The sequence below is a fragment of the Streptomyces sp. NPDC045968 genome (assembly GCF_056430475.1).
Genome location: NZ_JBWKLF010000002.1, coordinates 1 through 113,989, shown reverse-complemented (window position 1 = coordinate 113,989; position 113,989 = coordinate 1). Strand labels below are relative to the sequence as shown.

General features: G+C 70.0%; 79 protein-coding genes and 5 pseudogenes. 48 read left to right on the top strand and 36 right to left on the bottom strand.

Annotated elements, in window-relative coordinates; genetic code table 11:
- The first annotated feature begins 246 nt into the window (after positions 1-246).
- On the top strand, positions 247-777 hold the full coding sequence (locus tag AC07FA_RS06165; protein WP_479074240.1) for a GNAT family N-acetyltransferase: 531 nt from the start codon (positions 247-249) through the stop codon (positions 775-777).
- Between the two features lie 312 nt (positions 778-1,089).
- Here the strand turns inward: AC07FA_RS06165 and AC07FA_RS06160 are convergent, their stop codons facing one another.
- On the bottom strand, positions 1,090-2,967 hold the full coding sequence (locus AC07FA_RS06160; RefSeq protein ID WP_479073518.1) for a serine/threonine protein kinase: 1,878 nt from the start codon (positions 2,965-2,967) through the stop codon (positions 1,090-1,092).
- 513 nt (positions 2,968-3,480) lie between these two features.
- On the opposite strand from AC07FA_RS06160, the gene AC07FA_RS06155 reads away from it, so the two are divergent.
- Both AC07FA_RS06155 and AC07FA_RS06150 read left to right on the top strand, forming a co-directional pair.
- Positions 3,481-4,362: a lysozyme gene (locus AC07FA_RS06155; RefSeq protein ID WP_479073517.1), complete on the top strand. Its 882-nt coding sequence runs from the start codon at positions 3,481-3,483 to the stop codon at positions 4,360-4,362.
- Between the two features lie 155 nt (positions 4,363-4,517).
- The gene (locus AC07FA_RS06150) at positions 4,518-5,165 is read left to right on the top strand and encodes a peptidoglycan recognition protein family protein (protein WP_479074239.1); all 648 of its coding nucleotides are present in this window, start codon (positions 4,518-4,520) and stop codon (positions 5,163-5,165) included.
- A gap of 47 nt (positions 5,166-5,212) precedes the next feature.
- Here the strand turns inward: AC07FA_RS06150 and AC07FA_RS06145 are convergent, their stop codons facing one another.
- A complete protein-coding gene (locus AC07FA_RS06145) occupies positions 5,213-5,659 on the bottom strand; it encodes a Crp/Fnr family transcriptional regulator (protein ID WP_479073516.1) in 447 nt (148 codons plus the stop codon).
- 231 nt (positions 5,660-5,890) lie between these two features.
- Positions 5,891-6,304: a DUF5133 domain-containing protein gene (locus AC07FA_RS06140; RefSeq protein WP_479073515.1), complete on the bottom strand. Its 414-nt coding sequence runs from the start codon at positions 6,302-6,304 to the stop codon at positions 5,891-5,893.
- A 759-nt stretch (positions 6,305-7,063) separates the two neighbouring features.
- Here AC07FA_RS06140 and AC07FA_RS06135 point away from each other — a divergent pair.
- Positions 7,064-8,413, top strand: a complete 1,350-nt coding sequence (locus tag AC07FA_RS06135; RefSeq protein ID WP_479073514.1) for an NAD(P)-binding domain-containing protein — start codon at positions 7,064-7,066, stop codon at positions 8,411-8,413.
- Between the two features lie 52 nt (positions 8,414-8,465).
- Here the strand turns inward: AC07FA_RS06135 and AC07FA_RS06130 are convergent, their stop codons facing one another.
- Positions 8,466-9,656, bottom strand: a complete 1,191-nt coding sequence (locus AC07FA_RS06130) for a serine hydrolase domain-containing protein (protein WP_479073513.1) — start codon at positions 9,654-9,656, stop codon at positions 8,466-8,468.
- A 244-nt stretch (positions 9,657-9,900) separates the two neighbouring features.
- Here AC07FA_RS06130 and AC07FA_RS06125 point away from each other — a divergent pair, with 244 nt between their 5' ends.
- A complete protein-coding gene (locus AC07FA_RS06125; RefSeq protein WP_479073512.1) occupies positions 9,901-10,560 on the top strand; it encodes a hypothetical protein in 660 nt (219 codons plus the stop codon).
- 20 nt (positions 10,561-10,580) lie between these two features.
- Here the strand turns inward: AC07FA_RS06125 and AC07FA_RS06120 are convergent, their stop codons facing one another.
- Positions 10,581-13,604, bottom strand: coding sequence for an AfsR/SARP family transcriptional regulator (locus AC07FA_RS06120; RefSeq protein WP_479073511.1), 3,024 nt, complete (start codon positions 13,602-13,604; stop codon positions 10,581-10,583).
- A 234-nt stretch (positions 13,605-13,838) separates the two neighbouring features.
- On the opposite strand from AC07FA_RS06120, the gene AC07FA_RS06115 reads away from it, so the two are divergent.
- Both AC07FA_RS06115 and AC07FA_RS06110 read left to right on the top strand, forming a co-directional pair.
- Entirely contained in the window at positions 13,839-14,387 is a 549-nt protein-coding gene (locus tag AC07FA_RS06115) for a hypothetical protein (protein ID WP_479073510.1), read from the top strand.
- Between the two features lie 64 nt (positions 14,388-14,451).
- Entirely contained in the window at positions 14,452-15,972 is a 1,521-nt protein-coding gene (locus tag AC07FA_RS06110) for an outer membrane protein assembly factor BamB family protein (protein ID WP_479073509.1), read from the top strand.
- A gap of 39 nt (positions 15,973-16,011) precedes the next feature.
- Here AC07FA_RS06110 and AC07FA_RS06105 read toward each other — a convergent pair.
- Positions 16,012-16,332, bottom strand: a pseudogene (locus tag AC07FA_RS06105) (family 1 glycosylhydrolase); the annotation flags it as partial.
- Between the two features lie 255 nt (positions 16,333-16,587).
- Between AC07FA_RS06105 and AC07FA_RS06100 the strand changes: the two are divergent.
- A complete protein-coding gene (locus AC07FA_RS06100) occupies positions 16,588-17,565 on the top strand; it encodes an ROK family protein (RefSeq protein WP_479074238.1) in 978 nt (325 codons plus the stop codon).
- 345 nt (positions 17,566-17,910) lie between these two features.
- Positions 17,911-19,533 (top strand): cellulase family glycosylhydrolase, encoded by a 1,623-nt coding sequence (locus AC07FA_RS06095; protein ID WP_479073508.1) that lies wholly within the window; start codon positions 17,911-17,913, stop codon positions 19,531-19,533.
- Between the two features lie 110 nt (positions 19,534-19,643).
- Here the strand turns inward: AC07FA_RS06095 and AC07FA_RS06090 are convergent, their stop codons facing one another.
- A complete protein-coding gene (locus tag AC07FA_RS06090) occupies positions 19,644-20,675 on the bottom strand; it encodes a LacI family DNA-binding transcriptional regulator (protein ID WP_479073507.1) in 1,032 nt (343 codons plus the stop codon).
- A complete protein-coding gene (locus tag AC07FA_RS06085; RefSeq protein WP_479073506.1) occupies positions 20,672-23,158 on the bottom strand; it encodes a glycoside hydrolase family 2 protein in 2,487 nt (828 codons plus the stop codon). Before AC07FA_RS06085 ends, AC07FA_RS06090 begins: the two co-directional genes overlap by 4 nt.
- A gap of 293 nt (positions 23,159-23,451) precedes the next feature.
- Here AC07FA_RS06085 and AC07FA_RS06080 point away from each other — a divergent pair, with 293 nt between their 5' ends.
- From AC07FA_RS06080 to AC07FA_RS06070, 3 genes are all read left to right on the top strand, one after another.
- Complete coding sequence (locus AC07FA_RS06080; RefSeq protein ID WP_479073505.1) at positions 23,452-24,771, top strand: ABC transporter substrate-binding protein; 1,320 nt, start codon at positions 23,452-23,454, stop codon at positions 24,769-24,771.
- A gap of 80 nt (positions 24,772-24,851) precedes the next feature.
- Complete coding sequence (locus tag AC07FA_RS06075) at positions 24,852-25,844, top strand: carbohydrate ABC transporter permease (protein ID WP_479073504.1); 993 nt, start codon at positions 24,852-24,854, stop codon at positions 25,842-25,844.
- Positions 25,841-26,695 carry a carbohydrate ABC transporter permease gene (locus AC07FA_RS06070; protein WP_479073503.1) on the top strand — a complete coding sequence of 285 codons (855 nt, stop codon included), beginning with the start codon at positions 25,841-25,843 and terminating at the stop codon, positions 26,693-26,695. Before AC07FA_RS06075 ends, AC07FA_RS06070 begins: the two co-directional genes overlap by 4 nt.
- A 129-nt stretch (positions 26,696-26,824) precedes the next feature.
- On the opposite strand, the gene AC07FA_RS06065 is transcribed toward AC07FA_RS06070, so the two are convergent.
- Complete coding sequence (locus AC07FA_RS06065; RefSeq protein WP_479073502.1) at positions 26,825-28,138, bottom strand: aldehyde dehydrogenase family protein; 1,314 nt, start codon at positions 28,136-28,138, stop codon at positions 26,825-26,827.
- Between the two features lie 456 nt (positions 28,139-28,594).
- Between AC07FA_RS06065 and AC07FA_RS06060 the strand changes: the two genes are divergently transcribed.
- The 5 genes from AC07FA_RS06060 (at position 28,595) to AC07FA_RS06040 (ending at position 38,490) form a co-directional block, all read left to right on the top strand.
- Positions 28,595-29,239, top strand: coding sequence for a DNA alkylation repair protein (locus AC07FA_RS06060; RefSeq protein WP_479074237.1), 645 nt, complete (start codon positions 28,595-28,597; stop codon positions 29,237-29,239).
- Between the two features lie 337 nt (positions 29,240-29,576).
- Positions 29,577-32,699, top strand: a complete 3,123-nt coding sequence (locus AC07FA_RS06055; protein ID WP_479073501.1) for a type 2 lanthipeptide synthetase LanM family protein — start codon at positions 29,577-29,579, stop codon at positions 32,697-32,699.
- Between the two features lie 199 nt (positions 32,700-32,898).
- Entirely contained in the window at positions 32,899-33,099 is a 201-nt protein-coding gene (locus tag AC07FA_RS06050) for a hypothetical protein (RefSeq protein WP_479073500.1), read from the top strand.
- Positions 33,100-33,220: 121 nt separating this feature from the next.
- Positions 33,221-36,244: a helix-turn-helix transcriptional regulator gene (locus tag AC07FA_RS06045; protein ID WP_479073499.1), complete on the top strand. Its 3,024-nt coding sequence runs from the start codon at positions 33,221-33,223 to the stop codon at positions 36,242-36,244.
- Positions 36,245-36,597: 353 nt separating this feature from the next.
- Positions 36,598-38,490 (top strand): AfsR/SARP family transcriptional regulator, encoded by a 1,893-nt coding sequence (locus tag AC07FA_RS06040; protein WP_479073498.1) that lies wholly within the window; start codon positions 36,598-36,600, stop codon positions 38,488-38,490.
- A 215-nt stretch (positions 38,491-38,705) separates the two neighbouring features.
- Here the strand turns inward: AC07FA_RS06040 and AC07FA_RS06035 are convergent, their stop codons facing one another.
- The 6 genes from AC07FA_RS06035 to AC07FA_RS06010 form a co-directional block, all read right to left on the bottom strand.
- The gene (locus tag AC07FA_RS06035) at positions 38,706-40,856 is read right to left on the bottom strand and encodes a prolyl oligopeptidase family serine peptidase (RefSeq protein ID WP_479073497.1); all 2,151 of its coding nucleotides are present in this window, start codon (positions 40,854-40,856) and stop codon (positions 38,706-38,708) included.
- 116 nt (positions 40,857-40,972) lie between these two features.
- Positions 40,973-42,361, bottom strand: coding sequence for an MFS transporter (locus tag AC07FA_RS06030; protein WP_479073496.1), 1,389 nt, complete (start codon positions 42,359-42,361; stop codon positions 40,973-40,975).
- Positions 42,358-43,287 (bottom strand): DUF6895 family protein, encoded by a 930-nt coding sequence (locus tag AC07FA_RS06025; protein ID WP_479073495.1) that lies wholly within the window; start codon positions 43,285-43,287, stop codon positions 42,358-42,360. Before AC07FA_RS06025 ends, AC07FA_RS06030 begins: the two co-directional genes overlap by 4 nt.
- Positions 43,288-43,289: 2 nt before the next feature.
- Complete coding sequence (locus tag AC07FA_RS06020) at positions 43,290-44,501, bottom strand: radical SAM protein (RefSeq protein ID WP_479074236.1); 1,212 nt, start codon at positions 44,499-44,501, stop codon at positions 43,290-43,292.
- Between the two features lie 122 nt (positions 44,502-44,623).
- Positions 44,624-45,586, bottom strand: coding sequence for a DUF6895 family protein (locus AC07FA_RS06015; protein ID WP_479073494.1), 963 nt, complete (start codon positions 45,584-45,586; stop codon positions 44,624-44,626).
- Positions 45,558-46,757 (bottom strand): glycosyltransferase, encoded by a 1,200-nt coding sequence (locus AC07FA_RS06010; RefSeq protein WP_479073493.1) that lies wholly within the window; start codon positions 46,755-46,757, stop codon positions 45,558-45,560. Before AC07FA_RS06010 ends, AC07FA_RS06015 begins: the two co-directional genes overlap by 29 nt.
- A 553-nt stretch (positions 46,758-47,310) precedes the next feature.
- Between AC07FA_RS06010 and AC07FA_RS06005 the strand changes: the two genes are divergently transcribed.
- The 6 genes from AC07FA_RS06005 (at position 47,311) to AC07FA_RS05980 (ending at position 54,058) form a co-directional block, all read left to right on the top strand.
- The gene (locus tag AC07FA_RS06005) at positions 47,311-48,414 is read left to right on the top strand and encodes a radical SAM protein (RefSeq protein WP_479073492.1); all 1,104 of its coding nucleotides are present in this window, start codon (positions 47,311-47,313) and stop codon (positions 48,412-48,414) included.
- Complete coding sequence (locus AC07FA_RS06000) at positions 48,411-49,073, top strand: iron-containing redox enzyme family protein (RefSeq protein WP_479073491.1); 663 nt, start codon at positions 48,411-48,413, stop codon at positions 49,071-49,073. Before AC07FA_RS06005 ends, AC07FA_RS06000 begins: the two co-directional genes overlap by 4 nt.
- 134 nt (positions 49,074-49,207) lie before the next feature.
- Positions 49,208-49,387, top strand: a complete 180-nt coding sequence (locus AC07FA_RS05995; protein WP_479074235.1) for an aroma-sacti cluster domain-containing protein — start codon at positions 49,208-49,210, stop codon at positions 49,385-49,387.
- A 42-nt stretch (positions 49,388-49,429) separates the two neighbouring features.
- A complete protein-coding gene (locus tag AC07FA_RS05990) occupies positions 49,430-52,618 on the top strand; it encodes an adenylate/guanylate cyclase domain-containing protein (protein WP_479073490.1) in 3,189 nt (1,062 codons plus the stop codon).
- A complete protein-coding gene (locus AC07FA_RS05985) occupies positions 52,615-53,448 on the top strand; it encodes a S8 family peptidase (protein ID WP_479073489.1) in 834 nt (277 codons plus the stop codon). Before AC07FA_RS05990 ends, AC07FA_RS05985 begins: the two co-directional genes overlap by 4 nt.
- 25 nt (positions 53,449-53,473) lie before the next feature.
- On the top strand, positions 53,474-54,058 hold the full coding sequence (locus AC07FA_RS05980) for a GAF domain-containing protein (RefSeq protein ID WP_479073488.1): 585 nt from the start codon (positions 53,474-53,476) through the stop codon (positions 54,056-54,058).
- Positions 54,059-54,204: 146 nt separating this feature from the next.
- Here the strand turns inward: AC07FA_RS05980 and AC07FA_RS05975 are convergent, their stop codons facing one another.
- Positions 54,205-54,462, bottom strand: coding sequence for a WhiB family transcriptional regulator (locus AC07FA_RS05975; protein WP_479073487.1), 258 nt, complete (start codon positions 54,460-54,462; stop codon positions 54,205-54,207).
- A gap of 179 nt (positions 54,463-54,641) precedes the next feature.
- On the opposite strand from AC07FA_RS05975, the pseudogene AC07FA_RS05970 reads away from it, so the two are divergent.
- Positions 54,642-54,890, top strand: a pseudogene (locus AC07FA_RS05970) (DUF5937 family protein); the annotation flags it as partial.
- 139 nt (positions 54,891-55,029) lie between these two features.
- A complete protein-coding gene (locus tag AC07FA_RS05965; RefSeq protein ID WP_479074234.1) occupies positions 55,030-56,091 on the top strand; it encodes a PP2C family protein-serine/threonine phosphatase in 1,062 nt (353 codons plus the stop codon).
- A gap of 229 nt (positions 56,092-56,320) precedes the next feature.
- Here the strand turns inward: AC07FA_RS05965 and AC07FA_RS05960 are convergent, their stop codons facing one another.
- Together AC07FA_RS05960 and AC07FA_RS05955 are read right to left on the bottom strand one after the other, a co-directional pair.
- Positions 56,321-57,784 (bottom strand): amino acid permease, encoded by a 1,464-nt coding sequence (locus AC07FA_RS05960; protein WP_479073486.1) that lies wholly within the window; start codon positions 57,782-57,784, stop codon positions 56,321-56,323.
- Between the two features lie 356 nt (positions 57,785-58,140).
- Positions 58,141-59,649, bottom strand: coding sequence for a right-handed parallel beta-helix repeat-containing protein (locus AC07FA_RS05955; protein ID WP_479073485.1), 1,509 nt, complete (start codon positions 59,647-59,649; stop codon positions 58,141-58,143).
- A 690-nt stretch (positions 59,650-60,339) separates the two neighbouring features.
- Between AC07FA_RS05955 and AC07FA_RS05950 the strand changes: the two genes are divergently transcribed.
- The 5 genes from AC07FA_RS05950 to yjfF all read left to right on the top strand — a co-directional run bounded on the left by AC07FA_RS05950 (position 60,340) and on the right by yjfF (position 66,282).
- On the top strand, positions 60,340-61,377 hold the full coding sequence (locus AC07FA_RS05950; protein ID WP_479073484.1) for a LacI family DNA-binding transcriptional regulator: 1,038 nt from the start codon (positions 60,340-60,342) through the stop codon (positions 61,375-61,377).
- Positions 61,378-61,522: 145 nt separating this feature from the next.
- Positions 61,523-62,539, top strand: coding sequence for an ABC transporter substrate-binding protein (locus AC07FA_RS05945; RefSeq protein ID WP_479074233.1), 1,017 nt, complete (start codon positions 61,523-61,525; stop codon positions 62,537-62,539).
- Between the two features lie 103 nt (positions 62,540-62,642).
- Positions 62,643-64,181 (top strand): sugar ABC transporter ATP-binding protein, encoded by a 1,539-nt coding sequence (locus AC07FA_RS05940; RefSeq protein WP_479073483.1) that lies wholly within the window; start codon positions 62,643-62,645, stop codon positions 64,179-64,181.
- Positions 64,178-65,263: an ABC transporter permease gene (locus AC07FA_RS05935; RefSeq protein ID WP_479073482.1), complete on the top strand. Its 1,086-nt coding sequence runs from the start codon at positions 64,178-64,180 to the stop codon at positions 65,261-65,263. The genes AC07FA_RS05940 and AC07FA_RS05935 overlap by 4 nt, the downstream gene beginning before the upstream one ends.
- The gene (yjfF, locus tag AC07FA_RS05930; RefSeq protein WP_479073481.1) at positions 65,260-66,282 is read left to right on the top strand and encodes a galactofuranose ABC transporter, permease protein YjfF; all 1,023 of its coding nucleotides are present in this window, start codon (positions 65,260-65,262) and stop codon (positions 66,280-66,282) included. The genes AC07FA_RS05935 and yjfF overlap by 4 nt, the downstream gene beginning before the upstream one ends.
- A gap of 161 nt (positions 66,283-66,443) precedes the next feature.
- On the opposite strand, the pseudogene AC07FA_RS05925 reads toward yjfF, so the two are convergent.
- Positions 66,444-68,756 (bottom strand): annotated as a pseudogene (locus AC07FA_RS05925) (immunoglobulin-like domain-containing protein); the annotation flags it as partial.
- Between the two features lie 614 nt (positions 68,757-69,370).
- On the opposite strand from AC07FA_RS05925, the gene AC07FA_RS05920 reads away from it, so the two are divergent.
- From AC07FA_RS05920 to AC07FA_RS05895, 6 genes are all read left to right on the top strand, one after another.
- Positions 69,371-70,825, top strand: a complete 1,455-nt coding sequence (locus AC07FA_RS05920; protein WP_479074232.1) for a family 43 glycosylhydrolase — start codon at positions 69,371-69,373, stop codon at positions 70,823-70,825.
- A gap of 50 nt (positions 70,826-70,875) precedes the next feature.
- On the top strand, positions 70,876-72,294 hold the full coding sequence (locus tag AC07FA_RS05915) for a family 43 glycosylhydrolase (RefSeq protein WP_479073480.1): 1,419 nt from the start codon (positions 70,876-70,878) through the stop codon (positions 72,292-72,294).
- Between the two features lie 241 nt (positions 72,295-72,535).
- On the top strand, positions 72,536-73,381 hold the full coding sequence (locus tag AC07FA_RS05910) for a 3-hydroxyacyl-CoA dehydrogenase family protein (RefSeq protein WP_479073479.1): 846 nt from the start codon (positions 72,536-72,538) through the stop codon (positions 73,379-73,381).
- Between the two features lie 55 nt (positions 73,382-73,436).
- Positions 73,437-73,835, top strand: a complete 399-nt coding sequence (locus AC07FA_RS05905; RefSeq protein ID WP_479073478.1) for an acetoacetate decarboxylase family protein — start codon at positions 73,437-73,439, stop codon at positions 73,833-73,835.
- 197 nt (positions 73,836-74,032) lie between these two features.
- Complete coding sequence (locus AC07FA_RS05900; protein ID WP_479073477.1) at positions 74,033-75,247, top strand: alginate lyase family protein; 1,215 nt, start codon at positions 74,033-74,035, stop codon at positions 75,245-75,247.
- Between the two features lie 1,691 nt (positions 75,248-76,938).
- A complete protein-coding gene (locus AC07FA_RS05895) occupies positions 76,939-77,322 on the top strand; it encodes a VOC family protein (protein ID WP_479073476.1) in 384 nt (127 codons plus the stop codon).
- Positions 77,323-77,325: 3 nt separating this feature from the next.
- On the opposite strand, the gene AC07FA_RS05890 is transcribed toward AC07FA_RS05895, so the two are convergent.
- Together AC07FA_RS05890 and AC07FA_RS05885 are read right to left on the bottom strand one after the other, a co-directional pair.
- The gene (locus AC07FA_RS05890; protein ID WP_479073475.1) at positions 77,326-77,487 is read right to left on the bottom strand and encodes a hypothetical protein; all 162 of its coding nucleotides are present in this window, start codon (positions 77,485-77,487) and stop codon (positions 77,326-77,328) included.
- Positions 77,488-77,643: 156 nt separating this feature from the next.
- Positions 77,644-78,393 (bottom strand): methyltransferase domain-containing protein, encoded by a 750-nt coding sequence (locus tag AC07FA_RS05885; protein ID WP_479074231.1) that lies wholly within the window; start codon positions 78,391-78,393, stop codon positions 77,644-77,646.
- Between the two features lie 469 nt (positions 78,394-78,862).
- On the opposite strand from AC07FA_RS05885, the gene AC07FA_RS05880 reads away from it, so the two are divergent.
- Complete coding sequence (locus tag AC07FA_RS05880; RefSeq protein WP_479073474.1) at positions 78,863-79,168, top strand: cupin domain-containing protein; 306 nt, start codon at positions 78,863-78,865, stop codon at positions 79,166-79,168.
- 7 nt (positions 79,169-79,175) lie between these two features.
- Here AC07FA_RS05880 and AC07FA_RS05875 read toward each other — a convergent pair whose 3' ends face one another.
- Positions 79,176-80,204, bottom strand: coding sequence for an IS630 family transposase (locus tag AC07FA_RS05875; protein ID WP_479073473.1), 1,029 nt, complete (start codon positions 80,202-80,204; stop codon positions 79,176-79,178).
- Between AC07FA_RS05875 and AC07FA_RS05870 the strand changes: the two are divergent.
- Together AC07FA_RS05870 and AC07FA_RS05865 are read left to right on the top strand one after the other, a co-directional pair.
- Positions 80,203-80,301: pseudogene (locus AC07FA_RS05870) on the top strand (VOC family protein); the annotation flags it as partial. The gene AC07FA_RS05875 and the pseudogene AC07FA_RS05870 overlap by 2 nt on opposite strands.
- Positions 80,302-82,493: 2,192 nt before the next feature.
- Positions 82,494-83,174: a ThuA domain-containing protein gene (locus AC07FA_RS05865; RefSeq protein ID WP_479073472.1), complete on the top strand. Its 681-nt coding sequence runs from the start codon at positions 82,494-82,496 to the stop codon at positions 83,172-83,174.
- Positions 83,175-84,494: 1,320 nt separating this feature from the next.
- Here AC07FA_RS05865 and AC07FA_RS05860 read toward each other — a convergent pair.
- The 10 genes from AC07FA_RS05860 to AC07FA_RS05815 form a co-directional block, all read right to left on the bottom strand.
- Positions 84,495-84,938, bottom strand: coding sequence for a hypothetical protein (locus AC07FA_RS05860; RefSeq protein WP_479073471.1), 444 nt, complete (start codon positions 84,936-84,938; stop codon positions 84,495-84,497).
- A gap of 146 nt (positions 84,939-85,084) precedes the next feature.
- The gene (locus tag AC07FA_RS05855; RefSeq protein WP_479073470.1) at positions 85,085-85,618 is read right to left on the bottom strand and encodes a GNAT family N-acetyltransferase; all 534 of its coding nucleotides are present in this window, start codon (positions 85,616-85,618) and stop codon (positions 85,085-85,087) included.
- A gap of 275 nt (positions 85,619-85,893) precedes the next feature.
- Entirely contained in the window at positions 85,894-87,567 is a 1,674-nt protein-coding gene (locus tag AC07FA_RS05850) for a hypothetical protein (RefSeq protein ID WP_479073469.1), read from the bottom strand.
- A complete protein-coding gene (locus tag AC07FA_RS05845) occupies positions 87,564-92,156 on the bottom strand; it encodes a hypothetical protein (protein ID WP_479073468.1) in 4,593 nt (1,530 codons plus the stop codon). Before AC07FA_RS05845 ends, AC07FA_RS05850 begins: the two co-directional genes overlap by 4 nt.
- Positions 92,153-95,011: a hypothetical protein gene (locus tag AC07FA_RS05840; RefSeq protein WP_479073467.1), complete on the bottom strand. Its 2,859-nt coding sequence runs from the start codon at positions 95,009-95,011 to the stop codon at positions 92,153-92,155. The genes AC07FA_RS05845 and AC07FA_RS05840 overlap by 4 nt, the downstream gene beginning before the upstream one ends.
- A complete protein-coding gene (locus AC07FA_RS05835) occupies positions 95,011-96,951 on the bottom strand; it encodes a DUF6603 domain-containing protein (RefSeq protein ID WP_479073466.1) in 1,941 nt (646 codons plus the stop codon). Before AC07FA_RS05835 ends, AC07FA_RS05840 begins: the two co-directional genes overlap by 1 nt.
- 14 nt (positions 96,952-96,965) lie before the next feature.
- Positions 96,966-97,088 (bottom strand): hypothetical protein, encoded by a 123-nt coding sequence (locus AC07FA_RS05830; RefSeq protein ID WP_479073465.1) that lies wholly within the window; start codon positions 97,086-97,088, stop codon positions 96,966-96,968.
- A 40-nt stretch (positions 97,089-97,128) separates the two neighbouring features.
- Positions 97,129-97,416: a hypothetical protein gene (locus AC07FA_RS05825; RefSeq protein WP_479073464.1), complete on the bottom strand. Its 288-nt coding sequence runs from the start codon at positions 97,414-97,416 to the stop codon at positions 97,129-97,131.
- 172 nt (positions 97,417-97,588) lie between these two features.
- Positions 97,589-97,990, bottom strand: coding sequence for a hypothetical protein (locus AC07FA_RS05820; RefSeq protein ID WP_479073463.1), 402 nt, complete (start codon positions 97,988-97,990; stop codon positions 97,589-97,591).
- Positions 97,991-98,019: 29 nt separating this feature from the next.
- A complete protein-coding gene (locus tag AC07FA_RS05815) occupies positions 98,020-98,202 on the bottom strand; it encodes a hypothetical protein (RefSeq protein ID WP_479073462.1) in 183 nt (60 codons plus the stop codon).
- Positions 98,203-98,680: 478 nt separating this feature from the next.
- Between AC07FA_RS05815 and AC07FA_RS05810 the strand changes: the two genes are divergently transcribed.
- From AC07FA_RS05810 to AC07FA_RS05800, 3 genes are read left to right on the top strand one after another with little or no spacing between them, the layout of a single operon-like run.
- Positions 98,681-99,235, top strand: a complete 555-nt coding sequence (locus tag AC07FA_RS05810) for a DUF2690 domain-containing protein (RefSeq protein ID WP_479073461.1) — start codon at positions 98,681-98,683, stop codon at positions 99,233-99,235.
- Between the two features lie 8 nt (positions 99,236-99,243).
- Complete coding sequence (locus AC07FA_RS05805) at positions 99,244-102,237, top strand: transglycosylase SLT domain-containing protein (protein WP_479073460.1); 2,994 nt, start codon at positions 99,244-99,246, stop codon at positions 102,235-102,237.
- A gap of 32 nt (positions 102,238-102,269) precedes the next feature.
- On the top strand, positions 102,270-102,926 hold the full coding sequence (locus AC07FA_RS05800) for a hypothetical protein (protein WP_479073459.1): 657 nt from the start codon (positions 102,270-102,272) through the stop codon (positions 102,924-102,926).
- Between the two features lie 115 nt (positions 102,927-103,041).
- On the opposite strand, the gene AC07FA_RS05795 is transcribed toward AC07FA_RS05800, so the two are convergent.
- Positions 103,042-103,365: a hypothetical protein gene (locus AC07FA_RS05795; protein WP_479073458.1), complete on the bottom strand. Its 324-nt coding sequence runs from the start codon at positions 103,363-103,365 to the stop codon at positions 103,042-103,044.
- A gap of 412 nt (positions 103,366-103,777) precedes the next feature.
- On the opposite strand from AC07FA_RS05795, the gene AC07FA_RS05790 reads away from it, so the two are divergent.
- Entirely contained in the window at positions 103,778-104,500 is a 723-nt protein-coding gene (locus AC07FA_RS05790) for a dienelactone hydrolase family protein (protein WP_479073457.1), read from the top strand.
- A gap of 204 nt (positions 104,501-104,704) precedes the next feature.
- Here the strand turns inward: AC07FA_RS05790 and AC07FA_RS05785 are convergent, their stop codons facing one another.
- The 3 genes from AC07FA_RS05785 to AC07FA_RS05775 all read right to left on the bottom strand — a co-directional run bounded on the left by AC07FA_RS05785 (position 104,705) and on the right by AC07FA_RS05775 (position 107,550).
- Positions 104,705-105,643 (bottom strand): sigma-70 family RNA polymerase sigma factor, encoded by a 939-nt coding sequence (locus AC07FA_RS05785; RefSeq protein WP_479073456.1) that lies wholly within the window; start codon positions 105,641-105,643, stop codon positions 104,705-104,707.
- Between the two features lie 10 nt (positions 105,644-105,653).
- Entirely contained in the window at positions 105,654-106,844 is a 1,191-nt protein-coding gene (locus AC07FA_RS05780) for an NAD(P)/FAD-dependent oxidoreductase (RefSeq protein ID WP_479073455.1), read from the bottom strand.
- Positions 106,845-107,001: 157 nt separating this feature from the next.
- The gene (locus AC07FA_RS05775) at positions 107,002-107,550 is read right to left on the bottom strand and encodes a hypothetical protein (RefSeq protein WP_479073454.1); all 549 of its coding nucleotides are present in this window, start codon (positions 107,548-107,550) and stop codon (positions 107,002-107,004) included.
- A gap of 233 nt (positions 107,551-107,783) precedes the next feature.
- Here AC07FA_RS05775 and AC07FA_RS05770 point away from each other — a divergent pair, with 233 nt between their 5' ends.
- From AC07FA_RS05770 to AC07FA_RS05750, 5 genes and pseudogenes are all read left to right on the top strand, one after another.
- Complete coding sequence (locus AC07FA_RS05770; RefSeq protein ID WP_479073453.1) at positions 107,784-108,746, top strand: quinone oxidoreductase family protein; 963 nt, start codon at positions 107,784-107,786, stop codon at positions 108,744-108,746.
- A gap of 61 nt (positions 108,747-108,807) precedes the next feature.
- Positions 108,808-109,407: a TetR/AcrR family transcriptional regulator gene (locus AC07FA_RS05765; RefSeq protein WP_479073452.1), complete on the top strand. Its 600-nt coding sequence runs from the start codon at positions 108,808-108,810 to the stop codon at positions 109,405-109,407.
- A gap of 317 nt (positions 109,408-109,724) precedes the next feature.
- Entirely contained in the window at positions 109,725-112,325 is a 2,601-nt protein-coding gene (gene rph, locus AC07FA_RS05760) for a rifamycin-inactivating phosphotransferase (protein ID WP_479073451.1), read from the top strand.
- A 292-nt stretch (positions 112,326-112,617) separates the two neighbouring features.
- A pseudogene (locus AC07FA_RS05755) lies at positions 112,618-113,236 on the top strand (alpha-galactosidase); the annotation flags it as partial.
- A gap of 148 nt (positions 113,237-113,384) precedes the next feature.
- On the top strand, positions 113,385-113,989 hold a 605-nt coding region (locus AC07FA_RS05750; protein ID WP_479073450.1), incomplete at its 3' end, for a glycoside hydrolase family 16 protein.

Genomic DNA, 113,989 nt, shown 5'->3' with positions numbered 1-113,989 from the left:
GTCCCGGACGCCCGCAGAGGTGGGGGGGGCCCCGGGGGGGGGGGGGGCCCCCCCCCCCCCCCCCCCCCCCCCCCCCCCCCCCCCCCCCCCCCTCCCCCCCCCCCCCCCCCCCCCCCCCCCCCCCCCCGACCGCAGGTTCCGGCGGAGTGGCCGGCTCGTGTCGCGTGGCCGGTGCAGGAGCCTCCTGGCTTTCCCGGAGTTCAGCGGAACCCTGCATGCGAGGATCTGGACGTGAACGATCCGAACGTGAACGACCTGCACTTCCGCCTCGCCGACGACACCGACCTTGCCGCTCTCGTACGCCTGCGCGACGACGCTGCCCGCTGGATGCTCGCCCGGGGCGTCACCGGACAGTGGCAGCCGGGCGAACTGGGTGAGGACCACTTCCGCCGCATCATGGCGGAAGGCGAGGTGTGGCTGGCGGAAGCCGACGGCGGCGTCGTCGGGGGCTGGGAACTGTGGTGGGCGGACGAGGATGCCTGGGGGCCGCAGCCGCCCGTGGCCGGCTATGTGCACCGGCTGATGGTGGACCGCGGCAGGGGCCGACCGGGAACGGGGCGGCTGTTGCTGCGAGCCGCGGAGCAGCGCGTGGCCGCTCAGGGGCGGTCACGCGTACGTCTGGACTGCCTGGCCGGAAACGAGCGCCTGAACGCCTACTACATGGCCGATGGCTACAGGATCGTCGGCCACAAGGCGGGGAAACCGCAGGCAAGCGGTGCGCCCAAGTCGTTCACACTCCTTGAGAAGCCCCTGCGGTCCGGCGGCCGGGCGGAGTGACCACAGCGGGGGCGGTGGACCGACCACGACGGGGTTTCCCGACTACGCCAAGTGCCTCGGCGACGACATCCGGTACTACGAGCCCCGCGAGCTCCTCGACATCGCTCTCCAGTACAAGGCCGACTTCATCGCTCTCCAGTACAAGGCCGGTTTCGCGCCCCGGGGCGACATGGGAGTGCAGCAACAGGGTCACGTCCGCCGCCGCGGGGCGGCCACCCGCTCCGTCACAGCGGAGCGGGCGGACCCGGCGGAGGCGACCTCGTGGCCTCGTGCCGCACAGCGAGCGGCTGGGCGTCATCCGGACGCCAGGTCTCAACTCTCCTTCGCGACCTCGGCGTTGCGCCAGATCGTGAGGTCCACGGTGAAGTACCTGCTCGGGTCCTTCGTCCCCGACTTGCCGCGGTAGGTCGCGACCGCGATGTGGCCCGCATCGCTGAGCACGCAGATCTGTGAACCGTTCGTGAGCTGGTCGAGGCCGATCTTCTCCGTGTACCGGGTCTCGCCGCGGCAGGTCTCCAGGGAGCCCTTCTGGGAGTTGTTCAGCAGGACCAGTTTCCCGTTGGCGGTGCCCAGTTGCTCGTCGCCGAACATGGTGTCGTAGTAGTAGAAGAGGTCACCGCCGCCGTAGAGAACGCCCCCCGAGTTGTCTTCGACCGGGCGGGGCGGGTTGTCGGCGAGCATGACGCTGTAGTTGGCCGTCACATCGATGTTCTTGTACGAGACCGGCTTGGGGTCCGTCCGGGGCTGGGCCTTGTCCGATGAACCGCTCGCGCTGGAGCCGGCCCTGGGGGACTTCGGGTCCTTGGGATCGTCGGGCAGCAGCGCACTGAAGACCGCGAGGACGCCGATCGCGGCCACCACGGATCCGGCGATGATCAGCCACTTCGGCTTGGGCTTCGGCCTCGGCGGGGCCGACGGGAAGCCGACGGTGTGGAAGGGCGCCGGCGTGGTGTATCCCGGCGTGTACCCGAGCGGCGGCCGGTAACCCGACGGCATCATGCCCGGAGGGGGAGTGGGGGCCCCGGCCGGCATGCCGTGCGTGCTCGGAGCGCCGGTCGGCGGGCCGAAGGCTCCCGGCGCCCTGGGCGGCATCCCGGGAGCACCCGGAACCCTGGGCCCCGTGCCCGGCCCACTCGGAGCGGCCTGCGTGGGCGCTGCGGCCGTGGAGTATCCGCCAGGTGCGGAGGGGTGGGCGGTACTCGGCGCCGGGTACTGGGGGGAGCGCTCGGTCGGAGTGGGTGTGACGGCGGGTGCGGCCGGTGCTGTGGGGGGCCGCACCGGTTCGGGCAGTCGCAGCCGCTCGGTGATCGAACCGGCGATCGTCTGGGGCAGCCAGTCCTCCCCCTGGCGCAGCGGGACGGTCGAGACGGCGTGGCACAGCTCGATGACTTCGGCGAGAGAGGGGCGATCGGCCGGATCACGGCTGAGGCAGCGTGTCACCAGGGGGCGCAGTTCGTCGGGCAGCCTGCTGAGATCCGGGTCCTCGTGAACGATCCGGTACAGCACGGCATGTGAGGGTCCGTCACCGAAGGCGGGCGCTCCGATCGCCGCGTAGGCCGCGATCTGTCCGAGCGCGAAGATGTCGGTGGCGGGCGTGATCGTGCCGGCCGCCGCCTGCTCGGGTGCCATGAACGCGGGAGTGCCGACGCTCACGCCGGTGCTGGTGAGGGCTGTGGCGTCGGCCGCGCGGGCGATGCCGAAGTCGATCACGCGCGGGCCGTCCGAGGCCAGGAGGACGTTGGCGGGCTTCAGGTCGCGGTGGACGATGCCCGCGCCGTGGATGACGTGGAGGGCTTCGGCGACCCCCACGGTCAGCAGCAGCACGCTGCGCAGTGGCAGTCCGCCGTGCTGGGCGACGGCGTGCGCGAGGGAGGGGCCAGGCACGTAGGCGGTGGCCAGCCAGGGCTGTGATCCCTCGGTGTCCGAATCGATGACGGGCGCCGTGTAGAGGCCCTGTACCCGCTGTGCGGCCTTCACCTCCTGCTGGAAGCGCCGCCGGAACTCGGGGTCACCGCTGAACTCGGGCCGGATCACCTTCAGCGCGATGGGTCGGCCGCCCGGCGTGTACGAGAGGTACACCTTGCCCATGCCGCCCGTGCCGAGCACTGCCGCGAGGTGGTATCCGCCCACCATGGCCGGATCGTCCTCTTTGAGTGGCTGAAAAAGGTCGGCCGAAGGTGCACTGCTCATAAAGGAACCATCCCCCTGCTAGCGGCGATTCGGAGCTTGTCGGCGCCCCGAAGTCGATCGAGAGCGTATCGAATATCCGGTCCGTTCAAGCCGCGCGGAGGTGAGGCTCGTGTGCGGGTACGTCGCGGGGCGCGGTCGCCCGTTCAGGGCCGGTGGTCCCCTTGCCGGTGCACGGGCATCGAGGCGCGTCGGTGTCGAGGCGTGCAGGCCGCCTCCCGGCATCCCGGCCGTTGTCGGCGTGCCGTCGATTCCCGGCTCGGACACATGCGAGATGGTTCCTTAGTGCCTTCGCCCGACCGGGCGGGTACTGCGCAATCAGGTGCCTGGAGTTCTTCAGCGCTGAAAGTTTCTGCCAATTCCGCGCGTTGGCGCAGCTAGCGCGCGGCGTCACAGGTCTAGGCCAAGCGGCCTCTTTACGCCCCTCATTACTCGTGCGTTACTCATGACGTGTCCATGGCATCCGATTATCGGATGCCAGACGCTCCGCTCCCACCAACGTGCCCGGAGGCAGCTATGCCCGCGTACAGTTCTCCGACCCGCCGACTCATCAGATCCAGAGGCGCCCTGCTGGCCGGCGTCCTCGGCAGCGTCGCCACGCTGCTCGTGACAAGCGCCGGCCCGGCGGCTGCCGCACCCCCCGGCCCCGACAAGCCGGTGCAGCCCGGTCAGGCGTGGATGGGGGCGGGGACCCGCATCGAGCAGGGCCCCGGCTCCTCTGCCGGCGGGGGCATGTCCACGATGGACACCAGTGGTGTCCAGGGCATCGACGTCTCCCACTGGCAGGGCTCGATCAACTGGGGCTCGGTCAAGGCGGCGGGCATCGACTTCGCCTACGTGAAGGCCACCGAGGGCACGAGCTTCAAGGACAGTGCCTTCAGCGCGAACTACACCGGTTCGTACAACGCCGGCCTGATCCGGGGCGCCTACCACTTCGCCCGCCCGAACGCCTCCAACGGGGCGACGCAGGCCAGCTACTTCGCCGGCAGCGGCGGCGGATGGTCCAAGGACGGCAAGACCCTCCCCGGTGTGCTGGACATCGAGCACAACCCGTCGGGCGCCATGTGCTACGGCCTGTCCACGACGCAGATGCGGACGTGGGTCAACGACTTCTACAACACGTACAAGGCCCGTACGACCCGGGACGTCGTCATCTACACGACAGCCAGCTGGTGGAACACCTGCACCGGCAACTGGACGGGCATGGCCACCAAGGCCCCCCTCTGGGTGGCCCATTGGGGCACCACCAGTCCCACCATCCCCAGCGGATTCCCCACCTGGACGATCTGGCAGTACTCGGCCACCGGTCGGGTCAGTGGCGTCGCCGGTGACGTGGACCGCAACAAGTTCAACGGCACGATGACCCGACTCCTGGCCCTTGCCAACAACACGGCGTAACCGGGGCCATGCTCCGACAGCGGCCGGGTGAGTACGTACGGGGCTCGCCCGGCCGCACCGGTGCGGCGTCGTCCGCCCGCCGCCCTCCACTGGCCACCCCACTGGCCGCTGCCGCCGAACGGCCGGCCGGAACGACCGCAGACCAGGAGTCCGCCGTGAACCTTCCGAAGCTGACCCGCCGCCACGTCCTGCTTGCCGGCACAGGCGGACTCGCTGCCGCCGCCTTTCCGCGTACCGCCCACGCCTCCAGCGTGGTCGAACCGGACATCGACAGCACCCTGCAGTGGAACGCCCGCCCGCCCCGGAGCCCGGTGAGCCTCGTGGGGAAGCGGCCGAACAAAATCATCGTGCATCACACCGTCAGCGCCAACACCGCCGACTTCTCCCGCGCCCAGGCCCACGCGCACGCCCACTGGGTCCAGGACCTGCATATGGACAAGAACGGATGGATCGACACCGGCTACCACTTCCTCGTCAGCCGGGGCGGCTGGATCACCGAGGGGCGGGCCCGCAGCCTCAGCACCTTGCAGGGCGGCAGCAACTTCGTCATGGCCGCCCATACGTCCGGACAGAACGACCAGGCCATCGGCATCGCCAACGAGGGCGCCTATCACGACGGTGCTCAGCCGCCGCAGGCGCAGTGGGACGTCCTGGTGGTGCTCTGCGCGTACGTCTGCCAGCAGTACGGCATCGCGCCCAGCCGGATCTACGGACACATGGACTTCGGCAGCACTCTCTGCCCAGGCGTGCTGCACGACATGCTGCCCCAGCTGCGCAGCGAGGTGGCGGCGAGTATGGGCTGAGCGCCACCGCGTGGCCGCGCCGGGACAGGCCCGGTCCGACGTGCGGCTCAGGCTCTCGCGGCGAATTCGTAGAGATCGAGCAGGCGGCCACGCGTCGCGTGCAGTCGGCGGGTGAGCACCATGCCCACCCACTGGCTGATCGCGAATCCGAAATCGGGGTCCGACCGGCACAATGACCGCACCTGGGACGCGTCGAATTCATAGGCGCGGACCGGACTGAGTGTTTCGGCACCCAGTTCCCACTCGAAGGGCGGGAAGAGCCAGGACAGGCCGACCAGCTCGCCGGACCCCAGGGTGTCTATTTCCGCGCGACGCCGCTGAGGAAGCTGTGCGTCGAGAGTCACCGCTCCCGTCTTCAGAATCCAGAAACGGTCGGCGACGGTGTGTTCCTCGAAAATCCGTCGCGCCGCCGGAAACATGACATCGTGGCCAAGATCCAGAAGATGCTCACGGTGGAGAGCGGGCAGGGATGTGATCTTCATTGTGGTGGTCATCGGAGTGCTCCTCCGAGGATCGGCGCTCTAGGGAGGGCCGGAGGAACACGAGGTCCTGCCGACCCCTCGTACGGAGGTTGTTCCCCGCCACGGAAGAATTACGCGACGCCACGGCGGTGTGTGGCGTGCCCTCCGACGCCGGGGCGGCGCGTCCCGCCGCGCACGGCATCCCGCCACGGGGGCAGGCGCGTGCCGCGGCGGGTGCGCGTGATCATTCAGCCGGAGTCGGCGTTACGTCGACGCGGCGAGGTGCCGTTCCGCGGCGTCGACCGCATCGTGCACAGTGGTTCGGCCGAGCAGCACGCACAGGGTGTAGGCCGCGTCGTCCAGTGCTTGTCTCGCGCTCCGGTCGGAGGGGGTGGCCGCGAGCAGGGACTGGCACCGCCGGAACTCGGACAGCACCTGCTCGGTCCGTGTACGGCTCGGTACGAGCGTCACGCCCCGCAGGACGTCGGCGGGGGGTGCGGGCGTGCGGGCCGCCTCCATCGCGGCCCGGAGTGCCCGTTCCGCATGCGCCGGAACCGGAACTCCTCGCGATCCCGCCATCATCGTGGCGGCCATGGCCGCGGGAGTGAGGTGCGCGGTCTCGGCCGCCACGGCCAGGACGCGCTTCGCGTCCCGTCTGGAGCACGGTGTCATCGCCATGATCATTCCGACGGCCCATGGTGTAGCCGGCTCATCAGGGAGCGGCTTCCATGTGGGCTCCGTCGTTGTGGACGAAGGTGAGCCACCGGATTCGGAACGCTGTTCGGCGTACGTGGACATAGCGAGGCCATCCCTTCGAACGGCGGTAATGCTGCAGTGGGAAAAGCATGCCCACCGTGCGGGAGGTCGGCTCACCCTCGCGTAACTCACTCTGGGCTAGTGGATTATTGCCCTTCGGAGCGCACTACGACACAACCGCGCCGGTTCGGCGGTCTTTCCCAATCCGCGATCCCTCTTCCGGGCGGTACGTCCCGTCGCGATGTTCCCGTCGCGCCTCGTGGTCCGGATCTTTGGATTTCCCGATCTGTCGACCTTTGGATCACAGCATTGTGTGCGGGTGATTCCTGAGAGGCGTGCTCCAGGAGTGCGGTGAGTGAATGAAGAGCATTGCTGCGGTGATCGACTTTGAAATGCGATCTCAACAATCCGGGACTTCTCCGTGGTGGCCGAGGCCACTGGTGGCGGCGTCCGAGGTGCGCGGCCTGGGGGCTCAGGGGTGACCGGCCCGGTCGGCGGGGTGCGCGTTCCGCCGCCTCATCGATTCGATGGACGTCTATGTTGACACTCGTCGATGTAAGTGCGAGGCTCCAGACAGAGCAAGATATCGACAGGCATCGAATCAGGGTCGGGCGGGGCCACGTTCCCGCCGATCCGGCTTCGCCCCCCTGACCTCGCCCCGCTTTGAGGAGACCACCCGCCATGAGCGAGAAGCAGCTTCCCGTCGTCGTCATCGGTGCCGGCCCGGCCGGCCTGGCCGCCGCCGCGCACCTCGCCGGGCGCGGTATCGACTCGCTGGTCCTGGAAGCCGGGTCCGCCGCCGGCAACGCGGTACGTGAATGGGGGCATGTGCGCCTGTTCTCCACGTGGTCCGAGGTCGTGGACCCGGCCGCCGAGAAACTGCTGGCGCCCACCGGATGGTCCGCCCCCGACCGCGCGGCCTACCCCTCCGGGGCGGACTGGGCCGAGCAGTACCTCCAGCCGCTCGCCGACGTCCTGGGAGACACGGTCCGCTTCGGGGCGACCGTGACCGGCGTCTCCCGCCTCGGCCGCGACCGGATCGTGGACGCGGACCGCGAGGCGCAGCCCTTCACCGTGCACGTCCGGAACGCCGACGGCCGCGAGGAGCGGATCATCGCCCGCGCCGTCATCGACGCGTCCGGCACCTGGTCCACCCCCAGCCCCCTCGGGGGCGACGGCCTCCCGGCGCTCGGCGAGAAGGCGGCGGCCGACCGCATCACGTACAGGGTCCCCGACCTCCAGGACCCGGCCGTCCGCGCCCGGTACGCCGGAAAGCGCACCGCCGTCATCGGCTCCGGCGCCTCGGCCTTCACCGCTCTCGCCTCCCTGGCCGCCCTCGCCAGGCAGGAGGCGGACACGCACGCGGTGTGGATTCTGCGGCGCGGTGTCACCGGTTCCACGTTCGGCGGCGGGACCGCCGACCAGCTGCCCGCCCGCGGGGCCCTCGGTCTCGCCGCGAAGGCGGCCGTCGACGACGGCTTCGCCGACGCGGTCACCGGCTTCCGTACCGGCGCCGTGGAGAAGGCGGGCGAGCAACTGGTCCTGGTCTCCGAGGGCGGCCGCCGCCTGGACCCGGTCGACGAGATCATCGTCCTCACCGGACTGCGCCCCGACCTCTCGTTCCTCTCCGAGCTGCGCCTCGGGCTCGACGAACGCCTCCAGGCGCCCACCGAGCTCGCCCCGCTGATCGACCCGAACCAGCACTCTTGCGGCACCGTCTACCCGCACGGAGTCAACGAGCTCTCCCACCCGGAGAAGGACGTCTACCTGGTCGGCATGAAGTCCTACGGGCGGGCGCCGACGTTCCTGGCCATGACCGGCTACGAGCAGGTCCGGTCCATCGCCGCGTCGCTGGCCGGAGACCAGGAAGCCGCCGAGCGGGTGGAGCTCGTCCTGCCCGAGACGGGAGTCTGCGGCGGCGCGGGCCTCTTCGAAGAGCCGGAGGCCGCCCCGGGCGACGGCGGCGGCTGCTGCGCCACCCCCGCCACGGTCCGGATCGGCAGTGCCCCAACCTCCTCGGGCGGCTGCTGACGTACGTGCAGGAAAGCCGGCCCGGTGAGGCGGCGCCCATGGCTACCGGACGTCAGCGGCACAGGGCGGTATCGAGCAGGGCATCGACCTTCGCGAAGCCCTGCTCGGTCGGCGGCAGGTCGGCGGTGACGGCGATCGTGGCTGCGCGGCCGTCGTCGGTGACGCCGGGGAGCGTGTGGTAGCCGGGCGTGTCACCACCATGGGTCCACATCAGACCGCCACAGCTCAGCGGAACACTGTTCAGTCCCAGACCGAACCGCAGGCCCGGCTCATAACCTGGGCCACTGGGGCCCTCGACGGTGGTGCGCATCTGGGCGAGCTGGGCCGGCTCGAGGAGCCTGCCGTCGATCAGGGCGGAGAAGAAGCGGTTCAGGTCCCCGGGCGTGGAGATCAGCTGCCCTGCGGCCCACCCCCAGGAGGGGTCTATCTCCGTGATGTCCTCCAGCGGTGCACCGGGCTTCGTCGCGTGGTAGCCGCGGGGGTGTGCTTCGCGGATGCTCTCGTCGCCGATGTCGGGGAAGTAGGTGTGGCGCAGTCCGGCGCGGTCGATGACGCGTTCGGTGATCTGCTCGGCCAGAGGGCGGCCGGTGACCTTCTCGATGAGCAGCCCGGCAACGATGTAGTTGGTGTTGCTGTACGCCACGCTGGTGCCGGGGGAGAACTGCCCCTTCTGTGCCAGCGCCAGGTCGAGCAGGGTGCGCGGCTGGTAGTAGGTGTGACGGCCCTTGCCGAAGACGGATTCGAGCATGACGTCGGTGTAGTTGGGCAGTCCGCTGGTGTGCTGGAGGAGCTGGCGGACGGTGATGATGCGGCCGTCGATTTCCTTGCCGCGTATCAGGTGGGGCAGATAGGTCTCGATGGGGGCGTCGAGGTCGACTTCTCCTTCGCCGACCAGTTGCAGGACGACCGTGGAGGTGAAGGTCTTGGTGTTGCTGCCTGCCCGCACCTGCCCGTCGACCGGAACCTTCGCCTTCGTCCGCACGTCGGCTACTCCCGCGGTGTAGTTGCGGGTGCGCCCGTCGCGGCCGACCGTGGCGGCCAGTGCGGCGGGGAACTTCTCCTCGCTCACCAGACGCTCCATGCCCTGGCGTACGGAATCACGCGGGCCGTGGGACTGCGCCGCCGACGAGGGCAGGGTGCCGCCGACCGCCAGGGCGGCAGCGATCACCGCCACCGCCGTGATTCCCCGCCTTCGCCCGGACGGCGAAAGGGCACGAACGCGCTGCTGAAAACGATCCGACATGGCTGAACTCCCTCATGAAACCTGCTGGTTGCACCGGTGAACCGGATGAGTCCAGCCTGCTCGTTCAAGATCAGCTGAGCCAACCTGCCAGCACGCCCATGCGGCCTACGGGCAGCCCCCGCCCCACCATGCAGCCAGGCCCCCGCACCGGCCTGGGGAAACGCTCTCGACGGAACTTCCGTACCTTTACCCGCCGTTCCGGACCACGCGATACTGGGCCCCACCGTGACCGGAGGGGTGTGCGATGGGCAGATCTACAGGGTGGGGGCCGGCGGCGGTCGCGCTGCTGGTGGCGGGTGCGGTCGGATGTTCCGGCGCTGGAGACGGCGAGGGGGAAGACAAGGGCAGCACCAAGGGCCGCGCCCCCGGGGTTCACCACTGGACGAGCGAGCCCTGCGAACTCCTCAAGAAGAAGCCGCTGATCGAGGGTTTCGAGGTGGGGAGCACCACCGACACCGCCGAGTCCGACGCGCAGGAGGACTTCGGCGAGAACGGGTCGCGCCCCCTGTACCAGAACGCGGCCTGCCTCACCGATGTGGCCGATCCCGACGGGCGGTACTGGAAGCTCAGCACGACGGCCCGGGTGTACGAGGAGGCGGAGCCGGCCCTCCACGCGTTCCGGGTCAAGGACGACCTGGACCGGGTCCGTAACCACAAGCAGACCAGGCTCGACGACTCGACGTACTGGTTCGCGGCCGAGGAAGGCAGCCTGCCGGGCCGCACCCTGCTGACGCGCAACGGTAATCTGCTGCTGACCGTGTCCGCCTACGGGCCGTACGGCAGCAAGGAGCACGAGGTCCAGGAGACGCTGGGCAAGATCGTGGAGAACGCGGCGAAGCTGATGGAGGACGGGATGCGGGCTCAACACGACGCGTCCATACCGTCGTCGACTCCTTCTCAGTGATTCTCGTGCGGTGAGCCGGATCAGTTGCCTTCCGGTCGAGCGGCCGGCGCCGTGCCGCTCAGTCCCTCACGTGCCATGCCGAACTCCCGGGGGTGCTCCCCGGCTCCGGGCAGGGAGAGGGCGGTCCGGAATTCCTGCCGTGCCTCGGCGCTACGGCCCGCCGCCGCGTAGGTGCTGCCGAGGCGGATGCGGACCTCCATCTCCAGCCAGGTGCTCGTGTGCTCGGTGAGCGTGGACAGAGCCTCGTGGTGGGTGTCGAGCGCCGAACGCAGATTGCCCTGCGCGTGTTCCGCGGCGGCGAGCTGGGACAGGCTCGCGGCGTGCAGGGGCGGGTCCCCGGCCTCGCGGGCCAGTTCGGCCGCCTGGCGCAGCAGGTTCGTGGCCTCCGCGTGCCGGCCGAGGGCCAGGTGGGCGTCGGCGGCGAAGCACAGGGTCTTGCTGATCATTCGGGGGCGGCCGTTCTTCTCGGCGAGGGCGAGGGCGGTGGCGTAGAACTCGAGCCCCTGCTCGTGCCGTCCCTGATGGCAGTGGATCGCTCCGAGATTGCAGGCCGCTATCCCGGTCAGCCAGTCGTCGTCGAGCCGGGCCGCCAGCTCCGCGGCCTCGCTCAAGTGGGCGACGGCCTCGTCGGTGCGGCCGAGCGGCCACTGCGCGGCGCCCATTCCGGCGATCGCCCGGGCCTGGTCCCGCAGATCGCCCTGGCTGATGCCATGGCGCAGCGCTTCGGTGAACCAGGTGTGGGCCTGCCGGAACCGCCCCTGGTAGATGTCGACCATGCCCATGCAGTTGCGCAGCGCGGACGGCATCCGCTGGTCGGCGGCCAGGTCCGCGCAGGACAGCGCACGTTCCAGGGCGGCACGGCACTCGTGGAAGTGACCCTGGCGGACCAGGTGGTCGACCAGGGCCTCGGCGATCCAGCAGGCGTGGTCGTACTGCCCGGAGGCCGCCGCGTAGGCCACCACGTCGACCAGTTCCCCACCCGCCGCGTCCAGCCACGCCGAGGCGTCCCGCCACCTGGGGAAGGGCGAACCAGCGACGTCCGGTCCGGTCAGGAAACCCTCGGGACCCCAGTCGCCTGCGATGCGGCCGGCGGCTGTATAGAGGTGCAGGACAGCGGAGCGGTCCGCGGCGGCCTCTCCGGGCGCCTCGTCACCGAGGCGCCTCGCGTGGGCGCGTACGAGATCGTGCAGCCGGTAGCGGCCGGGCTGCGGCTGCTGGAGCAGACTGGCATCGACCAGGTCCTCCAGGAGGACTTCGGCATCCTCACGGGAACGGCCGAGCATGGCGGCGAGGGTGAGCCCGTCGAAGCGTACGGTCGGAGAGACGCCCAACGCTCGGAAGCCGCGCCGTAGTTCGGGAGTGAGCTGGTCGTACGACACCCGGAACGCGGCCTCCACGCTCCGGTCCTCGGCCCGCAGCTCGCCAAGGGCGCGTGCACCGTCGGACATCCGGCCGGCCAGAAGGGCCAGGGTCCAGGACGGACGGTTCTGCAGCCGGGCGCCCGCGATGCGCAGGGCGAGGGGCAGACCGCCGCAGCGCAGGGCGAGTTCCCGCGCGGCCTCGGGCTCGCGGTCCGCGCGGGCCTCGCCGAGGAGATCGCGGAGCAGGCCGATCCCGTCGCCCGTGCCCAGTGGCTCCACGGTGAGCCGCAGATCGGCGTCGAGGCCGGGCAGGCGCTGCCGGCCCGCCACCAGGACTCGGCTCCCCGGCCCGGCGGGCAACAGCGGCCGCACCTGCTCCGCGCTGCGGGCGTCGTCCACGACGAGCAACAGCCGCAACGCACTCGTGGCCGCTCGCCACGCCGTGACGAGATCCGTCAAGTCATCCGGCTCGTCGGGAAGTTCACCGCGGCCGCCCCGCACCGCGCGGAGCAGCCGGCGCAGGGCCCGCTGCGGTCCGACGCCCGCGTGGGCGGCGCCGTGCGCGTGCAGGTCGACGAACAGACAACCGTCGGGGTAGGCATCGGCGAGGGCCCAGGCCGCGCGCACCACCAGGGCGGTCTTGCCGACGCCCGCCGTGCCGTCGACGGCCACCACGGACACCGCTCCCGGGGGCACGGGAGCGGTGAGCAGGGCGAGTTCCGCGTCCCGGCCGGCCAAGGAGGCGGTGTCTCCAGGGAGTTCGTTGCGGTGGGGGCGCCGGTGGCCGGTGCCCCCCGCCTTGCCGGTGAGAAGGAGACCGGACGGGGCGTCCTGGGGTTCGGTGGCGGCGGCCTCGTGCGACCGCGCCACTCGGCCGAGCAACAGCCCGTCGTCGCGGCGCAGGACGGCCTGGTGCACACGGCGCAGTTCCTCGCCGGGCTCCACGCCCAGTTCGTCGAGGAGACGGCGGCGGATCTCCTGGTAGGCGGTGAGTGCCTCGGCCTGCCGGCCGCTGCCGTACAGCGCGCGCATCCGCAGTGCGGCGAGCGGCTCGTCGTGCCGCTGCGCCAGGGGGACCGCCATGAGGTGGTCCAGGGCCTCAGGAGAGCGCCCGAGGAGTACCAGGCACTCCGCCCGGTCCTGGTGCAACGCGCGCCGCTGCCGGGCGAGGCGCTCTCGCTCGGTCTCGGCGAGCGGCCCCGGCAGACCGGGCAGAGGCTCGCCCCGGAACAGTTCCAGTGCCCTACCGCCGTGGTCAAGCGCGGCATCGAGATCACCTGCGGCCTTCGCACGCTGGGCGCGGGCGGCCTGCCCGGCGAGCTCGGCGAGGTCGGTCCTGGCCACCGCGGGCACGAAACGGTAGCCGCCGGGCCCACCGTGAATCACCGACCGGCCAGCGCCCGTACCCGCAACGTCCAGCGCCTTGCGCAGGGCGTAGACATAGCTCGGCAGGACACGGTGGCCCGTCCCGGGGGGTTCGTCCCCCCAGACGTCGTCCAGGAGTTGCTGGTACGTCACCAGGGCCGGCGTACGCAGAATCAGAGCGGCGAGCACCGCCTGCCGGCGTACCGGACCGAGCGCGAGCGGTGTCTCACCCCGGCAGGCCCGGACCGGCCCGAGCAGGTCGATCCGCACGAGCTCCCCGCCCTCAGCCGGGATCGTCCCCGCGCCCGCTGAATCCACGCCCACTTCCACGTCCCCATATCCCCCGTGCGGCCAGAGCCGCGCGGTAACTCATGTTTGTTGCTTCAGCAGGATTTCATCGGCATTCCAACGCCTCACGGCAGAGTCTGCCGAGTTGCGTCGGGGCCGACCGCACTGGACGGCGAGCGAGCTGCCCGCTCCGGGCCGGCTCAGCAGTGCCGCCATGTGGTCTGCGGAAACAGCCGACACGTCATCGAGAAAGGCCACACCACTATGTCGCATGGCAATCGTGCCCCGGGCGCCCGGCCCACCCGCCGCGGCGGGCGATGGGAGCGCTACCGGGTCACCCACCCGTTCTCCGCCCAGGACCAGGCGGGCCTGTGGGGCGCGATCGTGGGCGTCGTGGCGCTCGCCGTACTGTTCGGCTGGGCACTCGACATGAAGGGCGGTGTGATCATCGTCGCGGCGGCCCCCTTCATCATCGCCTGGTTCGAGAAGCGGCGCACAGCGTTCCAGTTCGACGCGGCAGGCGCCCGGTTCGGCAACGTACTGCTGCCGTGGACCGACGTGACCCAGTTCGTCGTGGCCACACCGCCGAACGACCGGAGCACGCTGATCGGTGCCCGGCTGCGTCCCGGCGCGTCCGTGCCGCCCGGAGCGATAGTGCCGCCGCCGAACCCGGCCATGCCCGCACCGATCCACATCGCCGTACCGCGTACCAAGTTCGACCTGGCGAAGATGGTCCACAAGGCTCGCAAGTACGCCCCGCCGCACATCCAGATCGTGGTCGCCGAACCGTCCGGCGAACGCGTCGCGGCCTAGAGGTCGAGTTGCAGTCTGCGAGAAGAGGGGGAGGCTGATGCCGCGCCCGCCACAGCCCTGGTACATGCCACGCCCGCCGCAGCAGCCGGTTCCGGGCAATCCTTACGCCCCGGAGGGCTACACCTCGCCGGAGCCGCCTCCCCGCCGCAGGCGCTTCGGCAAGGGACCGGTGACCGCCACCGTCGTCGCTCTTCTCCTCCTCGTGGGAGGTGGAGGGATATATGCCGTCAGCGACGGCGGACAGGACCGGGCCGCCGCTCCGGTGGCGGAAAAGAGCACTCAGCCCTCCGGGACACCCACGGGCCCTCGCGAGCCCGTCTTCCCCACCCGCGCGCCGAAGCGGATCCCGACATCGGAGGAGATCAACGCCGGGCGTTCGCCGGGGGACGCGACCGCGTGGATCGTCAACGACCCGGCCGATCTGCCGGGGCGCCATATTCCGTTCTACGACCTGTGGATCGTCGGCGACACGGCCGTCCAAGCCGTACACAGGAAAGTCACCGCCTACCGTCTCTCGGACGGTGCCGAGGTGTGGAGCGTGCCGCTGCCCGCCCCCGTCTGCGAGACACCGGTCAACCCGACCCCTGACGGCAAGGTCGTGCTGGTCTACAAGAGCAGCCAGGCACGGAACGGGAACCGGTGCAACCAGCTCCAGATGATCGACCTCCGAACCGGGAAGGCCGACTGGCACAAGGAGCTCGTCGAGACCGGCTCCGGGGACGACACGATCATCGTGAACAGCGCCGTCAGCGGCGACACCTTCGCGATCGTCCAGAGCATGAGAGCCGCTGTGTACCGGGTCGGCGACGGCACCAAGCTCTATGAGATTCCCATGGAGGACCCCGGGAAGTGCTATCCCGACGATGTGGCGGGAGGCGCCCGGCTGCTGGTGAGTTCCATGTGCGCGATCAACGTCGACCGCAGCAAGACCTACAGTCAGCTCCGGGAGATCGACCCGCGTACCGGCAAGGTCCTCTGGCGCTTCCGGACCCGGCCGGGCTGGCAGATCGGCAAGATGCTCTCCATCGACCCGGTCGTCTTCACCACCCTCCACAACGAGGAGCGCACCGACAACTGGCGGGTCGTCGCCCTGGGCCCCGGCGGAAAGCTCCGGACCACCATCGACGCCAGACCGAAGGGCTTCTCGTACTGCGCCGACACCGGGGAGTCGGACAACAACATGCAGAACTGCAAGGGCACGGTCGTCGGCGAGGACACCGTCTATCTGGGAGGCACCGACCGGGTCGGTGGCTACGACCTCGGGACCGGTGAACTCGTCTGGGGCGTGAAGTCGCAGGACAGCACCTTGCACCCGCTGCGCGCGGACGGCCGCTCGTCCGCGCTCGTCTACGAGGCCGCCACGTGGAACCGGCCGGGAGAGATCATCCGGTTCGGCCCGGGCGGCGTGGACACGAAGAAGCAGGTACTGCGCCACCCGGTATCGGCCCGGGCACCGGAGTCGGGAATGCTCGCCGGGAAGGTGGCCTACGTGAACGGCCGCATCATCATCACGCCGTCCGGCGTGAACGGCCGCGACGTGCCGCCCCCGGCCCGCATGCTGTCCTTCGCCCCGGAGGAGCCGTGAGCGGGCCGTGGATCGCGACGCTGCAGCCCCCGCCGGCGGTCAGGTTCCGCTGAGCAGCGGCTGCTGAGACGCGATCAGGTCCTTGTACCAGTGGTAGCTCGCTGTGGGAGTGCGCTGCTGCGTCTCGTAGTCCACGTGGACGATTCCGAAGCGCTTGCTGTATCCGTAGGCCCACTCGAAGTCGTCGAGGAGGGACCACACGTAGTAGCCCCTCACGTCCACGCACTGCGCGATCGCCTGGGAGACGGCGTGCAGGTGACCCTGGAGGTAGGTGACCCGGTCGTCGTCGTGGACCGTTCCGTCGGGCGCGATGGTGTCGTCCTTGGCCGAGCCGTCCTCGGTGATGTGGAGGGGCGGGAGGGTGGGCGGCGGCGAGTGCCGGCGTCCACCCCAAGGGCCTCGATCGGGACCTCCGGAGGTAGCGCAGGGTCGTGACGGGCGGGACCATACAAAATAATGAAGCGGTTCAGTGCATGTGTACAGGGGATATGCGGCAGGTAAGAGCGATTTGGCTAAACACGAACTAAACTGAACTTGTTTACTGGACAACGTTGTCAGGCCTGTGCAGAGTGTCTGCTCGACCACGGATTCGTGCTGACGGAAGGGCTGACCACGATGGTGTACGGAGCACTCGACATCGGCGGAACGAAGATCGCCGGAGCGCTGGTCGACGCGGACGGCCGCCTGCTGGCCCGGGCGCAGCGCGCGACTCCGGTACGCGGGTCGGGGGAGGTGCTGATGGGGACGGTGGATGCCGTACTCGACGATCTGTCGCGGCACTCGGAGTGGTCGGCCCTCGCCTGTATGGGTATCGCGAGCGCGGGTCCGGTCGACACGGCCGCCGGGACCGTGAGCCCGGTCAATCTTCCCGGCTGGCGCGGCTATCCACTGGTGGACAGGGTGTCCGCGCATCCGCGTATGCCCGTCGCCATGAAACCGCGGCTGGTGGGTGACGCGGTGGCGATGGCCGCCGCCGAGCACTGGGCAGGAGCCGCCAAGGGGGTCGACAACGCGCTGTGCATGGTGGTCTCCACCGGCGTGGGCGGCGGGCTGATCCTCAACGGCCGTCTGCACCCCGGGATCTCCGGCAACGCGGGCCACATCGGCCACATCTCCGTGGACCTGAACGGCCCGCTGTGTCCGTGCGGCGCCCGGGGCTGCGTGGAGGGCTTCGCCAGCGGCACCGCGATCGCCGCGCACGCTCTCGCCTCTGGCTGGACCCCTCCCGCCGGGCAGGCGCCGACCGCGGCGGCGGTCGACGCGTCGGCGCGTGGCGGAGACCAGCGTGCGCTGGCGGCCTTCGACCGGGCCGGGCAGGCGCTGGCCGCAGCCATCGCCGCGACCATCGCACTCGTGGAGCTCGATCTGGTGGTGATCGGCGGAGGCGTCTCCCAGGCGGGTGAGACTCTCTTCGGGCCACTGCGCCGCCGCATGGGCGAGTACGCGGTCCTCGACTTCGCCCGCAACGTACCGATCGTGCCGGCGGGGCTCGCCCTGGACGCCGGACTGATCGGTGCTGCCGCCGCCGGCGCAGCGGCGGCGGGGCTGTCCCGGGCCGGCGGCGTGGCCCGCGTGCCTGCTCTCCGCCTGTAACTCCGCCCACACGGCTGACTCCGCCCACCACAGCCAGAAAACTCCGCTCACCAACTAAAACGAAATCTGAACTTAACCGGTTCGGTTCGAAGTGTTGTGTGGGTTGGAGGGAGCCCATAACCTCTTTCTCAGCCGCCGGGCCGACAGCGTAAATAGCGTTCTGCGCACCTTGGTTGCGTGGAATCGTGCGCACGACCATCGGTTCGGTCGGCGCTCTTCCCGCTGTGCGGCGCGAGCCGCCTGCATGGCCGGACAGCGGGAATCGACCAGCACCCTCCGTACAGGAAATGCCGCGCGCCCGCGACATCAGAACCGGCCGCGTGTGCTCCGAGTTGGGAGAAATGGATGAGAAAGAAACTGGCCACCGCCGCGGGAGCGCTGCTGGCCGTCGCCGCCTCCATGTTCGCCGCGCCACCCGCCGCCCGGGCCGCGGAGCCCGCGACGGGATTCCACGTCCGTGACGGCCGGCTGCTGGACGCGAACGGCAACGACTTCGTTCTCCGGGGCGTGAACCACGCCCACGCCTGGTATCCGGGCCGGACCGAGCGCGCGCTGGCCGACGTCAAGGCACTGGGCGCCAATTCGGTGCGTGTCGTCCTCAGTACGGGCGACCGCTGGACGAAGAACGACACGGACGATGTCACGGCCGTCGTCCGGCAGTGCAGGGCGAACCGTCTGATCTGCGTCCTCGAAGCCCACGACACCACGGGGTACGGAGAGCAGGACGGGGCGGTGTCCCTGGACCGCGCGGTCGACTACTGGATGGACGTCCAGGACGCGGTGAAGGGGCAGGAGAAGTACGTCATCCTGAACCTCGGAAACGAGCCGCACGGAAACTCCGGATACGCCTCCTGGACCGCAGACACCTCGAAGGCGATCGGTCGCATGCGTACCGCCGGGTTCGCGCACACGCTCATGGCGGACGCGCCGAACTGGGGCCAGGACTGGTCATTCACCATGCGCGACAACGCCCCGAGTGTTTTCGGCGCCGACCCGAACCGCAATACAGTTTTCTCGATTCACATGTACGGCGTCTTTGACACCGCGTCCGAAGTCAGCGATTACCTGAACCGGTTCGTATCCCGCAGACTTCCCATTGTCGTCGGCGAGTTCGGAGACGCGCATTCGGACGGCGACCCGGACGAGGACGCCATCCTGGCCACCGCCGAGCAGCTCGGTCTCGGCTACCTGGGGTGGTCCTGGAGCGGCAACGGCGGCGGCGTCGAGTACCTCGACATGGCCACCGGCTTCGACGCGAGCCGGCTGACCCCCTGGGGGCAGCGGGTCTTCAACGGCCCCAACGGCATCGAGCGGACCGCCCGCGAGGCGAGCGTCTTCGGTGCGGGTGGCGGCGACACCCAGGCTCCTGCCGCGCCCGGTACCCCGTCCGCGTCCGCGGTGACCTCCCACAGCGTCCGGCTCGACTGGGCGGCTGCCACGGACAACACCGCGGTCACCGCCTACGACGTCGTCCGTGTCGACGGCACCCAGGAGGCGGGCGTCACCACCGCGGCCACCAACAGCGCCGTTCTCAGCGGCCTGACGTCCGCCACCCACTACACCTTCGCCGTGTACGCGCGTGACGCGGCCGGCAACCGCTCCCCCCGCTCCGCCCCGGTGAGCGTCACCACTGGGGAAGGCCCCGCGGCCGGGAACTGTGCGGTCACCTACCGCCTCAGTGACTGGGTCCACCAGTTCAACGCCGACGTCACCATCCGTAACACCGGCACCGAGGCGATCAGGGGCTGGCAGCTCGACTTCGACTTCCCGGGCAGCCAGACGCTCACGTCGTCCTGGAACGCGAAGGCCGCCCAGGACGGCAAGCACCTGCGCGCGACGAACGAGTCGTGGACCGAGACCATCCCGGCCGGCGGCGCGGTGAGCTTCGGCCTGAGCGGATCCTCCACCGGCGCGAACGGCGTCCCGGCAGAGTTCAGGCTCAACGGCACTCTCTGTACGCGGAGCTGACAAGAGACGGCTCAGGGCCGTGCCTCGACGACCGAGGCAGGGCCCTGAGCCGTGGACCTTGTCCGCCCTGAGCGGTGGACGTTGTCCGCCCTGAGCTTGAGCTGGGGGCGTTATCCGCGCGGCGGCGGACCGGTTGAGCCCCGGGGGGTGAGGGAAGGCGTGGCAGCCTGGAGCGAACCGCTGTGCGTGCCTGCGATGACCCCGAAAAGAGTGCGCGCGACCTCCTCGCCGAACTCGTGCACGTCGTGACTCATCGCCGACAGAGTCGGATGCGTCAGCCGGCACAGCTGTGAGTCGTCCCACGCGAGCAACGACAGGTCGTCGGGCACGACGAGGCCCATCTCCGCCGCGACTCCGGCACCCGCGACGGCCATGATGTCGTTGTCGTACAGAATCGCCGTGGGCCGTTCCTGCGACAGCAACAGCCCGCGGGTCGCCCGGGCGCCGTCCTCGCCTGCGAAACCCGTGGCCACCTGACGGTGCTGCTCCAGGCCGAGCTCACGGGTCGTGGACTCGAAGGCGGCGGCCCGGATCCCGCTGTGCCCAAGGCCCGCCGGCCCACCGACCCGCGCGATGCGACGGTGGCCCAGGGCGGCCAGATAGCGGACGGCCTCGGCCACCGCCGTGGCGTCGTCCGTCCAGACCGACGGGAACGATCCCGTCAGTGAGGGGTGCCCCACCGCGACCGCCGGAAGCCCGATGCCCTGAAGTGCCGGAACACGCGGGTCGTCCTGGTGGAAGTCGACGAGGATGGCGCCGCCGATCATCTTGCTGCGCCACCAGTTCTCGTACAGCGTGATCTCCTCGTCGAGATCGCGCACCAGGCGCAGCAGGAGCGAGCACGACCGTTCGGCCAGGACGCTTTCGATGCCGGAGATGAACTCCATGTAGAAGGGTTCGAGCCCCAGCAGACGGGCCGGCCGGCAGATGGCGAGTCCGACGATGTCGATGCGCTGGTTGGACAGGCTGCGCGCGGTCTGGTGGGGAGCCCAGCCGAGCTCGCGCGCGGCCTCGAAAATGCGCTCCTTGGTGGTCTGCGAGACCCCCGGCCTGTTGTTGAAGGCCATGGAGACCGCACCCTTGGACACGCCCGCCCGAGCGGCGACGTCGTTGATCGTGATGCGTCCGGAAGAGGGCTTCACACCGTACCCACACTGAAGAGCGCGGCTCGGACGGCGTCGGCGTCCGCCGACCCGTGGCCGCTGACCCCGATACGGGTCACCTCGCCGGGCAGCAGCGTACGCAGACCGCAGTCCGCGGTCGCCTCGGGGCCGAGGCGGTCGGCCTGCAGGAGGAGGTCTCTCACCAAGGTATGGGCAGTCACCACGACGTCGACCCTATCGCTCCGGCCGGGCACGGGTTCCAGCCGGACGTCGAGGCGAGGTTCCGGGTAGGAGAAGTCCTTGTCGGGGACGGGAAAGTGGACCGCGCGCAAACCGTCCGCGTCGGCTACCAGGAACTCCTTGGAGGAGTGCTCGGCCGGCAGGAGGTCCGCCGGGACCGGCAGGCGCACCACCGACCGGGGCTCCGCCACGACGTCGAGCACCGACTCCCGCACCACGGAGCCGTCCGCTTCCCACCGCCTGAGGGTCACGGTCGTCCGCCAGGGGCCGGCGGACTGGTTGACGACGGCGACGACGAGCCCTCCGGCTTCGGGCAGCAGCGTCAGCAACCGGTCCGCGTACACCCGGCGCAACTCGTGGTAGAGGGGCTTCAGCCGCCCGTCGCCGTCGATCGCGGCCCAGGAACTGACCGGCCAGCAGTCGTTCAGCTGCCAGACCACCGTGCCCGCGCAGACAGGCCAGTGCGCGCGCCAGTGCTCGATGCCCGCCGCGACCGCGCGCGCCTGGACGACCTGGGTGAGGTAGTGCCACCGGTCGAAGTCCCCTTCGGGGAGGGTGAAATGGCGTTCCACCCCCCGGTTGAGCTTCCCGTTGCCGTCCTCGGCCTTCTGGTGGTGCAGCATGCCGGGGGAGTCGGGGGCGAGGGTTTCGCCGGGCAGTGCCCTGCGCAGGGTCGCCATCGCCGGTGGGGCCTGCCAGCCGAATTCGGCGACGAACCGGGGGACGCTCGCGCGGTACTCCGCGTAGTCCTGCCGGTTCCACACCTCCCAGGAGTGGTGGGTGCCGTGGCGCGGGTCGTTGGGGTGGTGGTCCCAGGAACCGGACCAGGGGCTTCCCGCCGTGTACGGGCGGGTGGGGTCGAGTTCCGCGACGATCCGCGGCAACAGCCCGAGGTAGTACCCCTCCCCCCACGAGTCACCGGCGAGGGACGGTTCCCACTCCCAGTCCCTGAAGCCCCAGAGGTTCTCGTTGTTGCCATTCCAGAGCACGAGGCTCGGGTGCGGCATCAGCCGGACAACGTTGTCCCGGGCCTCCGCCTCGACCTCGCCGCGCAGCGGCTGTTCCTCCGGGTAGGCGGCGCAGGCGAAGAGGAAGTCCTGCCAGACCATCAGTCCGAGCTCGTCGCAGACGTCGTAGAAGGCGTCGTCCTCGTAGATCCCGCCGCCCCAGATCCTGACGAGGTCGATATTGGCCTCGGCCGCCTGGGTCAGGCGGGTCCGGTACCGCTCCGGGGTGACACGGCTGGGCAGGACGTCGTCCGGGATCCAGTTGACCCCGCGCGCGAAGATCCGTACGCCGTTGACGACGAAGGTGCATCCCGTGCCGTGCTCGTCGGCGGAGCGGTCCAGTTCGACCGTGCGGAAGCCGATCCGCCGGTGCCAGGTGTCGAGATCGCCGGTCTCGTCGAGCAGGGTCAGCCCGAGAGCGTAGAGCGGCTGTTCGCCGTACCCGCGGGGCCACCAGAGTCCCGCGTCGGGCACCTCCAGGCGGATCACCGCCTCCTCACCGTCGAGAACGACCTCGGTCCTGTCGAGAACGGCATCTGTACGGTTGGAGACTGCGTCGGCCCCGTCGGGCACCGCATCGGTCCTGTCGGGGACCGCGGTCCGTGAAGTGCCGGCCACGTGGGCGCGCGCGACCAGACGTCGTCCGGCGCCCTGCTGTGTGCGTTCGACCCGGATGCGCATCTCCACGTGCCCCGTGCCGTCCTCTGCGACCGTGACGAGCGGGCGTACCTGCGCGATTCTCGCGGTCGACCAGTGTTCAACCCGTACGGGGCGCCAGATGCCCGCGGTCACCACGGTCGGCCCCCAGTCCCAGCCGAAGTTGGCGGCCATCTTGCGGATGTACTGGAAGGGCTCGGGATAGACGTTGGGCCGCTCTCCGGTCAGTTCCCTGACCCTCGCCGCTTCCTGGTACGCGGAGGTGAAGCCGACCTCCAGTGTGCCGGTGCGTCCGGTGACGTCGAAGCGGTAACCGCGGTGCATGTTGCGCGTCGAACCGAGGACCTGGCCGGCGAGGCTGATCTCGGCTGCGGTGTCCAGACCGTCGAAAACCAGGTCGCTTCGTTCGTGGTCGGTGCTGTGGGACAGCTCCGTGACGTAGGACCACGCCCGCGCGCCGACCCAGGCGACCTCCGTCTCGTTGCGGCCGACGAACGGATCGGGAATGAGCTGAGCGGCCAGCAGATCGGTGTGCACGCAGCCGGGGACCTGCGCCGGGAGCAGCACCCCCTTGTGGCGCAGACTCCAGCCGTCGGTCAGTTGGGTGACGTCCTTCATGGTGCGGCTCCAATCGCCTGACTCGGGCCAGGTGGATGTACGACGCCGCACAACCTAACCCGGACCCAACTCCCTGTCCATAAACCGGTAAAGCCCGGTTCAGGCGCCAACACGTAACACACTGTGGCTATTTCGGGGCCTGAGTTAGCGGATACCGCACTGTTGGTAACGATTGGGCATCATGCTGGAAATCGCAGCTTTACCGGTTCACCACCGGCTGGCATAGTGCCGTCATCCCACCTGCACCACCTGAGCCGCAATCACTGAGCCGCAATCTTGAAGGAGTTGGGCACATGGGGAAGACGAAGTCGCTCACGGGCGCGCTACTGACCGTCGCGATGCTGACCGTGGCGGGGTGCAGCGGCGCAGGCACCCCCTCCACGGAGACGGCGGCCGCGCCGACCGACGCGGCTGACGTGTCGGGCGGCATCAAGGTCCTGACGGCCCGTACCGACCTGGTGCAGAGCGGGGCGATGAAGGCGTACGCCGCCGAGTTCAACAAGATCTACCCCAAGGTGAAGGTCACGTTCGAGGCGCTCACCGACTACGAGGGGGAGGTCAAGATCCGCATGAACACCAAGCAGTACGGCGACGTCCTGATGATCCCCGCCGCGGTCTCCAAGGGTGACTACCCGAAGTTCTTCGCCCCCCTGGGCCCCACGTCCGAACTCGCCGACAAGTACCGCTTCAGCGACAAGACGGATGTCGGGGGCAAGGTCTACGGCATCGCGCAGTTCGGTACGGCCAACGGCTTCGTCTACAACAAGGCCGTCTGGAAGCAGGCCGGCGTCACCGAGTGGCCGACCACGCCCGAGGAATTCACGGCCGGCCTGAAGGCGATCAAGGACAAGACCGGCGCGGTGCCGTACTACACGAACTTCAAGGACGGCTGGCCGCTCACCGCCTGGACCAACAACGTGGGCTCGGTCACCTGCGACGCGAAGGCCAACGACCAGCTCGCCGGCCCTGTCTCCCCCTGGAAGCAGGGCAGTGAGCTGAACGTCATCGACTCACTTCTCTACGGCATCGTCCACGAGGGGCTGGCCGAGAAGGACCCCACCACCACGAACTGGGAGAGTTCCAAGGGGCTCATCGCCAAGGGCGAGATAGCGACGATGCACCTCGGTTCGTGGGCGATCACGCAGATGCGTGACGCGGCGAAGGCGGCGGGCACCGACCCGGACGACATCGGCTTCATGCCCTTCCCCGTGCAGAAGGACGGGGCGTTCTGCGCCACCCTCGTCTCGGACTATCAGCAGGCCGTCAGCATCCACTCCGAGCACAAGACCGCGGCGCGGGCCTGGATCGACTGGTTCACGGAGAAGTCCGGCTACTCGCAGAAGGAAGGCGCCGTCCCCACGCTGAACGCGGCCGCTCTGCCGAGCACACTCAAGGATTACGCCGACAACGATGTCACGCTGGTGGAGCGCTCCGAGGCGGAGACCGAGAAGGTCAACGAGATCGACAACGCCGCCGAGATCGGCCTGGCCAAGCCCGACTACCGCCAGAGGCTGATCGACACCGCACGCGGCGCCCAGAAGGGCAGCCTCCAGGACTTCTTCTCCGACCTGGACAAGAAGTGGGACGAGGCAGCGAAGGCCGCCGGCTCCTGACGGACCACGGACGCGGGCCCCGACCGCACCGCACCGGTCGGGGCCCTTGTCGTACCGCATCAGCGGACAGAAAGGCCGACATGACCGAATCGACCGACACAGCGCCCGCGCAGTCCCCCGCAGGAGCGGCACTCATGACGCACAAGGCGCTCCGCGGGCCCTCGGGACCCGGCGCGCGCGGCGGCCCACCCGGCCGTTCCTGGCGCAGCAGTCCGCTCCGGCGGGCCACCCCGTGGCTGTTCCTGCTGATCCCGCTCGCCCTGCTGATCACGTTCACCTACGTCCCGGTGGCGAACATGGTCTTCTACAGCTTCACCGACTGGGACGGCATCAGCCCGGACCGCGACTTCACCGGCGTCGACAACTACCGGCAGATCTTCACCCGGCCGGAACTCTTCAAGGTCTTCCTCGTGAGCGGCTACTACCTCGCCGCGTCCGCCGTCCAGATCGTCGCCGCGCTGTACTTCGCGACCGTGCTGAGCTTCGACCTCAGATTCCGCAACCTGTTCAAGGGACTTCTCTTCTTTCCCTATCTCGTCAACGGCGTCGCCATCGGCTTCGTCTTCCTCTACTTCTTCCAGGACGGCGGCACGCTCGACTCCGTACTGTCCTGGTTCGGCGCGGACACCGACCACGCCTGGCTCGGTGACCCCACCTCCGCGAACACCTCGCTGGCCGGCGTCTCCGTGTGGCGCTTCACGGGCCTGAACTTCGTACTGTTCCTGGGGGCGATCCAGTCGATCCCGGGGGAGCTGTACGAAGCCGCCGACCTGGACGGCGCCGACAAGTGGCAGCAGTTCCGGCACATCATCGCGCCGAGCATCAAACCCGTACTCACGCTCAGCGTGATCCTGGCGATCTCGGGCTCCCTCGCCGTATTCGAGATCCCGTACATCATGACGGGCGGCGCGACCGGTACCTCGACCTTCGTCATCCAGACCGTGAAGCTCGCCTTCCAGTTCAACAAGACCGGCCTGGCCTCGGCGGCCGCGGTCGTGCTGCTCCTGATCATTCTCCTGATCACCTGGATACAGCGCCGTCTCGTGCCCGATGACAAGGTGGACCTCGTATGACCACGGCCCTGACCGCCCGCCGCAGCCGCCGTCCCCGGATCGGGCCTGCCCTGACCTATCTGTCGCTGGTCTCCGCCGGCCTGGTGGTTCTTCTGCCGCTCGCCGTCGTCTTCCTGACCTCGCTCAAGACGTCCGACGAGGTCGCCGACGGGGGCGCGCTGTCGCTGCCGGGCGACTGGCTGAACTTCGGCAACTACGTCACCGCGTTCAACGACGGCAAGATGCTTACGGCCTTCGGCAACACGGCCTTCATCCTGGTCTTCTCCATCGGCGGCACCGTCGTCATCGGCTCCATGACCGCCTATGCGATCGACCGGTTCGACTTCCGGGCGAAGAAGCTCGTCATGGCGCTGTTCCTCGTCGCCACGCTCGTACCGGGTGTCACCACGCAGGTGGCGACCTTCCAGGTCATCAACAGCTTCGGCCTGTTCGACACGCGCTGGGCGCCGATCCTGCTGTACATGGGGACGGACATCGTCTCGATCTACATCTTCCTGCAGTTCATCCGGTCCATCCCGATCTCCCTGGACGAGGCCGCGCGCCTGGACGGGGCCAACACCTTCACGATCTACCGGAAGATCATCTTCCCGCTCTTGAAGCCTGCGATCGCCACCGTCGTGATCGTCAAGGGGATCACCGTCTACAACGACTTCTACATCCCCTTCCTGTACATGCCGTCCGAAGGGCTCGTCACCATGTCCACCGCCCTCTTCCGCTTCAAGGGGCCGTACGGGGCGCACTGGGAGAACATCTCGGCGGGCGCCATCCTGGTGATCGTCCCCACGCTGGTGGTCTTCCTCTGCCTCCAGCGCTGGATCTACAACGGCTTCGCGCAGGGCTCCACCAAGTAACCGGGCCGGGGTGCGGCACCCTCCCCTGCGGCAGCCGTCTCGGCCCCCGCAGGTACTTACCACCGTGGCGCAGGACATCTTCGAGGGGCGCTGAGGCCGCGCGGCGTCAGCGCCCCTCGACGCTCGGGGTCACGCGAGCGGCTTGTCCAGGACCGCCTTGCGGTGGCTGAAGGTGTCCATCGAGTACCGGCCGTGATAGCTGCCCATGCCGCTCTCGCCGACTCCGCCGAACGGCAGCTCGGAGACGGTGAGATGGGCGAGGGGCAGGCCGAGTCCGAGGGCCCCGGACGAGGTCTCCGCGGCCAGGCGCTCGCGGGTGGTGGGGGAGTCGGTGAAGGCATACAGGGCCAGCGGCTTGTCCCGGTCGTTGATGAACTCGATCGCCTCGTCGAGACCCGCCACTTCCACGATGGGGAGCACGGGCCCGAAGATCTCCTCGGCCATGACGGGTGAATCGACGGGCACGTCGGCGAGGACGGTCGGCGCGATGTACTTGGTGGCGCGGTCGTGGATCCCGCCGACCACCGTACGGCCGGACGACAGCAGACCGGTCAGGCGGTCGAAGTGCCGCTCGTTGACGATCCGGCCGTACTCGGAGTGAGTGGCGGGGTCCGTGCCGTAGAGGGACTCGACGGCGGCCGTCAGCGCGCTCTCCAGGGAACGGGCGGTCTCCGGGTCGGTGAGTACGTAGTCGGGCGCGACGCAGGTCTGGCCCGCGTTGAGGAACTTGCCCGCTGCCAGGCGTGCGGCGACCACGGTGAGGTCGGTGTCCCGGTCGACGAACGCCGGTGACTTCCCGCCCAGTTCGAGGGTGACGGGCGTGAGGTGCCGGGCGGCGGCGGCCATCACGATACGGCCCACCGTGCCGTTGCCGGTGTAGAAGATGTGGTCGAAGCGCTCGTCGAGCAGTGCGGTCGTCTCGGGTACCCCGCCCTCGACGACGGCCACGGCGTCGGTGTCCAGGTAGGCGGGGAGCAGCCGGGCCAGGGCCGCGGACGTGGCGGGCGCCAGTTCGCTGGGCTTGACGACGACGCAGTTGCCGGCGGCGAGAGCGCCGACCAGCGGGGCGAGCAGGAGCTGCGCGGGGTAGTTCCACGGGGCGATGACGAGGACGAGCCCCAGCGGGTCGCGGACGGTCCAGGCGCTGGCGTCGCCGAGCGCGGCGGGCACGGGCGCCGGCTCGGGCCGCAGCCACTGCTCCAGGTGCTCCAGGGTGTGGTCGATCTCGCGGACGGTGAAGTCGATCTCGGTGCGGTAGGCCTCGGTACGACTCTTGCCCAGGTCGGCGCGGAGGGCGTCGGCGAGCACGTCGCCGCGCTCGGTCAGCAGCGCGCGCAGCCGGTGGAGCTGACCGGTGCGCCAGGCGAGCGGGACGGTGCGTCCGGTGCGGAAAGTGGCGCGCAGGCGGCGGACGGCGTCGGTGGGAGACTCGGAGTGGTTCATGGCGGTCCCTGTGGGGGTCGAGGAAAGCTTGAGATGCTCAAGCACCTTGTTATATGTAACGACCAATAGTTGAGAATGTCAAATAAATGCCCGAGCGCGGTGTCCGAGCGGCACGCCTCGCGCGCGAACGGTGTACGCGTGGGAGGGAGTAAGGCCATGTGGCCACGTATCAACGGTCTGCGCACGCTGGACCTCGGGACCGCGGGGGATCTGCGCGCACGGCTCAACGCTCTGGTGCTGTCCGGGGACAAGACGGCTAGGGCGGGAATCCTGGAGGCGGACTACCGTGCCGAGGGCGAGGTGGCTGCGCTCCAAGGGTCCTCCTGCCGACAGGAGGCCGCCATCTCACGGGAGCCTGGCCGGCCGATCATGGGCTGGGCCGACTTCCGTCGTAGGCTGAAACTCGCACGTGATGGACAGGAGGCTGTGGTGGCCGAGACGACGCCGGCCGAGGTGATGGCCGAGCTGGCCGGGCTTGAGGACCCGAGGGCACGTGCGGTGAACGAGAAGCACGGTGACGATCACGGTGTGAACCTCAGCAAGCTGCGTGCGCTCGCGAAGCGGCTGAAGACGCAGCAGGAACTCGCGTGCCGACTCTGGGAGACGGATGACACCACGGCGAGGCTGCTGGCGATCCTGATCTGCCGCCCGAAGGCGTTCGGGCGTGACGAGTTGGACGCGATGGTGCGCGAGGCGCGCACACCCAAGGTGCACGACTGGCTCGTGAGCTACGTGGTGAAGAAGAGCCCGCACGCTGAAGAGCTGCGTCTGGCCTGGTCCGCCGATCCGGATCCAGTGGTCGCGAGTGCCGGCTGGGCGCTGACCACCGAACGCGTGGCGAAGAAGCCCGAGGGTCTCGACCTCGCAGGACTGCTCGACGTCATCGAGGCGGAGATGAAAGACGCCCCGGATCGCCTCCAGTGGGCGATGAACCACTGCCTGGCTCAGATCGGGATCGAGCACGCCGAGCACCGCACCCGCGCACTCGGCATCGGTGAGCGCCTGGAGGTGCTCAAGGACTACCCGACTTCCCCGGGCTGCACGTCTCCGTACGCACCCATCTGGATCAACGAGATGGTGCGTCGGCAGCACGAGAAGTAGGAAGGTTCGTCCTCACGGACCGTGCGTCGCCCATGGCAGATGAGCACGCCGGGCCTGCCCAAGCCGGTTGAAACGACCTGGCCGTTCGCCGGGTGCGCTGTCCGCGTGGAGTTTGCCGGGCCTCTGCGCCGCCACAGCGCGGCACTGCTGTTTCAGGTCCTTCCCGAACGTGAGGTCCCGGCGAACCTGCGCCAGAGGGCAGCGGGCGTACCCGCATCTTCGTGGTGGCGCGGCGAGGTGGAAAACATGGGGGGCTATTCCCCATGCCGCGGAGGCCTCTCCCGTACCAGGATCGGCCATGGCGCCGAGCGGTCGGCCGGGTTGCGGAGGAGGGGCGATGGCGGCGGAGGCGGGACAAGGGCGGGCTGGAGCTTCTCTGTCGGCGATCGAGCGGTGGTGGGAGGCCGGGCTGGTCTGCGGTGACGGGGGTGGAGGGCGGCCGGATTGGGCCGCGTTCGCCGAAGAGGTGTCGGCCGCTACGCCTGTGGAGAGCGTGGCGCCTGACGGGGAGTATCCGGGGCTCAGCGGTTTCGAGTGGGTGCTGCGGCCGTTCACGGTCTGCGCCGGGGAACGGCTGGAGCGGGGCGTTTCGGGGCGGGCGCGGAAGCTCGTGAACATGACCGCTGTCCGGGGTGATCTGGAGCGGCAGCTCAGCGGCAGGCTGGCGCGGGCGGCGGCGCGGACGCTGGTGCTGGAGCTGTACGAGGCGCGGACCGCCGAGCGCCTCGTCGGGGACGACACGCGGGCCCGGTTCCGGGACTTCCTGGGGCGTACCGCGTCCCGGCACGGCCTGGCGGCCCTGCTGGCCGGGCGGCCGGTGCTGGCCCGGATCCTGGGGCGGGCGGCTCTCGACGCCGCGGACGCGGTGGCGGAGACGCTGGAGCGGCTGGCGGACGACCACGCCCGCCTGACCGCCGGCCTCCTGGCAGGTTCCGGCGGGGACCTGGGGCTGCTCGTGGGCGTCGAACCCGGTGCCGGAGACGGGCACCAGGGCGGACGGAGTGTGATGCTGCTGCGTTTCGCCGACGGGTCCCGGCTGGTGTACAAGCCCCGGCCTCTCGCCATGCACCGCCACTTCAACGTCCTCGTCGCCTGGTTCAACCGACTGCCCGACGCCGTGGACCTCCGCACACTGCGGCTGCTCGACCGGGGCGACTACGGGTGGGTGGAGTTCATCGCCGCGCAACCCTGCGTCCGTGCCGCGGAGGTCGAGACGTTCTACCGCCGCCAAGGTGCGCTGCTGGCCCTGTTGCACCTCCTCGACGGGACCGACCTGCACCACGAGAACCTGATCGCCGTCGGCGCCCACCCGGTGCTGGTCGACGTGGAGACCCTGTTCCACCCGCCGCTCCCGGGCGCTGACACGGACGACCCCGCCGCCCGCGCACTCCACGACTCGGTGTACCGGGTCGGGCTGCTGCCCCAACTGCTGGTGGGCGACCACAGCGCCCTGGACGTGTCCGCGGTCGGTGGCGGGCACGAGGCGGTGTCGCCCGTGGCCCGGGCGGACTGGGCCGACGCCGGCACCGACCGGATGCGCCTGGTACGCAGGGCCGGGAGGTTCGGTGAGTCCGCCAACCGGCCGCGTCTTGCGGGCGGCGGGCCCATCGAGCCGGGGGCCCACATCGAGGCGCTCTGCGCCGGGTTCCGCGCCGGCTACACGGCGATCAGCGCGGCCAGGGAGGAACTGCTCCACGAGACGGGCCCGCTGACGGCGTTCGCCGAGGACGAGGCGCGGGTGGTGATGCGTCCCACCTGGGTGTACAGCACACTGCTCGACGAGTCGACGCATCCTGACCTGCTGAAGGACGCGGACGCCCGACAGCGGGTCCTGGAGACCCTGCGGACCGACCTGTTCGGCACGGTCCTCGCTCCCGGCCTGGTCGAGGAGGAGATCGCCCAACTCTGGGCGGGAGACGTGCCGCTGTTCACCGCCCGCCCGGGCGGGGACCGGCTGAGGGGCGCGCCGGAACGGCCGCCGGCCGGCCGCACGGACCGGCCCGGGCTCGACCGCGTCGCCGCAAAGCTCGCCGCCCTGGACACGGTCGACCGGCAGGACCAGGAATGGATCGTGCGGGCCGCGATGGCGACGACCTCCCGCACGCCCGCGCACCGCCCTGCCGAGGGACGACGCACCCGTACGGCGGACCGCGCCCCGGAGCCGGAGCGGCTGCTGTCGGCGGCCCGGTCCGTGGGAGACCAGCTGGTCTCCCTCGCGTACCGCGACGGATCGCGCAGCAACTGGATCGGCCTGGAACTCCTGGACGACCGTTACTGGCGGATCGGCCCGATGCCGGCCGACCTGGCCGGTGGCTACACCGGACCCGCGCTGTTCCTGGCCCAGTTGGCGGCGCTCACCGGGGCCGGACACTACGCGGAGGCGGCTCGTACGGCCCTGGCGCCGGTGCCCGGGCTGCTCGACGCGCTGCGCGCCCGGCCCACGGACCTCGGAGCGGTCGGCTCGGGGGCCTTCTCAGGCCTCGGCGGCATCGCGTACGCGCTCTCCGAGACGGCACAGCTGCTGGACGATCCGGAGGTCGGCTCATGGGCGTCGGCCATGTTCCGGCTGGTCGGCACGGCGGCCCGCTCCGAGCAGGAGCACGGGGTCGGCGCGGGCGTCGCCGGCGGGCTCGTCGCCCTGCTGGCCGCCCACCGGGGCGGTACCGGAGCAGGCGCGGAGGGACTGGAGACCTGGCGGGCCGCGCGGGCCTGCGCGGACCGGTTGGCGGACGCCGGTCCCACGGCCGTCGGGCGGGGTTTCACCACAGGGGCGGCCGGATTCGGATGGGCCCTCCTGCGATTCGCCGAGGCAGAGGCCGAGGCCACCGCCGGGGCCGGGGGAGGGGCTGCCGCGAGCGGTGAGCGGTACAGAGCCGCGGGCCTGTCCGCGCTCCGGGCGGCAGCCGGGGGAGAGCCGGACGGAAGCCGGGGACCGGACGGCGGCCCGGAGGCCGGCCGAGGCGGGAGTCCGGGCGCGAGCCACGGAGGAGCCTTTGCCCGCTCATCGGCCGATGGACCCGTGGGCGGCGCCCGGGCCTCGGCGTGGTGCCGGGGGCGGGCGGGCATCGCACTCGCGGTGCTGGACGCGCCGGGAGCCCTGGACGACCCGTTTCTCGCTGACTGGTCCCGCAGGACCGTCGAGGAGCTGGGCCGGGCCCGGCCGGCTCCCGACGACAGCCTTTGCCACGGTGAGGCGGGACTGTGCGAACTCCTCGGTCACAGCGCGCTGCCGGAGGCCCGCCCGCACTGGATCCGTCGGGCCGGAGCGCTCCTCGCTTCCGTCGAGGAGGCCGACGCCCGGAGCGGCGCCCCGGACGGGGTTCCGCACCCTGGCCTGCTGACCGGGCTGGCGGGGATCGGGCACGGTCTCCTCCGGGCGGGGTTCCCGGAGCGCGTGCCGTCCGTGCTTCTCCTGCGGACGTCCGCCCGGTCGGGGCTCGGCCCGGAAGACGGGACCTAGGCAGCCGTGCCCGGCACCGGGCCGCCCCCGTGTAATGGACCGCCGCCGACCGTGATGCGACCCCACGGAGCACCTCGACCCCAAAGAGCGCCCCCGACCGCACAGAGCCCCCGACCGCACGACCAGACACACCGCACCACGCAGCACCGCACAGCTCAGCACGACCACCACTCCCGCGGATGAAGGACGAGTGAGGACCATGCAGATCAGTGACTCGGTGAGATACGTCGACGGCGGCGCAGGCGGGGAGACCGCGGCCCAGGACCACCCGGTGGGAGAGGTGACACTCGGGGCGAGCGGGGCGCTGGGCCTGCGCAGCAGGTTGCTCGGAACGGGGGAATTCGGCGCTGCCGCCTTCCTGGACTCGCCCTTCACCACCGCCACCGTCCCGTTCTGCTGAAAAAGAGGACGGCGTCATCGCCACGTGACGTGTGGTCGATGACCTCTTGACGGGGGGAGCGAGGGCCGGGGGGTTCCCCGGCCCTCTGCCGTGAGGGAAAGGGACCAAGTATCCTGCGCCCATGCGAGCGACGTCGTCGGTCATCGTGGGGCGGGAAGCCGAGATCGGGCTGATGGACGAGGCCCTGGAGAGCGTCAGGAGGGGGGCCGGACGCGCGGTGTTCCTCGTCGGCGAGGCGGGGATCGGCAAGTCCCGGCTGGCCGGCGAGTGCGCCCTTCGCGCGTACGACCTGGACATGCCGGTCCTGCGTGGCCGCGCCACGTCCACCGGGCTCGTCGTGCCCTTCCGGCCACTGATCGAGGCGCTGTCCTCGCGATTCCGGGCGGCCGGCGCCCCGGACGATCCGGAACTCGTGCCCTACCGGCCCGCGTTGGCCGGACTCGTGCCGGAATGGCGGGCCGGCGCGGTGGCGCCCGGTTACGCGATCTCCCTGGTCGAACTGGCCGAGGCACTGCTCAGACTGCTCGCGGTGCTCGGCCGCGAGCAAGGCTGCGTCATCCTGCTGGAAGACCTCCAGGACTCCGACACGGAGACGATCGCGGTCGTCGAGTACGTCGTCGACAACGTGGCGGACCTGCCGGTCATGCTTGTCGGCACGCTCCGGCCCGACCCCGGACCGGCCCTGGACCTCGCTCTCGCCGCGGACCTCCGCAACACCGCCTCGTTGAGGGAGCTGAGGCCGCTGGATGAGGCGGCCGTACGGGACATGGTGGACGCGTGTCTGGACGCCGGACCGGGTGAGGTGCCCCCTGCCGCGCATCGGCAGCTCTCGCAGCGGGCGGGCGGAAACCCGTATCTGGTGGAGGTGCTGCTGGCCGATCTGCTGGACACGCGGCGGCTGAGCAGGGCGGACGGCGGGTGGCAACTCGCCGATCAGGGCGAGGCGACGGTGCCGACGGGTGCGGTCCGCAGTTGGGCGCGTCGGCTGGACCGGCTCGATGAACCGGTGCGCGAACTGGTGCTGATCGCGGCGACGCTCGGCGGCCGGTTCTCCGTCGGTGCGCTCAGGGCGGTGACCGGGCTCGACGACCGGGCGCTGTTCGCGCACCTCCGGGCGGCCTCCGAGGCGGGGATCATCGCCCCGGACGGCGCCGCCCACGACCACTACACCTTCCGTCACGTCCTGACGGCGGACGCGCTCAGGGCGTCGCTGCCTCCTGCCGAGCAGGCAGCGCTGGCCCGGCGCGCGGCCTCGGCCATCGAGGAGTCCGTCGGCGTACTCTCCGGCGAGGAACGCCAGTTGGTGGCCACTCTGCGGCTGGCGGCGGGTGACAAGGTGGTGGCGTCCCGGCAGTTCGCCCAGGTCGGGCGGGAGATGCTGGACGCCGGTGCGTCGGGATCCGCAGCCGTGCTGCTGGAGCGCGCCCGAGGACTCGCGGCCGACGAGGAGCGGGACGAGGTCACGGTGCAGCTGGCGATCGCCCAGGCCGAGTCCGGGCGGCTCGACGCGGCGTCCGCGCTGCTCGACGATCTGCCGCCCGCGTCCGCCGGGTCTCGTGCGGCGGAGGAACGGGCCCAGGCGCACACACAGGTCGCGTGGGTCGCGACCATGGCGGAGCAGCAGGCGGAGGCGTACCGCCGTATCCAGGCGGCTCGTGCCCTGTTCGGGGTCGCCCCGCGCCCGGAGCAGGAGGCGGCGCTCGTGGTGATCGAGGGCCATCTCGCGCTGCTGCCGGAGCAGGACGGCCGGAGCGAGGGGCCCGGCCCGGGGGACACGGCCGGCCAGGACGGTCGCGAGCGGCTGAAGGAGGCGGAACGTTCCGCCAGGCGCGCCGCGCTCACTGCGGAGCAACGCGGCCGGCCCGTGGTGGCCTGCCAGGCGTGGCAGCTGCTTGCCCTGTTGTCCAGGGAGCGCGGGTTCGACGAGGCCGACGCGTGCCTGGTACGGATGCTCGCGGTCGCCGAGAAGCACCGGCTCGCGGGATGCCGGGCCGAGGCACTGGTGCGGCTCGGCACCAACGCGTTCATGCGGAGCGGGGAGGCGACCCAGCTGGAGACCGCCCGCGCGGCGGCTCACGAACTCGGTTCGCTGGTTCTGCTCCAGACCGTCGACGGGTTGCTCGCCATGCAGAGCGTGCTGGGTGGGCGATGGGACCGCGCCCGCGGGATCGTCGAGCGGTCCGTGGAAGCCAGCGCCCGCCTCCAGAACCTGTCGGCGCACCGCTATCTGCTTCTCGTCGATGCCGTGCTCGCCGCCCATCAGGGGCGGGCCCGCGAGCAGGAGCGGGCCCTGGCGCGGTTCCGCCGGGCGGGCGGCGAGGAGTCGATGCTCGTTCCCCTCCAGCGCGGACTGTGCCAGGCCGTGGGCGCGCTGATGGGGGAGGACCGGGCACGGGCGACGGCCGCCCTCGACGCGGCGTTGGACTGGGAGCGGGAGCACCCGAGCTTCTTCTACCTCAGCGGCCGGTACGGGCTGCGCCCCCTGCTGCGGATCCTCGACGGCAAAGGCAGCGACGGCGAGGGTGACGCGGGCGGCCGGGAGGCGTATCGGGAGGCGCTGGCATCGCCGGGCGGGCAGTTGGCCTGGAACCGGATGTTCCTCGGCATGGCGGACGCGGTGCTTCGCGGCCGGGACGGCGACGCGGACGGCGCGCGGCGCGCCGTGGAGGAAGCGGGCCGGGCAGCGGCGGTGTTCCCACAGGTGTGGCATCTCGCCCTGCGGCTGACCGCCGAGGCGGCGCTCCGCGATTCCTGGGGCGAGCCGGTCGCGTGGCTGCGGACCGCCGAGGAGTACTTCCACGAGGCGGGCGTACAACCGGTGGCCGGGGCCTGCCGGGCCCTCCTGCGGCAGGCCGGTGTCAGCGTCCCGCAGCGCCGGGGTGGTCGGGAGCGGATCCCCGCGGAGCTGCGCACCGCGGGCGTCACGCCGCGCGAGTACGAGGTGTTCGTGCTGCTCGCGGAGCGGCCCGGCAACCAGCAGATCGCGCAGCACCTGTGCATCTCGCCCCGAACGGTGGAGAAGCACATGGCCAGCCTGATGGCCAAGACCGGCTCCGTCGCCCGCTCGGCGCTGTGCGCGCTGTCGGCGGAGCGGGCGGAGGACCAGGAAGGGGCCGGCGCCCCTTCACGGGTGTCGTCGGCCTGATCCGGCCACCGGGGCCCGGCGTGCCGCGGCCCGGACCCCGGCGGTCCGGCGGGCCCGGCCCACGTCCGGACGCCAGCAGGCCGGACCGGCCCACGTCCGGACGCCGGTAGGCCGGCCCGGTCTCCTGCCGGGGCGGTGGCGGGCCGGAGCTGTCGGATCGGTGGCCGGAGGTCCGTGCCGTGGGGGCAGGCGGGGCCGGGATGGGGGAAGCTCCCCACTCCATGGGGGCCCGGACCCCATGACGCGGTGGCCGGCACCGTGACTCTGCGGGCCCGGTACCGATGTGCGGCAGACCCGGGCGGCGGATCATCGAGCGGACCGATCAACTCCCGTCCCCTTCGGAGGTTCGCTCGATGCCGCGTTTGTCCGCGCAGCCCGCAGCGTTACCCGGCACACTCCGGTTCTCCGTCCTCGGCCCGCTCGCGGTCCACCGGGACGACCGGGCGCTGCCCCTCGGCCCGTTGAAGCAGCGCGTCGTGCTGGCGACGCTGCTCGGCTCTGCCAACAGCCCCGTCTCCGTGGATGCGTTGACCGACGCCGTCTGGCCGGAGGAGCCCCCTCGTACCGCGCGCAAGAACCTCCAGGTGTACGTCAGCGCCCTGCGTGCCCTCCTCACTGAGGACGACCGGGACCGGCCGCGGCTCACCCACACGCATGGGGGATACGTGCTGCGCGTGGCAGAGGACGAGTTCGACCTCCTGCGGTTCCGCTCCCTGGTGCGGGCCGCCGAGGGGCAGCCGCCCAGCCAGGCCGCCCGGCTGCTGCGTCAGGCCCTCGACCTGTGGAAGGGGGCCCCACTGGGCGACGACCTGCGGCAGTCGCGCCGACTGGCGGAGGAGACCGAACGGCTGGAGCTGCGCCACCTGGCGGCGTACGAGAGTTGGGCGGAGGCGGAGTTGGACCTGGGCGGCGCGCCGGCGGTGGTCGAAGGGCTGCGCGACCTCGTGGAGCTGCACCCGCTGCGGGAGCGGCTCAGGTCTGCCTGGATGCGCGCCCTGAGCGGGGCCGGCCGGCAGGGCGAAGCGCTCGCGGTCTACGACGACTACCGGCAGCTCCTCGCCCGGGAACTCGGCCTTGAGCCCAGTGCTGTCATGGCGGCCCGTTATCGGGCGATCCTCGCGGGAGACGACCGGTCCGGGGGGAGCGCGCCCGCCGGGCAGCCGGGCGCGCGGGCCGTCTCCGGCCGCGCCGCGGCGACGGCGGCTCTGCCGTCCGACCTCGTCGACTTCACTGGACACGACGAGGAACTGCGGCACCTCCTCGACCTGTTGGAGGACGACGGCCCCGGTGGCGTCGTCCTGCTGTCCGGGCCCGCCGGGGCCGGGAAGACCACGCTGGCGGTGCGGGCCGCCCACCAGCTCGGCGACCGGTTCGCCGACGGGCGGATCTGCGTCTCCCTGCGGGACGCGGACGGCTGTGCCCGCCCGCTGCCCGCTGTGCTGGAGGAGATCGGTGAACGGACGGGCCAGGGCGCGCTGTCGGGGCCCGAGGCGTGGCACGCGTGGCTGGCGGCACACCGCGTGCTGGTGGTCCTGGACGACGTGCCCGAGGAACGCGCCGTACGCCCGCTGCTCCCGAGCGGCGGGCAGGGCAGGGTGCTGCTCACCGCACGCGGCCAACTGGGCGGACTGGCGCCCGTCCGCCGGATCTCCGTCCCGCCGCTCGGCACCGCCGAAGCCGTGCAACTGCTCGCCGGACTCGTCGGCCGGAGCCGGGTGCGAGCCGACCGGGAGGCCGCGTTACGTATCGTGCGTGCTTGCGGCGGGTCGCCGCTGGCGGTCCGGGTGAGCGGGATGCGTCTCGCGGTGCTCCGACATGTGCCGCTGCGGGAGTTCGCGGACCGGCTCACCGACCCCGCCGGAACGCTGGACGAACTCACCTCCGGGGACGTGTCCGTACGGCGCCGGCTGGCCCGGGGCTGGGAGGCGCTGCCGGAGGAGTGCGGCAGGGACGCGGGGCGGCTGGCCGCGGGGACGGGAGACGGTCCGTTCGGCCTGAGCGAGGCGGCCGAGGCCCTCGGGTGCGATGAGCGGCACGCCGTACGAGTGGTGGAGGGGCTCATCGACGCGGGGATGGTCACCTCACCAGGCGGCGAGGTCACCGCGCACGCGGCGCAGTACGAACTGCCGCACCTGGTACGGCTGTACGCGCTCGGCGCGGGGCACGCGACCCCGGTGCCGGTGCCGGTGCCGGTGCCGGTGCCGGTGCCGGTGGCGGTGCCAGTGCCAGTGCCGGTGTCGGGCTGATCGGCGCTGCCCTGCCGGGCGGGGGCCTCGTCGTGGCCGGCGGCGGCTCCTGCCTGGTGTGCGGCTACGCCTCGGCCTGGTGCGCGACTGCGCCTCGCCTATGCCGGATCTCGCACCCCCCGTCTCGCCCCCCGTCTCGCCCCACCGCCCGACTCCAGACCTCGTCCCCCGGTCGGTCTCCTGCCGTCCCCGTCAGGCGGCCGGAGGCCGACGTCTCACGTGGACGCCGGACCAGGACGTTCCGGGGCCGGAAGTCCCACATGTTCCGCGAGGAAGGCGAGGCTCTCGGCCTGCAACGCCGCCGCGCGGGACGCGGCCCGGTCGCCATGGCCGACGCCGCGTTCCAGCCTCAGCAGGACCGGGCCGGTGCCGGACGAGGCGTGCTGGAGCGCGGCGCACATCTTGCGGGCGTGCAGCGGATCGGTCCTGGTGTCGCCGTCCGCGGCGGTCAACAGCACCGCCGGGTACGCGGTGCCGGGTGTGACGCGGTGATAGGGGGAGTAGCCGAGCAGCGTCGGCAGCCGGGCGGGGTCCCGTGCACTGCCGTACTCGGGTGTCCAGCTGGGTCCGAGGCCGGACAGCTCGTAGCGGACCATGTCCAGGAGCGGAGACATGCACACCACGGCGGCGTACTTCTCCGGCTGCTGGGTGAGGGCGGCGCCGACCAGCAGTCCGCCGTTGGACCCGCCCATGACCGCGAGCCGGCCCGGCTCGGTCCAGCCCGCCGTGATCAGCTGGTCGGCGGCGGCGGCGAAGTCGTCGAAGGTGTTCTGCTTGTGCTCCCCGCTGCCCGCCCGGTGCCAGGCCTCGCCCTCCTCGCCGCCGCCGCGCAGACCGGCCCAGGCGAACACCCCGCCGGCCCTGACCCAGGCCAGGACCTGGGCGCGGTAGCGGGGTGACATCGTGCGCCCGAAGCCGCCGTACCCGGTGAGCAGCGCCGGGCGCGGCACATCCGGTCGTCCGGCGGGGGAGATCACGAACATCCGTACCGTCGTCCCGTCCCGTGACGGGAAGGCGACCTGGCGGGTGACCGCGCCGCCGACCGTCAGGGCGCCCGGCGCGTCGCGCTCCCACCGCGTCACGCGACAGCCGCGCGCGTCGAAGCGGAGCACCCGCGGCGGTGTGACGAAGTCCGTGTAGGCGAAATATGCCTCGTGACTCCCGGGCGGCCCGGCCGAGAAGTCGCCGACCGCACCCGTGCCGGGGAGGGGGACCGTGGCCACCTGCCGGCCCTCGACCAGATCGTGCACGGTCACCTCGGCCACCGTGTCACGGGTCCAGGCGGCCAGGCCGAGCGGCCGCTCCAGCTCCGGACCGGACAGGACGACGAGGTGCGTCAGCACCGCGTCGGGCCGTTCGGGGATCACCTCGCGCCACGCGCCGGGCCCCAGGTGGAGTTCGGCCGGCCGGCAGGCGACGACTCGACCGCGAGCGGCGCCGCGGTCCGTGCGCAGCCATACCCAGTCTCGCGGGCCGGTGCCGGGCACCGCGTGCAGGCGCGTCGCGGCTCCCATGCCCTCCTGGACAGGCCGCAACAGCGGACGGTCCGACGGCCCGGCGAACAGGTCGGCCAGGTAGACGTCGGTGCCCCGGCCGGTGCCGAGCGTTGCCGTGATGCCGAGCCAGCGCCCGTCGGCGGTCACGGAGACGCTGTAGAACTGGGTCCTGTCCCGCCCTTCACCGAAGACCAGGGCGTCCGCGTCGGGCGCCGTCCCCACCCGGTGGAGGTAGACCCGGCGGTGGTAGCGCTCCTCGCCTGGGTTCAGCCGGGGGTCCAGGTGCCTGACGTAGTAGAACGCCTCGCCCCCGGGCAGCCAGCCGACCGACGACTTCCGCACCCTGTCCACCGGACCGTCGACGACCTTCCCGGTGGCCACGTCTATCACCTGGAGCAGCGAGTCCTCCGTGCCGTCGCGAGAGACCTGACATGCCAGCAGATCGCCCTCCAGGGAGGGCTCCCAGGCGTCGAGCACGGTACGACCGGACGGGTCCAGGACGCTGGGGTCCAGCAGCACCCGCTCCGCCATATCCGTCCCGGCCTCCGCCACCACGAGCACGGGATGCTCCTGGCCGGCGTCCTGCCGCAGCCAGAAGGCCCTGCCACCACGGACCTTGGGCGGCCGGGCGCGGTCGACGGCGTTGAGCTCCGCCACCTCCGCCTCCCACCGCTCCAGACCGGGCCAGGACGCCCGTTCCGCCTCGTAGAGGGTCTCCTGCTCAGCGCCCCAGCGGAGTGTCGAGGGGTCCTCGGCGTCCTCCAGCCAGCGGTACGGGTCGGGGACGCGCACCCCATGGAGCTCCTGGACGACGTCCTGCCGCTCCGCATGGGGGTACTGGTGCCGTGTCGGTCGCGCGTCAGGGGTCACTCGATGCTCCCTCGTTCGTGGGGGGCGGACGGTGGCTGCGGTCCCCGGCGGTTCGGCGTGTTATGCCGAGAGCCGGACCGCTCGGTGCTGGGCACTCGACGACCGGGTGGCGAGGCTCAGCCCGGTCGCGGGCCTGGAGGCGCGGCCGTTTCGACAGGCGCGTCCTCGATAGCCTTCCCGGTGGTCTCTTCCGCCGTCTCCGTGCCGGGCAGGGCCATCCAGGCGAAGACGCCGGACACCACGACGATCAGTCCGGACACCGCGAAGATCGTGTCGATCGGGCCGAACCGGATGCCGCCGACCGAGCCCGCGACGTCCCGCAGCACGGAGCCGGCGAGCCAGCCGGACAGGACCGCGGAGAGCATCGACGCCAACTTCGTCACGGGATAGAACACGGCCATCACCCGGCCCAGGTAGTCCGGGGGCGCCGCCGCCAGCAGGAGCGGTGCCATCGCCGTGTTCAGTACGGTGAGCGGAACGGTGAAGACGAAGAGCAGGGCGATGCCGCCGATGAAGCCGGTCTGCCGGGAGTACGCGACCAGCAGAACGCCGCTCACCAGCAGGCTGATCCACGTACTCCGCCGCGCCCCGAGCCACTGCACGACCCGGCCCCCGCACAGCGCGCCGGTGATGCCTCCCACTCCCATCGCCATACCGATGTACCCGTAGAGGTGGGCGGACGCGTGGAGGTTGTCGGTGGTGAAGAAGACGTTGAGGGTGCTCAGCGCGCCGATCCCGAACTGGCCGATGACGGCGAGCAGGAGCAGCGCGACGAGGAACCTGCTGCGCGCGAAGAAGCGCAGGCCGTCCACGAACTCCCGCCGCACGCTTGTCCGTTGCCGCACCGCCGGCTTTCGCGTGGCACCCGGTCCGGCCGTTCCCGCGGTCGGCGGACGTACCCCGATGGAGCGGATCGCGATGTACGACACCGCGTAGGACAGCGCGTTGAAGAGCATCGCCCATTGCAGACCGGCGGTGAACAGCAGCGGCGCGGCGAGGGGCGGCCCGATGATCCAGGCCGTCTCCCCGGTCGCCTGGGCGATGCCGGCCGCCCGGGCGCGGTCGGCGTCCCCGGTCACGAGATCCGCGAGGATCGCGAAGCGCGCCGGTGAGAAGAACTGGCCGGCCGCGTGCAGCAGGAGCACAGTGACGTAGACGAGGGCGAGCCACGCTCCTGCCGGGAGCGCGTCGACCGGCAGGAAGGAGACGGTGGTCAGTACGGCGACGAGCCCGCCGCGGACCACTTCGGTGCGGAGCATCGTGACGCGCTTGTCCCAGCGGTCGACGAACACGCCCGCGAGCGGACCGATGACCAGCACAGCGACGCTCGACGCCATCAGGACGCCGCTGACCGCCATCGGCGCCCACGCCTCGTCCTTCGCCAGGACGGTGGCCACCCACAGCACCAGAGTGGTACTGAAGACGGCGTCCCCGACGGACGAGACGGCCTGGCCGAACCACAGCCGGGTGTAGTCGCGGTTGATCAGCGTCGGACGCGGTATCACGACGGCCTCGGCGACGAGACGATCAGTGCCATGAGGGCGGTCACCAGGGTCGTGTGGTACGCCTTCCGGAAGAACTCCCCGGCCGGGGCCGACGGGGGCGCCTTGAGCGCCGCCGACCGACCCGGGATCGCGCCGTCGGGCCGTTGGGCCCGCACCAGGCACTCCACGGCCGCCGCCCCCGAGGGCGTGCGCAGCGGTTCGCTCCCCAGGATGAACTGCGTGAGGACGAGTTCCGCGGCCAGGTCCCACCGGTCGTGCTCGACGCAATGGTCCAGCATCCGGGAGACCAGCGCCCGTGCGTGCGCCAGGGCGTTCCTGGTCAACCCCGGGGCGGTCCGTCCGAAGTCGCCGAGATAGAAGCCGGTATGGGTCAGGGAGTACGCCTCCGGGGTGGTGAGCGGCGCCGCGTCCAGTGACGCCGCGCCCTCGGGCCCGGCGGCGCGGAGTGCGACGAGCGGGCTTCGCGGGAGGAGTTCGGCGTACGGCTCCATGCCGTGGGGGACGCCGGCCTTGTCCGCGTAGTAGCGGATCTCGATGCGCCGGTAGGGCGACTTCCCGTGCGGCGAGAGGAGGTCGGGGGTCAGCCGTGCGAGCGTGGCCCGGCACTGGGTGTCGTCGATCCCGTCGGGGGCCAGCGCGGCGTAGATCAGTCCGTACGTGGAGGCGTAGGCGGGGACGTCGTCGAAGAGCCGCGGGAAGTCCGGATCCTGCCAGAGTTTCCTGACGAGGGCCGTCGCCCCGCTCAGCGCCTCCGGCACACCCTGCGGCCGTGCGGTGCAGTGGCAGAGCAGCGCCAGTTCCAGTGCGGCCTTCGCCCTTCCGTGCGTCTCCGGCCGGACGCTCGCCGAGAACGGGTCGAAGTAGTCGAGATTCCCTCCCAGCCAGCCGAGCGCGCCGGAGAAGAGCTGCTCCAGAGGTGGGGCCATCGCTACAGCCGCCCCGTCTCGTCCAGGTAGTCGAGCAGGGCCGTGTCGACGGTGTCACGGAATCTCGCGAGCGTCCGTGCGTCCTCGTCGTACCGGTAGAGGTCCTGGCAGGCGACCCAACGGTCACCTGTCACCGTGCCGGGCAGGTAGCCGTCGGAGACCGTACCGACCTCCCAGTCGGGCTTGCCGGCGGTCTCCCAGCAGCTGGCCAGGGTCCCGTCCGCGCTCACCACCGCGCCGTAGCGGCCGTCGGCGTGACCGCAGGTGACGCAGGTCTTCCGGGCACCGGGGCGGCTCACGGTGAAGCCGAGGTCGAGCGCCCGGCGCTGCCACCGGGTGAAGGCGGCCGGGAGTTCGCCCGTGTGCAGCAGGCTGTTTGCGTATCCGACGCCCACGTCGCCGATACGGGCGAAGTACAGGGTGCACCGTGCGGGGTCGAGGGCGGCCGCGAGCCGGTCGATCAGCGCGTCGACCCCGCGGAAGGTCTCCTGGGAGACGTTCACCCGCAGTGTCCACTGGAGCGGCGCGGCCTCGGAGGCCTTGACGATGTTGCGGACGATCTTGTCGAAGGTCCCGCTGCCGTCCGCCCTGCCGACCCGGATACGGTCGTGATCGGCCCGGTCACCGTCGAAGGTGACCTGGACGGACGTCAGTCCGAGGCCGGCGAGCCGTCGCGCCAGTGACGGTGTGAGCAGCGTGGCGTTGGAGATCATCCAGGCCGAGGTCGGCGCGATGGCCGCGGCCCGCTCCAGCAGTTCCAGGCAGCCGCTCGGGTTGAGCAGGGGCTCCCCGCCGAAGAGGAGGATCCGCAGCTTCTCCAGGCCGGCGGCGGCCATCTGCCGCTCGGTGAAGCCGAGGAGCGAGGTGATCGTCTCCGAGGTGAGGCGGGTCCGGGCGATCCGCGGCGGCCGGGTGCCGCCCGCCTGGTCCTGCGCGGTGTTCTGGAAGCAGTATCCGCAACCCAGGTTGCAGTGGGTGCTGGTGAGGACGGTCAGCGCGTAGGCGCGGACCCGGGCGGGGGTGAACATGCCGCTCTCGCGCAGCCGGTGTTCCGCCTCGGGACGCAGGGCTCCGTCCGCGGTGACGTGCCGGTCACCGAGACGGGCCACCCCGCCCGGGCCGAGGAACCACCAGTTCCGCTCGCCCTGGAGAAGACGTGCGCCGGAGGCGACGGGGGTGGCGGGATCGGGCGACCCGGGGTGCCCGGGGTCCACGCCTTGTGTGGCGTTCGCCGGTCGCGCGGGGTCCAGCGGACGTCCGGGTTCCACCAGTCGCCCGGGATCCACCGCTTGTGCAGGGCCCACCGGTCGTCCGGGGCTCACCGCTTGGTCGATGGTCACCGCGCCTCCCGCAGTGTCGATGCTCCCGCGGCACAGAGACCGTCGGCCCGGCCGCTCGTGATGATCAGCGTCGCCAGCGCCGTGACGAGGGTCGCCTGGTAGGACTTGCGGAAGAACTCCACCGGCGTCGCGTCCGCCGCCGCACGCCTGATGACGGACCGTCCGGGAATCGCGCCGTCGGACGACTGGACGTCGGCGAGCATCCGGAGCCCGGCCACCCCGGAGGGTGTGCCCAGCGGATCCGCGCCCAGGCAGAACTGCGCGAGCACGAGCTTTCCGACGAGGTCCCATTCGCCGAGTCCCACACAGCGGTCCGTGAGCCGTTCCACGACGCGTAGCGCCCGTTCCCGTGCCTCCATGGTCAGGGCGGGAGCGCGGCAGCCGAAGTCGGTGAGGTAGAAGATGGTGTGGGTGACCACGCAGACGTCCAGGTCGGCCACGGGCAGTGTGCTGGCCCGGGCGGGCAGGCTGGACGCGTACAGCTCCTCGTACGAGGCGAACTGGTGCTCCGCGCCCGCGAGATCGGCGTAGAACCTGGCCTCCAGATGGAGGTACGGCGGCTTCCGGCGCGGCGCCAGGTAGCCGTCGGCCGCCAGCCGGGCCAGCACCGCGCGGGGCGCTTCGGCGTCGGTCCCGGCCGGTGCCAGCGCCGCGTACATCAGCTCGAACTGCCGGGCGTAGCGCGGGTCGAGGGTGAGCAGGCGCGGGAAGTCCGCGCGCCGCCAAGCCCGTTCGACCACTGAGCTCACCTCGCCCAGGGCGGAGTCCGCAGGCGCGGCCTTCCCCCAGTAGCGGCGGAGCAGCCCGAGCTGGAGGAGCGCCTTGACACGCGGGGTCACCGGCAACTCGGTCTGGCCCGCAGGGGAGTCGAGGTAGCGCGCGTGCAGTCCTATCCAGTGCCGCGCACCCGCGGACAGACGTGCCACGGCCTCATCGAGGCCGGCTGATCGCGTACTCATGGTCCTCCTTCGGGGTCGCGGATGTCCGAGCCACCCGCTCGACGATGTCGGCCGCGAGCGCCGCGCTGTCCGGCGCGGCCAGCCTGCCGCCGAGCGCACGGGCCCGGGTCCGCAGACCGTCGTCGCGCCACGCAGACTCCAGCAGCGCCGACGGATCCACGGACGGGGTGTTCGGTACGCGCACGGCCACGCCGGCCCGTACACAGGCGCCGGTGAGCAGCGGCTGCTCGGAGCCGTTGGGTGAGAGGGCGAGGGGCAGGCCTCGCAGCAGAGCGGCCAGCACCGGAGCGGAGGTGCCGTTGGCCAGCACCAGCCCGGCCAGATCGACGAGCGGACCCATCCACGGCTTGCGGACGAGCAGGATGTCGGCGCCCGGAGCGGGCCGCGGGTCGGTGGACCGGCCCTGCTCGACCACGGCCTGGAACCGGCCGCCGGTGAACGCCTCGTTGAGCCGGGGCCACAGACTGCTGCCCCCGAAGAAGCGGCCCAGGTGGACATAGACGACGGGCTTGCCGCACCGCGCCAGACGATCCCTGACCGCCTCGGCCTCCGCCCGGTCGGGCGTCGGCTCCCAGGCCAGCGGGCCCACGTGCCGTACCCGCTCGGGGAGTTCCGCGCCCGGGTACTCCAGTGCCGGATCCCCGCGCAGCAGCAGCGCGTCACCCGGCAGCGGACTGTCCCGCCATCGACAGGCACGCCCCGCCAGGCCGGCTTCCTCCCGCACGGCGGCGTAGATCTGCCGGCAGTCGAGGGTCCGGCTCTCCCGGGTCCTGCCCAGATGCGGCTCGTCGGCGCCACCCGTCCGGTAGTCCCACAGATGGACCGAGAGCCCGACCACCACCACCGGAATGTCCAGTGCCTCGGCGGCGAGCAGCGCGCCGTTGCACAGCACGGAGGTGACCAGCAGGTCGGCTCCCGTCTCCCGGGCCGCGCGCAGGGTCGCCCGGTACTGCGCCAGGCCGGTCTTCCCCCACCACGTGGCGGAGAACGCCCGCCGCCCGCCGAAGTCCTCGGCCTTCGCGAACGGCAGTCCGGCCTCGGCCACGACGGGCGCGGCGGTGGACCGGCCCAGCACGCTGACGTGGTGACCGCGGCGCCGCAGCTCCCGCCCGGCCGCGATCGCAGGGTAGAGGTAGCCGCCGTCGCTGAGCGGGCAGAGCAGGATCTTCACGACGTGCGCGCTCCCTCGGGGTCTGGCGGGCGATGGGGCCGGTGCCGGGGTGGCCGCGGGCCCCCCGGCTCCTGGCACGATCTGCCGAGAACCGGGTGGCCCGCGCGGTGCTCAGAGCTCATGACCTCGCGTCAGGAGAGGTCACTGGAGTTGTTGACGATGCAGCCGGCCTCGGCCTCTTCGTCCTCGCTGTGGGCGACGACCTCGATGTCCTCGTCCTGGGTCGGCTGCTGGTTCGTGTTCTCGGGCATGTGTGTCCTCCTTGGTCGGCGGCGTCGCTGCGCCGGCTGGGAAGAAACGTACGGAGCCGCGGTATGGGAACGCCTGACCGTCGGTTCGGCGCCGGTATACGGCGACCACACGGGCGGGGGGCGGACCCGGAATCCGGCCGCACGCCCCGCCGCACCTCCACATCGAGCCGTCCGGCGCGCGTACGAACCCACCCGGAGCTGGGACTTAACCGATCACCAGGCGTTCGTGAACCGGAAGTCTGGCCCTCGGGTGCACGATCCGGAACATGCTGCGCGCGCGGCACGAGCACGGAGGAGGAGACATGGACCTGGCAGAGCTCATCGGCCTGCGGCCGGTGCCCTGCGGCGGCCTCCTGGTGGCGCTCACCCGTCGCTGCCCCATGAGCTGCGCACACTGCTCCACGGGGTCCTCCCTGTCGGTCGCCGAGCGGCCCGATCCGCGGCAACTGCTGCGCTTCATCGGCTCGTTCGGCGCCGAGGACCGTCCGGAGGTGGTCATGCTGACCGGCGGCGAGCCGTTGCTGCTGCCGGAACTGGTCGCGCGCCTGGCCGGTCTCGCGCACGCCGCGGGATCCCGGGTGGCGCTGCTCAGCGGGATGTTCTTCGCCCGTGACGGACGCGTCCCGGACCGGATCATGCGAGCGATCACGGCCCTCGACCACTTCTCGGCGAGCATGGACGTCCACCACGAGCGGGAGGTCCCGCGCGGGGACGTGCTGCGTGCTCTCCGGGCCGTGCTCGACGCCGGGGTCCCAGCCAGCGTCCACCTCACCGGCACCGGCCCCGACGACCCGTATCTGGCGGAGGCCGTCGCGGACGTCCGCCGCGTCTTCGCCGCCCGGGTGCCCATGCTGGTCAACGAGGTCCGGCCGCTCGGCCGGGCCGCACGTCTCATCGGGGCCACACCGCCCGGACCGGACGGCTCCCTCGCGGCGCCGTGTGCCCTCGCGGCCTGGCCGGTGGTCGCCTTCGACGGGACCCTGGCCGCCTGCTGCAACCAGTGGACGGTGGACCGGCGCCCCGTTCCCCCGCACCTCCGGCTCGGGCACATCGCCGACGACGACTGGCCCACCGTCCGCGAGCGCTCCCTCGGCTCCCCGGTACTGCGGATGCTGCGCGCCGTCGGTCCCCAGCGGCTGCATGCCCGGTACGAGTCCTCGCCCGCCCCGGCCGGCTACTGCCGCAGCTGTCACGCACTCGCCGACCGCCCGGACGTCCTCGCGGGCGCGGCACGCGACGCCGGTGGCCGGGTCGGCGAACTCCTGGACCGGCTCAGCGCCGAGCAGCAGTTAGCCGCCGGACCCGCCGCGCTGGTACGCCGCCTCGGCTGCGCCCGCTACGCGCACCTTGTCGAATCCGACGCCGTCCACGAGCCGCTTCCCGCGGGGGAGGGGAGCGGCCGATGACCACGCCCGCGTCTCTGGCGCTCACGACCAAACTCACGCCCACCACCCCCGTCCTAAGGGCCGCGACCGCGGCCCTGTGGCGACCGGACGGACTGCGGCAGCGGTACCTGCGCTATCTGGCCGCCATGTATCCGCTCGTACGGGCCTCGGTGCCGCTGCTGAAACGAGCCGCCGAGCGGTGCGCCGAACTGGACGACCCGCCCTCGCGGCGCCTCGCGGCGTACTACACCCGCCACGCCGAGGAGGAACGCGGTCACGACGCCTGGCTGCTCGACGACCTGGACGCCGCCGGTGCCGGGCCGGCCGCGGTGCCGCCGCCCGCCGTCGTCGAACTCGTCGGGGCGCAGTACTACCGGATCGAGCACGAGCACCCGGTCACCTTGCTCGGCTACATCGCGGTCCTGGAGGGCAACGCACCCGGGCCCCGGCTGGCGGACCGCCTCACCGAGGCCACCGGGCTCCCCGACGGCGCGTTCCGCACCCTCCGGGAACACGCGGAGCTCGACGGCGGCCACCTCGACGACCTGCACCGGGTGCTCGACGAACTCGCGCTGACCCCGTCACGGCAGACCGCCGTCTCCGTCAGCGCGCTGCACACGGCCAACCTGCTGACCCGGCTCTTCCTCTCCCTCGCCGCCGACCCCGGAGGGCACCCGTGACCGACGACACCACTCCGTACGACACGACTCCGTACGACACGACTCCGTACGACACGACCGCCCAGCACACGACCACCCACGACACGACCGCGTACGACGACGGCTCGTCCGGCGAGGCGGCGTCCGAGCCCACCCTGGAGGCGCTCGCCGCCGCCGGGTTCGACGTCGGCGTCCTCAGCGAGGAGCAGCACGAGGTCCTGCGCGCGCTCACCCGGGAGGAACTGGCCCTGCTCGTCGACATCAGGGGACGCCTCGACGCGGCGGCCCCCGAGGTACAGGCCCACGCCGACGTGGCGGGCGGCGCCCTCTTCTGACCCCGGCCGCCCCCGCGGTCCCCGCGCCCACCGGAGGAACCCATGCCCTGCGCCTCGTGCCGGAGCGCACTGCCGCCCGACGCCCGGTTCTGCCCCTCCTGCGGCAGCCCGTGCGCATCCGGGCCGGTCACGGCCAAGCCGACCGGCCGCAAGGTGGTGACCGTCCTCTTCTGCGACCTGGTGGGCTCCACGGCCCTCTCCGGAGCGCTGGACGCGGAAACCCTGCGCTCGGTGACGCTCCGTTGGTTCCACCTGATGCGGCTGCGGATCGAGGAGCAGGGCGGCACGGTGGAGAAGTTCATCGGGGATGCCGTGATGGCCGTCTTCGGCCTGCCGGCCGTGCGGGAGGACGACGCCCGCCGGGCGGTCGCCGCCGCCCTGGCCATGCGGGAGGCGCTCGCCGGGCTCAACGCCCGGCTGGAGGAGGCCGTCGGCGTACGGCTGGAGATGCGCATCGGCATCAACACCGGCCAGGCCGTGACGGGTTCGTCCACCCTGCGACAGGCGATGGTCTCCGGCGAAGTCGTCAACGTCGCCGCGCGGCTGGAACAGAACGCCGCCGCCGGGGACATCCTCATCGGACCCGACACCCTGGCAGCCGCCGGTCCGGGCCTCCGGACGGCGGAGACCGGCCCGCTGCTGCTCAAGGGCAAGAGTGACCGGGTCGCCGCCCACCGCCTGCTCGGTCTGGACGACGAGGACGGTCCGGAGGCGCTGCGCCGCTTCGACCTCGGATTCGTCGGTCGTACGCGCGAACTCGCCCTGATCAGCGAGGCGTTGGATCATGTGGTCCGGACTCGGCGGGCCGGTCGGCTGGTGGTGGGCGGGGAAGCGGGCCAGGGCAAGACCAGGCTCGTACGCGAGTGGCTCCACCGGGCCACGGCCGAGGGCCTGCGCCACGGCGTCGGACGCTGCCGGGACCGCGGCGAACAGCCCAGTCTCGGACCGCTCGCCGACGCACTGGCCCACCTGCTGAAGGCCGGAGGCACGCCCGTACCGTCGCCCGAACTGGACCTGCTCCACCGGGGCCTGCTCCTGGACGGGACGCCCAACCCGTCGCCGGCGGACACGTCCGCGGCGCTCGCCAAGGTTCTTGCCGAGCTGTCCGGGACGCAGCCCGTCGTGCTGGTGATCGACGACTGCCACTGGGCCGCGCAGCCGCTCTTCGACGCCCTCGACCGGCTGCTGAGCGCACTCACCGACGCGGCTGTCCTGATCATCCTGCTCACCCGCCCCCAGCTGTTCGACGCACGACCCGAACTGGCGCTGGGCGCCGTGCCGCTCGACGGGCTCTCGGACGCCGAGGCACAGCTCCTCGCGGCCGAGCTGAACGGGGGCGCTGCGCACGGCGAGCCGCTCGGCCCCGGGGTCCTGGCGCGGGTGGGCGGAAACCCGCTGCATCTGGAACAGTTGCTCGTCGCGGGGGTCTCCGTCGACGCGGACAGCGTTCCACTGCCGCTCCAGGCCCTGATCGGCGCCCGGATCGACGCGCTCGAACCGCCCGAGCACCGGGCCCTGGGCCTGGCGTCCGTCCTGGGCGGCGACTTCACCGCCGACGAAGTGACGGCGCTCGCCGAATCCCCCGCAGAGGCGTGGACCCGGTCCGAGCTGCGTTCCACGCTGCACCGGCTGGTACGGCACCGGCTGATCAGGCCGGACGGCGGGGCGTTCCGCTTCGCCGGAGGGTTGATCCAGGAGGTCGTCTACGCCTGCCAGTCCAAGCAGGACCGGGCCGACCGGCACGAGCGGGCGGCGCGTCTCGAATCGGTCCGGGAGCGGGGTGGCGCAGCGGTCGGGGCCCATCTGGAACAGGCGTACCGCTACCGGGTCGAGCTGGGTGCCCAGGACGCGCACACCGACGGGCTGCGCCGGCGCGCCGCCGAGGCGCTCTCCGAGGCCGGGCGGCTGGCGCTGGCTCACGCCGACCCCGTGTGGGCCGCCGACCTGCTGTCCAGGGCGGCCGCCCGGTATGCGGTGGGCGAGCCGGGCAGTCTGGCGACACGTCGGCGGCTCGGCCAGACGCTGCTGGACCTGGGGCGGGGCACGGAAGGCAGGGCGCTGCTCGAAGAGGTACTGGCCGAGGGGCCGGCCGGCGGCGGGGCCGTAGTGGAGGCCGCGCACGCCCGCCTCGCCCTGGCCTCCGTCGGCAGGTCCACGGGAACAGGATCTGCGGGCAGTGGCAGCCGGTCCCCGGAGACAGGGTGCGCGACGAGGGAAGAGTCACCCGCCGAGGCCGCCGGCGCCACCCTGCCGGTCTTCGCGGCGGCAGGCGACGACCTCGGCCAGGCCAGGGCCTGCCTGCGGCTCGCCCAGCGTGCCCAGGTACAGGGGCGGCACCGGTCGGCAGAGCGCCTGCTCACCCGTGCGCTGGACCACGCGGTACGCGCCGACGCCGAGCCGGAGCGCGCCGCGGCCCTCGGCGCGATGGGCGTCTCGCTCTGGCGGGGCCCGCAACCGGTCGCGGACGCCGTGGCCCGCTGCCGCGAGCTCCTCACCGACCAGGGAGCCGGGCGCCGCGCCGTCCGGCTGACGCTCAACTGCCCGCTGGCGGTACTGCTGGCCCTCCAGGACGACCGTGACGGGGCCCTGGCCTGCCTCGCGGAGGCGGAGCACCTCGCGAAGCGTCTCGGCTACGCGGAGGCCGACGCCTTCCTGCCGATCTTCACCGCGACCGTGACCGACCTGTCCGGCCGCCGGGAGGAGGCGCTCCTGAGCCTTGAGCGGGCCGCCGCCGCCGCGCGGGAACTCGGCGCCACGGCTCTGCTGCGCAGTGCCCTGCTGGACGCCGCCCGCATCCGGCTGGAACTCGGCGACTGGCGTACCGCCCGCAGCACCCTCACCGAACTGGAGCGCGAGAGAGGGGAGTCGGCCCGGCCGTGCGCCGAGTCGGCCGACCTCGACGGTCTGCGCGCCCGGATGGCCGCCGCGCGAGGGCAGGCCGCCACCGCGACCCGGCTGGCCGCCCGGGCGCTCGCCACCGCGGCCCGCACCGACTCGCCCATCGTCCAGGGCCTCGCCGCGCTCGACCTCGCCCGCACCGCCCTCACGCTGGGGCGCCCGGCCGACGCGGCGGAGGCGGCGACGCGCGCACGCCGGTACTTCGCGGCCAAGGGCCATCTCCCCGCCGTACGCCAGGCCGAGGCCGCGGCACCTCGCTGCCACAGCCGCCCCCCGGCGCACTCTCCTGCCGCCGGACAAGTCACCGGAGCCGGAGAGGAGGCACCACGATGACCACCGCCCAGCGCCAGGCGTCCGGACTCACCTGGGGTCTTCGAGGGCGTGGCCCCGCCGACGTACCCGTGGATGCCGACGATCCGCCGGACCTGCCCGAGGGAGGTCTCCTCGGCGGAACCGGGCGCGGCATTCGCGTCTGCGTCGTCGACTCGGGCGTCGAACGGGACCACCCCATGGTCGGCCCGGTCGCTCAGTCGTGGCGCGTCTTCAAGGAGGACGACGAGGTCCACGTCGAGGAGACGGAGGAAGGGGACTCCTGCGGTCACGGCACCGCCTGCGCCGGGATCGTCCGTCGCATCGCGCCGGACTGCGAGCTGTCCAGCATCCGGGTGCTCGGCGAGCGGTTCTCCGGCAGCGGGGACGTCCTGCTCGAAGGGATCCGGTGGGCTGTGCGCCAGCGGTTCGACGTGGTGAACCTGAGCCTGTCCACCAGCCGCGACCGCTTCGTGGAGGAGCTGCGCCGACTGGCCGACGAGGCGTACTTCCAGCAGACCGTGATCGTCGCCTCGGCGCACAACACACATGTGGAGAGCTTCCCCTGGCGCTTCTCCTCGGTGATCTCGGTCGGCAGCCACCAGGAGGACGATCCGGACCTCCACCTCTACAACCCCGAGCCCCCGGTGGAGTTCTTCGCTCCTGGCCAGGGAGTCCAGGTCGCGTGGCTCGGTGGCACGTCGATCCGCAGCTCCGGCAACAGCTACGCCACCCCGTTCATCGCGGGGCTCTGCGCACGGATCCTGTCGAGCCGCCCCCGGCTGACGCCGTTCCAGCTGAAGAACGCCCTGTACCTGTCCGCAGCCAACGTCCGTGTCCACGGCCGCCGGTAACGACCGGCGTCGGAAGGGAATCCCCATGGCTCAGACGATCGTCCCCGCCGTGTCCTCAGCACCCCGGCCGGATCCGGCCATGGCGGAGCTCCTGCAGTCGGTGGTGGACACCGCGCGCGCCATCTTCGGCGCCCAGGCGAGCTCGATCCTGCTCCTGGAGGCCGCGGCGGACGAGCTCGTCTTCGAAGCCGTCTCAGGACAGGGGCAGGACTTCCTGGTGGGCCGGCGGTTCCCGGCGGGCCGGGGCATCGCGGGGTGGGTCGCCGCGTCCGGGGAGCCGATGGTGGTCGACGACCTGTACGACAGCGCTTCCTTCGACAGGGACATCGCCGAGTCCACCGGCTACGTGCCGAACGCGCTGATGGCCGCCCCCCTCGTCCACGAGGACCGGGTCCTCGGAGTCCTGGAGGTGCTCGACCCGTCACCGCAGGCCCGGTCCAGCCTGTCGGAGCTCGACCTGCTGTGCCTCTTCGCCCGCCAGGCCGCCGTCGCCCTGCACGTCCTCACCACCCACGCGCGCCAGCGGTCGGCCCCGGACGCTCCGGACGACCCCTCGCGCACCGAACTCCTGCGCCTTCTCTCGGAAGCGCGCCGCCTGCTCGAAGAGTGAGCCGCGAACCTCCCGTGATCGCTCGGCCGGTCCTGCGACGGGTGATCCTCGCGGGGCTCCGGTACGGGAACGCTTGTACAGGGATATCTGTACGGGGCCGTCTGTACGGGGACGTCTGCACGGGGCGTATGTACGGGAAGAGCAGATCAGCTCGCCTCGTTCACCCGTCGGCGCAACCGCCGGTTCAGGGAACGTCGTTCGTTGTCGTCGAGGCCGCCCCACACTCCGGTCACCTGACGGGATTCGGCCATGGCCCACTCGAGACACTCCTCGCGCACGGGGCAGCCCTGGCAGACTTCCTTGGCCTCCTCGGCCTGGATCAGAGCGGGGGCACCGGTCCCCACCGGGAAGAAGAGGTCGGGGTCGGCGTTCTGGCAGGCCGCGGATGCACGCCAGTTGTCCATCATTCCTCCTGTGGTGTGAGGGTAGAACTCGATTCTTCTCGGCTCACCGGTCATCGGCACTTGAAACGCCGTCACCGCCCCGAGTCCGGAAAACACGGGTCTTCGGCAGCGGTGTTGACCTCTTCGGCTCCCCGTATCCGGTGTTCAACATCCGGTGTTCAACGCCGACTGCCGCGGCCGTCGGGCCGCGTACGGCACTCGCGTCGGTCTCCGACGCGGTCACCCTGGCACCGGACGGTGACCGCATCGTCGTGGACAAGCCGCAGGACAAGGCGACCGCCGCGCACAGCACCGGGGTCACGTTCATCCCCCGTGTCTTCGGCAGCCCGCACCGCGTGGTGGTCCACGCGCCCGGGTGGCAGCCGGGGGTTCACTATCCCGTGGCCGAGCTGGCCCCATCGGAGCCCGTAACGCTGGAAACGGTCACCCGCCCACCGGTCACTGAGCGGTCGGCCGGACAGCCGGCAGAGCTCGCCTGCTGGTGCGCGCCGGTCGGCGCAGGTGTAGAGAGGAGGGGTGGCACATCGGTTCGTGGAACTCCGCCGTGTGGCGCTGAGGGGACGCGCGATGGTGGCGGTCCCGATCGCGCTGATGGTGGCGATTGTCGCGATCGACGTTCTCGCGCCGCCCGATATTCATCTGGGTCCCTTGCTGGTCGCAGCCCCGGCCATCACCGCATCGTTCGCCGGCCCCTGGCTGACGGGATTGGTCGCCGCCCTCGCCGTGGTGGGCCAGGCGGTCATCGCCGTGCTGCGCGATCCCGACGACTTGTTCTCTACGAACCACCAGGCACAGATCGGCGCCCTGGTCCTGGTCGGATCGAGCGTCGTGATCTTCTGCGTACTGCGGGAGCGCCGGGCCAGAGAGCTCACGCAAGTGAGGTACGTGGCCGAGACCGCCCAGCGCGTCGTCCTTCGGCCGCTCCCCAAGCGGATCGGACCGCTGCGGGTGGCCTCTCTCTATCTCGCCGCCGAGGCCGAGGCGCAGATCGGCGGTGACCTGTATGCGGCCGTACGCGCCAGCTCAGGCACCCGGCTGATCATCGGCGACGTACGGGGCAAGGGCATGACCGCCCTCGGTGACGCCGCCCTGTTGCTCGGCGCGTTCCGGGCCGCCGCCCACCGCCAGGCGAGTCTGGTCGAACTGGTCACCTATCTGGATGGAAGCGTTTGCTGGGGCATGGCCGAACCCGGAGAGGCGGACCGGTCCGGAGAGACCTTCATCACCGCCGCCCTTCTGGACATCCCTGACCAGGGCAGTGAGCTCCATATGATCGACTGCGGGCACCCGCCGCCGGTTGTGCTGAGAAACGGCCGTCCCCTGACGGTTGAGGTCTCCCAGCCCGCTCCTCCGCTGGGCCTGGGCGAACTGGCACGCCCTCGCTACCACGTCGACGCCTTCACTTTCGAGGCGGGCGACCTCCTCCTGCTCTACACCGACGGGGTCATCGAGGCCCGCGACGCCACCGGTGCCTTCTATCCACTCACCGAGCGCATCACGGGCTGGACGGAGAGCAGCCCGGACGCGTTCCTGCGCCGACTGCGGCGTGATCTGCTCGACCACGTCGGCGGACGGCTGGGCGACGACGCCGCCGTGATCGCGATCGAACGCTCACCCACGCCCCCATGATGTCGAGCGCGACTCGGAGCGACCCGCCGTAGGCCGCCGGTCGTGCCGGGCAGATGGTCGAGCTCCGCTCGTGGAAGCGGCGGACTGGGCCCCGCGAGGACCACGCATACGTCGGCGCCCCCGACCGCGGTGGTCGGGGGCGCTGGTGTTCGTCACGTGTCGGCCGGCTCCGGCTCGCGGCGGCGGGGACGATGCGTTCGCCGAGGGCCTTGAGCGCGCAACGGGTGGATCACTTCCCCGTGGTGGCCAGCCGGGAGCGACGCATGCCGTACACGAGGTAGAACACGAGGCCGACGGCCATCCAGGCACCGAAGACGATCCACGTGTCCAGGTCGAGGGTGTACATGCTGTAGGCGCAGAAGACGAAGCCCAGAACGGGGAAGAGCGGACCGAAGGGCACCTTGAACGTGCGGTCCATCTCCGGCCGGGTGCGGCGCAGCACGACGACGGCGATGTTGACCAGCGCGAACGCGAAGAGCGTGCCGATGCTGGTCGCGCTGACGAGCTTGCCGAGGGGGATGGCCGCCGCGAGGACACCGCAGAAGAGCGAGACGATCACCGTGTTGACCCGAGGCGTCCCGGACTTGGGGTGCACCGTGCCGAAGACCTTGGGCACGAGGCCGTCGCGGGACATCGCGAAGAGGATGCGGGTCTGGCCGTAGAGCACCGTCAGGACCACGCTCGCGATGGAGATGACCGCGCCGCCCGCGAGCAGGGTGCCCCAGAAGCTCTGCCCGGTGACGTCGTTCATGATCGCGGCCAGTGTGGCCTCGGAGCCCGCGAACTTCTTCCAGTCCCAGGCGCCGACGGCCACGGCGGCGACGAGCACGTACAGCACGGTGACGATGACCAGCGAGAGCATGATCGCCCGCGGCAGGTCACGCTTGGGGTTCTTGGCCTCTTCACCGGCGGTGGAGGCGGCGTCGAAACCGATGTAGGAGAAGAAGAGGATGGCACCGGCGGCGCCCACGCTACCGACGCCGAGCGGCATGAAGTCGCTGTAGTTGCCCGACTTGAAGCCCATGAAGCCGATCGCGCAGAAGAGCACGAGCGCCGCGATCTTCACGACGACCATGATCGTGTTGGCGCGGGCGGATTCCTTGGCTCCGCCCAGCAGGAACATCATGGCGAGCACGACGACGATCAGGGCCGGGAGATTGAATATGCCGCCGTCGCCGGGGGGTGCGCTGAGCGCCGTGGGGAGGGTGACACCGAGGGTGCCGTCGAGCAGCTCGTTGAGGTAGTCACCCCAGCCGACCGCGACAGCCGCCACGGACACGCCGTACTCCAGGAGCAGACACCAGCCACAGACCCATGCGACGAGTTCACCCATCGTTGCGTACGCATACGAGTACGAGGAGCCGGCGACAGGAATGGTGCCGGCGAGTTCGGCGTACGAGAGGGCCGAGAAGAGCGCCGTGAGTCCGGCGAACACGAAGGCGAGAGTGACGGCGGGGCCGGCCTTGGGAACGGACTCGCCGAGGACCACGAAGATCCCGGTGCCGAGCGTGGCACCGATGCTGATCATGGTCAGCTGCCACATGGAGAGCGAGCGGCGGAGGCTGCCGCCCTCACCCTGCCCACCCTCGGCGACCAGGTGTTCTACCGGCTTGCGCCGAGTGAGGGCGGAGAGCACGGATGACCTTGGCGCGGGGGCCTTGGTGTCGGGCGCGGCTGTGCCTTGGTCCAGCACTGCGGGGACTCCTTCATCGCTGCGGGTCAGTGGACGGGACCTGCGGCGGTGACACGGGCGTCACGAAAGAGACCCGAGGGGGATGGGGAACCGCCGAGCAGACGGTCGCCGCCACTCCTGGTACGAGGCATGAGCCTAAGCCCCTGAGTTCGCGCTCGTAATGCAGGGTTGTTGCGCATCGGCGGATGATCATTGCGCATTTCCGGCACAGGCAGGGAAACATTGTGCCGCGCTGCATGAATCGACACATTGGGGGTGGCGCGGCCGCTGGGCCGCCGGCAGGGCCACGCTCCTCGAAGGGGTCGCGAGCTGCGCGCAGGCGCGGCCCTGCCGACGATCTCGATCACTCAGCGGTGCTACAGCCCCGGGCCGCCGTAGGCGCCCCGGTGCGGCTTCGTGCTGGTGGACACCGGGTTCGCCCAGTAGTCGCGGCCTCCGTTGCCGCTGATCACGGAGCCGTTGTTCAGTGCGGGGGACGTGGATCGCAGCTTGTAACCGTCGACGGAGTGAATCGTGTCGCCGCCGGTGCCGGGGTTCACGAAGTGCGGGTCGCCCACGATGCCGTTGGCGGTGGGCCTCGGCACGCCCTGGAAGACGTTCCACAGCCAGGAGATCCCGGGCCCCGTGGGCAGCCGGGAGTCGCTGGTGCCGACCCAGATGTTGTTCTCGACGACGCTCTCCTCAGGGAGCGTGATGGCGAACTTCTTGTCCGTGCAGTAGAAGACGTTGTTGTACATGTGCAGCGCGGAGCGGCCGGCGCTGACGCTGCTCATGCGACAGTCGTTCTCGGAGATGTTGTAGCGGATGACCTGCTGGGCGCCGCCGATGGTGCCGCACCCGTCGCAGTCGAGGAAGAAGCCGCCGATGTTGTCGCGGCTGAAGTTGTACTGGATCGTGCAGGTGCCGGTGTTGCCCCAGTCGCAGTCGAACGCCTGGCTGTCGGCCACGGACATCCGGGTGATGCCGTACACGGCGTTCTTCTGGATGGTCGGGTTGTGGTCGCCGAGCACCCATATGCCGGCGAAGTTGCCGCCGGAGAAGGGGTACGCGCCGTTGCCGATGCCGGAGGCGTTGTTGTACTGGATCATGGGCGCGTCCGCGTAGCTGGCGATGATGCCGTCACCGCCGACGTCCTTGATGATGTTGTGCTCGATCAGCACCCCGGAGCCCTTCACCGCCATGGCGCCGACACGGATCTTGAGGCCGCCGCCACCCGTGTTGCTGACCTGGTTGTGGTGGACGTGGACATCGTTGAGGGTCGAGTTCGTGCCGCTCGCGCCCGTGACGATGCCCGCGGACTGGACGAAGTCCTCGGTGGTGGGGCTGTTCTTGCTCGTCTGACCGGCAACGCGGTCGACGACGAGGTTGCCGATGTCGTAACCGCGGTGCGCCGTTCCATCGGTGGCGGAGATCCGCAGACCGGTGCGGCGGGCGAGAGAGGAGGCGGGGTTGGTCAACTTGAGGTTACTGATCCGCCAGTGGTCCTGGTTGGTGAGGGAGACGGCGTCGGGGGCACCGTTGCCGTCGATCACGGGCAAGGTGCCGGTGCCGTAACTGGTGAGGGTGATGGGAGCGGAGGCGGTACCGCTGCCCTTGGGGGCGAGGGAGCCGGTGCAGGTGGTGCCACCGGCGAAGGCGAGCGTGTCACCGGGGGAGTACGCCCTTGCGTTGGCCTGGCCGATGCTGTTGAAGGGCGAGGCCTGGCTGCCGTCGCCGGCCACCGCGCGCGAGCAGTCCACATGAGTGGTGCTGCCGGCGGTGGAGGCGGGTACGTCGGCCACGGCGACGCCGCCCGTGAGGGCGAGGGCGACAGCGATGACCCCACCGCTCACCACATGACGCCCTGGGAATACTCCGATGGACATGACGCAACACCCTTCTGGAGTTCGGATGACGCCAGAAGCTATGTGCGGTCGATGATCGAGTCAATGCATACTTGTCGATTGATCGAATTTCGATCAAAGAGCGGGCGATTGGTCGACTTGTGAGTGAATTGGCCAAGGGCTGCTTCGTCGGTGAGCGGATCGGACTGTGACCGCCTGACGGCCGGGCTCACGCGGGCGTGCGGACCCACGGCGTCAGCGCAGCAGGAGCCGCGCGAGTGCCCTTCCCGCCCCGCGTATCAGGGGCGGAAGGCGTCGGCGTGTTCGGCGGCCCATTGCGTGAAGGATCGCGGCGGGCGGCCGACCGCCTCCTCGGTCGTCAATGTCACGTGAGCCACCCCGTGCCGGCACCTGTTGCCTGCCATGCGTACGTGGGGGCGCGGCCCTCGCCGTAGCGGACTGGCGGACCGAGCGCGCCTGCCCTGTGTCCGGTATTTCGTACGTGGTTCGACATGACGGTGCCGAAACTAGGGCCGTACCCGGGGCGCGTCAATACCTTTCGCCCGGACTCGTGTCGAGGAGGAAAGAGGAGGGCGGAAGTCCACCGCCACGCTTCCGTCGCGTTACCCAAACGTGACGACCTCACTTCGGTAGGACCCCTTGACCGCCATGAATTGTTAGCGCTCACAATGACCTCCCCGTTCATACGTCGATGCCCAAGGAGGTGTGGCCATGGTGCAGTTGCAGGCGCGGTCCCCGCTTCGGCCGCCCACCATGGCCGATGTCGCCCGACGGGCGGGCGTGTCCCACCAGACCGTTTCGCGGGTGCTGGGGGGTCACCCCAACGTGCGGGACGAGACGCGGGCCAAGGTGGTGCGGGCGATCGAGGAGATGGGCTACCGACGCAACTCCTCCGCACGGGCGCTGGCCACCCGGCGCACCCGCACGCTGGGCGTGATCGCCTCCAACACGACGTTGTACGGCCCGGCGAGCACGTTGTTCGCGCTGGAGGAGGCGGCGCGGGCGGAGGGGTATCTCGTCTCGACCGTGAGCCTGCGCGAGATGACCGTCGGCACGTTCTCCGAGGCTCTCGACCACCTCAGGGACGGCGGGGTGGAGGGAGTGGTCGCCATCGCCCCGGGGCAGCCGGCGGTCGCCGCCCTGTCCGAACTCCGCCACCCCTTCCCCGTGGTGACCGTCGGGAGCGAACACGGTCTGGGGATCCCCGGCGTCAACGTGGACCAGCGTCTGGGTGCACGGCTGGTCACCGGGCATCTGCTGGCCGCCGGTCACCGCGACGTCTGGCACCTGGCCGGGCCGGGGGACTGGCAGGAGGCGGCGGACCGGGTCGCCGGATGGCGGGCGACCCTGGAGGCGGCGGGTATCGAGGCGCCGCCCCCGCTGAGCGGGGACTGGAGCCCGCTGTCGGGCTACCGGGCCGGCCAGGAACTGGCCGGCCGGGTGGCCGACGGGCTGACCGCGGTCTTCGTGGCCAACGACCAGATGGCGCTGGGGGTGTTGCGGGCGCTGCGCGAAGCGGGGGTGCGAACTCCGCAGGACGTGGCGGTCGTCGGCTTCGACGACATTCCGGAGTCGGAGTTCTTCGCCCCACCGCTCACCACCGTCCGTCAGGACTTCTCGGCGGTGGGTACCAGCAGCATCACCCTGCTGCTGGACCTGATCGAGGGCCGGGCCGCTCCCGGGGCGACCCGGACCGTCATCGAGCCCCAACTCGTCGTCCGCGAGAGCAGTTCCCCGTACCCACCCTGACAAGGTCGGCGTCTTCGCCGCACTCGTCCATCTACTGACACCTCTGTGCCGCGCCCGTGGCACTCCCCGTATGTCCGAGATTTCGAACAATGATCGGCAGGCTGGACGCATGATCGCCTGTCGCTTCGAGCACAAGGAGAAGAACATGCTCAACAGACGCAACTTCCTCACCGCGGCAGTCGGCGTGGCGGCCGCCGGCGCCCTGACGGCCTGCGCCAAGGGTGACACCGACTCGTCCTCCTCCTCCGGCGGCAGCGGCGGCAGCGGCGGCAAGGCCATCAGCCTCGGCTTCTCCCAGGTCGGTTCGGAAAGCGGCTGGCGCACCGCCAACAGTGACTCGGTCAAGGAGGCGGCCAAGGAGGCGGGTTACACCCTCAAGTTCTCCGACGCGCAGCAGAAGCAGGAGAACCAGATCTCCGCGATCCGCAACTACATCGCCCAGAAGGTCGACGTCATCGCCTTCTCTCCGGTCGTCGTCACCGGATGGGACGCGGTGCTCAAGGAGGCCAAGGCCGCGAAGATCCCCGTCGTTCTCACCGACCGCTCGGTGGAGACCTCCGACCAGTCCCTGTACGTCACACTGGTCGGCTCCGACTTCACCGCCGAGGGGGAGCGCGCGGCCGTGATCCTGGAGAAGGTGCTCGCCAAGGCCGGCCACCAGGGCGAAGTGAAGATCGCCCAGCTGGAGGGAACCACCGGCGCCGCACCGGCCATCGAGCGTGCCAAGGGCTTCAAGACGGTCATGGACCGGCAGCACAAGGACGACTGGAAGATCGTCGTCAGCCAGACCGGTGACTTCACCCGGGCCGGCGGCAAGCAGGTCATGGCCGCCTTCCTCCAGTCCAACCCCGACATCAACGTGCTCTTCGCGCACAACGACGACATGGCCATCGGTGCCATCCAGGCGATCGAGGCGGCGGGCAAGAAGCCCGGAAAGGACATCCTCATCGTCTCGATCGACGGCGTGAAGGACGGCTTCGTCGCGATGTCCGAGGGGAAGATCAACGCGATCGTCGAGTGCAACCCGCTCCTCGGCCCCCAGCTGATGGACGTCGTGAAGAAGGTCCACGCCGGCGAGAAGGTCGACCGCTGGATCAAGACCCAGGAGAGCGACTTCACGCAGGACCAGGCCAAGGCCGAGCTCCCCAACCGTACGTACTGACCGACCCACTCACCGGCAGGGAGCCCCCGACCGGCCGGACCTCCCGGTCCGAGATCCAGGGGGCTCCCCGCGGGACTGAACGAGATCCATGAGGAGCGCTGCCATGGCAGAGCCGCTGCCCGTCCTGGAGATGACGGGCATAGTCAAAGAGTTTCCGGGGGTACGGGCTCTGTCGGGTGTCGATTTCCGGCTCTTCCCCGGCGAGATCCACGCCCTGCTCGGCGAGAACGGAGCCGGGAAGTCCACGCTCATCAAGGTGCTGACCGGGGTTCATCCCCTCGACGGCGGCACGATCACCCTCGACGGCATGTCCGTACGGTTCGCCGGTCCGCCGCAGGCGCAGCAGGCCGGAATCAGCACGGTCTACCAGGAGGTCAACCTCTGCCCCAACCTCTCGGTGGCGGAGAACATCTTCATCGGACGCGAACCCACCCGCGGCGGCCGCATCCAGTGGAAGCGGCTGCGCCGGGAGGCTGCGGAGCTCGTCGACCGGCTCGGCCTCGACATCGACGTGACCGCGCCCCTGTCCTCGTACCCACTCGCGGTGCAGCAACTGGTCGCGATCGTAAGGTCGGTGGGCACCGGTGACGACGACGGCGAGAAGTCCGGCACCAAGGTGCTGGTCCTGGACGAGCCGACCTCCAGCCTCGACCGCGACGAGGTCCTCGAACTCTTCGGCCTGATGCGGCGGTTGAAGGGCCGGGGCGTCGCGATCCTCTTCGTCTCGCACTTCCTCGACCAGATCTACGAGGTCTGCGACCGGATGACCGTGCTGCGCAACGGCGCCCTGGTCGGCGAGCACCTGGTCCGCGATCTCGACCAGGTCGGGCTCGTCCAGCTGATGATCGGCAAGGACGTGGAACAGCTGGAGCAGCTCCACGATCACCAACTCCACGCCGAGGTCGGCGATTCGCTGCTCCGGGCCGACGGGCTGGGCAGGACCGGCGGCATCGCGCCCTTCGACCTGGAGATCAAGAAGGGCGAGGTCGTCGGACTCGCCGGACTCCTCGGCTCGGGCCGTACGGAACTCGCCCGGTTGCTCTTCGGTGCCGACCAGCCCGACAGCGGCCAGGTCACCATCGGCGGGAAGCGGGTCTCGATGAGCGCGCCGAACGACGCGATCGGCGCCGGGGTCGCGTTCTGCTCGGAGAACCGCAAGGCCGAGGGGCTCGTACCGGATCTGACGGTGCGGGAGAACATCATCCTCGCCCTCCAGGCTTCGCGCGGCTGGGCCCGGCCGGTCCCGGCCGCCCAGCGCGACGAACTCGTCGCCAAGTACATCAAGGCGCTGGACATCCGCCCGGCCGACCCGGAGGCGCGTGTCGGCCGGCTCAGCGGCGGAAACCAGCAGAAGGTGCTCCTCGCGCGCTGGCTCATCACCCAGCCGAAACTGCTGATCCTCGACGAGCCGACCCGCGGTATCGACATCGGCGCGAAGGCGGAGATCCAGAAGCTCGTGGTCTCGCTCTCCGAGGAAGGCATGTCCGTGCTGTACATCGCGGCCGAACTGGAGGAGGTGCTCCGGATCAGCCACACCATCGGAGTGCTGCGCGACCGCAGGCTCGTGGCGCGTTTCGCCAACGGGCCCGAGATCACCCCCAGTCACATCCTGGAGACCATCGCGAGCGGAGAACACCAGTGAGCATCCCTGCCCGAGGGCGGGCACTGACGCGCCATCACCTCTTCTGGCCGGTGACGGTCCTGGTCGTCCTGCTCCTCGTCAACGTCCCCTTCACCCCGGACTTCTTCTCGATCCGGATGACGGACGGGCACCTCTACGGCAGCCTCGTCTCGATCGTGCTGTTCGGCTCGCCCCTCATCCTGGTGGCGGTCGGCATGACCCTGGTGATCGCCACCGGCGGTATCGACCTCTCCGTGGGGGCGGTCGTCGCGATCAGTGGCGCGCTGGCCTGTTCGTACATCAGCGGCCAGGCCGACCAGAGCGCGCTTTCCGGTGTCCTGCTCGCGCTGGCCCTGGGCCTGGCGGCCGCGGTGGTCTGCGGGCTCTGGAACGGCTTCCTGGTCGCCCGGATGGGCATCCAGCCGATCATCGCCACGCTGATCATCATGGTCGCCGGTCGCGGCGTCGCGCAGCTGATAGCCGACGGCCAGATCATCACCGTCAACAGCGAGCCGTACAAACTGATCGGCGGCGGCTACTGGCTGACGCTCCCCTTCTCCATCTTCGTCGTGGCCGTCGTCGTGGCCGTCACCGTCGCACTGACCCGCCGTACGGCCCTCGGGCTGCTCGTCGAGTCGGTCGGCGGCAACGCCGAGGCAAGCCGCCTCGTGGGCATCAGGTCCCGGCGCATCAAGATCATGGTCTATGTGTTCTGCGCGGTCTGCGCGGGCATCGCGGGGCTGATGATCAGCTCCAACACCTCGGCCGCCGACGGCAGCAACGCCGGACTGTGGATCGAGCTGGACGCGATCCTCGCCGTGGTCATCGGCGGCACCTCGCTCGTCGGCGGCCGGTTCTCCATCGGCGGCACGGTGGTCGGCGCGCTCGTCATCCAGACCCTGACCACCACGATCTACACCATCGGTGTACCCACCCAGACCAACCTGGTCTTCAAGGCCGCCGTCGTCATCGTCGTCTGCCTGCTCCAGTCCCCGAAGTTCCGCGCCAAGGTGTTCGGCACGAAGGGCCGCCCGCGGGCGGCGAGCCCGGCGCAGACCGCCACGGTGACCGAGACCGCTCCCACGATGGAGGTGTCGCGATGAGCGCGACCACCCAAGTCCGTAAGGCGCCGGACAGCCGCACAGCGACCAGGGCCGCCCGCCTGCTCGGCGACCGGCGGCTGCCCGTCCTGGTCACGGCCGCGCTCTTCCTCGCGATGTACGTCGCCGGGCTGAGCCGGTACCAGAACTACGGCTTCGCCGAACCCCAGGTCTTCCTCAACCTGTTCATCGACAACGGCTACCTGCTGGTCGCCGCCGCCGGAGCCACCTTCGTCATCCTCTCCGGCGGCATCGATCTCTCCGTCGGCTCCGTGATCGGCTTCACGACCATGTTCACGGCCTGGATGGTGGAGCGGCAGGGACTGCCGATCCTGGTCGTGATCCCCGTGGCCCTGGCCGTGGGCGCCTTCGGCGGCTTCCTGATGGGCTATGTGATCCACAACTTCGAGATCCAGCCCTTCATCGTGACACTCGCGGGCCTCTTCCTCTTCCGGGGCCTCTGCCTGGTCATCAGCAAGGAGTCCATCGCCATCGGAGACGCCTCGGTCAGCAGCATGGCGCAGACCCAGGTGTCACTGGGCGGCGCCTTCCTGTCGATCGGAGCGGTCGTCGCACTGGTCGTCCTGGCCGTGGCGTTCTACGTGCTGCACTACACCCGCTTCGGGCGCCGGGTGTACGCCATCGGCGGCAACGAGCAGTCGGCCATGCTGATGGGCCTTCCCCAGGGCGGCACGAAGATCGCCGTCTACACGGTGAGCGGCTTCTGCTCGGCGCTGGCAGGCCTCCTCTTCACCCTGTACATCCAGTCCGGCGACCCCCTGCACGCCACCGGCATGGAGCTCGACGCGATCGCCGCGGTCGTCATCGGCGGCACGCTGCTCACGGGAGGCTCCGGCTATGTGGTGGGCACCCTGTTCGGCGTGCTCGTCCTCGGCCTGATCAAGAGCCTCATCCAGTTCGAGGGCACGCTCAGCTCCTGGTGGACGAAGATCGCCACGGGCGTACTGCTCTGCGCGTTCATCCTGATCCAGCGGGCGATGACGGCGCGCGGGAAGACCTGAAGACCCGGGAGGGCCTCCCCGGAGTTCCGCCCGTGACGCACTGCGGCCTGCCCGACGCACATGTCGGGCAGGCCGCGGTCATTCCCTCCCGGACCCGGGAACCGGGAACCTCAGGAGGTGCCGAACGGGACGCCGCTCGGGACCCGCGCGTACGGCGCGGTCGTGGAGGCGACGGACTCGTCGTCGGACACGGCGGGCCGGCCCGGCTGGTAGGCGCGCAGCAGCCGGTCGTACTCGCTCTGCGTCACCGGAAGGACCGTGCCGTGGCGGGGCTCGGCGGGAAGACCGTAGCCGGTGGACGGGGTCCAGACGCCGGAGGCGAGGTCCGTCGTCTCGAACGGCAGGTAGCCGCGGCCACCGAACTCGTCGAGGAAGAGGTACCACTTCTCCTCGGTGTTGGACTTGAAGACCAGAGGTCCCTCGGCTGCGCTCATCGCCCCCTTGCCGATGCCCTCGGCGACGAAGTCGTAGGAGGGGTCGAGGATCGAGTCGCTCTTCTCCGCGAAGACGAACTTGCTGTAGGGGGTGGAGGAACCGTTGTTCCGCTCGTCCTTGGAGAACCGGTAGTACTGGCCGTCGTGCTGGATCATCGTCGAGTCGATGACGGAGTAGCCGCGGTCGATCCAGACCTTGGGCTCGCTGAAGGTGCGGAAGTCGCGGGTGGTGGCGTACATCATGCGGTTGTACGTGTCGCCGGAGTGCTCGGCGTCGGCGTACAGCTTCGATGCCCAGAAGACCACGTACGAGCCGAGCTTCTCGTCGTAGAACGCTTCCGGCGCCCAGGTGTTGCCCGCCGTGTCGGGCGAGACCCTGACGAGGCGCTGATCGGTCCAGTGTACGAGGTCGGTGGATTCCCAGACCATGATGGACTTGCTGCCGGTGCGCTGGGCGGCGTCCCAGTCACCGTTGCCGTGGATCCGCAGGTCGGTGGCTATCTGGTAGAACTTGTCGCCCTCGGGAGAGCGGATGATGAACGGGTCGCGCAGGCCCTTCTCGCCGAGTGTGGAGGTCAGGACGGGCTTGCCGTCGTTCAACTCCTGCCAGTTCAAAGGGTCGTTGCCCTTGCTCAGGGCGGTGTAGAGCTGCTCGCCTTCGGCAGTCGCCTCGCCGGTGAAGTAACTGAACATGTAGCCCTTCAGGGCTTCCCTGACCGGGAGTTCGGGGACCTTAGCGGCCAGGACGCGGGTGGCCCTCGCGTCGCCCCGTGTGACGGTCGCGGTCAGCTTGACGGTGGTGCCGCCGGAGCCGTGCGCCGGGCGGTGGACCACACCGTCGGCGGCGACGACGGCCGGCTTCGCCGAGGTCCAGGTGACGCGTGTGCCGTGCGCGCCGCTCGCGGGGAGCGCGAGGTTGCCGCGTACGTCGTCGAGGTCGTGAACCGTGAGCGCCTTGGTCGCCTTCTTGACGGCGGTGGCGTCGTCATAAGCGGCGGGGACCGTGATGTCGAAGGTTTTGGTGTCCGTCACTGTGCCCTTTCTCAACGTCGCGATGAGCCGCGCGCGGCCGGCCGGCTCACCGGCGGCGGGGCGTGTCACCGCGCCGGTCGCGGAGACCACGGCGGGCGCGTCGCTCGCCCAGGTGATCGTGGAGCCGCCTGCCGTACCGGAGGCCGGCAGCGTCAGGTCGGCGATGACGGCTTTGGTTCTGCCGAGAGTGAGAGCGGCCTTGTCGTCGGCGACGCCTCTGGTGGCGACGGGGAGTGCGAGTTGTCCGACCTCCGGGCCGGCCAGCGCGCGGTCGTACACCCGGAAGTCGCGGATGCGGCCCTTGAAGAGCCTGTCCCCGGGATACACCGACTTGCCGATGTGGTTGGCGGTGGTGATTCCGGAGCCGATGGAACCGGGGGTGCGCGTGAGGGCCGTGTTGCGCGCCACCTCCACACCGTCCTCGTAGAGCACGCCTGTGGAGCCTGTCTGCGTGTACGTGACGTGCTTCCAGACGGAGCGGGCCAGGGCCCGCGCCGGGGAGGGCTGGGTGGTCTGCTCCGTCGACCAGTTGCCGGAGGCGAGGGAGGTCCGGAAGGTGTTGCCCGTCGTGAAGAGGTAGCCGTTTCCGGCCGTGCCACTGGTGTTGCCGAAGCCGTAGAGGAAGTACGGGGTGGCCTGGGCCGCGTCGATCCGTACGTCCATCGAGACGGTGATCGCGGCCATGCCGCTCAGGACGTTGTCCGGCATGGTGACGAAGGTGTCGGAGCCGTTGAAGCCCAGCCCCTCGCCGTTGCCGGACCAGGCGGCTGTGCCGTTGACCGTACCGTCGCGGCCGTGGCCGGAGACGTCGGTCACGGTGGTGCCGGCGGTGCCGGAGGGGGCGTCGAGCGTGTACCGGAGGGCCAGGCCCTCGGCGATCCCGGCGTCCTCCGTCGCGTGGGCGGGGGCGGCGGGGCCGACGAGGCTCAGAAGGACCGACGCGGCGGTGAGTCCGGCGAGATGACCCACCCACCGTGGTGTGCGGCGGTGTGGCCGTGCGAGCTGCATCGTTTCAAAGTCCCTTGCGGAGGGCGGCTGGAGGGGGGATTCGGGGCGGTCCGGAAGATTGGCTAACCGGCTAACCGGCTAACCGGCTAACCGGCTAACCGGCTAACCGGCGAATGGGAGAAACGGAACAAGGGACGACAGGGCCCCGGGGGATAGGTGCCCTGCCGTTTCCGCTGTGTGACATCGCGTTGCGCGAGTGTGAATCCGTGCGGAGGGCAGCGTCAAGAGGGGGAGGGAAATGCGCGACGGGTCGAACAGCGTGTAGATCGACGCCTCACGAATTTCCCCCAAAGCCGCAGATGAGAGCCGAATTGACGCCTCGTTCGACGCGTCGGACAAGACCGCTCGGCGGGTTCGCGGTCTCCGTCGCGGTGCGAGGCGCGGTATTCCTCGCGCGATGCTTCATGCGCCGGCAATCGCAGCGGCAATCGCGCCGACGGACGCGCCGGAATCAAAGTCGTCCGAACCGTTGACGCGTACAGGTCGGGTGCCTATGTTCTGGTCGAAGTTACGCACGTTGTCCGGTATTTCGAACAAGTCGTAGCCGGTGGCTGTCAGCTGCCAGCTGTCGAAAGGGACTCGCTTTGTTCCGCACCCGCTACTGGTCCACCCTCATGGCAGCGCTGCTCGTGATGCTCGCCGCGGTCGCCACGCAGCCGGCCGCGGCCGCCGAGGGGCGTCCGTATACGAACCCCGTCAAGTCGGTGAAGGGCGCCGACCCCTGGCTGGAGTACTACAACGGCCACTACTACCTGGTCACCACGTCCTTCACCGGCGTGCTGACCATGCGGAAGTCGCCCACCCTGGCCGGACTGTCCACGGCCCCCAGCGTCCAGGTCTGGAGCGACACCACCGCCACTCGGAACACCAACTTCTGGGCGCCCGAGCTGCACTTCGTCGACGGCCGCTGGTATCTCTACTACTCGGCGGGGCAGAGCGGTGTCGCCTGCTGCGACTCCCAGCGCACCTACGTCCTGGAGAGCGCCGGCAGCGATCCGATGGGCCCGTACACCTACAAGAACCAGCTCACCGGATCGAACCTCAACCCCGGGGGCTGGCTCATCGACGCCAGCGTGCTGCGGCACGGCGGCAAGCTGTACCTGCTCGGCAGCGGCTCCATCAACGGCAGTCCCCAGAGCCTGGTCATCGCCCCGCTGAGCAACCCGTACACGCTCAGCACCTCCGCCTTCACCGTCATCTCCAGCCCCACCCTGGGCTGGGAGACCCAGGGCGGCACGGTCAACGAAGGGCCGGAACCGCTCTACCGCAACGGCAAGACGTTCGTCGTCTACTCCGCGAGCGCCTGCTGGGGGCCGGACTACAAGCTCGGCCAGCTGGAGCTGACCGGCAGCAACCCGCTGCTGGCGTCCTCCTGGACCAAGAAGCCCACGCCCGTCTTCTCGCGGAACGACTCCGCGGGGGTCTACGGCCCCGGCCACAACGGCTTCTTCACCTCGCCCGATGGCACCGAGAACTGGATCGTCTACCACGCCAACGACTCGACCTCCGACGGCTGCGACAACGGCCGCACCACGCGCGCACAGAAGTTCACCTGGAACGCCGACGGCACCCCGGACTTCGGCGCCCCGGTCTCCCTGGGTGCCACCCGCCCCGGCCCTTCCGGAGAGACAGCGGCCACGCCGACGGCGTACACACTGGTGAACCGGAACAGCGGAAAGTGCCTGGACGTCGCGGGCGGCAACGCCGCGGACGGCACCAACATCGCGCAATGGAGTTGCAGCGGCGGCGCCAACCAGAAGTGGCGGATCGAGGACCTCGGCAACGACACCAGCCGGCTCGTCAACGTCGCGACGGGCAAGGTCATGGACACGGCCGACTGTTCCGCCGCCGACGGAGCCGATCTGAGGCAGTGGTCGTGGCTGAACAACAACTGCCAGAAGTTCCGGCTCGTGCACACGGCATCCGGTGACTACGTGCGGATCGTCAACGAGAGCAGCGGCAAGGTCGCCGACGTCGCGGACTGCGGTACGGCGAACGGTGCCGACGTACGGCAGTGGAGCTGGCTCAACAACGCCTGCCAGCAGTGGCAGCTCAAGCCGGCGGCATGACGGCCGTGAGAGAGAGGAAGACAGTGGGACGCGACATCACAAGGGTGATCATGGCTCTGCTCGCCACACTGGCCGTGCTGACCACAGGAACCCCCGCACACGCGGCCGCCCCCGCGTCACCTGCGGTGACCTTCACCAACCCGGTCGCCGAACAGCGCGCCGACCCGCACATCTTCAAGCACACGGACGGCTACTACTACTTCACCGCGACCGTCCCCGCCTACGACCGGATCGTCATGCGGCGGGCCACCACCCTCCAGGGGCTGTCCACCGCCGCCGAGACCACCATCTGGAGCAAGCACACCAGTGGTGAGATGGGCGCGCACATCTGGGCGCCGGAGATCCACTTCATCGACGGCAAGTGGTACGTCTACTTCGCCGCCGGGTCCACCAGCGACATCTGGAAGATCCGGCCGTACGTCCTGGAGACCGGCGCGGCCAACCCGCTGACGGGCGCCTGGACCGAGAAGGGCCGCATCGCCCTGCCGCTCGACACCTTCTCCCTCGACGCCACCACCTTCGTCGTGGGCTCGACGCGCTACCTCTCCTGGGCACAGAACGACCCCGCCGTCGGCGCCGGAACCAATATCTACCTGGCCAGGATGTCCAACCCCTGGACGATCAGCGGCAGCCCGGTGATGATCTCCCGGCCGACCCACGCGTGGGAGACGGTCGGCCACACGGTCAACGAGGGACCGGCGGTCATCCAGCGGGGCGGCAAGGTCTTCATGAGCTTCTCCGCCAGCGCCACCGACAGCAACTACTGCCTGGGTCTGCTGACCGCGGCCGCCGGGGCCGATCTGATGAACCCGGCCTCCTGGACCAAGAACCCGAATCCGGTCTTCACCAGCAACGCCGCGACCGGCCAGTACGGCCCCGGGCACAACACCTTCACCACGTCCGAGGACGGGAAGTCGGACGTCCTCGTCTACCGCGACCGCAACTACAAGGACATCAGCGGAGACCCGCTCAACGACCCCAACCGCCGTACCCGCTACCAGAAGCTCTACTGGAACGCCGACGGCACCCCGAACTTCGGTGTTCCGGTCGCCGACGGAGCCACCCCCGTCCGCTTCTCCTCCTTCAACTTCCCCGACCGGTACATCCGGCACTGGGAATTCCGCGCCAAGCTCGAAGCGAACGTCACCAACCTCGCGGACTCGCAGTTCCGCGTCGTCACGGGCCTCGCCGGAGCCGGCACCGTCTCCCTCGAATCGGCCAACTTCCCCGGCTACTACCTCCGCCACATGAACCACGAGGTGTGGGTCGAGAAGAACGACGGCGGTACGACCTTCAGGAGCGACGCCAGCTTCCACCGCCGCCCGGGTCTCGCCGACACGGCCGCAGGCGTCTCCTTCGAGTCGTACAACTTCCCCGGCCGCTTCATCCGTCACTACGAGAACCTGCTCGTGACGCAGTCGGCGGGGACGACGACCGCCAAGGCGGACGCGACCTTCTACGCCCAGTAGAAACGCGGTGCCGGCCGCTCCCGGCCTGGAGCGGCCGGCACCGACGCGAGTTCCTACCGGGGGGCTCCGGGGCCTCACGGAACCAGGTCACCCGGAAGGCGGCAGTCGTGCTGCGGCGGGAGCTGCCCCGGTCGCGGCCGGGAGGGTTGCGCCCGAGACTGCAGGTGAGCCGGATGTCGACCGGCAGGGACCCCGCCCTCCCGAGAGTAGGACGAGCATGCCGTTCACCCTTCCCACAGACGTGGAAACCCGTCCGGTCGCCGTGATCGGCGCCGGGACCCTGGGACGCAGGATCGCGCTGATGTTCGCCACCCGCGGCGGGGAAGTGCGGATCTACGACCGCTCGGACCAGGCGGGGGAGGCGGCGGTCGCGTATGTGAAGGAGAACGTGGCCGAGTTGGCCGCAGGGATCGACGGAGGGACCCCCGGGCGGGCCGTCTTCACCGACGACATGGCGGAGGCTCTCGCGGGCGCGTGGCTCGTCGTCGAGGCGGTACCCGAGCGGCTCGATCTCAAGAAGGACATCTTCGGCCAGTTGGACCGCACGGCCGACGCCGACGCGATCCTGGCCAGCAACTCCTCGTCGTACGCGACAAGCGAGTTCATCGACCAGGTCAAGCACCCCGAGCGCGTGCTCAACACGCACTTCTACATGCCGCCCAAGCAGAACGCGATCGACATCATGTCGGACGGTCACACCGACCGAGGCGTCATCGAACTGCTCGAGCGCGAACTGCCCCGCTACGGTGTCCACCCGTTCGAGGCGCACAAGGAGTCCACGGGCTTCATCTTCAACCGCATCTGGGCCGCCATCAAACGCGAGGCGCTCGCCGTGGTGGCGGAAGGCGTCTCCACACCGCAGGACGTCGACCGTATGTGGCAGATCAACATGGGCACACCGGCCGGGCCGTTCCGGATGATGGATCAGGTCGGGCTCGACGTCGTCCTGGACATCGAGAACCACTACGCCGCCGAGCGGCCCGATCTGCCCGCCGGCCCCCGCGATCTGCTGAAGAAGTACGTCGAGGCGGGCAAGCTCGGCGTCAAGACGGGCGAGGGCTTCTACGACGACTACACCACGTCGTAGGGGGGCGCCTCCGTGCGAGCCGAGGACGTTGTCCGGCACTGGACCACCCCGCTCGGTGCCCCCGCCTTCCCCGAGGCCAGGTACCGGTTCACATCGTGAGTACCTGAACATCACCTACCGCACCGACCCCGACGCGCTGGACCGGCTGGTGCCGGAACCCCACCGGGAACTGACGGATCAGGCGGCCCGCGACGAGCTGACCACGCCGATGTTCATGCTCAAGAAGTTGCCCGGATACGACGGGACTCCGCGTATCTGTGAGCTGGTACGGGCCCAGATCTCCGACCCGGCCGCGAAAGGCGCCTTGAGCGGTCCCGCGCGCCTGCAACTGTTCGCGCACGCGCTGGTCCCCCTCGCCGACCTGCCCGTCCGCGAGGTCGTCTCCGCCAGCCATCTCCTCACCGACCTCACCCTCGGCCGGCCCGAAGTCGTGCACGACTGCCTCGCTTCCTGAACAGCTCGCCGCCCATCGCGGCACTGCCCGTCTTCCGGTGTTCCGTTCGCTGTCTGTACGCGAACGCTTGACGGGTGCAGGGGTTGGTTCTAAGTTCCTGACTCGTCGAAGAGTTCACAACCCAGCTCGATGTTCATCTATATGAACTACGGGGGACGGGCGGGCTGTTGGACCACCTCCTCCGGAAGGCACCCCACATGCGTACCGGCACCATTGCGCGCGCCCTGGGCGTCACGGCCGCACTGGCCGCACTGCTCACCACGGCCGTCACGGCACCGGCCGTCGCCGGCCCGGCCGCCTCCGCCAAGCCTGCACAGGCAGCCGCCCCGGCCTCGTTCACTCACCCCGGCGTCCTGGTCAGCCGCCCCCAGCTCGACTTCGTACGCGAAAAGGTCCTGGCCGGTGCGCAGCCGTGGAAGGGGGCGTACGACCAGATGCTGGCCAGCAAGTACGCATCCCTCTCCCGGACCGCCAAGCCCCGTGCCGTCGTCGAGTGCGGTTCCTACTCCAACCCCAACTACGGCTGCACCGACGAGCGTGAGGACGCGATAGCCGCGTACACCCTGTCGCTGGCCTGGTTCATCAGCAAGGACAGCCGCTACGCCGAAAAGGCCATCCAGATCATGGACGCCTGGTCAGGTGTGATCAAGGACCACACGAACAGCAACGCACCGCTGCAGACCGGGTGGGCCGGCTCCTCCTGGCCGCGGGCGGCCGAGATCATCAAGTACACCTACAGCAGCTGGCCGAACTCCGGCCGCTTCGGCACGATGCTGCGTGACGTCTATCTGCCCGAGGTCATCAACGGCTCGCACAGCAACGGCAACTGGGAACTGTCCATGACCGAGGCCGCCATCGGCATCGCGGTCTTCCTGGAGGACCGCAGTGCCTACGACAAGGCCGTCACCAAGTTCCGTGGACGCGTTCCCGCGTACATCTATGTGACCGCGGACGGCTCCCTGCCGAAGGTCGCGCCCGGCAGCGGTCTCGACACGCGGGACGAGATCGTCAGGTACTGGCAGGGGCAGTCGACCTTCATGGACGGGCTTTCCCAGGAGACGTGCCGCGACCTCACCCACACCGGCTACGGGCTCTCCGCGATCTCGCACATCGCCGAGACCAGCCGCATCCAGGGGCAGGACCTCTACCCCGAGATCGCCGACCGGCTCCGGCATTCCCTGGGTCTGCACGCCAAGTACCAGCTGGGTGCGGCCGTGCCGTCCTCGCTGTGCGGCGGCTCGCTCAAGGACGCGCTCGGCCCGGTCACGGAGGTGGGCTTCAACGCCCTGCACAACCGCATGGGGTACGCCATGACGAACACGCAGACCCTCACCGAGCGGCAGCGGCCGGCAGCATCGAACAATCTGTTCGTCGCATGGGAGACCCTGACCCACGCCGACAACCCCAACTGACACGCACAACGGCCCGGGGAGGGGGAATCCTTCCCGGGCCGTTTCCGCGGTGTGCCGACAGGGCGTACTCCGCGTCGCAGTCACCGTGAGCATCGCTTTGGGAAATTTCACGAAAGGGTCGTTCTGCGAGTGACGAGGGAGGCAGGAGAATCGTTTCTACGACCATGAGTGCACCTGATGCTCCAACGGTAACCGGCAGCGGTGGTTCAGCATCGCTGATCCCCGGAGGCCAAGCGCGTAAGGGATGGGTCGCCGTCGTCCCGGGGCCCAGACGCGTCCACCCTGCCCCCCGGCCCATGTCGCCGCACATAGAACAGCTGATGACGAAGGGTGAGGCGGAGGCGGCACCGTTGTACGCGGAAATGCTGGGCCTGTGGGCAGCCTGCGGCAACACGCTTCCCGGCGTGCCGGACCCCGACTGGCGCCGCCTGATCTCTCTTCGGCACCTCCAGGAGGAGACGGAGCGGACACTGCGGATGCTTCGCTTGCAAAGCAATCGATCAGTTGCGCGGAATTTCGAACACAGTCGATGGAGCGAGTAGTCGATAAAGCAATATGTGGGATGGTCCGGGTGGTCAGGTGTTCGACTCTATAAACCCTGAAATCGTCCAATAGGGTGATTGCTGCACTCGGTTCGGTTCCATTTGGTTTCGGCAGCGTTGGTTCGGCGTGGAATCCAGGGAGTTGTGGGAGCGGCACGCGGTGTTGGCCGATGCCTTTTGTGGCGCGGACGACCATGTACGTGCGACGCAGTCCGTATTTGATGGAGCCCAGGCCGAACGCGTGAGGATACTCGCCGCCTTCGCTGTCACGGTGGGCAGTGATGGTGCGGTTGCTGAACTGCTGGGGCTCAATGAGCGTGAGGTGCGTCTTGCCCGTCGGACCGTGGGCAAAGCTGACGCCCGTTCCCTCGCCGCCTCACTGCTCGATCATCCGCCAGTCGGGGAGCAGGAACCGGAGGCGATGGTGAAGCGTGCCGCTGAGGCGCGTGATGCCTCGCTCCCTCCTGCGGCAAAGATCCCAGCCGTGCCGGCGGCTCCTCCGCGTTCCGCGATCCCGTCCCCTCGCCCGGACCGCCTCTCACCCCAGCCGGTGCCTCGGGTGTCCGAGGGGGCGCAGGAGTGGTCGCCCGCTCGGGACGCCTTCCTGGTGGACGGCTGGAGCAAGGGCATCGATGCCGCTGCTCTCGCATCCGAACTGGGCGTAGGTCTCGACCAATTGGTTGCCCGGGTACGGTTTCTTACCGGCGAGGGCCGCCTCCCACGGGCACCGCGTAACGAGGGCCGACATCGTCGGTCCACAGACGAAACGCCTTCCGCGACGTGGGCTTCAGCCGACCGCAGCAACGTTTCGCCTCCGCCTGTGAACTACTCCTGGCCGACAGCGACGGCCGAGGCGGACGTCCCGGGGCAAGCAGAAGACCAGCACCGACTTCTGTACGGTCAAGGCGGCGATGGATGGACGCCGAACCGCACCGGTCCACTGTCCCCACACAACTGGAATCACGAGTATGCGGCAGAGCGATGAAGAAACGTTCACGCCGACCGCGCCGTGCCTCGGGCATGCATCGGGCGTGTCTCGGGCGTGCATCGGGCGTGCATCGAAAGTGCTGCCACGTGCCTGAGCTGTGGGTGCGGACGGTGAGCGCGACTCGGTGGCGTCTGGTGTCAAAGTCAGGCAGGCTGGCGCGCATGGTTTCGGTATTGCAGAACGTGGCGATTGACTGTGCGGATGCCTACGAGCTGGCCCGGTTCTGGAGCAGGGTGACTGGCCATCCACTACATCCGGAGGACGAACCGGGCCATCGGGAGACTCAGGTGCTGCTGGCGGAGGGCCCAGTGCTGTACTTCAACGAGGTGCCCGAGCCCAAGAAGATCAAGAACCGGATTCATCTGTGTCTGCGCCCTGAGACCTCACGTGAGCAGGAGGTGGAACGGCTGCTGGGGATCGGTGCCACCCTGGTCAGCGATCACCGCAATCCCGATGGCTCCGGCTGGGCGGTCCTTGCCGACCCCGAAGGCAACGAATTCTGCGTTCTCCGCAGCGAGTCCGACCGAGCCGCGATGCCATCCTGAGGCTCACGCTCCGGCATCCCACCACCGCGCCCCGGACTCGTGCCCGTAGGCGCGGTCGGTGGCGTCGACGTCGATGTGCAGCCTGCACTTCCCCTGCTCGGGCTCATCCCTGGGAAGGCCGTTGGCCATGCAGTGGGGATGCTGGCTCCGGAGAAGCGAGTTCATCTTGCGGCCTATGCCCGCTGAGAACCCCTCGCATTCGTTCCGTCCGCCGACAGGGCAGCGATGCCACGGCTTTCGCTTCGACCGGGAGTTGTACAAGCGACGCAACACCGTCGAGCGATCCATCACGTCGGCATCTGCCTCTGGTCTGCTCGTTGATCAAACAGATGCGGAACACACGGGCGGTTTCTGCCACACGGACACGTGGGATCTGCTGGACGCGGTGAAAGGCGTCTCGTTCCAGTCGGCCCAACGCTCGGACAGTTCAAGGCCGGCGAGCTTGGCCATCAGGTCGAGTTCGGAGGGCCAGACGTACCGATGAGGTGAGAGGAACGTGGAGCCTCGACCGTCCGTGATCGTGTAGTGGTGTGAGACCACATGCTGGTTGACCAGGTCGTATGTGTCGAAGCCGACGTGCTGGTCGCCGATGTGGAACGGGCGTGCGGTCTCGCCTGGCGGCAGACGCTGCAGGTCGGGGACGAACACCTCGATCACAAAACGGCCGCCCGGCTCAAGGTGCTCCGTTGCATTACGGAAGCAGGCGACTTGTTCATCCTGGGAGAGCAGGCAGGTGATGCCGTTATAGACGAGGTAGACCAGGCTGAACGTGCCTGGAGCCCGAGCGACCGTCATGTCTCCGACGATCACGGTCACACCGCCGCCGCCGGGCTTCTTGCCAAGCTCCTGGGCCATGGGCTCCGACTTCTCGATCCCGCCCACTCGCACGCCTCGCGCGCTCAGCGGAAGCGCGACCCGGCCGGTCCCCACCGCGAACTCAAGGGCAGGACCACGGCGCGCCCGGCCTTCGAGGAAGTCAACCGTGGGGTCCAAGACTTCGGGCAGGTACATGTGCTCCGACAACTCGTCGTAGCTCCGTGCTACCTGCTCGGTCCATACGTCCGCATCCATGGCGACGAAGGCTGCCACGCTGCCAGGCACATGTGCCATCGGATTTCGCCCGCTTCTCGGGCTGTCCGGTGTGACCGTCGCGGTGGGCGCGGTTCCGGTCCTCGCTCGGGAGGATTCGTCTCCGTAGGTGCGTCCCCGGGTCGACAGGCTGCCGTTGCCGTAGGGATACGCGGCGAGGGCCATGGTCTGGCCCGGACGGCGAGCCACCCTTTGGAGGCATCGACGTCGCTTCCCCCTTGCGACTGCACGACGAAGAAGCGGCTAGTGGCTCGTGCCGGATCGTTGGCCGGGTATTGGATGAGCTTCTAGCGTGGGTCGCGGGCCGGCTTCGCTCTGGACCCGGCGACAGGCTTTGCCAAACGGTCGACCACTTGTTTTTCCTGGTCAGGTAGCTTTCAGGGCATCCATTGATCTTTATGTGCGGGCCCGTTTCGGCATGACCGACCGGGTCCGTGAGGAGGGGTGTGCCATGAGTGCGGTCGACCTTGCGGAGACGGCGGCCGGTCTACCGGAGGCATGGAGCTCTCGCAAGCTGGGCATGGTGGGGGCGGCCTGCGTGAAGGTACTGCGCATGGACGGGCTGCCGGTCGAGGAAGAGAGCCATGGGGCCGCCGAGGCTCTGCTGGTCCTCGACGGCCGGCTGGAGCTGGAGGTGGACGGCATGCCGGTGTCGGTGCGGGCGGGCGAGCTGTTCATGGTGACGGCGGGGACTGTACACGCGGTCCGCCCCGGAAGCCGGGGCACGTTGGTGATCGTGGAACTGCCGGAGGAGTAACGGCTCTTCAGGCGGCCTTGGCCGGGTACTTGGTCCAGGTGCGGATGGGCGAGTCCGGGGCGAAGTTAGCCTTCGGCCCGGCCTGGGCGTTGTGCCAGCGCACGTAGGCGCCGATGGCGGTGTTCTGCTCGTGGTGGCTGCGGTGGTCGGTGCCGTTGAGGGCGAAGTAGCGCAGGGCGGCGAACTCGGACTCGATCCAGTTCAGCCACGAGCCGTAGGTCGGCAGGAAGACCAGTTCGGCGTCGTTGGCCGCGGCCCAGGCCCGCACGTTGGCGTGCTTGTGCGGGGAGAAGTTGTCCAGAACGACGTACAGCTTCTCGCCGGGCCAGCGGGCGCGCAGGGTCCTGAGCAGGGCCAGGAACTCGCGCCATCGTTTGCGCGGCCTTATCCGGTAGTACATTCTGCCGGTGGCCAGATCGAGGGCGCCGAGCATGTGCATCACCCCGTCGTACCGGTTGTACGTGGCTCGCAGACGACGAGGCGAGCGGCGTAGACGCCACGCCTTGCCCTTGCGCGGCATCAGATTCAGCGGCCCGAACTCGTCCACGCACACCACCCGGCCATCGGCCGGCGGCGTGTCGTACAGCGCCAGGACCCGGTCCATCTTGGCCATGAAGTCCGGGTCGTTCGAAGATTTCCAGGTGGTGGTCGACGGCCAGGAAACTTTGCCCTCGCGCAGTATCCGCCGCAGGGCCTCGCGGCCGACCGCCGGGACGACTGACTGTTTCACCAGGTGCCCGGCCAGCTTGGTCAGGCTCCAGGTGGAGAAGGCGGTGATGCGCCAGTCGGTGGGAGACGTCCGTGCGATCAGGCAGATGTGCTCGCGCACCTCGCTACTGATCGTCCTGGGGCGCCCCCCGCTCCATTTTGGGTCCAGTGCCTCGAACCCCCGTTCGTTGAAGGCATGGATGACATCGCGCACATAGTCGGCGCTGACCTGTATCAACGAGGTGATGTCCGGCACTGACTGGCCCTGGGCAGAGATCATCACCACGATCGCCCGCCGCAACTTCACCGGGTCCCGCGCCGATGACATCGATCAAGCAGTTCAAGTCACCTTTGACTGCGCAGAACCTGAGCGCGTCGCTCGTTTCTGGTGTGAGGTGATGGGGTATGTCGTATCGCCGGTGCCGCGGTAGCCGCCGTCTGCGATGACTGTGGTCCGGCAACGGTATGCCGGGTCGTCCACGCGGCTGGGGACCACGCACTCGCCATATGATCAGGCGGGACCACAGCCCGGCGTCAGCGCGCCATCACCGTCTTCGCCGACACGGCTCAAGACCCCGACTGCCTGTCCTCCACGTGTGTCGGAACTCCGCTGGTGTCACTGCCCCGTGGGTGGTCTGGCTCGTGGCGGGTTGGGGCGGTGAGCGCCGAGAGCGTGATGACGACAAGGAAGCTTGCCGTCAGCGCGCCCACGGCCCGGGTGAGGATGCGGATACGTCGTTCGCTGCCGGCTCGGGTGGACCGCGCGCTGGGCAGCGTCGCCGAGGCCCCCTCGGCTACAAGCTTCCTCAGCACGCGACTCACCTCTTCGGAATCGTCGTCGAGCTCGGAAACGCGTTGACCAATGACAACACGTGCATGGAGCAGCCGATTTCTGGCGACGGTAGTACTTGCTTCCGTTTCGGCGGCCGCCTGAGAGACGCTGAGCCCCAGACCGTCGCAGAGCAGGGCGATGCGACGGCATGCCGCAGGCAGTTCGAGCAGGGCCCTCAGGACCGGATCGGTTGGGGCGGGTTCGGCGCGTCGGAGCACGGGACGGAATCGGTGCCACGGAGATAGTGCGTACTCATGCGCCTGAGCGCGCACCCATCCGACGGGGTCAGGATTGCAGGCGACCTCGGGCCAGTGCTCCCAGGCGTGGTGGAAGGCGTGCTCCACGGCTTCAAAGGCGAACCCTCGGTTTCCCGTGAGCAGGCGGATCTGGTGAACAAGCCCTGGGGCGGCATACACGTATAGACCGTCGAAGGCATCCTCCGGGGTCACGGCTGACCGGAACGGCGGCCTGTTCGGGTCACGGTCGCGATCGGGAGATGCGTCAAGAGGTCGCTGCGGGCGCTCGTCGGGGTGCGTCGAAACGTAGCCGCCGCTGGGTGTGTGTGAGGGCCGTAGCAGCTTGGCCGGGCTCCGGCCGCAGGTGAGGGCGGCGGAGGGCGCGCTCCTGTTCATGCTGGGGTGAGTTGATGAGTCTCCTCGCCCGAACACGGGGAGGTCCGTACACCTGTGGTGGTTCACGGAGGTTCGTGCGGTGTCGCGGATCTGGGCGACCGGGTTCTCTACAGCGCTGCGGCTTCGGCGCGGAGCGCCTTCTTGGTTGTCTGACGGCGGGACGTTGAGGGCGGGGCGATCCGCCGTGCTGTGACTCATCGGTGTGCTGGGCTGCTCCGGGTAGGGGTACACATATGCGTATCTTGGACGATGCAGGAAGCTTTCTCCTGGTACGTTACAGACACGTACGATCTTGGTGCGCTTTTCTTCGGTAATGATCGCGATCGATCTAATCTGCGAGGCATACGGGCCGCAGTCGCCGTTAAAGGTGACGGTTCGATGACTAGTAGATCAGGGGCTGAGTGGCTACTTGGCCAACCGCTGGCCACGCGCGGTAGGCCTGACCGGGATCGTCCTGGAATTCGGCAGTGGGCGTGAGCAAAGGCACTCTCCATTGCGGGTGGAGGGTCTCGGCCAGTGGGCGGCGGGTGGCACGCGCCGACGGGCAGACGAGGGAGTATCGCCAGGCTGGCCCCCGGCGCCCCAGGTCACCGCGGTCATTCAAGGCGTTACGTGGCGCCTCTCCGGCCAAGCGAAGCTGCGTTCCCCCATCGGTCAACCACCGGCGCCATGCGCGCATTCGGCGCGACCGGCACCCGGCACTGTCCGCCTCGGTGAACTCGGTGCCCAAGGAAGTGGGGCCGGTCGGCAAGGCATCGACGGTCTGCCGAACCCGTCCTCCGGGAGAACGTCGCGCTCGTCGACAACCTCCACCACCTGTTCGAGGTCGACAACGGCTTCTGTCTGCGCTGGTTGCTCACACGATCCTGTACGCAGGTGTCGGCGGCCTGATGGCGGCGCTGTTCAGCGCGGCGCCGGCTGCGCGTTCGACAAGCTGGCCTTCCCGGCAAGGAGAAGCTGGGTGCACCTGGCCCGGTGGTCTTCAGCGCGTCGTACGTCCCCGCAGAGGTCCTCGAAGCCGCCAGGATGGATGGAGCCGGCGAGCTACGGCCCTGACCATCTCGGCCTGAGCCCGGGCGGCGAGCCCCCACAGGCCGCTTGAGCGGTGGCTCGCCGCCCCGGCCCGACCCACGCTGAAACACGGAGTGCCAGCATGCACCAGATCCGCCACCTGTCGGACGTTCTCGTATACACCCGCACCACGGGCTACCGCCACGAATCGATCCCCGCCGGGCAGGCGGCTCTGCGTGAGCTGGGCGAGGCGCACGGCTTCACGATGGAGACCTCCGAAGACCCTGCGGTCTTCACCGACGCCTCGCTGGCGGGGCGCAGTGCGGTGGTCTTCCTGTCCACCAGCGGCGAGGTGCTCACCCCGGCCGGACAGGCCGCATTGCGGCGCTGGATCTCGGACGGCGGCGGCTTCATGGGCATCCATTCCGCCGCGTGCACCGAGTACCACTGGCCCTACTACGGCGAACTGCTCGGTGCGCGCTTCGCCGGCCACCCCGACTTCCAGCCCGGCACCGTGCTCGTCGAGGACCGGAACCACCCGGCGATGATCCACCTGCCGTTGCGGTGGGAGCGGAACGACGAGTGGTACGACTTCCGGAGCAACCCGCGCCGTCCCGGCGTGCGCATCCTCGCCACGATCGACGAATCCGGCTACGAGGGGGGTGGCATGGGCGCCGACCACCCCCTGGTGTGGTGCCAGGAGCTGGACGTCGGCCGCTCCTTCTACACATCGCTGGGGCACGCGGGCGATGCCTACACCGACCCTGCCTTCCGCCGCCATCTCCTGGGCGGCCTGCGCTGGGCGGCGGGCACCCCAGGCTGACCCGTCGGGCGGCCGGGGGCAGCAGGAGCGATCACGCTGCCGAGGCGCTGGAGGATCTTCTCGCGGGCAACGCCGAGATCACACAGATGCAGATCCCCGCCGCCGAGCCCTTGGCCGGGCTGAACCATCCCACGATCAGCCGGGCAGTACATCGATCCATCAGCACGTGCGCTGGGCCCGCACCTCCATGAAGCGCGGGCCCTTGGTGCTTGAGGACGCGTCAGCGGCGTTGCACTGCACGGCTCTTTCGTGTGTACACGACGGTTCCTCCGAGGACGAGCGCCACGCTCAGTGCGGCGGCGCCCATGAGGAGGGGATCACTTCCGGTGTCGGGTAGCTGGGGCGGCCCGGGGTGGGTCGGAGTCGGGTTCTCGCCCGGCTCGTGCGGGGTGGCCGGCGGTGTGGAGGGGGGTGCCGGTGTCGGCTCGTGGGGTTCTTCGCATCCTGGCGCGGGCTCTTTGCCGGGCTCTGGTTCCTCACATGGTTCGTTGGGGTGGGTGGGGGGTGTGGATGAGGACGTCGGAGTGGGTGTCGGCGTGGGCTCGCCGGGCCCGCCCGGGTTGCTCGGTGGTGTGGAGGGGGGTGTCGGTGTCGGCTCGTGGGGTTCTTCGCATCCTGGCGCGGGTTCCTTGCCGGGCTCTGGTTCCTCACATGGTTCGTTGGGGTGGGTGGGGGGTGTGGATGAGGACGTCGGAGTGGGTGTCGGCGTGGGCTCGCCCGGCCCGCCCGGGTTGCTCGGCGGCGTGGAGGGCTGTGTCGGGCTCGGCGCGGGGTGGTCGGGGTGCCCGTCGCCGTATTCGCCGTATTCCTCCGGGGAGTTGTCCTGAGCCTGTAGCGCCGGGGCGCACAGGTCGCCGACCGCTCCGGAGGCGAGCTCGCCGAGATCGAGCCTCTTGCAGAGGTCCCCGGGAAGCCGCCCGATCTCCTGGTGGTGGCCGCCAGAGGTGGACCCGGGCGTATCACCGGTGCTGCCTGCCGAGTTCGCCGCCACTGCGAGGCCGCCGGTCAGCGACAGCATCCCCGCCACCGCGGCGGCGGTCAGAATCTTCCTACTGATGATGGAACGCATACCGCTCTTCCTCGTGGGAGAGGGAGAAGCCGCGAGGGACACCTGCCCGCAGGGCCTCTCCGCTGCTCGTCAGTCACCGATCGACCTCTGCGGAAACGCGGGCCCGTGCCGCGGCGGCTGGGAGATGTCGGACGGCGCATCACAGCCTTCGTCCTCCACCGCTGAGGGGCCCGCCTTTCACGAGGGGTCGTTGGGAGCGTAGGAACACAGTGGGACGGGGATCGGTCACCACACGGCAGATGATCCGTAGATCATTCGATTAGCCGCATCGGGGGATACTCCGGGTGTGGTCCGGTTGGGCCGCTGACCTCGATGCCGCCGGCTCTGCGCCATTCCAGGAAGTGCAGGTCGTCCAGGATCAGCAGGCGGACCTCGCAGGCCAGTACGCAGTCCAGCGCCTGGAGCCCGAGCTGGGCGGCGGTGGGCGTCTGGCGTCTGGGGTGGCCGAAAAATTCCGGCCTCGCTCGGTTCAGGTCCTTCATGCCGGTGGCCCCGGTGACCCCGGTGACCCCTGTGAGGCCGGTCAGGCCCACCCGGCACACCTGTCGCCGCTCATGCCGCTGTGCGGTAATCGCTCCGGCCTCGGCGATCTCGCGGAGATGAAACTCCCGCTCGCCAGCGAAGATAGGGGCTGCGGACCCCGTCAGCTTCGTGAGGGCCGGCCCGGTGTACCGGCGTCGGTCGATCTCGACCACGTAGTGCTGCACGGTGCGCCACCTGGTCTGGAGGAATCACGCGCTGCGCAGACTGCGACCTCGTGTTGGTACCGGGTGCGAGCAGGGCAGTCATCCCGGCGAAGGCACGCGAGGAAGTGCCCCGGTTTGAGCGCACAGCGGCGAGCCTAGGAGGCGAGCCTTCCGGTCAGTTTCCTTTCCCAGAACACTTCGTCGTGCCATGCGCCGTCGGCGTAGAAGTGGTCATGGGCGATGCCCCAGGAAGTGAATCCGTGCTTGCGGAGGACTGCCTGGGATGCGACGTTCTCCAGTTGGGTGTGCGCCTCCAGGCGATGCAGCTTCAGCTCGTCCTCGGCGATCCGCAGCGCGAGGCCGACGGCACGGCTCGTGTGCCCGAGGCCCTGGTGAGGAGAGGAGACCCAGTAGCCGAGGAACCCCTTCTGGAACGGGCCGCGCAGGATCGAGCTGATGGCGACCTGTCCGATGACGGTCTCGTCACACACCACGACGCCGGGCCACGCGAGCCCCTGGGCATGGGAAGCCAGAAGGGATTCGATGACCGAGGCTTGCCCGTCGGGCGTGTAGAACTCCGCGGGCCTCGCGGGCAGCCAGCGCGCATACGCCTTCTTGTCCTGGGCGAGCAGGCCGGCGAGCGCGGGGCCGTCGGAGGGCTCGATCAAGCGGATCGACGTGGAGTTCACGGGGGTGCTCTGCTGTCTTGTCGGAGCGGGTTTTCGGTCGGTCGCGCGCGAGTCTTACGGAGGTCGCGCTCGATGCTACGCCGCCGTCAGCCCGGTGGCTTCGGGGAGGTCCGCCGGCCCACGTGTCCGGCGTGCCTGATCACCCCGACGCGTCAGCGGACACCACAGGGTCGGGCCGCGAGCCGATAGCTACACACGGAAAGTGCTTTCGTCTGGCGACGACAAAACCCCGGACTAGGCCCATCGTCCCAGCTCACGAGAGCGCTGTCGCGAGGCTAGGGCTCGTCCAGCACGTCGAAGCGCAAGCCGCTCGAACCGCCGCCGAAGCCGCTCACCTTGCGACGGGTCGTCCAGGAGTGTGGCGCACCGTCCTGCCACCGGGTGAACTGACGGCTGCGCTCGACCCTGATGCCGGAGCGCGGCACCTCCTCCTCGAACAGCCAGTCCGTCTCGCCCAGAAGCCGGCCGAGCGGCGCCCCAGGGGAGGACTCGTCGCGGACCAGACCGGCGAGGCGGAAGCGGATCGACTCCATGTCGGCGAGCACCTGCGGCACCAGCGGGTACCAGTGCGCGGGGACTTCGGTCGCCACCAGGTAGCGCGGGGCGGTGCCGGGCTCGGGCGTCGGACGTGGGCGGGCAGCGGTCGTCCAGCGTTCGTGGCGGTCGACCCGCTCGTCGGCACGGTCGGCCACGGACTCCTCCACGGCCCAGGCGAGGTTGGCCTGTTCGTCGCGCAGCAGAACCACCGATTCCACCGGACGGCTCTCCAGTCCGCCCGGCAGTGAGGCCGGCCGGTACATCCAGGGCGAGGGCGGGGTGAACATGTCGGGGGTGCGGAATGGGTACGCCGTGTCCCCCAGGCCGTAGAGGTTCCAGCCCTCGCCGTCGTCGGCGGTGGCGTGGTGGAGGGGGGCCTCGCCGCCGAACACGTCGGTGACGGTGCAGTCCACGACCCGGCTCAGGGAGCCGACGACGAGCGGCAGCGGGATGCAGAACCAGTCGCTGTTGTACACCGTGGCGAAGGCGACGAGCATCAGCCGCCCCAGGTCGGCGGGGGACGCGTCGATGGAGCCGAAGTCGGTGCGGGCGTCCTCCATCTCCCAGAAGCGGGACACGGGCATGCCGCCGTACACCGCCGGCGTCGGGATGATCCTGCGCCCTTCCCGCCGTGTCGCGCTCGCGTCGACGGGCAGTTGGGCATCCGGAGCGTCCACGGCCCACCAGTCGAGATGGCCACCGTGGTACTCGTCGGCGCTCAGTTCGAGGCCCGGCAGGCTGGAGGCGGACACCTCGAAGGCGTACTCGAGCCGGTTGGCGTTCCACGCCTCGGGCGGCGCGGACGCCTCGGCCTGCTCCACCACCGGCACGCGTGCCTGCCACCAGGACAGCCAGGCCGCCGCTGCGGTGGCCAGGGCGTCGCGGGCCGTGTCGGGGGCGTCGAACTCCTTGGCAGCTGTCTCGTCGCGATCGGCGAGGCGAGCGAGCCAGGGGGCGAGGGCGAGCGGGTCGGGGAGCCGGTCGCGGACGGCTGCGGACAGGCCGGTCGGAGCGAGCGGGCCTTCGGTGTCGAAGGGGCAGACCCGGGCGAAGGCCGGCAGCAGGGCAATGAGTCCGGCGGCAGCCAGCGCCCGGCGCCAGCGCAGCGCGCCCGCCACCAGCAGCCGGCTGTCGGGCCCCTCCACAGGTTCCTGTTCGACCAGTGCCTCCAGCACCATCGTGGCAGGGTCGTACGGCTGCCACTCGGCGTCGGCGTCGCTGCGCCAGCGGTCCAGCCTGTGGGTCTCCTGGGCGATCGAAACCGACACAGGGGAAGCGGCGTCATCCCCCCGGAACTCCCCGAACCCGTACTGGCGGGCGAGGAACCACGCGGCGTCAGCGGTACGGGCGGCGAGTGCCTCCTCCATACCGGTGTCACGCGGCACAGGCTCGTACCTGAACATAGTGCTCATAGCGGCAACATCCCATGCTCCGGCCTCAGCCACTGCACGGGCAGCAGTCCGCGCAGATCGAACAGGTCATTGAGGTCCATGCCGCGCAGCCGGGCCAGGGCGAAGGTCTCTTCGACGACGGCGTGGACGTCCTGCATCCGCCAGCCGCGCTGTGGGTCGGGTGGCACGGCCAGCAGCACTGCCTGCGGGGCCCGGGCGTCGGGCTGGTTGTAGTGGAAGGCGAGCCCGCCCAGCTCCTCCTGGTCGCCGGGGTCGCCCCTGGCGGGCTCGGGCACGTTCTCGGTCCAGGCGTCCACGACCAGCCCGGCGATCCGGTCCGGGTCGGGCGCGCCGTCGGCGCGCAGCACCGCACAGTGATGCGGGGCGGGGTTCTTGCGGGACGGTACGGGGGCCGGACCGCGTGCGATCCACGGTTGCCCGACGGGTAGTTGGGCCACGACGGCGGCGCACGGTGCCGTTCCGGACAGCGTCTCGGCGGCCGTCAGCGCGTCACCCAGGACGCGCGCCTGCGGCCTGACCCGTTCCATGTCCAGCAGCCAGTCCATGACCGCTTCCTCGTCGGCGCCCTGCGGGGCGGGACCGGTCAGCGCGGTTGCCGCGACGCTGCCGTTCAGACGGAGTACGGGCAGGACGGGCAGCGCCCGGCCGAACACTGAGGAGACGGTTGTACGGAGCTGTGTCACCCACCCCAGCACCGCCGACGGCTCCTGCGGCGGAGGTCCCGGCAGCGGGGGGAGCGGCTCGGCCCGGAAGCGGCTCAGTACTGCATGAGCCTGCTCGCGCAGCGCGTCCACCTGCTCGGCGCCCGTAGTCGGCCAGGCGTTGGACACCCCTAGGTCGGCGAGGAGCTCCAGCCTCCGCACCACCTCGTCGGCCGTGTCCGGCAACTCCTCGATCTCCTCGGCCAGTTCATCGAGCGCGGAGGTGACCGCCTCGTGCCAGGCGGTGATCCGGGACGCCAGTTCCGGAAGGTCGGCGGCCGACCAGTCGGCACCCGCTCCGGCGTCCAGATCGGTGAGGAGCAACGGCCGGCCTGCGGCCAGCACATCAGCCAACGACCGGCACAACAGCTGAAGTTCGGCGAACCGCGCCGCTCCGGCCTCCGTGACCCGCACGCCCGCGGGCGCCTGGCGCAGGAGCCGCCCCGCCAGGGTGCCGCCAGGGTCGCCCAGGGCGGTGGACGCCTGGTCCGCCCGGTTGCCGAACAGCCCCGCGCCCAGCACCGTCTCCAGCGCGCAGACTCCGAGCTCGGCCAGGCCGACCGGGGTGGGCGAGTCCGGGTCGCCGAAAGCGAAGCTCCAACCGGATGAAGGGCCGAGGCGGGTCTGGCACCAGCGCTCCAGGGCGGGATCGAGGGCGGCCAGCGGCCGGTCCGCCGCCCAGCCGTCCGTGCCGGTCGTGGGAGCCAGCAGGCCGAGGCGGTGCGTGATGTCGACGGCGGCGCGCGGGGTGCGCAACACCTCGAAGTCCTGGGGGAGGTTGTCGCCGCGCGCGATGCCGTCGGCGGCCTGTCCGGCGCGCTGCGGGTTGCCCGCGACGAGGTGGTGGACGCTCTCGGCGAGCAGCAGGTCGCCGACGGCGTCGATGGTGGCCTCCAAGTCCTTGACGAGCGGGAGGGCCTGGTCCAGCAGGGGCAGCAGGTCGGCGGTCAGCCGCAGGGAGACCAGATCCTGGAGCTGACGGCCGTGTGCCACGAAGTCGGCGACCAGAGCCTGGCCGTCGACGACGTCACGGGCGGCTGTCGCCGTACGGGCCTTCTCACTGTCCGGCGCTTCGGGATCGGCGAGGTGCGGTGTGGGATAGCCGGTGCGGAACGCGTTGATCAGCTGGTCCAGGTGGGCGTCGTGCAGGGCGCGCTCGAACCGGTAGCCCAGCAGCGCGCCGAGAGTCTGGCCCGACCGGATGCCGTCCACCACGGCGAGCGCCTTGCGCACGCGGTTCGCCCTGAGGTCGATGGAGAACGCCTGTTTGTCGGAGTGGCTGAGCCAGCCCGAGCGCAGGACGGCGGCGGTGGTGGCCTGGTGCATGGAGGGGGCCACGAGATAGCCGTCGTTGTTCTGCCCGGACGTGCCGTCCTCGTCCTCCCCGGAGTCGTCTCCGGTGTCGGCGGGGATTTCGCCCAAGAGCGAGGCCTTCCGGGCCTCCTCGTCCTCAGGGACCTCTTCATCTCCCTCAAGGGCCCCCTCACCGCCTTCGGTGACCTCGACACCGCCCTCAGGAGCCCCCTCACCGCCTTCGGTGACCTCCTCGCCACCCTCCCCGTCCTCTCCGGCCATCTGCTCGTCGTCCTCCGGATCGGTCGGCACGCTCGGCGGTTCCCAGCCCCGGGGATGCAGATCGGTGACCCAGCCGTACGCGCCGAGGTGGGTGCCTTCGGGGCGGTCGTGGCGCAGACGGTCGAGCCGGGCCGAGGCGACGGACGTGATCCACGCGTCCAGGCGGTGGGACTGGGCGTCCAGCACCTCGCAGAGCAGCCGCTCCAGCCGCGGCAGGTCCCCGCAGGCCAGACCTTCGGCGACGGCGAGCCGGTCGATGGCCATGGACGCCCAGTCGAAGAGGTCCGGAACCGTGTCGTCGGGGACCGTCACCCGACCGTTCAGCAGGCTCACGACGGACTCCAGCGCGCCACCGGACTGTGCGCGCTGCTCATTCCGCTGGTGGTACATGTACAGGACGATGCCGGCGAAGTGGTACCAGAGCCCCAGACGGCCGTCGCGCAGTCCCTTGAAGGCAGGGGCCAGGTCGAACATCTGCTGGAGGACCTCCGGCGGGACGTCGGCGTTCTGGGATCGCATCCGGCCGATCTCGCGCAGGACACCGAAGAGCGTGCTGAGCGGCCCGGCGTTCAACAGCTCCTGAAGTTCCGGCGTGGCCTCGGTGGCGACGGAGAACTCCAGGGGGAAAGGCGGGATCGCCATGTCGGGGGGCTCCAGCCAGGCGAAATTGCTCTTGACCGGGATACCGACCGGGGTGAAGGGCACAGGCTGGAAGGGCGGGTCTACGGGCACCTGCTGCACAAAACGCACCCGGCGTGAGGCGGGCAGCCGGTGCAGCAGGTCGTTGATGACCTCGTCGGCGTCTCCGCCGCTGCCGACGCTCGGCGAACGCCAGGACTGGAGCTCGACGTGGGTGCGGAATGCCTCTATGTGGTTGAGGATCCGCAGGTCGACCTCGGTGCCGTGCCACAGGTCGAGCGAGGTGACGGGCAGGATGCCGTACGGCTGGCGGCCGACGCGCAGCGTGGGCAACCGGCCCCGGGCGCGGACGTGGTCGATGAAGTGCGAGACGAGGAAGGTCAGATTGACGGGGGTATTGACGTCGTAGTCCTGCCATCTGGTGGATGCGGCGGCCATGGCGCCGATCGCCGCGTGCAGCTCGGTCAGCAGGTCGTGGTCGTCGGCGTCGAGCCCGTCGGCGGTCTCGGCCACTACACGTCCGGCGACAGGGCCGAGGGCCAAGGTGGTCCGGGCAGCGGCCTGGGGATCTCCGGGGGCGAGGTCGCCGAGGGCGGCGCGCTGCGCGTCGGCCTCCTCGGGGGTCGGCGGGGGCATGCGGGTGCGCCAGGCGGACCTGGTGGCCTCGGTGTTGTTCGTGGGTGTGCCGGTGGGCAGCACGGCCAGGCCGTCGGTGCAGCGGTGCGCGTCCAGCAGGGCGCCGATCAGCTCCGCAGTGTGCTCCGTGGTCCCGCCCCGTACCCCGGCGACGGTGACCAGTGCGAAGTCGGGCCGCATCTCGCCCTCGATGAGGACTTTGACCCCCATGCCCACGCGGACGGCCTCGTCGAAGTCGCTCAGCCAGGCGGGAGGCTCGGGCGAGCCCTGGCCGGGGCCGACGTCGAGCACCTCGGGGATGGGCGCGCCCTCCTCCCGCCAGAGCAGCACGGGTTGTCCGCCGCTGTCGGCCTCGTAGCCGGAGAACACCAGCCGGTCGGGCAGCACGTAGCTGTGCGCCGCCCGGGACCAGGCGCCTTCACGCATCTGCGGCTGCGCCGCCCACGGCTCCGGTGACGGCCCGATGGCGCCGGCCGGGGTCTCCGTGTCCGGCGGCTCCGTCCGGTCGGGCCGCAGCGCCTTCACCGCCCAGGCAGCACGTCCGGGGCCGATCGCGGCGACGAGCCGCGTCCAGGCTCCCTGGCGGCGCTCGTAGTGGGGACCCGCGGCCCACACCTCGCGCCAGTACGCCTCGGTTGCGGCGCGTTCGGCCGCGGTGAGGGCCGGATCGTGGGAGTCGACGTGGATGTCGTCGGGGTAGGCACGGATCAGCAGTTCCAGGGCGGCCTCTCCGGCGTTGCGGTACACCGTCTCCAGGCGGAGCGGGAGGAGGAGCAGCGGATCGGCGTTGCTGTCGTCGTCCCAGAGCTTCGGTTCCGCGGCGGCCAGTTCGTCGTAAGCCTCGCGAGCGGCGTCGTGGCGCGTCTCCTGTTCGGCTGCATCCTCCTGCGCCGCGGTCAACTGTTCGGTTTCCATTCCCGGTTCCCCAGCCACCATGCGCTTGGTGCACATGGACAGTTCCGTGCGGGCGCCCTGCAGGCTGATCCGGGCGTCGCGGACCTCCTGGCGGGCCCGAGCCAGTTCCAGGTTGATGCTCACCGCGGGTCTCCGATCAGTTTGCGGGCCGACATGAGGACCCGGAAAGGCCGTTGCAGGGACACCATCGCCACCGTGGCGGCGTTCCACCGGTCCGGTCCGGGCTGCTCCTGTGCGGGCACCTCGGGCATCGCGGAGAGATCAGCGAAGCCGCCTTCCGGGACCTGCTGCCAGGTGAGGTCCGACCAGTGCTCGTACGGAGGCGGCGCAGGAGCAGGTTGCGGGGGCGGCGGAGGCGTCACCGGGATGTCGAATCCGAAGCGCATCCGGTAGCTGTTCTCGGCGAGCACGAACCACCAGTCATGGATGTCTCCGTCCAGCACGAAGGTGTAGGCGACTGTCCGCTCATCCAGGGTGAGCACCATCTTCGGGTGCTGCCACGTGTCCTCCGCCAGGTTCTCTGTGTCGCTCACCGACGACGCCGGCACGGCGGCGACGATCAGGTTGGGATACCGGCGCACGAGACGACCCCGGATGAGCAGGACATCGACCTCGCCGGCGTCCAGGGCGAGCTGGGCGCCGAGTCCCTGGTCCCGTGTCCAGCTGTGCACGGGCGGGACGTCCGGCGCCCCGTCCGGACGTGGCCAGAAGTGGGTGAAGGGGCTGCCACGCAGGTCCGTGGGGTACTCGCGCCAGCGCATCTCGCGGTTGATCTCGTCGTTCACGCCGACCATGAAAGAGGCGATGAACGGCGCGTTGGCCTGAAGCAGCACGGCCCGGTCGTCGGGGATCTCCGCCGAGCCCGGCAGGAACCAGTCGGGGGCGTCCTTCTGCAGGGCCAGTGCCATGGGCGCGGCGAAGTCGGGGCACGCCATGATGGGTTCGCCCGGTGCCTCGGGCACGGTGAACGCGTTCTCCGACAGGACGGTGACCGAGCTGTCCAGCCTGGCCGAGAGCAGCGGGGCGGGGTCGAGGGCCTGGGTGAGGCGGCCGCCCATCGCGCCCGCGTCGACGGGCACGCCGAACTCCAGGATGTGCGTCGCGGGATCGTCGGCCATCGACGCGTCCGGCATCAGCGCCGTGTCGGGCTCGACCAGCGTCATGACGGCGTCCGGGGGACGCTCGGCGAAGGCCGGGGACACGTCGCCGACCAGGTTGGCCGGGTCGGCGACGGACAGTGCCCGGAACAACCGGCTCGCCCCGGTGAGAGGCGCGTCCTCCGGCGCGAGGGCCGCCCCGAGCGTGGCGGCCGGGCGGTCCAGGAGCGCGGTGATCGCGCTCGCCTGGGTGTCGAAGCCGTTCGCCAGGGCCGAGGGGGCCATGGCCGACAGAAGCCTGATCCGCTCGGCGTCGCGCAGCTCACCGGTGGCGCGCACCGCGTTGTTCACTGTTGCGTTGAGTGCGTTCGCGTCCTCCCCGTCCATCGGCTCGGGCTGCGTCGGCCGGGTCACCATCGCCGTCGGCAGCGACGGCAGCAGCTCGCCGCTGAGCGTGCGGCGTGCGTACGACTCGCTGTCGAGGCCCGCGTGCCGGGCCAGCGGCCCACGGCGGCGCAGCAGCCGCCGCAGGGCGGGAGCGACCAGCTCGTTCGGGGCCGGGCTGACCGCGACCTCCGTCTTCAGCGGCAGCTCGCTGTCGGTACGTACGCGGTCGCGCACCGGGGCTGCGAACCCGAGGGTCTCGTCCGGCGCGAGAGTCTGCACGTCGCGCCGGTGCACCGACCCGGACACCTCGGCGCAGAACGCGGTGCGGTTGCGCAGCCGGTTGGCTTCGCGGACGGCACCGATCTGGTCCCATGCCCTGGCCATCAGCCACTCCTGGTTGTCCCGCACCCAACCGGTGCCTAGGGAGGCCGCGATTCGGGTCTCCGGACCGAGATTGAGCTCCTCGAGCCACCCCTCCTCGCGGTCACCGATCCGGTCGCGCACGGCCGGATGGCCGCCGTACAGGGGCGGTGCGACCACGTCCTCCCTGCCCCGGTCGATGTACACGCCGACCCGCTCGGCGAAGTCGATCAAGGCGGTTCCCGGCCCTTCCGTGGGAGTGTCGACCAGCTGGAGCGCGCCCTGCACGGTGATGGTCTGCCGGGTGCCGGGCGGCCCGTCGGAGGCGAGCGGCTCGTCGTACAGCCAGGGCTCGGTGATGTCCACGGTCCGCCCCGCCAGCAGGGCGCTCTCCTCGGGCGACAACGGGACGATCGCGGTGGCGAGTTGCTCGAAGTCGCCCGGCGCGCCGGTGCGGAACTGCCAGCTGTAGTACACGGGCAGCTGGACGCCTGTCTGGCCCGGCCACCAGGCGTCGCCGTGGGGCTCGGCGTCGGTGAGACCGCCGGTGAGCCCCGCCACGACCCCGCCCTGGAAGGCGGGCACGACACAGGCCGTGTAGTCGGTGTCCGACTTCAGCCGTAGGGGACACAGCAGCCGTGAGGTCAGCGGCTCCGACCGGCCCGCCGGGCGCTGCACGTGGGCCCACTGCCAGGACTGTCCCAGCGAGGGCAGGGCGGCGGCGTCCACGTCCACGAACGGCAGCGCGCGGCCGCTCCGCAGCGGGTGCCCGGCGGTCTCCAGCGCTACCAGGACCAGCCAGGGCCGCAGCCTGTCGCCGTCGGGGCGGGCCGGCGTGAACAGCCACGGCAGTTCGGGCGCGTCGAACTCGACGCAGGCCATGTAGTTCGGCTCGGCGTCCTGGATGCCGGGTGGCGGGTCGACCCGTACCACCCGCCCGGTGTCGATGCCGATCACACCTTCGGGGCCGAGCATCCGCAGGCCACCGAGAGGCGGCCGGACCTTCATCTCCCTGTTGGGCCCGACGAGCGTGAGTTCGGGCGTGATCAGCGCCGGTCCGTCGGGCACCGTACTGCTGAGCGCCGCGCCGATGGAGCTCTGCATGTACGGGGCGAATTCGAGGTCTTCGGGCATCAGCTCCCCACCTCCCATGCCTCGACGGCTCGTACACCGGCGAGAGCGCCGCACCGCAGCAGCAGCTCCGCGTCCGTGGGCGTCGGCCCGTCCTCCGCTGTCTCCACGGGGGCCATCGACCACGTTGACACCGCGGCGATCGGCGCTCGGTCGGCCACGAGAAGGGTGAATTCGGTCTGCCACCACCGCGGGTCCCGTACGGAGGTCGCGACGGCCACGTCCTCGGCGTCAGCCAGAGACGCGATGCGCAGGAACCGCAGCAGACTCAGGGGCCGCTCGGGACGGGGGTCCGGGACCACCCTCGTCTCCCAGTCCAGCGTGGCCTTGACGAACGCGTCGTTCTCCGGCTCGGAGATGTCGGCCGCGAAGCGCCTGCCCGAGCGGTAGGTCTCGTACGCGGGACGGGTCAGCTGCTCGTCGTCGCTGAGCCTGCGGAACTGGCCGGGGGCGAAGACGTCCTCGGTCGGTCCGTCGTAGGCCTCCTCTCCGCCGAGGGTGGACAACGCGACGTCCCAGTTCTCCGGGGGGTCGACCACCGACGGGCCGAAGCGCTCGATGTCCACCCCGAAGGGCAGGACACGCTGCCGGGCGACGATGGTGCCGTGCGGGTGGACCAGACTGCCATCGCCGATCAGCCGGTTGGCGGCCGCGGACAGCAGCACAGGTAGGTATTCGCCCTTGGCGGGCGGTATCGCGCTCCACGCCTCCGGGCGGCTGAACGCCTTCTCCAGCCTGCCCTGCAGATTCGCCGGTTCGGCCGGCAGGGCGGGCGGAGGATTGCCCCAGCGCTCGTCGAAGCTGAAGGAGGCGCTGAACAGGAACAGATCGATACTGCCGTGCCCGACCGCATGCCAGGGCGCCGGCCCTTCCAGTGTCAGCGCGAAGGCGATGCCGAGCAGTGACTCACCGAACACCTCGACGGAGACCGAGCCACGCATGGCGGCGGTGAACGACAGGGTCGGTTCCCGCCGGATCAGTACATCGAGTCCGAACTGGCCGCGCAGACCGCAGTCGGCGATCTCCGCGACCAGCGAGATCCGGGCCCCGAACTGGAGGGTGTTGCTGGTGATCGCGAAGTATGCCTGGCAGCGCAGCTGGATCCAGGGCACCGGCGAGAGGTTCATGGTCAGCCGGTGCAGTGCCGGGACGCCGCGCGGGATGGGGTAGGCCGGATGGAAGCCGCCGGCGCTGAGGACGAACGTCGGGTCGCGTCCGCCCCGGCTCAGCAGCAGGACATCCCCTTCGAGAGGCACCCCCGCCATGTGCGAGCCGGTGAGGCTCGCCATCAGCAACGCGCTGGGCTCGGAGCTGTCGTACTGCCCGGCGAAGGTGGCCTTGAGGTCGATCAGCGGCACCGCCGGGTCGGGCACCGCGACGCGCAGCACGCCGAGCAGCGACAGCCGTACAGGGTCGGGCAGCTCGGCGACGACGGCAGCCGAGACGGAGACGATCCGTCCGCCCCAGGAGACCTGGAACATCGGCCCGACGACAGCGCGCCCGGGTGCGGTCGGGAACAGCGCCGGCAGCCGCGGCACGACGCGCTGTGCCGCGGCCACGGGGTCGGGGGGAAACAACAGGTCGTCGGCCGTGCCGTCGGCGATGGCGGCGATCAGGGCCTCCTGGTTCACCGCCTTGTTGATGCCCACCACGCCGCCGACACCGCCGAGCGAGAAGCCGAGGCCGAGTTGGAGGCCGGGCGGGGGGAGGACGGCGCCGATCAGCGCGACGAACGCCGGGCCGCCCGGTGCCGCGAGGTTCAGTTGCCCGAAGGCGGTCACCGTAGTGGCCGGCACGGCCGCACTCAGCACACCGGAGTACGAGTCAGGCTGCCGGCACTCCAGACGGCCGCGCAGCCGCACCGGAGGCAGTGGGATGTCGATGTCCAGCTTCGTCGGGTCGTCCGCCAGCAGTGCCAGGTCGAGTCCGAAGACGCCGCCCATGTCACACCTCGCCGTCAGCGTTTCCTGGGCAGTTGACCGTCCAGGGGCAGCAGGTCGAAGAAGTCGTATCCGGCCGCGGGTGTGTTCCGTACGGGCCCCGAAGTGGGGGAGTGCTGGTGAGCACCTGCGGACGTCATTACGGGTTATAGGGGTCATACGGTTTATGCGGTGAATCTGTCACCCCCTTCCGGGTACGACGCATGCTGCGGACCAAAGCCAAGAATCATGGGCAGGGCAGCCGACCGCGGCGGCGTCGATGCGCTTTGTTTCCGGGTGCACGATCGCGCCTGCTTCGACGGGGGTGGGGCCCGGGGCCGTGATGATGTGCCGACGGTCGCCGAAAAAGTGCAGATCGGTCACATGGGCGGTCGCATTCGTAAAAAGGATGCCTGCACGAACGGACTCGTCGCGGGACCGTGCGGACGAAAGCTCGTCGCGGAACCGTGTGGACGAAAGCAGCGCCATGACGGACTCCTTTTCCTGCCCGCACCGCGGCTCCCTTCCAGTATCGATCCGCAGCCGTCCCCATGCATGTCGTGTCGCCGTCCCTTCGAGCTCGTCACAGGATTGCTCGCAACAGGATGGTGAGCGGCCCTGCTTGAGGCCTCCGGCCGATGAGGCTGCGGGCCAACCCGCGCTAGCTGCCGGAGCGTCCGCTCTCCTGCTCCGCGGCGAACGCCGCGTCCGCCCGTTGCTCGCGTCGTTCAACAAGATCGACGAAACGGGCGACGGCGGTCCGCTCGGGTGGCGTGAGGTCGTCGACCGTCGCCTCGATGGCGGCACGGACGCCGGCGCCCACATCATGCGCAGAACGGAACTCGACCTCGGCGGCCCCGACCGTCGAGAAGTATCCGAGTTCGACGAGGCGTCGAACTGAGTCATGGGTCTCGGCTTCCGGCATGCCGAGTTCAGTGATCAGCCACTCGACATCGCCGTACGGCGCGCAGATGTCCAGAAGCCACCGGCAGCGCAGATATACGCCGAGGTCGGTCGCGGTAAGACGTGGGTCGGTGATGAGATCATGGGCGACGACAGCCACGTCGGGCCCGGCGCTTCCACTGTGAAGTTTCACCGGTCCGCCCCGGTCCCGGCCCGCCGGGGGACACCCACGAGCTCGGGCAGGGGGCGCCCCGACGCCTTGCCGAGCTTGTCCGCCACGGCTGGGCCCATTCCGTACCGCGGGGCCCCCGCCGCGCCCGTCCGGGCCTGTACGTCGGCCTCGTCGTCCGGCTGCGGCTCGCGGCTCAACATCCCGCCGTTCGTGGTGTGCTGCGCACGAACTGCCGTCCGCGCTCGCGATGTTCGTCCCATACCCCGTCAACGACCCACGCCAGTGAGAGATACGAGGTTTGAGCGAACCCTGTCCCGGTTGTCGGCACAGCGGCGCCACCTCCACCGGACCCGGCGCGGTACGGAACCCGGAAACCGGGTGCCCTTGGCCGCGGCCCGTACGGTCTGGTGACTGTTCCTCAGCGTTCCGAGTTCGCTGTGGAATCACCGCCTGACACGCCCCATTCTGTAGCCGCGCACCACCTATGAGGTGCCCTGCCACAACACGTCCAACTTCGGTATCAGCGCAGGTAAAGGGCAGGGCAACTCCGGTTATCCGTACGCGTGTTCACGTAAACTGCGCCCGTCCCTCTGACGCCCGAAGCGGCACATGGGCAACAAGGATGAACACGGCCATCCGTGCTGCGCTTGATGGCACGGAGAAGAAATATTTGAGGTGATGTGTGTGCACGGCATACGTAGATGGGGGCCGACGGCGGCTGCTCTGATGCTGCTGGCGGGAGCCTTTCAGGGAATTCAGGCGTCTCCGGCAGCCGCAGCCGACTGCTGGCGAGCCACTTGTTCGGGGAAGGACCCCATTCAGATGGGGTGTGACGACGACGCCGAGATTCTTCAGCAGGTGACCAATTCGGATGAGTCGGTCTCGGTGCGGCTGATGTGGTCACCGCAATGTCAGGGGGTATGGGCGAAGGTCTCACGCGATCTCGACACGTCGCCCGACTACGTGTACCTGACGCTGTGGACGACACGTGATCCCGACGGCGGCATCCAGGCCTACGACACAGCGGGCCTTCTCGCCGACGGTGTGGCTGGTGCCTACACCAAGATGCAGAACTGGAAGACCACGACGGCGAAGGCGTGCTGGAACGACGTCCACGCCCAGTACGACCCCGAGCCGATGAAGTACATCATCAACAACCCCAACTCCACCACAGACAAACCGGTCGACGTGAGCCTCCCGGCCGCACACGGCCTCTGCACGGACTGGCTGTAAGGAAGATCATGAGCAAACGACGTCTCAGAAGATACTTCTCCATGAACCCGCTGATAGCCATGAGCGTGGTGGCGGCATCCGCCGCCCTGGTCCCGCTCACTTCGGCGGACACCACGGTGGCTCCCACCGCCGCGGACGGCACGACGCCCCGCCTGTTCTCCACACCCAGCAAGGACCTGGGGTCGGGCTACGCTTCCTCATCCGACGCGATCGTGCAGGCCACCGGCGACGCCGAGGGACTGCACATCCTCGCGGCGAGGGAGAGCGACGGGTTCTCCTTCTACGAGATCGCCCGCCTCAACCGCAAGGGACTGTCCGACGTCGGCCCATGGACGGGCTACGTCTGCACCACGGGGTCAGGGAATTACGCGGCAGCGGTCTACGCCCCTTCAGTCTGGTCCAACGAGCCCGGCGCGTACGAGAACGGCGCGTTCGCCGCGGTGATCCGTCTCTCCGACGGCAAGGTCACCGAGGTTCCCGACCGGGTGCAACTGGCGTACTTCACGCCGGGCTGCGGAACGGGCGACGAGGTGGCGTTCACCTCCAGTTCGGCCACCGACAAGTCCGCCGGCTCCACGACGGTGACATCGGTCGACGCGGCAACGGGATCGGTGTCCTCCCGCCGCACGGTCGACGGCTACCTGACGCACGTCACGCCCACGCAGAAGGGCACCGTCGGCGTGCTCGGCGGCAACCTCGTCGACCTGAAGGGCAACGGCAAGAAGCTGTCCGCCCGCAAGCTCGCCGCGGTGCCCGGCCCGATGTTCGCGCTGACCGCCTCGAAGAGCGGCACCGTGGACGTCGGCACGGTCGACGGCAAGAGCAGCGTCATCTCCCGTTTCAACGGACGCGACTTCACCGAACTGGGCCGCGCCCCGAAGGGCGAGGTCAAGCTTCTCCCCGTGGCCGACGGCGCAGCGGTCGTCGGCGACGTGAAGGGAATCGACACCAGCAACGCCCCCGGGCTCTCCAAGCACGCGGTGGACGGCCGCGTGGCCGGGATCTCCCGTCAAGGTCACCTGGTGACCAACTCGGTCTTCTCCGAGCAGATGAAGGGCGTCACCACCCGCATCGGCTCGCCCTCGGACAAGGGTGTCGGATCGCTGACCGTCAAGGCGACCGCGCTCAAGACCGGTGCGAAGGCCACCAAGCTCGTCGACGCCGACCGCAAGCGGCCGAAGCCGGATTCCTCGCTGCCCATGGACCCGGCCGCGTTCACCGTGGCCGGAGACGATGACGATGATCCTCCCAACTGCGGTGAGGGCGGGCCGGAAACGCAGTGCCTGTCCGGATCCGGTGCGGCCGTCTACGGCAAGGTGGGGGAGATGGAATCCCCCTGCATCGTCAAGCGCAACGACCCCAAGCGCCAGGCGCTCCAGGCCAGCGCGAACATGGTCGAGTGGGCGACCGACCAGGCCGTTCACGGCAGACTGATGGTTTCCCGCCCGAAGGACTGGCATGACACCGGTCTTGCCGCCTACACCCCGCAGGGCCTGTTCCCCAAGCCGTCACTGACCGGCGGGGGTGAGATTCCCGCACAGGTCATGCTCGGCATCATGGCCCAGGAGTCCAACTTCAAGCAGGCGTCCTGGCACTCCGTGAACGGCGACTCGGGCAACGTCACCAAGTCCGACTGGTACGGCAACGAGAACGGTATCCACGGCTACCCCAACCGGGCCAAGGCGGACTGCGGTTACGGCATCGCCCAGGTGACGACCGGCATGTCCGAGGAGCACGCCGAGCAGCTCGACACCTTGCGCGCCGGCGCCGTCACCACTGACTACGCCGCGAACATCGCCGCCGGGCTCGGCATCCTGGCCGAGAAGTGGAACCAGCTCAAGGCGCTGGGCATGAACACCAACAACGGCAGCCCGGCCTACATCGAGAACTGGTATATGGCCCTGTGGGGCTACAACTCCGGCGTCTACACCTCCGGGTCCGTCGGCCTGGGCTTCTTCAACAACCCGATCAACCCGCGTTACCCCGCCGACCGGCAGCCGTTCCTGCGCTACAGCTATGACGACGCCTCCCACCCCGGCGACTGGAACTACTCGGAAAAGATCTTCGGCTGGGCGGAAGTCCCGCAGATGACCTGGGACGCGGAAGAGTCGTACTCCGAGCCGAACATGCCGCTCGGCATCGTCAAGGCCGCCCCGCGCACCCTGTTCTGTGACCCGTCCATCAACGCGTGCGACTCGGGCGCGGCCGACCCGTGCCCCAGCTGGAACTCGAGTTGCTACTGGGACGGCAGCGTGAACTGGATGGGCTCGCAGAGCACCGGCAACTCCAGCACCGAGAAGCTCAGCTACTCGCTCGGCTCGGGGGAACCCGAACTCAAGAGCAAGTACGGGCACGGCCCGTGCATCGACCACCCGAGCGTCTACACCAACGCCATCATCGTCGACGACCTCGGACAGCACGAGGACACCTACGACTGCGGGGACTTCGAGGCGGCCGACGACGGCAAGTTCACCCTCCAGGCCGGTGACAACATCACCACGCTGAGGGACGACGGCACCTTCCGTGCGACCCCCTACATCGCCCCCATCGACCTTCACCAGCTCGGCGCGGGGTACGACCACCACGTCTACTTCACGCACAGCTACGAATACACCGAGCCCTTCCACAGGGTCACCGGCCAGTGGCAGGTCAACCAGGACAAGCTCCCCTCCGGAGACCAGCCTGGCCAGCGCTACAAGGTCTACCTCCACCTGCCCAGCCACGGCGCGGAAGCGGTCGTCCGGTACGACTTCATCCCGGGCGACAACACGATGGGCGCCAAACCCGACTACTGCAATGTCAACCAGGGAACCCGCAGCGCGGGCAAGGACACCTGGTTCGAGATGGGCACCTTCAGCTTCTGGAAGGGTGGCCGGATCGAGGCGGACAACATCCATAAGGGCGGCACCGGAGACGACAACGTGGTGTTCGACGCGATCGCCTTCGTTCCGTTCAACTCCGCCGACCCCGGCGCGTGCGCCCTCGTCGACGGTGGCCTGTGATCCGGGCCGCCATCCGTGTTCCCGCCGTGCTGATGACTGTCGTCATCGGCACGGCGGGAGCCGTCTCCTGCAGTCAGAGCAGCCCCGGAACGGCAGCGTCCGAGCGTCCGAAGGCCGCAGCGCCTCATCCCGAGCCGTCCAAGACGCGGACTGCGCCGCGTGCCGCCGATCTGCCGAAGCATGCGGTGTCCGGCGACAAGCGGCCCAGCTTCGGTGCGGCGGACACGATGGCCGGCGGATACACCGGCAAGGAATTCCTCGCCGGGCTGGCGAAGGACTGGAAGCTGAAGCTGGACAAGCCCGTCGAGCAGGAGATGCCCGACGGGAAGAAGAGGACGTACGTCCACGGGCGCGGCGGAAGCGGGGTGACGGTTTCGGCGGGATACGCCGATCACGAGGACATGTCATCTCTTCTGTGCAAAACCAGCACGAACCAGTCCGATGGCTTTGGCTTCCTCGCCGCCTGCACTGAGCTGGACGTTGCGGGAGTCGACCACAGCAAGGCATCTTCGTGGCTCAAGCAGGCGAAGAGGGAGACTGATTCCCTGTATGAGAAGAAGGTTGCCGAGACCAGAAACAAAAAGGAATACGTCGTCAGCGGGGTGTTCACTTCGGGGCCGGTGGTGATGGTTCTGCACCGGGCGTACGACAAGTATTCGCTGAGGATTCTCGGAGGCGCGGTGGCGTAGGGAAAGTGGCCGGCTTCCGGTCGCGAAGGTCCCTGCCGACGACGGCAGGGACCTTCGCTGTGTAAGCGTGTGGTCTGCGCCTGGAACGTCTTGACGGTAATCCGCCGTACAGGTGTCAGCAGATGAGCTGTGCGGTCTTTTCCTTGTACTCCTGCATTTCGCCTGCCTCATAGCCCGCTTCCTTCAGGCTCTGCATCAGCGAGGCCGTGTCGCCGCAGAGGCGGGGACGCTGCTGATCAAGGTAGGACTTGACGCCTTCGGCGGGAAGTTGTTCCCACATCCGTTTGGTGTCTTTGTTCTTCTCGTGCGCGTAGGAAAACTCGACCCATTCCTTTTCCCGGTCGTTCAGGCGGGATGTGTTGACGGATGTGCTACTACCCCCGCATGAGACGACCATGAGAGTGCATACCATCGCGAGGCCTATGCGCGCTTTCTTCACAATGCTCTCTTCCGAGTAGATTCCAGGGGCGCATTCTACTGCATGTACGCGCCAATCAATCGACAGAAAAGTCCCGATTTACGCCTGCTCGCGCAAGCTGGGCGGGTGGCCTCCACGGCGGTGGTAAAGGTCGAGGTGAGCGCAACATCGGCCAGGTGGGGGCGGCGTAGTGCGCGAGCGCAGGCGGTGAGGGCCGTGTCCCATGTGGTGAGGCGGCATCCGGCCACGGAGCCTCCGCAAAAACCCGTCGCGAACCACGGGGACCACTGCTAATCTCCGGGAGGCCGTGCCAGAGAACGAGGAGGTGGTACCCGTGAACGCAGTATCGACATGGGTGCTCCCCTCCGGGGTCACGGTCGGGCGATAGGTCGTCCGGGAGCGCCGTTCAAGCGCACTCCCGAAAGGCACGACCATGCGATTCACTTCTGAACAGCGCCTCGACGACGGCGTCCTCGAGCGCGAGTTCACCCTCGGCGAGATTCCCGGCACCCTGTGGACGCCTGGATCCGCACCGGCCCCGCTGGTCCTGATTGCCCACAACAACGGCCTGCCCAAGGCGGAACCCCGGCTGGTGGCCCGGGCCCGGTACACAGCGGCGCGCGGCTACGCGGTGGCCACCATCGACGCCGTCGGATGCGGTGACCGTCCCCGTTCCGCCGCCGACGAGCAGGCCCGTGCCGACCTCCGTCGGGCGATGCGGGCCGGCGAGCCGGTCGACGAGATCCTGGAGTCCTTCATCGGCCCGCTGGTCGAAAACGCGGTTCCGGAATGGCAGACCACTCTGGACGCCCTCCTTGAGCTGCCCGAGATCGGCGGCCCGGTCGGGTACTCCGGAGGGTGGACCGCCCTGGGCATCCGGCTAGCGGTGGTCGAGCCGCGCATCGCGGCCGCAGGCTTCTTCGCCGGAGGCTACGTGCCCCGCGCCCTGCGCGAGGAGGCCCGGCAGATCACCATTCCGCTGCTGTTCTTGCTGCAGTGGGACGATGAAGGGAACCCCCGGCAACGGGCCCTGGACCTGTTCGACGCCTTCGGCAGCAAGGAGAAGACGCTGCACGCCAATCCGGGAGGGCACACCGGCACCCCGTGGTTCGAGCTGGAGGACGGGTGCCGGTTCTTGGACCGACACCTGAAGTGAGGCCGGGCCGTCCGGCGGGCGGCAGACGCTAGGCGATGCCGGCCAGGATGCCGTCATCGAGGACAGGCCCCGGCGCCCCTCGATGGCGGTGGCCGGCAGATGCACCCCGCCCCAGGCCGAGGCCGACCACGCTCACCCCATAGGGCACGGTGAAGGGGTGCCGTCCCTGCGCCGACTCAGGGCTCTGGTTTCCGGTGGCTCTGATCACCATGCGTTGATGACCGGCGCGTCGGGTTCGTGCTGCTGCCACGCCTCATTGAGGCGCGTGAGCCGGCCCGCGGCGGCGATGCCGCGCAGGGACGCGACCTTGCCGTCGCTGACTTCGAACGCCACGGCGCCCACGACCCGGCCCTCGACCACGGCCACGGCGGCGGGAGAGCCATTGACCAGCGCGATATGGATCGCGGGCGAGCCGCCGGCCAGCCGCCGCTTCGCCGCCGTGGGCTTGAAGCCGGCGCGCACATAGGAGGCGACCCGCTCGCGCGACGTGTAGCGCAACAGCCGCTTGCTCAGTCCGGCGCCGTCCGAGACCGCTGTCACGTCGTCGGTGAGCAGCGCCACCAGCCGTTCGGTGCGCCCCGACATGGCGGCGGCGAGGAACTCCTCGACGACCCGGCGAGCGGACGCGGAATCGGCCTCGCGGCCGCGGCGGCGCTCGGCGGCGACCCGGATCCGGGCCCGGTGGACATGCTGCTGGCTCGCGGACTCGGTGATGTCGAGAATCCCGGCGATCTCGGCGTGGCTGTACGAGAAGGCCTCGCGCAGGACGTAGACGGCCCGCTCGACCGGTGAGAGGCGTTCCATGAGGGTCAGTACGGCCAAGGACACCGATTCGCGCTGCTCGAAGGTGTCGGCCGGGCCGAGCATCGGGTCGCCCTCGAGAAGCGGCTCGGGCAGCCAGGCACCGGCCGCTCGCTCGTGGCGCGCCCGCGCCGAGCGGAGCCGGTCGAGGCAGAGATAGGTGACGACCTTGGTCAGCCACGCTTCGGGCACCTCGACCTGTTCGCGGTCTGCCGCCTGCCAGCGCAGGAACGCGTCCTGCACGGCGTCCTCGGCATCTGCGGCCGAACCGAGCAGACGGTACGCGAGCGAGGCCAGCCGGCCCCGGCTGGCCTCGAACCGATTGATCGCTGCGCTGTCCATGCGGAACAACTTAGGCGGTGACCCTCACACCGGCCCGGTCAGGTGCGGTGGCCAGGCGGCGCCTGCGCTTCGGCATGCCGAAGGTCGGATGGACGATGCCCCACCCGGCCCCCTTGAGGATGCCCGACTTGAGCCGCGCGGCGGGCCGGCCGCCCAGGTACCAGGACTTCGAGCGGACGTCCCCGTCCACCATCTGGAAGATCGCGTCCCGCCGGCCGAGGCTGATGTGGTTGCCGTAGTACTTCAGCCCGATGGCCGGGACCTTGCTGCCTGTCAGGCGCGCGATGATCGCGGCGGTCGCCTGCATGTTGGTGAAGCCGGCCGAGGCACAGGACATCGGCAGCGGCCGGCCGTTCTCGCCGATCGCGTAGGCGCAGTCACCGGCGGCGTAGACGTCCGGGTGCGAGACCGACCGCATGGTGCTGTCGACGACGATCTGGCCGGTGTCGGCGACCTCCAGGCCGCTGGAGGCCGCGATGGGGTGCACGGCGAATCCGGCCGACCACACGATCACGTCGGCCGGGATGGACGTACCGTCGGCTGCGATCGCCCGTGTCGGCTCGACGGCTTCGATGCCGGTGTGCTCGTGGACGGTGATGCCGAGCCGGTCGAAGGCCTGGCGCAGGTGACGGCGGGCCTTCGGGGAGAGCCAGGCGCCCAGCTCGCCGCGGGCGGCGAGCGCGACCGAGAGGTCGGGCCGGGACTCGGCGAACTCGGTGGCGGTCTCGACGCCGGTCAGCCCCTCCCCGACGACCAGCACGGTGCCGCCCCCGCCCAGGTCGGCCAGGCGCTCGCGCAGACGCAGCGCGGAGGACCGGCCGGTCACATCGAAGGCGTACTCGGCCACGCCGGGGACGCCGTGGTGGGCTACGGAGCTGCCGAGCGCGTAGAGAAGTGTGTCGTACGCGAGTTCGCCGTCGCCGTCCTCGCCGGTCACGGCGACGGTCCTGCGCTCGGGGTCGACGCCGGTGACGCGCGCCAGGCGCAGCCGCACCCCGGTGCCCTCGAATACGTCGGCGAGCTTGCGGAACGCGAGGTCCTGACCGCTCGCGAGCTGGTGGAGCCGCATCCGCTCAACGAAGTCGGGCGCGGCGTTGACGACGGTGATCTCGGTGTCGGCGGGGGAGAGCCGGCGGGCCAGGTTTCCGGCGGCGAAGGCCCCGGCGTATCCGGCTCCGAGTACAACGATGCGGTGCTTCATGGAGTCGCTCCTGTCTCGTTCGCGTGCCCTTTGAACGGGACGGCGCTGCGATTGCTGACAGGAGCGGAGTGTGACGTGGGTCACCAATTGGGGGCGAGTGGTTGAGCCCGTCTGGCCATGGCTGATTGGTCCCGCTCGGAGATCGGGGGGCATGGCTTCAACCTGAGCCGCGCGCGGTACGGCTCAGCACGGCACGGAACCGTTCCCGCCCCGCCTCGACGCTCGCCTCCCACAGTCCCGCGACCTCGCCGGACACCGACAGAATCTGAAGCCGTTCCTCCTCAGCACGGAAGACGGCGCCTCCCACGTTCTGGTCCACCATTCCCATCGCGGTGAGCACCGCATGGCCGCAGGAAACCGCGTCCTGCGCGCTCCCGGAGTGATTGGCCAGCAGGGCGTGGCGCAGGACGAGAGCGGCGAAGAAGGTGTACGTGCCGGCGACATCGGAGATCCCCTCGTCGCTCGGCTGAAGCTCGGGGAACCGTTCCAGCACCCGGACGCGCTCGGAGGCATCGGCGAGCGGGCGGTCGGCGTACCAGAGAGCGTGTCCGGACTCCACGTAGAAGTCCAGGTCGGCTTTCCGGCCTGGTTCACCGGCTCGCAACCCCACGAACAGCGGCGCCATCCGCTCGACGCAGGCTGCCACGTACAGACGGGTCGTCTCGCCGCCCGCACGACGCAGTGTCTCCGTTACGGTCTCCGCCACCAGCGTCCTCACGGCCACCCCTGCCTGTAAGCCACCCCGACCGTCGATGGGCAGGGAACCCCGCCAATACGTATCGCTGACCAGCGGCGATCGCCACGATGCCACCCCACTGACCTCTGTGCTGCACGCATGGCCTGTCGCGAACCAATTATGTGGACTTGCTGGTCCATTTTGAGCTGCCTAACGTGCTCAGCGTTCTCTCGCGACGAGCCCCCACAGGAAGGTGTCATCCCATGCACGCGATCCTTGTCGAGGAGCACGGCGGTCCCGAGGTCATGCGCTGGACCGAGCTGCCGGACCCGTCACCCGGCCCCGGCGAGGCGCTGGTCCGGCTGGGCGCCGCCGGGGTGAACTACATGGACGTCGGCGCCCGCGCCGAGGGCGGACCCGGCTGGGCGGCCCCGGTCATCCTCGGCGCCGAAGGGATGGGATACGTCACCGGCCTCGGCGAGGGGGTGACGGACCTGGCCATCGGTGACCGGGTGGCCTGGTTCTACCACCCGGGCAGCTACGCCGAGTTGCTCGCCGTTCCGGCGGACTCGCTGGTCAAGGTGCCCAGCGGCATCAGCGACGAGACGGCCGCCGCCGTGATGATGCAGGGCCTGACCGCCAGCCACCTGAGCACCGAGACCTACCCGATCGGCCCGGGCGACATCGCCGTGGTCCACGCCGCCGCGGGCGGGGTCGGACGGCTGCTCACAGAGATGATCAGGACACGCGGCGGTCGCGTGATCGGCCTGGTCTCCCGCGAAGAGAAGGTGCCCGTAGCGAAGGAAGCCGGAGCCGACCACGTGCTGGTCCACTCGGGCGGCGGCTTCGAGGAGCGGGTCCGGGAGATCACTGGCGGCCGCGGTGCCGACGTCGTCTACGACGGCGGCGGCAGCGGGACGTTCCACTCCTCCCAGTTGGCCCTGCGCCCGCACGGGGTGCACGCCTACTACGGCCCCTTCATGGGCGTCCCGACGCTGCGGCCCACCGACCTGCCCAACAGCATCTTGCTCACGTACCCGGTGGTGCACCACCACGTCGCCACCCGCGAAGCCCTGTTGCGGCGAACCGGCGAGGTGTTCGACCTGGTCCTGGCCGAGCAGCTCACCCCGCGCGTCACCGGCCGCTACCCCCTCGCCGAAGCGGCCCGAGCGCACGCGGACCTCGAGTCACGCCGTACCACCGGCAAACTGCTGCTCCTGCCCTGACAGCCCGACACGGGTCGACCGTGTGAAGGGGATTCAACAGCTCGCTTCAGGAGGAGGACCCATGCCGCTGACCCGCAAGGGCGCCGCGACCAGACAGCGCATCGTCGAGGGCGCTGCCGACCAGATCCGCGAACAGGGTGTGTTCGCGGTGCGGCTGGAGGACGTCATGGCCCGCACCGCGACCAGCAAGAGCCAGCTCTTCCATTACTTCCCCGCCGGGAAGGACGAGCTGCTCCTCGCCGTGGCCCGGTACGAGGCGTCCCGGGTGATCGACGACCAGCAGCCCGAGCTCGGCTCCCTCACATCCTGGGCCGCCTGGCAGCAGTGGCGCGACAAAGTCCTCGCCCGCTACCGCGCACAGGGCAGTGACTGCCCCCTCCACGCGTCCCTCGCCCAACTGGGCGGGACCACCGACGCCACCCGCGCCGTGGCCGGCGAACTGATCGGCCGGTGGCAGCAGCAACTCGCCGAAGGCATCCGCCACATGCAACGCAAGGGCGAGATCGCCCCCGGACTGGATGCCGACCGTGAGGCCGCGGCCCTGCTGGCAGGAATCCAGGGCGGCGTGCTGATCCTCATGACCACGGGCGGTTCCACCCACCTGGAGGCCGCCCTCGACCTCGGCATCGCCCACCTCCGCGCTTCCGTCGGCGGCTGCTGAGCCAGGGGCTACGACGAGCAACTGGAAAGTATCCGTACGCGGTGGGCCACCGCTTCACGAGAGGTTTGCCGGTTCCAGCGGACGCCACATGGCAAAGGCAGGGGGATCTCTCTCCCTGCCACTACCAAGCTATAGCGCACCGGGGGGCTTGCGGCAAGACCCGGGTCGCGGTGCAGAATCGTCGGCCGATGCCACTACCTGCGGAAATGGGGCCACGACGTGCGCGTGTTGTTGTCGATGTATGGGGGACGCGGTGACGTCGAACCAGTGGGGGGACCGGCAGTGCAGCGGAGCGCGGCCGCCTCGGAGGTGCCGCAGTGAATGAGCAGTACGTGTTGGCTCTTCAAGAGGTCGACGAGACGCAGGTCGCGGTCGTTGGCGGCAAGGGCGCGCACCTGGGCGGCCTGTCGCGGATCGAGGGCATCCGTGTGCCGGGCGGCTTCTGCGTGACGACGGATGCCTTCCGGCGGATCATGGCGGAAGCGCCCTCGATAGACGAGCTGCTCGATCAGCTGTCGCGCCTGAACCCGGACGACGACCGGGAGGTCGTCCGTGCGCTCAGCGCGCAGATTCGCCGGACCATCGAAGGGATTGCCATCCCGGGCGATCTCGCGGCGGCGATCACCCGCGCGCTCGCCCAGCTCGGTGAGCAGGCCGCCTACGCGGTCCGGTCCAGCGCGACGGCGGAGGACCTGCCGACGGCCTCCTTCGCCGGCCAGCAGGACACGTACCTGAACGTCGTGGGGCCGACGGCGATCCTCCAGCACGTCAGCCGGTGCTGGGCCTCGCTGTTCACCGAGCGGGCCGTGATCTACCGCCGACGGAACGGTATCGACCACCGTACGGTCCAGATGGCCGTGGTCGTGCAGCGGATGGTCTTCCCGCACGCGGCCGGCATCCTGTTCACGGCGGACCCCGTTACGGGCAACCGGAACGTCGCCACGGTGGACGCGGGCTTCGGCCTCGGCGAGGCCCTGGTCTCCGGCCTGGTGAACCCGGATGTCTTCACGGTGCGACACGGCGAAGTCGTCGCCAAGACGATCGCCGCCAAACAGCGTGCCGTTCACGCCCTGCCGGACGGCGGTACGCAGGAAGTGGCGATCGACTCGCGGCGGCAGGAGCAGCCGGCGCTGACGGATGCGCAGGTCGTACGGCTCGTGAGGCTCGGACGGCGGATCGAAGCGCACTTCGGCCGCCCGCAGGACATCGAATGGTGCCTGGCCGATGATGGCTTCCAGATCGTGCAGAGTCGGCCGATCACGACGCTGTTCCCCATCCCCGAGGCCGGTGACCAGGAGAATCACGTCTACGTCTCCGTTGGTCATGGGCAGATGATGACCGACCCCATGAAGCCGCTCGGGCACTCCATGTGGCGGTTGACAGCAATGGTGCCGATGCACGAGGCCGGCGGGAGGCTGTTCGTCGACGTCACCCGGCGCCTGGCCTCGCCCGCGAGCCGCGCAGGCCTTCTGGACGTCATGGGGAAGAGTGATCCGCTGATCAGGGACGCTCTGGAGACCGTTCTCGACCGCGACGATTTCGTCCCTTCGCTCCCGGACACGGGTCCTGGCGGGCCGCCGGCCGGCCGTGCGTCCGCCCCGATCGAGACCGATCCGGCCCTCGTCACCGAGCTGATCGAGCGCAGCCGGCTGTCCATCGCCGCCCTGGAGCGCGACATCCGGACGAAGACCGGACCGGCGCTGTTCGACTTCCTGCTGGAGGCCTTCGAGGAGCACAAGCGAGTCCTCGGTGATCCGCTGAACCTTCAGGTGATCATGGCGGGGATGGAGGCCACGTGGTGGCTCAACGACAAGCTGTGGGAGTGGCTCGGCGAGAAGAACGCGGCGGACACGCTGACACTGTCCGCCCCCGACAACGTCACGTCGGAGATGGGACTGGCGCTGCTCGACGTCGCGGACGTGATCCGTGCGCAGCCGGAGGTGGTGGAGTTCCTGCGGGGCGTCGAGGACGAGTGCTTCCTGGACGAGCTGGCGAAGCTCGCGGGCGGAACCGAAGCGCGCGACGCCATCGAGGCCTACCTCGACCGGTACGGCATGCGCTGTGTCGGCGAGATCGACATCACCAGGCCACGTTGGCGTGAGCGCCCCTCCACGCTCGTACCCGTGATCCTCGACAACGTCAGGAACTTCGAGCCGGGCGCCGCCGAGCGGCGCTTCGAGCAAGGGCGGAAGAAGGCGCAGAAGAAGGAACAGGACGTGCTGTCACGCTTGCGGGCCCTGCCGGACGGGGAGCGGAAAGCCGACGAAGCCAAGCGGATGATCGACCGGGTCCGAACCTTCATCGGGTACCGGGAGTACCCGAAGTACGGCATCGTCAGCCGCTACTTCGTCTACAAGCGGGCCCTGCTGGAGGAGGCCGAGCGCCTCGTGCAGGCCGGCGTGCTTCCTGCGAAGGAGGACATCTTCTACCTCACGTTCCAGGAACTCCACGACGTCGTGCGCTCGAACCAGGCGGATGGCCGGCTCATCCGACAGCGCAAGGACGCGTTCCGGACGTACCACGCGCTGACACCGCCCCGGGTGCTCACATCCGATGGCGAGGCCGTCACCGGGGCGTACCGGCGCGACGACGCGCCGGTCGGCGCCCTGATCGGTCTACCGGTTTCCGCCGGGACCATCGAGGGGAGGGCCCGCGTCATCCTTGACATTGCGGAGGCCGATCTCGAAGCGGGCGACATCCTGGTCACGACCTTCACGGACCCCAGCTGGTCGCCGCTGTTCGTCGGACTCGCGGGCCTGGTGACGGAGGTGGGCGGCCTGATGACCCATGGCGCGGTGATCGCCCGGGAGTACGGTTTGCCGGCCGTCGTGGGCGTCGAGCAGGCCACCCGGCTGATCCGGGACGGGCAGCGGATCCGCGTGCACGGAACCGACGGGTACGTCGAGATCCTGCCGTGACCGGCCACACCGAGATGCCTCATCCGTAGCGTCCGGCTGAACAACGCCAAGCAGTTGATGACCGCTCGCCACGCTCGACCTGGTCTCGGGCGGGCGCGCGGTCATCGCTCTGCGGGCGCAGGAGAAGCACGAGTCGGTCGGCGCAGGTGGGGTACCGAAGGGGCATGCCAGGCCTGCCCCCTCCACTGGTGCGAGGAAGACGACGGCCCAGTCACTCCAGACGCGATTCGTGACGCTCTCCTGGCTGCCCACGGTCCGTGGCGGGCTTGCCAGCCTGGTCGGGGTGGAACGGCGGCCGGTGGGCGACGAGGGCATCGACTTCCTGAAGTGGGACATGAACCGCGCCTTCAGTGAGGCCGCGTGGCCGGACCGGGAGCACGGCTCCGACCTGCTGTGGACCCGGTACGTACACAACCTGTACGGGATCATCGACGGACTCCGCGCCGGTCACCCGGATCTGCGCATCGAAGCGTGCAGTGGTGGCGGCGGCCGGATCGACCTGGGCATCCTCTCGCGCACGGACCAGGTATGGACCTCGGACAACACCGACGCCCTGGACCGGATCCATCCAGCACGGTTTCGGCCAGGTCTGCCCGGCGCGGGCCATGGCCGCCCGGGTCACCGACGTACCGAACCAGCTGACGGGCGCAGTGTCCCTCTGCGGTTCCGTTTCCATGTGCCGCCAGCCTGGTGGCGCAGTACAAGGCGGTGCGTCACCTCGGGCAGCACGGCGTTCCGCACCGGCTCGGGGACCCGGGGGCGAGGGGCCGGTGGTGGTGCAGTACACCGCGCCGGATGCCGGGGAGGCGCTGCTGCTGGCGTGGCGTGAGTTCGTCGGTTCACCTCGTTCGCCTGCGTTCATGAACATGGTCCATACCAAGCCCTTGACAGAGTTTGTGTTCACTCCTTAAATCACGTAGTGAACTAAGCTCCCCCCAGCTCGACTTCACACCCCCCACCTCTTGTCGGCGCATCAACCACTCGGTTCACTCGCACCCTTCGCCTGTCATATGCATGTCATGAACAGGTCATCCGTTCATGCTCCTGGAAGGGAGAGTCATGGACTCCCCACGCCTACGCCGGCGTCTGCTGGTGTCGCTCGTCTCGGTCTTGGCCCTCGCGTCGTTGTCCACCGGACTGGCGCACAGCGCGCCCGCACCCGCAGAGAAGCCCCCCGCTCCCGCTCCCGCAGCCGCCGCGGCCGCTGTCACGTTCTCCGACGAGTTCGACGGGGCCGCGGGCTCGGCCGTCGACGCGGGGAAGTGGCAGACCGAGACGGGTGACAACGTCAATAACCACGAGCGGCAGTTCTACACCGCGGGTAACCGCAACGCCGCGCTCGACGGGCAGGGCCACCTCGTCATCACCGCTCGCCGGGAGAATCCGAACAACTACCAGTGCTGGTACGGGCGGTGTGAGTACACCTCCGCCCGGCTGAACACAGCGGGCAAGTTCACCACGACGTACGGTCGCGTCGAGGCCCGGATGAAGATTCCGCGCGGGCAGGGCATGTGGCCGGCGTTCTGGATGCTGGGCAGCGACATCGGCCAGGTCGGCTGGCCCAACTCCGGTGAGATCGACGTCATGGAGAACGTGGGTTTCGAGCCGTCCACCGTGCATGGCACGCTCCACGGCCCGGGGTACTCGGGCTCGGGTGGTATCGG

Bases quoted from the DNA above. Each gene is read 5' to 3' on its own strand.
- AC07FA_RS06160 (WP_479073518.1), bottom strand. From the start codon at position 2,967: ATGAGCAGTGCACCTTCGGCCGACCTTTTTCAGCCACTCAAAGAGGAC.
- AC07FA_RS06155 (WP_479073517.1), top strand. From the start codon at position 3,481: ATGCCCGCGTACAGTTCTCCGACCCGCCGACTCATCAGATCCAGAGGC.
- AC07FA_RS06145 (WP_479073516.1), bottom strand. From the start codon at position 5,659: ATGACCACCACAATGAAGATCACATCCCTGCCCGCTCTCCACCGTGAG.
- AC07FA_RS06140 (WP_479073515.1), bottom strand. From the start codon at position 6,304: ATGGCGATGACACCGTGCTCCAGACGGGACGCGAAGCGCGTCCTGGCC.
- AC07FA_RS06135 (WP_479073514.1), top strand. From the start codon at position 7,064: ATGAGCGAGAAGCAGCTTCCCGTCGTCGTCATCGGTGCCGGCCCGGCC.
- AC07FA_RS06130 (WP_479073513.1), bottom strand. From the start codon at position 9,656: ATGTCGGATCGTTTTCAGCAGCGCGTTCGTGCCCTTTCGCCGTCCGGG.
- AC07FA_RS06125 (WP_479073512.1), top strand. From the start codon at position 9,901: ATGGGCAGATCTACAGGGTGGGGGCCGGCGGCGGTCGCGCTGCTGGTG.
- AC07FA_RS06115 (WP_479073510.1), top strand. From the start codon at position 13,839: ATGTCGCATGGCAATCGTGCCCCGGGCGCCCGGCCCACCCGCCGCGGC.
- AC07FA_RS06110 (WP_479073509.1), top strand. From the start codon at position 14,452: ATGCCACGCCCGCCGCAGCAGCCGGTTCCGGGCAATCCTTACGCCCCG.
- AC07FA_RS06100 (WP_479074238.1), top strand. From the start codon at position 16,588: ATGGTGTACGGAGCACTCGACATCGGCGGAACGAAGATCGCCGGAGCG.
- AC07FA_RS06095 (WP_479073508.1), top strand. From the start codon at position 17,911: ATGAGAAAGAAACTGGCCACCGCCGCGGGAGCGCTGCTGGCCGTCGCC.
- AC07FA_RS06085 (WP_479073506.1), bottom strand. From the start codon at position 23,158: ATGAAGGACGTCACCCAACTGACCGACGGCTGGAGTCTGCGCCACAAG.
- AC07FA_RS06080 (WP_479073505.1), top strand. From the start codon at position 23,452: ATGGGGAAGACGAAGTCGCTCACGGGCGCGCTACTGACCGTCGCGATG.
- AC07FA_RS06075 (WP_479073504.1), top strand. From the start codon at position 24,852: ATGACCGAATCGACCGACACAGCGCCCGCGCAGTCCCCCGCAGGAGCG.
- AC07FA_RS06070 (WP_479073503.1), top strand. From the start codon at position 25,841: ATGACCACGGCCCTGACCGCCCGCCGCAGCCGCCGTCCCCGGATCGGG.
- AC07FA_RS06065 (WP_479073502.1), bottom strand. From the start codon at position 28,138: ATGAACCACTCCGAGTCTCCCACCGACGCCGTCCGCCGCCTGCGCGCC.
- AC07FA_RS06060 (WP_479074237.1), top strand. From the start codon at position 28,595: ATGGCCGAGCTGGCCGGGCTTGAGGACCCGAGGGCACGTGCGGTGAAC.
- AC07FA_RS06055 (WP_479073501.1), top strand. From the start codon at position 29,577: ATGGCGGCGGAGGCGGGACAAGGGCGGGCTGGAGCTTCTCTGTCGGCG.
- AC07FA_RS06050 (WP_479073500.1), top strand. From the start codon at position 32,899: ATGCAGATCAGTGACTCGGTGAGATACGTCGACGGCGGCGCAGGCGGG.
- AC07FA_RS06045 (WP_479073499.1), top strand. From the start codon at position 33,221: ATGCGAGCGACGTCGTCGGTCATCGTGGGGCGGGAAGCCGAGATCGGG.
- AC07FA_RS06040 (WP_479073498.1), top strand. From the start codon at position 36,598: ATGCCGCGTTTGTCCGCGCAGCCCGCAGCGTTACCCGGCACACTCCGG.
- AC07FA_RS06025 (WP_479073495.1), bottom strand. From the start codon at position 43,287: ATGGCCCCACCTCTGGAGCAGCTCTTCTCCGGCGCGCTCGGCTGGCTG.
- AC07FA_RS06015 (WP_479073494.1), bottom strand. From the start codon at position 45,586: ATGAGTACGCGATCAGCCGGCCTCGATGAGGCCGTGGCACGTCTGTCC.
- AC07FA_RS06005 (WP_479073492.1), top strand. From the start codon at position 47,311: ATGGACCTGGCAGAGCTCATCGGCCTGCGGCCGGTGCCCTGCGGCGGC.
- AC07FA_RS06000 (WP_479073491.1), top strand. From the start codon at position 48,411: ATGACCACGCCCGCGTCTCTGGCGCTCACGACCAAACTCACGCCCACC.
- AC07FA_RS05990 (WP_479073490.1), top strand. From the start codon at position 49,430: ATGCCCTGCGCCTCGTGCCGGAGCGCACTGCCGCCCGACGCCCGGTTC.
- AC07FA_RS05985 (WP_479073489.1), top strand. From the start codon at position 52,615: ATGACCACCGCCCAGCGCCAGGCGTCCGGACTCACCTGGGGTCTTCGA.
- AC07FA_RS05980 (WP_479073488.1), top strand. From the start codon at position 53,474: ATGGCTCAGACGATCGTCCCCGCCGTGTCCTCAGCACCCCGGCCGGAT.
- AC07FA_RS05975 (WP_479073487.1), bottom strand. From the start codon at position 54,462: ATGGACAACTGGCGTGCATCCGCGGCCTGCCAGAACGCCGACCCCGAC.
- AC07FA_RS05965 (WP_479074234.1), top strand. From the start codon at position 55,030: ATGGTGGCGGTCCCGATCGCGCTGATGGTGGCGATTGTCGCGATCGAC.
- AC07FA_RS05955 (WP_479073485.1), bottom strand. From the start codon at position 59,649: ATGTCCATCGGAGTATTCCCAGGGCGTCATGTGGTGAGCGGTGGGGTC.
- AC07FA_RS05950 (WP_479073484.1), top strand. From the start codon at position 60,340: ATGGTGCAGTTGCAGGCGCGGTCCCCGCTTCGGCCGCCCACCATGGCC.
- AC07FA_RS05945 (WP_479074233.1), top strand. From the start codon at position 61,523: ATGCTCAACAGACGCAACTTCCTCACCGCGGCAGTCGGCGTGGCGGCC.
- AC07FA_RS05940 (WP_479073483.1), top strand. From the start codon at position 62,643: ATGGCAGAGCCGCTGCCCGTCCTGGAGATGACGGGCATAGTCAAAGAG.
- yjfF (WP_479073481.1), top strand. From the start codon at position 65,260: ATGAGCGCGACCACCCAAGTCCGTAAGGCGCCGGACAGCCGCACAGCG.
- AC07FA_RS05920 (WP_479074232.1), top strand. From the start codon at position 69,371: ATGGCAGCGCTGCTCGTGATGCTCGCCGCGGTCGCCACGCAGCCGGCC.
- AC07FA_RS05915 (WP_479073480.1), top strand. From the start codon at position 70,876: ATGGCTCTGCTCGCCACACTGGCCGTGCTGACCACAGGAACCCCCGCA.
- AC07FA_RS05900 (WP_479073477.1), top strand. From the start codon at position 74,033: ATGCGTACCGGCACCATTGCGCGCGCCCTGGGCGTCACGGCCGCACTG.
- AC07FA_RS05895 (WP_479073476.1), top strand. From the start codon at position 76,939: ATGGTTTCGGTATTGCAGAACGTGGCGATTGACTGTGCGGATGCCTAC.
- AC07FA_RS05890 (WP_479073475.1), bottom strand. From the start codon at position 77,487: ATGAACTCGCTTCTCCGGAGCCAGCATCCCCACTGCATGGCCAACGGC.
- AC07FA_RS05885 (WP_479074231.1), bottom strand. From the start codon at position 78,393: ATGGATGCGGACGTATGGACCGAGCAGGTAGCACGGAGCTACGACGAG.
- AC07FA_RS05880 (WP_479073474.1), top strand. From the start codon at position 78,863: ATGAGTGCGGTCGACCTTGCGGAGACGGCGGCCGGTCTACCGGAGGCA.
- AC07FA_RS05875 (WP_479073473.1), bottom strand. From the start codon at position 80,204: ATGTCATCGGCGCGGGACCCGGTGAAGTTGCGGCGGGCGATCGTGGTG.
- AC07FA_RS05865 (WP_479073472.1), top strand. From the start codon at position 82,494: ATGCACCAGATCCGCCACCTGTCGGACGTTCTCGTATACACCCGCACC.
- AC07FA_RS05850 (WP_479073469.1), bottom strand. From the start codon at position 87,567: ATGAGCACTATGTTCAGGTACGAGCCTGTGCCGCGTGACACCGGTATG.
- AC07FA_RS05840 (WP_479073467.1), bottom strand. From the start codon at position 95,011: ATGCCCGAAGACCTCGAATTCGCCCCGTACATGCAGAGCTCCATCGGC.
- AC07FA_RS05835 (WP_479073466.1), bottom strand. From the start codon at position 96,951: ATGGGCGGCGTCTTCGGACTCGACCTGGCACTGCTGGCGGACGACCCG.
- AC07FA_RS05830 (WP_479073465.1), bottom strand. From the start codon at position 97,088: ATGACGTCCGCAGGTGCTCACCAGCACTCCCCCACTTCGGGGCCCGTA.
- AC07FA_RS05825 (WP_479073464.1), bottom strand. From the start codon at position 97,416: ATGGCGCTGCTTTCGTCCACACGGTTCCGCGACGAGCTTTCGTCCGCA.
- AC07FA_RS05815 (WP_479073462.1), bottom strand. From the start codon at position 98,202: ATGTTGAGCCGCGAGCCGCAGCCGGACGACGAGGCCGACGTACAGGCC.
- AC07FA_RS05810 (WP_479073461.1), top strand. From the start codon at position 98,681: ATGTGTGTGCACGGCATACGTAGATGGGGGCCGACGGCGGCTGCTCTG.
- AC07FA_RS05805 (WP_479073460.1), top strand. From the start codon at position 99,244: ATGAGCAAACGACGTCTCAGAAGATACTTCTCCATGAACCCGCTGATA.
- AC07FA_RS05800 (WP_479073459.1), top strand. From the start codon at position 102,270: ATGACTGTCGTCATCGGCACGGCGGGAGCCGTCTCCTGCAGTCAGAGC.
- AC07FA_RS05790 (WP_479073457.1), top strand. From the start codon at position 103,778: ATGCGATTCACTTCTGAACAGCGCCTCGACGACGGCGTCCTCGAGCGC.
- AC07FA_RS05785 (WP_479073456.1), bottom strand. From the start codon at position 105,643: ATGGACAGCGCAGCGATCAATCGGTTCGAGGCCAGCCGGGGCCGGCTG.
- AC07FA_RS05780 (WP_479073455.1), bottom strand. From the start codon at position 106,844: ATGAAGCACCGCATCGTTGTACTCGGAGCCGGATACGCCGGGGCCTTC.
- AC07FA_RS05770 (WP_479073453.1), top strand. From the start codon at position 107,784: ATGCACGCGATCCTTGTCGAGGAGCACGGCGGTCCCGAGGTCATGCGC.
- AC07FA_RS05765 (WP_479073452.1), top strand. From the start codon at position 108,808: ATGCCGCTGACCCGCAAGGGCGCCGCGACCAGACAGCGCATCGTCGAG.